Annotated in this window: 112 protein-coding genes and 1 pseudogene (2 of these 113 cut by a window edge); 52 read left to right on the top strand and 61 right to left on the bottom strand. The window is 64.4% G+C overall.

What is annotated here, in order from left to right; translation table 11 throughout:
• The 3 genes in view from phnE (AC07N6_RS18125) to glpD are tightly spaced (at most 13 nt apart) and all read left to right on the top strand, a layout consistent with a single transcriptional unit that may run on beyond the window.
• A protein-coding gene (gene phnE / locus AC07N6_RS18125; protein ID WP_494781296.1) for a phosphonate ABC transporter, permease protein PhnE crosses the window boundary here: on the top strand, positions 1-648 show its 3' portion. The gene continues 156 nt to the left of window position 1, outside the view; the window shows 648 of its 804 coding nt (coding positions 157-804); its start codon lies beyond the left edge, outside the window; it ends in the stop codon at positions 646-648.
• Positions 641-1474 (top strand): phosphonate ABC transporter, permease protein PhnE, encoded by an 834-nt coding sequence (gene phnE / locus AC07N6_RS18120; RefSeq protein ID WP_494781297.1) that lies wholly within the window; start codon positions 641-643, stop codon positions 1472-1474. The genes phnE (AC07N6_RS18125) and phnE (AC07N6_RS18120) overlap by 8 nt, the downstream gene beginning before the upstream one ends.
• A gap of 13 nt (positions 1475-1487) precedes the next feature.
• A complete protein-coding gene (gene glpD / locus AC07N6_RS18115) occupies positions 1488-3092 on the top strand; it encodes a glycerol-3-phosphate dehydrogenase (protein WP_494781298.1) in 1605 nt (534 codons plus the stop codon).
• Here glpD and AC07N6_RS18110 read toward each other — a convergent pair.
• The 14 genes from AC07N6_RS18110 to AC07N6_RS18045 all read right to left on the bottom strand — a co-directional run bounded on the left by AC07N6_RS18110 (position 3074) and on the right by AC07N6_RS18045 (position 16149).
• Positions 3074-3685 carry a HupE/UreJ family protein gene (locus tag AC07N6_RS18110; RefSeq protein ID WP_494781299.1) on the bottom strand — a complete coding sequence of 204 codons (612 nt, stop codon included), beginning with the start codon at positions 3683-3685 and terminating at the stop codon, positions 3074-3076. The genes glpD and AC07N6_RS18110 overlap by 19 nt on opposite strands.
• Before the next feature lie 53 nt (positions 3686-3738).
• Positions 3739-4371 carry an urease accessory protein UreG gene (ureG, locus tag AC07N6_RS18105; RefSeq protein ID WP_141914163.1) on the bottom strand — a complete coding sequence of 211 codons (633 nt, stop codon included), beginning with the start codon at positions 4369-4371 and terminating at the stop codon, positions 3739-3741.
• A gap of 63 nt (positions 4372-4434) precedes the next feature.
• Entirely contained in the window at positions 4435-5115 is a 681-nt protein-coding gene (locus tag AC07N6_RS18100) for an urease accessory protein UreF (protein WP_494781300.1), read from the bottom strand.
• Between the two features lie 5 nt (positions 5116-5120).
• Positions 5121-5648, bottom strand: coding sequence for an urease accessory protein UreE (ureE, locus tag AC07N6_RS18095; protein ID WP_141914161.1), 528 nt, complete (start codon positions 5646-5648; stop codon positions 5121-5123).
• Positions 5649-5653: 5 nt separating this feature from the next.
• Positions 5654-7354 (bottom strand): urease subunit alpha, encoded by a 1701-nt coding sequence (ureC, locus tag AC07N6_RS18090; RefSeq protein ID WP_494781301.1) that lies wholly within the window; start codon positions 7352-7354, stop codon positions 5654-5656.
• A 4-nt stretch (positions 7355-7358) separates the two neighbouring features.
• A complete protein-coding gene (locus tag AC07N6_RS18085; RefSeq protein WP_494781302.1) occupies positions 7359-7679 on the bottom strand; it encodes an urease subunit beta in 321 nt (106 codons plus the stop codon).
• A gap of 22 nt (positions 7680-7701) precedes the next feature.
• Positions 7702-8004 carry an urease subunit gamma gene (locus tag AC07N6_RS18080; protein WP_494781303.1) on the bottom strand — a complete coding sequence of 101 codons (303 nt, stop codon included), beginning with the start codon at positions 8002-8004 and terminating at the stop codon, positions 7702-7704.
• 69 nt (positions 8005-8073) lie between these two features.
• On the bottom strand, positions 8074-8997 hold the full coding sequence (locus AC07N6_RS18075; protein WP_494781304.1) for an urease accessory protein UreD: 924 nt from the start codon (positions 8995-8997) through the stop codon (positions 8074-8076).
• Between the two features lie 174 nt (positions 8998-9171).
• On the bottom strand, positions 9172-9870 hold the full coding sequence (gene urtE / locus AC07N6_RS18070) for an urea ABC transporter ATP-binding subunit UrtE (protein WP_494781305.1): 699 nt from the start codon (positions 9868-9870) through the stop codon (positions 9172-9174).
• A 4-nt stretch (positions 9871-9874) separates the two neighbouring features.
• Entirely contained in the window at positions 9875-10753 is an 879-nt protein-coding gene (gene urtD, locus AC07N6_RS18065) for an urea ABC transporter ATP-binding protein UrtD (RefSeq protein ID WP_494781306.1), read from the bottom strand.
• Positions 10750-11892 carry an urea ABC transporter permease subunit UrtC gene (gene urtC, locus AC07N6_RS18060; protein WP_494781307.1) on the bottom strand — a complete coding sequence of 381 codons (1143 nt, stop codon included), beginning with the start codon at positions 11890-11892 and terminating at the stop codon, positions 10750-10752. Before urtC ends, urtD begins: the two co-directional genes overlap by 4 nt.
• Entirely contained in the window at positions 11889-13505 is a 1617-nt protein-coding gene (gene urtB / locus AC07N6_RS18055; RefSeq protein WP_494781308.1) for an urea ABC transporter permease subunit UrtB, read from the bottom strand. The genes urtC and urtB overlap by 4 nt, the downstream gene beginning before the upstream one ends.
• A gap of 238 nt (positions 13506-13743) precedes the next feature.
• Positions 13744-14997, bottom strand: coding sequence for an urea ABC transporter substrate-binding protein (urtA, locus tag AC07N6_RS18050; protein WP_494781309.1), 1254 nt, complete (start codon positions 14995-14997; stop codon positions 13744-13746).
• 324 nt (positions 14998-15321) lie between these two features.
• Positions 15322-16149 (bottom strand): ferritin-like domain-containing protein, encoded by an 828-nt coding sequence (locus tag AC07N6_RS18045; protein ID WP_494781310.1) that lies wholly within the window; start codon positions 16147-16149, stop codon positions 15322-15324.
• Between the two features lie 233 nt (positions 16150-16382).
• Here AC07N6_RS18045 and AC07N6_RS18040 point away from each other — a divergent pair, with 233 nt between their 5' ends.
• The 11 genes from AC07N6_RS18040 (at position 16383) to ettA (ending at position 28912) form a co-directional block, all read left to right on the top strand.
• Complete coding sequence (locus tag AC07N6_RS18040) at positions 16383-17624, top strand: Bcr/CflA family multidrug efflux MFS transporter (RefSeq protein WP_494781311.1); 1242 nt, start codon at positions 16383-16385, stop codon at positions 17622-17624.
• Positions 17625-17888: 264 nt separating this feature from the next.
• Positions 17889-18584 carry a FadR/GntR family transcriptional regulator gene (locus tag AC07N6_RS18035; protein WP_494781312.1) on the top strand — a complete coding sequence of 232 codons (696 nt, stop codon included), beginning with the start codon at positions 17889-17891 and terminating at the stop codon, positions 18582-18584.
• Between the two features lie 96 nt (positions 18585-18680).
• Entirely contained in the window at positions 18681-20342 is a 1662-nt protein-coding gene (locus AC07N6_RS18030) for an ABC transporter substrate-binding protein (protein ID WP_494781313.1), read from the top strand.
• A 111-nt stretch (positions 20343-20453) separates the two neighbouring features.
• The gene (locus AC07N6_RS18025) at positions 20454-21407 is read left to right on the top strand and encodes an ABC transporter permease (protein WP_494781314.1); all 954 of its coding nucleotides are present in this window, start codon (positions 20454-20456) and stop codon (positions 21405-21407) included.
• A 1-nt stretch (position 21408) separates the two neighbouring features.
• Entirely contained in the window at positions 21409-22329 is a 921-nt protein-coding gene (locus AC07N6_RS18020) for an ABC transporter permease (RefSeq protein WP_494781315.1), read from the top strand.
• A complete protein-coding gene (locus AC07N6_RS18015; RefSeq protein ID WP_494781316.1) occupies positions 22326-23441 on the top strand; it encodes an ABC transporter ATP-binding protein in 1116 nt (371 codons plus the stop codon). The genes AC07N6_RS18020 and AC07N6_RS18015 overlap by 4 nt, the downstream gene beginning before the upstream one ends.
• Positions 23434-24429, top strand: coding sequence for an ABC transporter ATP-binding protein (locus AC07N6_RS18010; protein WP_494781317.1), 996 nt, complete (start codon positions 23434-23436; stop codon positions 24427-24429). Before AC07N6_RS18015 ends, AC07N6_RS18010 begins: the two co-directional genes overlap by 8 nt.
• Before the next feature lie 67 nt (positions 24430-24496).
• Complete coding sequence (locus tag AC07N6_RS18005) at positions 24497-25690, top strand: amidase (RefSeq protein ID WP_494781318.1); 1194 nt, start codon at positions 24497-24499, stop codon at positions 25688-25690.
• Positions 25677-26216, top strand: a complete 540-nt coding sequence (locus AC07N6_RS18000; RefSeq protein WP_494781319.1) for an ureidoglycolate lyase — start codon at positions 25677-25679, stop codon at positions 26214-26216. Before AC07N6_RS18005 ends, AC07N6_RS18000 begins: the two co-directional genes overlap by 14 nt.
• A 106-nt stretch (positions 26217-26322) precedes the next feature.
• On the top strand, positions 26323-27195 hold the full coding sequence (gene rarD / locus AC07N6_RS17995) for an EamA family transporter RarD (protein ID WP_494781320.1): 873 nt from the start codon (positions 26323-26325) through the stop codon (positions 27193-27195).
• A gap of 34 nt (positions 27196-27229) precedes the next feature.
• Entirely contained in the window at positions 27230-28912 is a 1683-nt protein-coding gene (ettA, locus tag AC07N6_RS17990; RefSeq protein WP_494781321.1) for an energy-dependent translational throttle protein EttA, read from the top strand.
• Positions 28913-29150: 238 nt separating this feature from the next.
• Here the strand turns inward: ettA and AC07N6_RS17985 are convergent, their stop codons facing one another.
• Positions 29151-29462, bottom strand: coding sequence for a hypothetical protein (locus AC07N6_RS17985; protein WP_494781322.1), 312 nt, complete (start codon positions 29460-29462; stop codon positions 29151-29153).
• A gap of 21 nt (positions 29463-29483) precedes the next feature.
• Here AC07N6_RS17985 and AC07N6_RS17980 point away from each other — a divergent pair, with 21 nt between their 5' ends.
• The 5 genes from AC07N6_RS17980 (at position 29484) to hisC (ending at position 34300) form a co-directional block, all read left to right on the top strand.
• Positions 29484-29774, top strand: a complete 291-nt coding sequence (locus AC07N6_RS17980; protein ID WP_494781323.1) for a hypothetical protein — start codon at positions 29484-29486, stop codon at positions 29772-29774.
• A gap of 271 nt (positions 29775-30045) precedes the next feature.
• Positions 30046-30960, top strand: coding sequence for a ketopantoate/pantoate/pantothenate transporter PanS (gene panS, locus AC07N6_RS17975; protein ID WP_494781324.1), 915 nt, complete (start codon positions 30046-30048; stop codon positions 30958-30960).
• A gap of 235 nt (positions 30961-31195) precedes the next feature.
• Complete coding sequence (locus AC07N6_RS17970) at positions 31196-32482, top strand: branched-chain amino acid ABC transporter substrate-binding protein (protein ID WP_494781325.1); 1287 nt, start codon at positions 31196-31198, stop codon at positions 32480-32482.
• A gap of 10 nt (positions 32483-32492) precedes the next feature.
• Positions 32493-33089: a putative pterin-binding protein gene (locus AC07N6_RS17965; RefSeq protein ID WP_494781326.1), complete on the top strand. Its 597-nt coding sequence runs from the start codon at positions 32493-32495 to the stop codon at positions 33087-33089.
• A 134-nt stretch (positions 33090-33223) separates the two neighbouring features.
• The gene (hisC, locus tag AC07N6_RS17960) at positions 33224-34300 is read left to right on the top strand and encodes a histidinol-phosphate transaminase (protein WP_494781327.1); all 1077 of its coding nucleotides are present in this window, start codon (positions 33224-33226) and stop codon (positions 34298-34300) included.
• A 22-nt stretch (positions 34301-34322) separates the two neighbouring features.
• Here the strand turns inward: hisC and AC07N6_RS17955 are convergent, their stop codons facing one another.
• Complete coding sequence (locus tag AC07N6_RS17955; RefSeq protein ID WP_494781328.1) at positions 34323-35534, bottom strand: YbfB/YjiJ family MFS transporter; 1212 nt, start codon at positions 35532-35534, stop codon at positions 34323-34325.
• An 89-nt stretch (positions 35535-35623) separates the two neighbouring features.
• Entirely contained in the window at positions 35624-36241 is a 618-nt protein-coding gene (locus AC07N6_RS17950) for an HD-GYP domain-containing protein (RefSeq protein WP_494781329.1), read from the bottom strand.
• Positions 36242-36343: 102 nt separating this feature from the next.
• On the opposite strand from AC07N6_RS17950, the gene AC07N6_RS17945 reads away from it, so the two are divergent.
• Both AC07N6_RS17945 and AC07N6_RS17940 read left to right on the top strand, forming a co-directional pair.
• Positions 36344-37501: an MFS transporter gene (locus AC07N6_RS17945; protein ID WP_494781330.1), complete on the top strand. Its 1158-nt coding sequence runs from the start codon at positions 36344-36346 to the stop codon at positions 37499-37501.
• Between the two features lie 97 nt (positions 37502-37598).
• Positions 37599-38294: an alpha/beta fold hydrolase gene (locus AC07N6_RS17940; protein WP_494781331.1), complete on the top strand. Its 696-nt coding sequence runs from the start codon at positions 37599-37601 to the stop codon at positions 38292-38294.
• Between the two features lie 134 nt (positions 38295-38428).
• Here AC07N6_RS17940 and AC07N6_RS17935 read toward each other — a convergent pair whose 3' ends face one another.
• From AC07N6_RS17935 to AC07N6_RS17875, 13 genes are all read right to left on the bottom strand, one after another.
• Positions 38429-38671, bottom strand: a complete 243-nt coding sequence (locus AC07N6_RS17935) for a hypothetical protein (RefSeq protein WP_494781332.1) — start codon at positions 38669-38671, stop codon at positions 38429-38431.
• Between the two features lie 251 nt (positions 38672-38922).
• Complete coding sequence (locus AC07N6_RS17930) at positions 38923-39891, bottom strand: NAD(P)H-dependent flavin oxidoreductase (RefSeq protein WP_494781333.1); 969 nt, start codon at positions 39889-39891, stop codon at positions 38923-38925.
• A gap of 75 nt (positions 39892-39966) precedes the next feature.
• On the bottom strand, positions 39967-40161 hold the full coding sequence (locus AC07N6_RS17925) for a hypothetical protein (RefSeq protein WP_494781334.1): 195 nt from the start codon (positions 40159-40161) through the stop codon (positions 39967-39969).
• A gap of 233 nt (positions 40162-40394) precedes the next feature.
• Entirely contained in the window at positions 40395-43097 is a 2703-nt protein-coding gene (locus AC07N6_RS17920) for an autotransporter outer membrane beta-barrel domain-containing protein (protein ID WP_494781335.1), read from the bottom strand.
• Between the two features lie 266 nt (positions 43098-43363).
• Positions 43364-44269 (bottom strand): hydroxymethylglutaryl-CoA lyase, encoded by a 906-nt coding sequence (locus tag AC07N6_RS17915; RefSeq protein ID WP_494781336.1) that lies wholly within the window; start codon positions 44267-44269, stop codon positions 43364-43366.
• 54 nt (positions 44270-44323) lie between these two features.
• On the bottom strand, positions 44324-44839 hold the full coding sequence (locus AC07N6_RS17910) for a YbaK/EbsC family protein (RefSeq protein ID WP_494781337.1): 516 nt from the start codon (positions 44837-44839) through the stop codon (positions 44324-44326).
• A 72-nt stretch (positions 44840-44911) separates the two neighbouring features.
• On the bottom strand, positions 44912-45841 hold the full coding sequence (locus AC07N6_RS17905; protein WP_494781338.1) for an MBL fold metallo-hydrolase: 930 nt from the start codon (positions 45839-45841) through the stop codon (positions 44912-44914).
• A gap of 9 nt (positions 45842-45850) precedes the next feature.
• A complete protein-coding gene (locus AC07N6_RS17900) occupies positions 45851-47866 on the bottom strand; it encodes an ATP-binding protein (RefSeq protein WP_494781339.1) in 2016 nt (671 codons plus the stop codon).
• 23 nt (positions 47867-47889) lie between these two features.
• Positions 47890-49524: a carboxyl transferase domain-containing protein gene (locus tag AC07N6_RS17895; RefSeq protein WP_494781340.1), complete on the bottom strand. Its 1635-nt coding sequence runs from the start codon at positions 49522-49524 to the stop codon at positions 47890-47892.
• A 66-nt stretch (positions 49525-49590) separates the two neighbouring features.
• Positions 49591-50016 (bottom strand): YchJ family protein, encoded by a 426-nt coding sequence (locus tag AC07N6_RS17890; protein WP_494781341.1) that lies wholly within the window; start codon positions 50014-50016, stop codon positions 49591-49593.
• The gene (locus tag AC07N6_RS17885; protein WP_144768480.1) at positions 50016-50618 is read right to left on the bottom strand and encodes a 2-hydroxychromene-2-carboxylate isomerase; all 603 of its coding nucleotides are present in this window, start codon (positions 50616-50618) and stop codon (positions 50016-50018) included. The genes AC07N6_RS17890 and AC07N6_RS17885 overlap by 1 nt, the downstream gene beginning before the upstream one ends.
• Positions 50619-50645: 27 nt before the next feature.
• Positions 50646-51830 carry an isovaleryl-CoA dehydrogenase gene (locus AC07N6_RS17880; protein ID WP_494781342.1) on the bottom strand — a complete coding sequence of 395 codons (1185 nt, stop codon included), beginning with the start codon at positions 51828-51830 and terminating at the stop codon, positions 50646-50648.
• Between the two features lie 102 nt (positions 51831-51932).
• Entirely contained in the window at positions 51933-52355 is a 423-nt protein-coding gene (locus tag AC07N6_RS17875) for a MerR family transcriptional regulator (protein WP_141914125.1), read from the bottom strand.
• A 264-nt stretch (positions 52356-52619) separates the two neighbouring features.
• Here AC07N6_RS17875 and AC07N6_RS17870 point away from each other — a divergent pair, with 264 nt between their 5' ends.
• The gene (locus AC07N6_RS17870) at positions 52620-53684 is read left to right on the top strand and encodes an MBL fold metallo-hydrolase (protein ID WP_494781343.1); all 1065 of its coding nucleotides are present in this window, start codon (positions 52620-52622) and stop codon (positions 53682-53684) included.
• 220 nt (positions 53685-53904) lie between these two features.
• On the opposite strand, the gene AC07N6_RS17865 is transcribed toward AC07N6_RS17870, so the two are convergent.
• From AC07N6_RS17865 to def, 7 genes are all read right to left on the bottom strand, one after another.
• Positions 53905-54210 carry a hypothetical protein gene (locus AC07N6_RS17865; protein WP_494781344.1) on the bottom strand — a complete coding sequence of 102 codons (306 nt, stop codon included), beginning with the start codon at positions 54208-54210 and terminating at the stop codon, positions 53905-53907.
• 28 nt (positions 54211-54238) lie between these two features.
• Positions 54239-55645 (bottom strand): eCIS core domain-containing protein, encoded by a 1407-nt coding sequence (locus AC07N6_RS17860; protein WP_494781345.1) that lies wholly within the window; start codon positions 55643-55645, stop codon positions 54239-54241.
• Between the two features lie 314 nt (positions 55646-55959).
• Entirely contained in the window at positions 55960-56502 is a 543-nt protein-coding gene (locus AC07N6_RS17855) for a hypothetical protein (RefSeq protein WP_494781346.1), read from the bottom strand.
• A gap of 96 nt (positions 56503-56598) precedes the next feature.
• Positions 56599-56985 carry a hypothetical protein gene (locus AC07N6_RS17850; RefSeq protein ID WP_494781347.1) on the bottom strand — a complete coding sequence of 129 codons (387 nt, stop codon included), beginning with the start codon at positions 56983-56985 and terminating at the stop codon, positions 56599-56601.
• A gap of 113 nt (positions 56986-57098) precedes the next feature.
• Positions 57099-57425 (bottom strand): hypothetical protein, encoded by a 327-nt coding sequence (locus AC07N6_RS17845; RefSeq protein WP_494781348.1) that lies wholly within the window; start codon positions 57423-57425, stop codon positions 57099-57101.
• Positions 57426-57627: 202 nt separating this feature from the next.
• Positions 57628-58458, bottom strand: coding sequence for a carbon-nitrogen hydrolase family protein (locus AC07N6_RS17840; protein WP_494781349.1), 831 nt, complete (start codon positions 58456-58458; stop codon positions 57628-57630).
• Between the two features lie 344 nt (positions 58459-58802).
• Entirely contained in the window at positions 58803-59327 is a 525-nt protein-coding gene (gene def / locus AC07N6_RS17835) for a peptide deformylase (protein ID WP_494781350.1), read from the bottom strand.
• A gap of 23 nt (positions 59328-59350) precedes the next feature.
• Here def and AC07N6_RS17830 point away from each other — a divergent pair, with 23 nt between their 5' ends.
• The 5 genes from AC07N6_RS17830 (at position 59351) to AC07N6_RS17810 (ending at position 65242) form a co-directional block, all read left to right on the top strand.
• Entirely contained in the window at positions 59351-59596 is a 246-nt protein-coding gene (locus AC07N6_RS17830; protein ID WP_494781351.1) for a hypothetical protein, read from the top strand.
• Positions 59593-60426 carry a hypothetical protein gene (locus AC07N6_RS17825; protein ID WP_494781352.1) on the top strand — a complete coding sequence of 278 codons (834 nt, stop codon included), beginning with the start codon at positions 59593-59595 and terminating at the stop codon, positions 60424-60426. Before AC07N6_RS17830 ends, AC07N6_RS17825 begins: the two co-directional genes overlap by 4 nt.
• A gap of 28 nt (positions 60427-60454) precedes the next feature.
• Positions 60455-61651, top strand: coding sequence for a DNA-processing protein DprA (gene dprA, locus AC07N6_RS17820; protein WP_494781719.1), 1197 nt, complete (start codon positions 60455-60457; stop codon positions 61649-61651).
• Between the two features lie 99 nt (positions 61652-61750).
• Entirely contained in the window at positions 61751-62227 is a 477-nt protein-coding gene (locus AC07N6_RS17815) for a Smg family protein (RefSeq protein ID WP_050467425.1), read from the top strand.
• A gap of 345 nt (positions 62228-62572) precedes the next feature.
• Positions 62573-65242: a DNA topoisomerase III gene (locus tag AC07N6_RS17810; protein ID WP_494781353.1), complete on the top strand. Its 2670-nt coding sequence runs from the start codon at positions 62573-62575 to the stop codon at positions 65240-65242.
• 102 nt (positions 65243-65344) lie between these two features.
• Here the strand turns inward: AC07N6_RS17810 and AC07N6_RS17805 are convergent, their stop codons facing one another.
• The gene (locus AC07N6_RS17805; protein ID WP_494781354.1) at positions 65345-66118 is read right to left on the bottom strand and encodes an exodeoxyribonuclease III; all 774 of its coding nucleotides are present in this window, start codon (positions 66116-66118) and stop codon (positions 65345-65347) included.
• 148 nt (positions 66119-66266) lie between these two features.
• On the opposite strand from AC07N6_RS17805, the gene pyrE reads away from it, so the two are divergent.
• Positions 66267-66926, top strand: coding sequence for an orotate phosphoribosyltransferase (pyrE, locus tag AC07N6_RS17800; RefSeq protein WP_494781355.1), 660 nt, complete (start codon positions 66267-66269; stop codon positions 66924-66926).
• Between the two features lie 99 nt (positions 66927-67025).
• Here the strand turns inward: pyrE and AC07N6_RS17795 are convergent, their stop codons facing one another.
• Positions 67026-67523, bottom strand: a complete 498-nt coding sequence (locus AC07N6_RS17795) for a LapA family protein (RefSeq protein WP_494781356.1) — start codon at positions 67521-67523, stop codon at positions 67026-67028.
• A gap of 190 nt (positions 67524-67713) precedes the next feature.
• On the bottom strand, positions 67714-68598 hold the full coding sequence (locus AC07N6_RS17790) for a TauD/TfdA dioxygenase family protein (protein ID WP_494781357.1): 885 nt from the start codon (positions 68596-68598) through the stop codon (positions 67714-67716).
• A 212-nt stretch (positions 68599-68810) separates the two neighbouring features.
• Here AC07N6_RS17790 and AC07N6_RS17785 point away from each other — a divergent pair, with 212 nt between their 5' ends.
• Together AC07N6_RS17785 and AC07N6_RS17780 are read left to right on the top strand one after the other, a co-directional pair.
• The gene (locus AC07N6_RS17785; RefSeq protein ID WP_494781358.1) at positions 68811-69350 is read left to right on the top strand and encodes a DUF6232 family protein; all 540 of its coding nucleotides are present in this window, start codon (positions 68811-68813) and stop codon (positions 69348-69350) included.
• Positions 69350-69655 carry a hypothetical protein gene (locus AC07N6_RS17780; protein WP_494781359.1) on the top strand — a complete coding sequence of 102 codons (306 nt, stop codon included), beginning with the start codon at positions 69350-69352 and terminating at the stop codon, positions 69653-69655. Before AC07N6_RS17785 ends, AC07N6_RS17780 begins: the two co-directional genes overlap by 1 nt.
• A gap of 75 nt (positions 69656-69730) precedes the next feature.
• Here AC07N6_RS17780 and gatB read toward each other — a convergent pair whose 3' ends face one another.
• The 3 genes from gatB to gatC all read right to left on the bottom strand — a co-directional run bounded on the left by gatB (position 69731) and on the right by gatC (position 73186).
• Positions 69731-71191: an Asp-tRNA(Asn)/Glu-tRNA(Gln) amidotransferase subunit GatB gene (gene gatB, locus AC07N6_RS17775; RefSeq protein WP_494781360.1), complete on the bottom strand. Its 1461-nt coding sequence runs from the start codon at positions 71189-71191 to the stop codon at positions 69731-69733.
• Between the two features lie 154 nt (positions 71192-71345).
• Complete coding sequence (gene gatA / locus AC07N6_RS17770) at positions 71346-72812, bottom strand: Asp-tRNA(Asn)/Glu-tRNA(Gln) amidotransferase subunit GatA (RefSeq protein WP_494781361.1); 1467 nt, start codon at positions 72810-72812, stop codon at positions 71346-71348.
• A gap of 71 nt (positions 72813-72883) precedes the next feature.
• A complete protein-coding gene (gatC, locus tag AC07N6_RS17765; protein WP_494781362.1) occupies positions 72884-73186 on the bottom strand; it encodes an Asp-tRNA(Asn)/Glu-tRNA(Gln) amidotransferase subunit GatC in 303 nt (100 codons plus the stop codon).
• A 383-nt stretch (positions 73187-73569) separates the two neighbouring features.
• On the opposite strand from gatC, the gene AC07N6_RS17760 reads away from it, so the two are divergent.
• From AC07N6_RS17760 to AC07N6_RS17730, 7 genes and pseudogenes are all read left to right on the top strand, one after another.
• On the top strand, positions 73570-74613 hold the full coding sequence (locus AC07N6_RS17760) for a rod shape-determining protein (RefSeq protein ID WP_141914105.1): 1044 nt from the start codon (positions 73570-73572) through the stop codon (positions 74611-74613).
• Between the two features lie 279 nt (positions 74614-74892).
• On the top strand, positions 74893-75948 hold the full coding sequence (gene mreC / locus AC07N6_RS17755) for a rod shape-determining protein MreC (protein ID WP_494781363.1): 1056 nt from the start codon (positions 74893-74895) through the stop codon (positions 75946-75948).
• Complete coding sequence (gene mreD, locus AC07N6_RS17750) at positions 75945-76457, top strand: rod shape-determining protein MreD (protein ID WP_141914103.1); 513 nt, start codon at positions 75945-75947, stop codon at positions 76455-76457. Before mreC ends, mreD begins: the two co-directional genes overlap by 4 nt.
• 35 nt (positions 76458-76492) lie before the next feature.
• Positions 76493-78460 (top strand): penicillin-binding protein 2, encoded by a 1968-nt coding sequence (gene mrdA, locus AC07N6_RS17745; protein ID WP_494781364.1) that lies wholly within the window; start codon positions 76493-76495, stop codon positions 78458-78460.
• A gap of 93 nt (positions 78461-78553) precedes the next feature.
• Positions 78554-79663, top strand: a complete 1110-nt coding sequence (gene rodA / locus AC07N6_RS17740; RefSeq protein WP_494781365.1) for a rod shape-determining protein RodA — start codon at positions 78554-78556, stop codon at positions 79661-79663.
• 152 nt (positions 79664-79815) lie between these two features.
• Positions 79816-81000, top strand: coding sequence for a septal ring lytic transglycosylase RlpA family protein (locus AC07N6_RS17735; protein ID WP_494781366.1), 1185 nt, complete (start codon positions 79816-79818; stop codon positions 80998-81000).
• A gap of 27 nt (positions 81001-81027) precedes the next feature.
• Positions 81028-81372: pseudogene (locus AC07N6_RS17730) on the top strand (SMR family transporter); the annotation flags it as partial.
• 30 nt (positions 81373-81402) lie between these two features.
• Here the strand turns inward: AC07N6_RS17730 and rsmI are convergent.
• On the bottom strand, positions 81403-82296 hold the full coding sequence (rsmI, locus tag AC07N6_RS17725) for a 16S rRNA (cytidine(1402)-2'-O)-methyltransferase (protein WP_494781367.1): 894 nt from the start codon (positions 82294-82296) through the stop codon (positions 81403-81405).
• A gap of 13 nt (positions 82297-82309) precedes the next feature.
• Here rsmI and AC07N6_RS17720 point away from each other — a divergent pair, with 13 nt between their 5' ends.
• From AC07N6_RS17720 to AC07N6_RS17700, 5 genes are all read left to right on the top strand, one after another.
• Positions 82310-83491: a penicillin-binding protein activator gene (locus AC07N6_RS17720; RefSeq protein WP_494781368.1), complete on the top strand. Its 1182-nt coding sequence runs from the start codon at positions 82310-82312 to the stop codon at positions 83489-83491.
• 10 nt (positions 83492-83501) lie between these two features.
• Positions 83502-83909 carry a YraN family protein gene (locus tag AC07N6_RS17715; RefSeq protein WP_494781369.1) on the top strand — a complete coding sequence of 136 codons (408 nt, stop codon included), beginning with the start codon at positions 83502-83504 and terminating at the stop codon, positions 83907-83909.
• A gap of 197 nt (positions 83910-84106) precedes the next feature.
• Positions 84107-84703 (top strand): phosphoheptose isomerase, encoded by a 597-nt coding sequence (locus AC07N6_RS17710; protein ID WP_494781370.1) that lies wholly within the window; start codon positions 84107-84109, stop codon positions 84701-84703.
• A complete protein-coding gene (locus tag AC07N6_RS17705) occupies positions 84696-85355 on the top strand; it encodes a BON domain-containing protein (RefSeq protein WP_494781371.1) in 660 nt (219 codons plus the stop codon). Before AC07N6_RS17710 ends, AC07N6_RS17705 begins: the two co-directional genes overlap by 8 nt.
• A gap of 247 nt (positions 85356-85602) precedes the next feature.
• The gene (locus AC07N6_RS17700; RefSeq protein ID WP_494781372.1) at positions 85603-86130 is read left to right on the top strand and encodes a peroxiredoxin family protein; all 528 of its coding nucleotides are present in this window, start codon (positions 85603-85605) and stop codon (positions 86128-86130) included.
• A gap of 100 nt (positions 86131-86230) precedes the next feature.
• Here the strand turns inward: AC07N6_RS17700 and AC07N6_RS17695 are convergent, their stop codons facing one another.
• The 11 genes from AC07N6_RS17695 to aptA all read right to left on the bottom strand — a co-directional run bounded on the left by AC07N6_RS17695 (position 86231) and on the right by aptA (position 98306).
• Positions 86231-87160 carry a DMT family transporter gene (locus AC07N6_RS17695; RefSeq protein WP_494781373.1) on the bottom strand — a complete coding sequence of 310 codons (930 nt, stop codon included), beginning with the start codon at positions 87158-87160 and terminating at the stop codon, positions 86231-86233.
• A gap of 64 nt (positions 87161-87224) precedes the next feature.
• Complete coding sequence (locus AC07N6_RS17690; protein ID WP_494781374.1) at positions 87225-88718, bottom strand: M81 family metallopeptidase; 1494 nt, start codon at positions 88716-88718, stop codon at positions 87225-87227.
• 9 nt (positions 88719-88727) lie between these two features.
• A complete protein-coding gene (locus AC07N6_RS17685) occupies positions 88728-89987 on the bottom strand; it encodes a Zn-dependent hydrolase (RefSeq protein ID WP_494781375.1) in 1260 nt (419 codons plus the stop codon).
• Between the two features lie 248 nt (positions 89988-90235).
• Positions 90236-90940, bottom strand: coding sequence for an ABC transporter ATP-binding protein (locus tag AC07N6_RS17680; RefSeq protein WP_494781376.1), 705 nt, complete (start codon positions 90938-90940; stop codon positions 90236-90238).
• Positions 90937-91704 (bottom strand): ABC transporter ATP-binding protein, encoded by a 768-nt coding sequence (locus AC07N6_RS17675; protein ID WP_494781377.1) that lies wholly within the window; start codon positions 91702-91704, stop codon positions 90937-90939. Before AC07N6_RS17675 ends, AC07N6_RS17680 begins: the two co-directional genes overlap by 4 nt.
• Positions 91701-92696 (bottom strand): branched-chain amino acid ABC transporter permease, encoded by a 996-nt coding sequence (locus AC07N6_RS17670; protein WP_494781378.1) that lies wholly within the window; start codon positions 92694-92696, stop codon positions 91701-91703. Before AC07N6_RS17670 ends, AC07N6_RS17675 begins: the two co-directional genes overlap by 4 nt.
• A gap of 19 nt (positions 92697-92715) precedes the next feature.
• Positions 92716-93582, bottom strand: coding sequence for a branched-chain amino acid ABC transporter permease (locus AC07N6_RS17665; RefSeq protein WP_494781379.1), 867 nt, complete (start codon positions 93580-93582; stop codon positions 92716-92718).
• Between the two features lie 167 nt (positions 93583-93749).
• On the bottom strand, positions 93750-94943 hold the full coding sequence (locus AC07N6_RS17660) for an ABC transporter substrate-binding protein (RefSeq protein ID WP_494781380.1): 1194 nt from the start codon (positions 94941-94943) through the stop codon (positions 93750-93752).
• 59 nt (positions 94944-95002) lie between these two features.
• A complete protein-coding gene (locus AC07N6_RS17655; protein WP_494781381.1) occupies positions 95003-95203 on the bottom strand; it encodes a hypothetical protein in 201 nt (66 codons plus the stop codon).
• Between the two features lie 252 nt (positions 95204-95455).
• On the bottom strand, positions 95456-96949 hold the full coding sequence (locus tag AC07N6_RS17650) for a CoA-acylating methylmalonate-semialdehyde dehydrogenase (protein ID WP_494781382.1): 1494 nt from the start codon (positions 96947-96949) through the stop codon (positions 95456-95458).
• A 34-nt stretch (positions 96950-96983) separates the two neighbouring features.
• Entirely contained in the window at positions 96984-98306 is a 1323-nt protein-coding gene (aptA, locus tag AC07N6_RS17645; RefSeq protein WP_494781383.1) for an omega-aminotransferase AptA, read from the bottom strand.
• Between the two features lie 335 nt (positions 98307-98641).
• On the opposite strand from aptA, the gene AC07N6_RS17640 reads away from it, so the two are divergent.
• On the top strand, positions 98642-100060 hold the full coding sequence (locus AC07N6_RS17640) for an aminotransferase-like domain-containing protein (protein WP_494781384.1): 1419 nt from the start codon (positions 98642-98644) through the stop codon (positions 100058-100060).
• 246 nt (positions 100061-100306) lie between these two features.
• Complete coding sequence (locus tag AC07N6_RS17635) at positions 100307-100951, top strand: HAD family hydrolase (protein WP_494781385.1); 645 nt, start codon at positions 100307-100309, stop codon at positions 100949-100951.
• Between the two features lie 117 nt (positions 100952-101068).
• On the opposite strand, the gene AC07N6_RS17630 is transcribed toward AC07N6_RS17635, so the two are convergent.
• Both AC07N6_RS17630 and AC07N6_RS17625 read right to left on the bottom strand, forming a co-directional pair.
• Complete coding sequence (locus AC07N6_RS17630; protein WP_494781386.1) at positions 101069-101782, bottom strand: DsbA family protein; 714 nt, start codon at positions 101780-101782, stop codon at positions 101069-101071.
• Positions 101783-101784: 2 nt separating this feature from the next.
• Positions 101785-102396 (bottom strand): NAD(P)-dependent oxidoreductase, encoded by a 612-nt coding sequence (locus AC07N6_RS17625; protein ID WP_494781387.1) that lies wholly within the window; start codon positions 102394-102396, stop codon positions 101785-101787.
• A 156-nt stretch (positions 102397-102552) separates the two neighbouring features.
• On the opposite strand from AC07N6_RS17625, the gene AC07N6_RS17620 reads away from it, so the two are divergent.
• A complete protein-coding gene (locus tag AC07N6_RS17620) occupies positions 102553-103452 on the top strand; it encodes a LysR family transcriptional regulator (protein ID WP_494781388.1) in 900 nt (299 codons plus the stop codon).
• Between the two features lie 12 nt (positions 103453-103464).
• On the opposite strand, the gene AC07N6_RS17615 is transcribed toward AC07N6_RS17620, so the two are convergent.
• Positions 103465-104025, bottom strand: a complete 561-nt coding sequence (locus AC07N6_RS17615) for a LuxR C-terminal-related transcriptional regulator (protein ID WP_494781389.1) — start codon at positions 104023-104025, stop codon at positions 103465-103467.
• Positions 104026-104254: 229 nt separating this feature from the next.
• Between AC07N6_RS17615 and AC07N6_RS17610 the strand changes: the two genes are divergently transcribed.
• On the top strand, positions 104255-104956 hold the full coding sequence (locus AC07N6_RS17610; RefSeq protein WP_494781390.1) for a CoA transferase subunit A: 702 nt from the start codon (positions 104255-104257) through the stop codon (positions 104954-104956).
• 10 nt (positions 104957-104966) lie between these two features.
• On the top strand, positions 104967-105617 hold the full coding sequence (locus AC07N6_RS17605; RefSeq protein ID WP_494781391.1) for a 3-oxoacid CoA-transferase subunit B: 651 nt from the start codon (positions 104967-104969) through the stop codon (positions 105615-105617).
• Positions 105618-105718: 101 nt separating this feature from the next.
• Here the strand turns inward: AC07N6_RS17605 and AC07N6_RS17600 are convergent, their stop codons facing one another.
• Complete coding sequence (locus AC07N6_RS17600) at positions 105719-106714, bottom strand: pyridoxamine 5'-phosphate oxidase family protein (RefSeq protein WP_494781392.1); 996 nt, start codon at positions 106712-106714, stop codon at positions 105719-105721.
• A gap of 23 nt (positions 106715-106737) precedes the next feature.
• Positions 106738-107367, bottom strand: coding sequence for a glutathione S-transferase family protein (locus AC07N6_RS17595; protein ID WP_494781393.1), 630 nt, complete (start codon positions 107365-107367; stop codon positions 106738-106740).
• Positions 107368-107647: 280 nt separating this feature from the next.
• Here AC07N6_RS17595 and AC07N6_RS17590 point away from each other — a divergent pair, with 280 nt between their 5' ends.
• The 4 genes from AC07N6_RS17590 (at position 107648) to panE (ending at position 110661) form a co-directional block, all read left to right on the top strand.
• Positions 107648-108208: a TetR/AcrR family transcriptional regulator gene (locus AC07N6_RS17590; protein WP_494781394.1), complete on the top strand. Its 561-nt coding sequence runs from the start codon at positions 107648-107650 to the stop codon at positions 108206-108208.
• A 252-nt stretch (positions 108209-108460) separates the two neighbouring features.
• Positions 108461-109267, top strand: a complete 807-nt coding sequence (locus tag AC07N6_RS17585) for an SDR family NAD(P)-dependent oxidoreductase (RefSeq protein ID WP_494781395.1) — start codon at positions 108461-108463, stop codon at positions 109265-109267.
• Positions 109257-109652: a winged helix-turn-helix transcriptional regulator gene (locus AC07N6_RS17580; protein WP_494781396.1), complete on the top strand. Its 396-nt coding sequence runs from the start codon at positions 109257-109259 to the stop codon at positions 109650-109652. The genes AC07N6_RS17585 and AC07N6_RS17580 overlap by 11 nt, the downstream gene beginning before the upstream one ends.
• 76 nt (positions 109653-109728) lie before the next feature.
• Positions 109729-110661: a 2-dehydropantoate 2-reductase gene (gene panE, locus AC07N6_RS17575; RefSeq protein ID WP_494781397.1), complete on the top strand. Its 933-nt coding sequence runs from the start codon at positions 109729-109731 to the stop codon at positions 110659-110661.
• Between the two features lie 58 nt (positions 110662-110719).
• Here panE and AC07N6_RS17570 read toward each other — a convergent pair whose 3' ends face one another.
• On the bottom strand, positions 110720-112168 hold the full coding sequence (locus AC07N6_RS17570) for an efflux transporter outer membrane subunit (RefSeq protein WP_494781398.1): 1449 nt from the start codon (positions 112166-112168) through the stop codon (positions 110720-110722).
• A 208-nt stretch (positions 112169-112376) separates the two neighbouring features.
• Here AC07N6_RS17570 and AC07N6_RS17565 point away from each other — a divergent pair, with 208 nt between their 5' ends.
• Positions 112377-112464: the start of an HlyD family secretion protein gene (locus AC07N6_RS17565; protein WP_494781399.1), read on the top strand. It continues 1010 nt past the right edge of the window; only the first 88 of its 1098 coding nucleotides appear in the window; it begins with the start codon at positions 112377-112379; its stop codon lies off the right edge, out of view.

Below are 112464 nucleotides of genomic sequence, written 5' to 3'. Positions count from 1 at the left end.
AATGGCGCCAAGTTCCTCGGCCGCATGTTTCCGCCTGACGTCAGCAAGGGCGACATCCTGTGGGACGGCATCAAGGAAACCCTGCAGATCGCCGTGCTGGCCTCGCTGTTCGGCATCCTGTTGTCGCTGCCGATCGGCCTGATGGGCGCGCGCAACCTGATGCCGGCCTGGATCTCCTGGCCCGCGCGCGCCTTCGTCTCGGTGTGCCGTTCGCTGCATCCGGTGATCGTCGCCATCCTGTTCGTCAAGGCGGTGGGTTTCGGCGCGCTGGCCGGCGTGCTGGCGCTGATCGTGGCCTCGATCGGCTTCATCGGCAAGCTGTTCGCCGAAGCCATCGAAGAGATCTCGATCAAGCAAGTCGAAGCCATCCGCGCCACCGGCGCCTCGTTCATGAACGTGATCCTGTTCGGCGTGCTGCCGCAGGTGCTGTCGCGCTTCGTCGGCTTTTCTACCTACCAGCTCGACTCCAACCTGCGCAATTCGACCATGGTCGGCATCGTCGGCGCCGGCGGCGTGGGCGGCGTGCTGTTCTCCGCCTTCCAGCGCTTCGACTACGATTTCGTGCTGACCATCCTGCTCACCATCATCACCATCATCGTCGTCGGCGAACTGCTGGCGAACTCGGTCAAGAAGGTCTTCCATGTCTGATACCGCACTCCGCAACCCGCAGGCCGCCATCAGTCCGGCCGAGCGCGAATGGCAGCGCCATACGCCGTGGCAGCGCGTGCTGCGCTTCGCCGTCTGGTTGGTCATCATGGCCGCCGTGGTGCAGTCGCTGCGCTACATCGAGATCATCCCCGAGTTCCTGTACGACGCCCCGGAACAGATGAGCGACATGCTGGGCCGCATGTGGCCCATCGACTGGGATTACTTCGGCACCGATGTGAAGGCCGGCCTGATCGAGACCTTGCACATCGCCACGCTGGGTACGCTGCTGTCGATCGTGCTGGCGATCCCGTTCGGTTTGTTGGTCGCTTCCAACCTGACGCCCCACCGCGGCCTCAACCTGTTCGCGCGCATCGTGCTGGTGGCCAGCCGTTCGGTCAATTCGCTGGTGTGGGCGCTGCTGTTTTTGGCGATCTTCGGTCCCGGTCCGCTGGCCGGCACCCTGGCCATTGCCTTCCGCTCGATCGGCTTCGTCGGCAAGATGGCCGGCGAAACCATCGAGCAGATGCCGCGCGGCCCGATCGAAGCGCTGCAGGCCTCGGGCGCTGGCAAGTTCTCCGAGATCTGGTACGGCTACTGGCCGCAGTTGAAACCGGCCTTCATGTCCATCGTGCTGTTGCGCTGGGATATTAACGTGCGCGAATCGGCAGTGCTGGGCATCGTCGGCGCCGGCGGCGTGGGCATGGTGCTCGATACCGCGCTGAACCTGTTCCAGTGGCCGCGCGTGGCAACCGTGCTGGTCTCCATCTTCGCCATCGTCATCGTCACCGAAGTGGCGGTGACGCAAATCCGCAAGCGCGTCCTGTAAGAGGCGATACGGCATGCAAGCACATAGCAAACAATCGGTGTCCTTCCCCCTGGAGTGCGATGTCCTGGTCGTCGGCGGCGGCATCAACGGCGCCGGCATCGCGCGCGATGCGGCCGGCCGCGGCCTGTCGGTGGCGCTGTGCGAACAGCACGACCTGGCGGCGCATACCTCGTCGTCGTCGTCCAAGCTGATCCACGGCGGCCTGCGTTATCTTGAGCACTACGAGTTCGGCCTGGTGCGCAAGGCGCTGATCGAGCGCGAGGTGCTGTTGCGCAGCGCCCCGCACATCATGTGGCCGCTGCGTTTCGTCATGCCGCACGACCGCGGCCAGCGCCCGGCCTGGCTGATCCGCCTGGGCATGTTCCTGTACGACCACCTGGCGCGGCGCGAGCTGCTGCCGGGCTCGCGCGGGCTGGACCTGCGCCGCCACGCTTCGGGCGCCCCGCTCAAGCCCGAGTTCACGCGCGGCTTCGTGTATTCGGACGGCTGGGTCGACGATGCCCGGCTGGTCGTACTCAACGCCATGGACGCCGCCGAGAACGGCGCGCGCATCTTCACCCGCACCCGTTGCGAATCCATCGTCCGCCAGGGCGAGCAGTGGCAGGCCAGCCTGCGCCAGGCGGACGGCCACCTGCTGCAGCTGCGCGCGCGCTGCGTGGTCAATGCCAGCGGCCCGTGGGTGGCGCAGTTCCTGGGCGAGTCCGCCCATGTGCGTTCCAGCAAGTCGGTGCGGCTGGTCAAGGGCAGCCACATCGTGGTCAGGCGCCTGTTCGAGCACGACCACGCCTACATCTTCCAGAACCCGGACGGCCGCATCGTGTTCGCCATTCCCTATGAGCGCGACTTCACGCTGATCGGCACCACCGACGTCGAGTACCGGGGCGCCACTGAAAACGTCGCCATCTCGGCCGATGAAATCGCCTACCTCTGCACGCTGTCCAACCGCTACTTCAGCAAGCCCATCGCGCCTGCCGACGTGGTGTGGTCGTATGCCGGCGTGCGCCCGCTGCTGGAAGACGCGGCGGCCGACGCTTCGGCCGTCACGCGCGACTACCAGCTCGACCTGAACCGGGAAGGCGCGCCGCTCCTGTCGGTGTTTGGCGGCAAGATCACCACCTTCCGCAAGCTGGCCGAAGAGGCGGTCGACATGATCGCGCCGCTGCTGGGTAGTAGCCGCGCGGCATGGACCGCCGGCGCCTGCCTGCCGGGCGGCGACCTGTTCGGCGCGTTGCCGGAAAATCGTTCGGTGCGCGAGTTCGACGGCTTCGTGCAAGGCTTGCAGGCACAATACGCCTGGTTGCCGCCGCAACTGCTGCGTCGCTATGCGCGCGCCTACGGCAGCCGCACGCATGCGCTGCTCAAGGGCCGCAGCAAGGTCGAAGAGATGGGAGAGGAGATCCTCGCCGGGCTGTACGCCGCCGAGGTGGACTATCTGGTGCGCCACGAGTGGGCCACCTGCGCCGCCGACATCCTGTGGCGGCGCTCCAAGCTCGGCCTGCATCTGCCCAAGGGCAGCGAGGCCGTGCTGGATGACTGGCTGGCCGCACTGGCCGCACCAGGCGGCCGCCGTTCAGAACAAGACGCGGATCAAGACTCGCTTCAGGCCGCCAGCAGGTAAGCGCCCACGGCGGCGATGCCCGCGCCGCCGATGCGCACTACGCGGTCGGCCATCTGGCGGCCGGCCACCACGCCCACCACCAGGCCGGCCGCATGCAGCAGCGCGGTGGCCAGGATGAAGCCGACGCCATACATCGCAGCCGACGAGCCGTGCGGCAGTTCAGCGCCGTGCGCATAGCCGTGGAACAGCGCGAACAGCGACACCACCAGGGTGCTGCCCCACAGCGGCATGCGCACCGCGAACGCGATCAGCAAGCCCAGTACCGCCACCGAAGCGGCGATGCCGGTTTCCACCGCCGGCAGGTTCAGGCCGGCGATCGCCAGCAGCGCGCCCGCCACCATCATCAGCGGGAAGGCCAGCGGCAGCACCCACAGCGCGCGCTGCTTGTTCTGCGCGGCCCACAGGCCAACAGCCAGCATGGCCAGCAGGTGGTCGATGCCCGAGAACGGATGTTCGAAGCCGCTCATGAAGCTGGTCGAGGCGTGCATCACCGAATCCGGATGGCCGGGGTGCGCCGCCGCCGAACCGGCGGCCAGCGCCGCCACGGCCAGCATGCCCAGGCGGACGCGGTTTTTGGTCGAGAGTGCAAACATGTTTTTCTCCTTGTGCGTAGCTGAAATCATTTGAAATCGTTGGATGGGGCGCCTCAGTTCTTCGGCTTGTTGTCCAGCAGGCCTTGCTTGCGGATGTAGTCGATCACCTTTTCCACGCCATCGCCGCTGCGCAGGTTGGTGAAGACGAAGGGGCGCTCGCCGCGCATGCGTTTGGCATCGGCCGCCATGATATCCAGATTGGCGCCGACATAGGGCGCCAGGTCGGTCTTGTTGATGATCAGCAGATCCGAACGGGTGATGCCGGGGCCGCCCTTGCGCGGGATCTTCTCGCCGCCGGCCACGTCGATCACGTAGATGGTCAGGTCCGACAGCTCCGGGCTGAAGGTGGCGGCCAGGTTGTCGCCGCCGGATTCCACCAGGATCAGGTCGAGGTCGGGGAAGTCGGCGCTCATGCGCGCGATCGCCTCCAGGTTGATCGAGGCGTCCTCGCGGATGGCCGTGTGCGGGCAGCCGCCGGTCTCCACGCCCATCAGGCGCTCGGCCGGCAGCGCATCGGCGCGCAGCAGGATCTCCATGTCTTCCTTGGTATAGATGTCATTGGTGATGACGGCCATGTCGTAACGGTCGCGCATGCGCTTGCACAGCATTTCGCACAGCGCCGTCTTGCCGGAGCCGACCGGGCCGCCGATGCCCACGCGCAGCGGATTGGAAGTGGGATTGCTCATATATTCGGTCTCTTGGTGGTGTTGAATGTTCGGGTTGGCATCCTGGGCGCTATCAAGACAATATCAAGATCGGTAGATGCGGCTGTACTGCACCTCGTGCTGCATCGACAGCAGCGACAGGCCGGGCGACCAGTTCGACAGTGCGTCGTCTGGCAGCGCCTGCGCCGTGGCCGCCGCCCGTTCCAGCTCGGGCCGCAGCGCCAGCAGCATGCGCTGGCCGGCGACCTGGCCCAGCGGCACGGTCTTCACGCAGGCCAGCACCTGGTTTTCGGCCCAGGAAAACAGCATGCCCAGCACCGCTTCGGCCGGCGGCACCTCCAGCGCCACGGCGGCGAACGCCAGCGCGGTGGGCAGCGGTATCTCGGGTTGCGCCTGCAGGATCGCCAGCAGCTCGGCGTCGCCCAGCTTGAGGTCGGCGCCCAGCTTGCCCAGCGAATAGCCCATCTGGATCGTCTCGGCGCGGAATTCCGAGGTGTCGCGCGCGGCCGTGAAGCGCTCGCTCCACAGCGCGACCGCCGCGGCGTCGCGGGTCTGGAACGCATGCATCAGGCGCAGGAAGACCGGCGCCTCGAAGCGCGCCACCACTTCATGCAAAGCTTGCGCGATCCAGGTCTTGGCGCCGGCCTCGTTGCTCACGCTGCCGTTCTCGATGGCCGCTTCCAGTCCTTGCGAATAGCTGTATGCGCCAATCGGCAACGATGGGCTGGACAGCTGCAGCAGGTGGAGCAGGGCGGTGGCTTGCATGGCGCTCAGGATGGCTGCGGATCGTTGGGGCGATGGATCTTCTGGCGCAGCGGGATCGGCGCCAGCGGATTGTGGTGGTCATCGCCATGATGGTGATGGCCGCCGCCATAGGCGCCCGCTTCCGGCTCGAACGCGGCCTGCTCTTCGGACACGCGCGCGCCCAGGCCTTCCAGCATTTCCTTGAGCACCGGATCCTTGCGGATGCGCAGGAAACCGGCGCCGCCCTCATGGCCGATGTGCGCCTGCGTATGGCGGTTGCCGAGGTGGAAGGCGCAGCGCAGCAGCAGGTGCGCATCGGCGGCGTCGACGCGGTAGGTAGGCTCCAGCGCGGCGGTGATCTTCACCACGCGGCCGTCGTCGCCGCGCAGCAGGTCGCCGTCGCGCAGCACCGTGCCGCGCAGCGTGAACACCGCCGCATCCTCGCCGGACACCAGGGTGGCGCGCAGGCGGCTCTTCTCGCGCTGGTCATACGGCAGCACCAGTTCGCCATCGATCCGGTCGGCCTGTTCGATCTTGGTATTGAGTGTCAGCATAGGTATCAAAACAGGAAATAACGTTGCGCCAGCGGCAGCGACCTGGCCGGTTCGCACACCAGCAATTCGCCGTCGGCGCGCACTTCATAGGTTTCGGAATCGACTTCCATCTTCGGCGTGGCGCCGTTGTGGATCATGTCGCTCTTGCGCAGGTTGCGCATGTTCTTCACCGCCACCAGCGGTTTGTTCAGCTTCAACTGCTCGCCGATGCCGGCGTTGAAGGCCGCCTGCGAGACGAAGGTCATCGAGGTCTTCAGGCCGCCGCCGTAGGCGCCGAACATCATGCGGTAGTGTACCGGCTGCGGGGTGGGGATGGAGGCGTTGGGGTCGCCCATCTGGGCCGCCGCGATCATGCCGCTTTTCAGGATCATCGACGGCTTGGCGCCGAAGAAGGCCGGCTTCCACAGCACGATGTCGGCGATCTTGCCGATCTCCAGCGAACCCACCACATGCGATACGCCGTGCGTGATGGCCGGGTTGATGGTGTACTTGGCGATGTAGCGCTTGATGCGGAAGTTGTCGTTGCGCGACGGGTCTTCCTTCAGGGAACCGCGCTGCACCTTCATCTTGTGCGCGGTCTGCCAGGTGCGCATGATCACTTCGCCCACGCGCCCCATGGCCTGCGAGTCGGACGACATCATCGAGATCGCGCCGATGTCGTGCAGGATGTCTTCGGCCGCGATCGTCTCGCGCCGGATGCGCGATTCGGCGAAGGCGATGTCTTCGGCGATGGCCGGATCGAGGTGGTGGCACACCATCAGCATGTCGAGGTGCTCGTCCAGCGTGTTGACGGTGAACGGCCGGGTCGGGTTGGTGGAGGAGGGCAGCACATTGCCCTGGCCCACCGCCGCGATGATGTCGGGGGCGTGGCCGCCGCCCGCGCCTTCGGTATGGAAGGTGTGGATGGTGCGGTCCTTGAAGGCGGCCAGCGTGTGTTCCAGAAAGCCGCCTTCATTCAACGTATCGGAGTGGATCGCCACCTGGATATCCATGCGGTCGGCCACCGTCAGGCAGTTGTCGATGGCGGCCGGGGTCGAACCCCAGTCCTCGTGCAGCTTGAGGCCGATGGCGCCGGCGCGGACCTGTTCCTCCAGCGGCAGCGGCAGGCTGACGTTGCCCTTGCCGAGGAAGCCCAGGTTCATCGGGAAGGCATCGGCCGCCGCCAGCATCGAATGGATGTGCCACGGGCCGGGCGTGCAGGTGGTGGCCGCGGTACCCACCGCAGGTCCCGTGCCGCCGCCGATCATGGTGGTCACGCCGCTCATCAGCGCTTCCTCGATCTGCTGCGGGCAGATGAAATGGATGTGGCTGTCGATGCCGCCGGCGGTGACGATCATGCCTTCGCCGGCGATGATCTCGGTGGCGCCGCCGATGGCCATGGTCACGCCCGGCTGGATGTCCGGATTGCCGGCCTTGCCGATGCCGGCGATCTTGCCCGACTTGATGCCGATGTCGGCCTTGACGATGCCCCAGTGATCGACGATGAGCGCATTGGTAATGACGGTATCCATCACGTCGGCGTGCGCGCGCTGCGACTGGCCCATGCCGTCGCGGATCACCTTGCCGCCGCCGAACTTCACTTCCTCGCCGTAGATCGTGTAATCCTTTTCCACTTCCAGGAACAGCTCGGTATCGGCCAGGCGCACGCGGTCGCCGGTGGTGGGGCCGAACATCTCGGCATAGGCCGAACGGGAAATCTTGCTCATCGTCTTACCCTTTCCGTTGCTTGAGGCCGCCCATCACCAGCGCGTTGAAACCATAGACGCGGCGCTCTCCCGCCAGCGCCACCAGCTCGACCGTGCGCTGCTGGCCCGGCTCGAAACGCACCGCGGTGCCGGCGGCGATGTTGAGGCGCATGCCATAGGCCGCGTCGCGCTCGAACAGCAGCGCCGGGTTGGTCTCATAGAAGTGGAAATGCGAACCGACCTGGATCGGCCGGTCGCCGCTGTTGGCCACGGTGATGGTGGTGGTGGCGCGGCCGACGTTGAGTTCGATGTCGCCGGGCTCGACCAGCATTTCGCCTGGGATCATGGCGTGCTCCTGTGTCAGAAATTCAAGGGATCGGATGGTGGACGGTCACCAGCTTGCTGCCGTCCGGGAAGGTGGCTTCCACCTGGATATCGGGGATCATTTCCGGCACCCCTTCCATGACATCGGCGCGCGTGAGGATGGTGGCGCCTTCCGACATCAGCTCGGCCACGGTCTTGCCGTCGCGCGCGCCTTCCATGATGGCGGCGGTGATCAGCGCCACCGATTCCGGATAGTTGAGCTTCAGCCCGCGCGCGCGGCGGCGTTCGGCCAGCAGCGCCGCGGTGAAGATCAGCAGCTTGTCTTTTTCCCTTGGTGTCAGTTCCATGTTGGCTCCCGGCCGGCTTGCGGCCTTCAGGTTCTACGAATGTTCTACGGTTGGATGCTTCTTGTGTATTCAGGTATTCCAGATGCGCGGTATGGCGGCATCGCGCCGCATGAGTGGCGGGCGCAGCACATGCCATGCAGCGTGCAGCCATTGCCGCGCCGCCTGGCTGGATTGCCCCATGTAGCGCGCCACCAGCACCTGCTTCATCAGCGTGGCGCCGCTGCGGCCTTCCAGCGCCAGCGCGCCGATGGTCTCGCGCAAGGCGCCCAGCAAGGCATTGTCCATGCCGTCGCCCACCGCGACCAGGGTGGCGCACACGGTCTGGCCATCCAGCGCCAGTGGGCCGTGCATGGCGCCGGTTTCGGCTTGCAGCTTGCCTTGTTCGAACCATACCAGCTTGCCGCCGCGGCGGATGGCGGTGCGCTGGCCGACGCTGCCGCTGTCGAAGCGCTCGCCGGAGGCGGTGCGGCCGAAGCACAGGATCTCGGCGCCGATATAGGCGGCATCCGCGGCCAGTTCGACCTCGTGTTCCATGCGCACGTCGGCGGCATCGAAGAAGATGGTTTCCTGCGGCAGCCATTCCAGCGTCGCGCCGGCGCCGGCCTGCAGCGACACCGCCTGGCGTGAGACGCCGCCATTGGCGCGGTACCACTTGCCGGCGCCCGGCGTGGTCAGCAGCGCATGGGCGCCGTCGCCAAGCTCGGCCGTGATCGCCAGCTGGTCGCCGCCGACGATGCCGCCGGGCGGATGCACGATGATGGCGTGGCACACCGCGGGCGTCTCCGGATACAGCGGCTTTTGCACGCGCAGCGGGCCGAAGTGCTGGCGCCGCGTCAGGCGCGTGGTGCCGGCGTCATCGGTGAAGCCCAGCAGCAGGCGGGCGTGGTCCGGCGCGTGCTTTGGTTCAGCGTGCGCAGCGCTCCCTCCGGTCACGGCGACGGGAAGGAGCGGGGGCGTGCTGGCGGTGTCGGCTTGGCCGGGAATGCGTTTCATACAAAGACGACAATGCTGGAGTTCGGGCTGGAATTCAGAACGGGCGGCAACGCCGCGCGCCGGGAAGTTGAATGCTCCCTGCGCGCACGGCATGAAGATGCGTTGTTATAGCAGACCTGCCGCAAAAACGCATGCCTTGCCGAAGCGGCATGCGCGGCGGCGGGACCGCCGGCGTTACACCGCCAGGTGTTTCTTGACGTTCTCGTCATCCATCTGGTCTTGCGTGCCGGCCGCCACCACTTCGCCGCGCGACATCACGGCAAAGGTGTCGGCCAGCTCGCGCGCGAAATCGAAATATTGTTCGCACAGCAAAATGCCGATATCGCCGCGCTGGCGTAACAGGCTGATGACGCGGCCGATATCCTTGATGATCGAAGGCTGGATGCCTTCGGTCGGTTCATCCAGGATGATCAGCTTGGGCTCGGCCAGCAAGGCGCGGGCGATCGCCAGTTGCTGCTGCTGGCCGCCGGAGAGGTCGCCGCCGCGCCGGTGCAGCATTTCCTTCAACACCGGGAACAGCTCGTAGACCTCGCCCTTGATCACCGAGGCCTTGCGGCCGGACTGGGTGGCCATGCCCATGAGCATGTTCTCTTCCACCGTCAGGCGCGCGAAGATCTCGCGGCCCTGCGGCACATAGGCGATGCCGAGTTTGGCGCGCTGGTGCGGCTTGAGTTTGGTGATGTCGTGGCCGTCGAACGTGACGTTGCCCCTGGCCACCGGCAGCACGCCCATCAGGCATTTGAGCAGCGTGGTCTTGCCCACGCCGTTGCGTCCCAGCAGTGACAGGCACTTGCCCTTTTCGACATTGAGCGACACCCCGCGCAGCGTGTGCGCGGCGCCGTAGTACTGGTTCAGTTGGTTGACTTGCAGCATAGTGTTAACGCCCCAGATAGACTTCGATCACGCGTTCGTTGGACTGCACCTGCTGCATATTGCCCTCGGCCAGCACCGAACCCTCATGCAGCACCGTGACCTTGCCGCCCTGCGCGATCTCCTCGACGAAACCCATGTCGTGCTCCACCACCATGATCGAATGCTTGCCGCGCAACTCGTTCAACAGTTCGGCGGTGCGCACGGTTTCGGCATCGGACATGCCGGCCACCGGTTCGTCCAGCAGCAGCAATTGCGGTTCCTGCATCAGCAGCATGCCGATTTCCAGCCATTGCTTCTGGCCGTGCGAGAGCAGGCCGGCCAGGCGGTTTTCCTGGCCGTTCAAGCGGATCAGTTTGAGGATCTCCTCGATCTTGCCGATCTGTTCCGACGACAGGCGCGCGAACAGCGTGGTCTTGACGCGCTTGTCCATCTTCATCGCCAGCTCCAGGTTGTCGAACACCGTGTGCTGCTCGAACACGGTAGGGCGCTGGAACTTGCGGCCGATGCCGGCGTGCGCGATCTCGTACTCGGTCATCCGGGTCAGGTCGATGCTCTGGCCGAAGAAGGCGGTGCCGGCAGTCGGTCGCGTCTTGCCGGTGATCACGTCCATCATGGTGGTCTTGCCGGCGCCGTTGGGGCCGATGATGCAGCGCAGTTCGCCCACCGAGATGTCGAGGTTGAGGTTGTTGATGGCACGGAAACCGTCGAACACGACCGAGATGTTTTCCAGGTAGAGGATGGCGCCGTGGGTGGTGTCCACGCCTTCGGGTTTGATGCGTTCGTAGGACGCGCCGTGGTCGGCGTGCGGCGTGTCGACATTGCCACCCAGGCCGCCGATGCCGGCCGGGGCGCTGGGCGCCTTGCCCGGTTCGATTGCGCTCATGCTGCCTCCTTGGTCGCGGCCTCGCCTTCGGCGGCCGGCGCGGGTTGCGCGTCGCGCTTTTTCAGTTTCTGGATCAGGCCGACGATGCCCTGCGGCAGGAACAGCGTGACCAGGATGAAGATCAGGCCCAGCGCATACAGCCACAGGTCGGGGAAAGCCGCGGTGAACCAGCTCTTGAGGCCATTGACGGTGAACGCGCCGATGATCGGGCCCAGGAGCGTGCCGCGTCCGCCCACCGCCGCCCAGATCACCATCTCGATCGAGTTGGCCGGCGACATTTCCGAGGGATTGATGATGCCCACCTGCGGCACGTAGAGGGCGCCGGCGATGCCGCAGATCACGGCCGACAGCGTCCACACGAACAGCTTGAACCACAGCGGGTTGTAGCCGATGAACATCAGGCGCGACTCGGAGTCGCGCACGCCCTGCAGCACCCGGCCCAGCTTGGAAGTGACGATCATGCGGCACACGAACAGCGCGCCGAACAGCAGCGCCAGCGTCACCAGGTAGATGGCCGCCTTGGTGCCCGGCGCGGTAATGGTGAAGCCGAGGATGCGCTTGAAGTCGGTAAAGCCGTTGTTGCCGCCGAAGCCGGTGTCGTTGCGGAAGAACAGCAGCATGAAGGCGAAGGTCATCGCTTGCGTGATGATCGAGAAGTACACGCCCTTGATGCGCGAACGGAAGGCGAAGTAGCCGAACACGAAAGCCAAAAGGCCCGGCACCAGCACCACCAGCAGCATGGCGAACCAGAAGTGCTCGGTCATCCACCAGTACCAGGGATAGGCCTTCCAGTTGAGGAACACCATGAAGTCCGGCAGGTTGCTCTGGTACACGCCGTCGCGGCCGATGGCGCGCATCAGGTACATGCCGTGCGCATAGCCGCCCAGCGCGAAGAATACGCCGTGGCCCAGCGACAGGATGCCGGTATAGCCCCACACCAAGTCCAGCGCCAGCGCCGCCATGGCATAGCACATGAACTTGCCGACCAGGGCGATGGTGTAGCCCGACACATGCAGCGCGCTGCCCTCGGGGAAGGCCAGGTTGCAGATCGGCAGCAGCGCCAGGATCACGGTGCAGACCACGATGCCGCTCCAGGCGGGCTTCGAAAATAAAGAGGGTCGCATGATCATGGTGTTCATTCCACGCTCCTTCCCTTGAGTGCGAAGAGTCCCTGCGGACGCTTCTGGATGAAGACGATGATGAACACCAGGATGGCGATCTTGGCCAATACCGCGCCGGCCACCGGTTCCAGGAACTTGTTGACTTCACCGAGGCCGAATGCCGCGATCACGGTGCCGGCCAGCTGGCCGACGCCGCCCAGCACCACCACCATGAAGGAGTCGACGATATAGCCCTGGCCGAGATCGGGGCCGACGTTGCCCAACTGCGACAGCGCCACGCCGCCCAGGCCGGCGATGCCGCAGCCCAGGCCGAAGGTCATCATGTCGATCTTGCCGGTGGACACGCCCACGCAGGAGGCCATGCGGCGGTTCTGCGTGACCGCGCGCACGAACAGGCCCAGGCGCGTCTTGTTGAGGATCAGCCACACCGCGAACACCACGAACAGCGCGAAGAACACGATCACGATGCGGTTGTAGGACAGCACCAGCGACCCCAGCACGGTGACGCCGCCCGACATCCAGCTCGGGTTGGCGACCTCGACGTTCTGCGCGCCGAAGATGGAGCGCACGCCCTGCATCAGCATCAGGCTGATGCCCCAGGTGCACAGCAGGGTTTCCAGCGGACGGCCATAGAGCCAGCGGATCACCAGGCGCTCCAGCGCGATGCCGACCGCGCCGGCGACGATGAACGCCGCCGGCAATGCCACCACGAGATAAGCGTCGATGGCGCCGGGGAAGTATTTGCGGAACACCAGTTGGCACACATAGGTGGTGTAGGCGCCGATCATCAGCAGCTCGCCGTGCGCCATGTTGATGATGCCCATCAGGCCGAAGGTGATGGCCAGGCCCAGCGCCGCCAGCAGCAGCACGCTGCCCAGCGAGATGCCGTAGAACAGCTTGCCGGCGAAATCGACGATCGACAGGTGGCGCTCCAGCGCCGCCAGCGTGCGCACGGCCTCGATCCGCACGCCTTCGTCGGGTTCGAGGTAGCTGCCGTCGGGATTTTTGGCCAGCATCTGTTGCAGCGCGGGTTTGAGCGATGCGTTGGTGGTGTCGCCCAGGGTTTTCACCGCGGCGCGCCGGGTGGCGGGATCGGGCGCATGCAGGTTGGCGGTGGCCTGCACTTGCTGCAGCACGTCCTTGATCTGCGGATCGGTTTCCTTGGCCAATGCCTTTTCGATCAGCGGCAGCTGCGCCGGATCGGCATTCTTGAGCAGGTCGGCGGCGGCCGCCAGGCGGATGTTGCGCTCCTGGGACAGCAGTTTCAGGCCCGACATCGCGCCTTCGACCGCGCCGCGCAGGCGGTTGTTGACGGTGATGCCCTCGGCATCGTCCGGCGCCGGGCCGGTCTGGTCGGTGGCCGGATTGAAGGCGTTGCCGGCATCGTCGACGATCAGCACCTCGCCGGCCGGCGTGGCGTACAGCGCGTCGCTGTTCAAGGCATTGAGGATCTTCACCGCATCGTCATTGGCGAGTGCGGCAATCTTATTGACCGCCTCGATGCGGGCATCGGGATCGTCTCCTCCCAAGGGTTTCAACAGATCCGGTGCGATGGCGGCACCGGCGGCCAGCGCGTGTGCGCAGAGCCACATCGCGAGCATCGCGCGTAAGAGCTTGAAGGCTGTTTTCATTTTTGGTTCTGGTCCCGGCGCTGCCGGACGTAGGGCGATATGCCGGACGGTGGGCGGCAGGCACAGCGGGAAGCGGCTGTTTTGTCGTGGTGGGGTGACCGCTGGGCTGGCGGTGCGCCTTCGATATGCCGCGTTGCGGCTACTCAGTCCGAACGGACGGTGGGTATAACAGATCCCGTTCGGACTGAGTAGCGGCGTAGCCGCGTATCGAAGGCGCACCCCGGCGCCATGACTGCAATTACATCTTCTGCTTGCCTTCGTTGCCCGGGATATACGGGCTCCACGGTTGCGCGCGGATGGTGGTCTTGGTCTTGTTGACCACGTTGAACTGGCCGTCGGCCTTGATTTCACCGATCATCACCGGCTTGTGCAGGTGGTGGTTGGTCTTGTCCATTTCCAGCGTGTAGCCGGACGGCGCCTTGAAGGTCTGGCCGCCCATCGCCGCGATCACCTTGTCGGTGTCGGTCGACTTGGCTTTTTCCACGGCCTGCTTCCACATGTAGATGCCGACGTAGGTCGCTTCCATCGGGTCGTTGGTCACCACGGTGTCGGCGTTGGGCAGGCCCTTGGCCTTGGCGTAGGCTTTCCACTTCTTGATGAAGGCGGCATTGACCGGGTTCTTCACCGATTCGAAGTAGTTCCAGGCCGCCAGGTGGCCCACCAGCGGCTTGGTGTCGACGCCGCGCAGTTCCTCTTCACCCACCGAGAACGCCACCACCGGCACGTCGGTCGCCTTCAGGCCGGCGTTGCCCAGTTCCTTGTAGAACGGCACGTTGGAGTCGCCGTTGATGGTCGAGATCACCGCGGTCTTGCCGCCGGCCGCGAACTTCTTGATGTTGGCGACGATGGTCTGGTAATCGGAGTGGCCGAACGGGGTGTAGACCTCGTCGATGTCGGAGTCCTTCACGCCCTTGCTGTGCAGGAAGGCGCGCAGGATCTTGTTGGTAGTGCGCGGATAGACATAGTCGGTGCCCAGCAGCACGAAGCGCTTGGCGCCGCCGCCTTCTTTCGACATCAGGTATTCGGTGGCCGGGATCGCCTGCTGGTTCGGCGCCGCGCCGGTGTAGAACACGTTCTTCTCCAACTCTTCGCCTTCATACTGCACCGGGTAGAACAGCAGGCTGTTCAATTCCTTGAACACCGGCAGCACCGACTTGCGCGACACCGAGGTCCAGCAGCCGAACACCACCGAAACCTTGTCCTGCGAAATCAGCTGGCGCGCCTTCTCGGCGAACAGCGGCCAGTTGGAAGCCGGGTCGACCACCACCGGTTCCAGCTTCTTGCCCATCACGCCGCCGGCGGCGTTGATTTCATCGATGGTCATCAGCGCCACGTCCTTCAACGAGGTTTCCGAGATCGCCATGGTGCCGGAGAGGGAGTGCAGGATGCCAACCTTGATGGTGTCCGCGGCGAAGGCGGACGGAAGCCAGGACGATGCGGCCAGTGCGAATGCGCCAAGTGCAGTTGCTTTCAGTACGGTACGACGTGACATGGTTGCTCCCTCAGAGAATAGAGTTGGAAGAGTTTTTCTGACTGCCCTGTGGCTTTAGCAGAATGCGTGCCAATGATGGGGCGCGGGTGGCCGCATGCATCAAAGCGGGGCGTGGGAGGGCGAGGGAGGGGCAACATTGTTGCCAATGTGCGTGAATTTCCGCACCAAATTCGGGATATTTTTGCGGCAAGGCAAGAATCTTGCCCTCGCCTTCACCAAGCTGGCGCTGGTCTGTGTGCGAAATTGGGGCGCGCGGCGGCAGGCCAAGCCGGCACGGCGAACCACCGTCTTCGCGCCATGCCGGCTTGGCGGGAGGGCGGCGGTTCAGCGCAGCAGTACGCGCTGCATGAACTGGCGGATCGGGAATTCGATCATGTTTTGCACCATGACGGGCAGCTCCAGCGGCCGCATGATCATCTTGATCGTGGTTTCCGGCTTCAGGTTGATGCGTACCGTACGGCTCATCCGGGAGGTCAGCTCCTTCAGGCGCTCCGGATCGGCGGCCAGGTCCGGGCGGTGCACTTTCACCACATGGCGGATGGCGCAGTCGGCGTCTTCGTTCTTCAGTTCCAGCGTGCGCCGGCCGAGCGTGCCGAGCACGCGCGAACGGCCGATCTTTTCCAGGCTGCGGTAGCGCCGGAAATATTGGTAGAAATGCTTGTAATGGTTCACCTCATCGTTGGCGATAAGCCCGGCCAGTTGCTTCAATACCGGCTCATCGGTGGCGCGCGCCAGCGCCCGGTAGTAAGTCGCGGTGCCGGTCTCGACCACGCAACGGGCGGCCAGCTCCTGCGCGCGGGTGGGTTCCAGCAGTTCCACCTTGCAATATTGCGAATACTCATCAAGGAAGCTCGTATAGGCGCGTTCCCACTCGAACTCCGGCCACACGTAGGCCACATAGGCGCGCAACGCGGCGCCGTGCTGCAGTTCCTCGCGTTCCCATTGTTCGCGCAGCCAGCTTTCCACCTCGTCATCGCCGCGGTAATACTCGACCAGGTTGTGGGTATAGAGGTCGGAGCCGCTTTCGATGAAGGAAGCGCAGGCCACGAGGTAGAACAGATTCTCATCCTTGCGGGCACGCGCGGTGTCGATGCGCGCGAAGTCGATGTCGTCGACGGTCCAGTGGGTTTTTTCTTCACGGCGTGCGCTCATCTGCTTTTCCTCGGCGTGGTTGGCATCAAGGTATGATGCAGCGCGGTATCTTTGGTTCAGGCAATGGTCGTCGCCTTGCGTTTCTTTGCATGCCGGCCGCGCATTTAGGTCGATTGTCAGGCCTATGTCAGCCGTGGCCGGCTGCCCCTTGCCTGAAGGAAAACGGCCGAGGATCTATAATGGCAGGCCTCACTCCACCGGCCGTCAATATACGGCCGTCCACCGAATTCCCCATGCGCACCAAAGAAACCTCGCAAGACACATCGCTCTCGACGGGCAAATTCCCCCCATGGCTGGCGGTGCTCGCGGCCCTCACCGCGATGGGCGCGCTGGCCATCGACATGTACTTGCCCAGTTTCACCGCCATTGCGCAAGACCTTAACGTCGGCACCAACCTGGTCCAGCTCACGCTGGCCACTTTCCTGGTCGGCCTGGCGCTGGGCCAGATGTTCTACGGCCCGCTGTCCGACCGCTTCGGCCGCAAGCCGCCGCTGTTCTTCGGCATCACGCTGTATTTCATCTGTTCGCTGCTGTGCGTCTTCGCGCAAAACATCGAGACGCTGATCGTGCTGCGCTTCTTCCAGGGCCTGGGCGGCAGCGCCGGCATGGTGATCCCGCGCGCGATGGTGCGCGACCGCATGGGCGCCGAGGGCTCGGCCAAGGCCTTCTCGATGCTGATGCTGGTGTTCGGCCTGGCGCCTATCCTGGCGCCGTTCATCGGCGGCATCATGCTGGTGGCGGCGAGCTGGCGCGGCATCTTCGTGGTGCTGACCATCTTCGGCCTGCTGTGCCTGGTCGGCACCCGCAAGTACCTGACCGAGACCGTCGACGTGCATCAGGCCGAGCCCTTGCACCTGGGGCGCACGCTGCGCCAGTACTGGGGGCTGCTGCGCCACAGGCAATTCATGGCCTACGTGCTGTGCGGCGGCCTGGTGCAGGCCGGCATGTTCGCCTACATCGCCGGCGGCCCGTTCGTGATCATCGAGCTGCATGGCATCAAGCCGCAGTACTTCGGCTTCGTCTTCGCTTCCAACGCCATCGGCCTGATCGCCGCCTCGCAGGTCAATGCGCGGCTGGTGATGAAGCGCTCGGCCGAGCGCGTGCTGGGCCGCGTGCTGTGGCTGCCGGCCGGCCTGTCGCTGTTCGTGGCGCTGATGGTGGCGGCCGGCCAGGAAAGCCTGCCTTTGCTGCTGGTCGGCTTCTTCGGTTTTCTTACCGCCTACGGTTTCACCGGCCCCAACGCCACGGCCGTCGCCTTGAAGCACCAGGGCCGCCAGGCCGGCACCGCGGCGGCATTGATGGGGACGCTGCAATTCGGCATGGGTGTGCTGTCAGGTGTGGCGATGAGCTTGTGGCATGACGGCACGGCCCTGCCGCTGGTGACGGTGATGGCGGTATGCGGCATATCGGCGTTCCTGCTGTATCACCTGGTGGCCAAGCATGAGACTGCGGCGCCGGCGGTGGCGCCGCGATGACCTGAGCCGACCCGTAGTTGAAGTGAAGAGCGCCGCTGGTGACAGCGGCGTTTTCTTTTGCGGGCGGCGGATGCGCGCCTCGCCTGCGGCATTCCCAACTTGGCGCACGCCTTCCCTGGCGCGCACATTCTTGGCGCTGGACGGCCCGCATCCGCGGCATCGGCCCCCGCATTTTCCCGCGCCATGGCTCGCCGGCGTTTGGCACGCTAATTGCTGATCCCGCTGTCGCGGTCTGACCAGTCAGGCCGGGAGAGGATTGCATCCATGAGCATGCCCAACATCGCAGCGCAGACCTTGCAGCGGCAGATCCTGTCGGGGACCTATCGGCCCGGCGAGATGCTGCCCAGCCAGCGCGAGCTGTCGGAGTCCATGGGCATCAGCCGGGCGTCGCTGCGCGAGGCGCTGTCGATGCTGGAGGCGCTCGGCTTCATCCGTTCGGTGCCGGGCAAGGGCACGCTGGTGGCCGAGCGGCAGGCCGGGCGCGTGACGCCGCCGCCGTTGCCGGCCCCAGCCGCCGGAGCGGCCGCGCCCGACATGGAACTGGCCGCCACCTTCCAGCTGCGCTATGTACTGGAGCCGGCCGCCGCCGCGCTCGCGGCGCGCCATATCAATGCGCACGCCACGCCGCGCCTGTGGGGCATCCAGGCGCGCTTCGAAGACGCGCTGAAGAACCTCGACCTGGTCAGCGCCTCGCATGCCGACCTCGAATTCCACCAGTTGATCGCCGAACTTTCCGGCAACCCCGGTTTCGTGCAGGTAGTGCGCCAGTTCGAGAACCCGATCAGCCACAGCCTGCGGGTGCCCTTCGCCGATCCCGAGCGCATCTGGGCGCCGGCCGCGGAGCATCGCGCCATCGCCGCCGCGATCTCGGCGGGCGACGCCGACACCGCGCGGCGCGCCATGCAGCAACATCTGGTCAACGCCGCCGCCCGCGTCGAACTGGCGTTCATTCCTCCCTGACATGTTGCCGTTGCCGGTTTCTTGCGTTACCCGCCTCTGCCGTCCGTTTCATCTGTCGTCGTTTCCACCGCCACACCAACAAAGGAAAGCACTGATATGAAATTCCCGCAAACCGCAACCTTGACGCTGGCCTGCAGCCTGGCCTTCGGCGCGTTCGCTTCATTGGCCGCGATGCCCGCGCATGCCGAGAAGGTGCTGCGCATCGCCATGACCGCCGGCGACATCCCGCGCACGCTGGGCCAGCCCGACCAGGGCTTCGAGGGCAACCGCTTCACCGGCATCCCGATGTACGACGGCCTGACGCAATGGGATTTGTCCAAGGCCGACCGCGCCAGCGAACTGATCCCCGACCTCGCGCTGTCGTGGGCGGTGGACGCCAAGGACAAGACCAAGTGGATCTTCAAGTTGCGCCCCGGCGTGAAGTTCCATGACGGCTCCGCCTTCAATGCCGACGCCGTGGTGTGGAACGTCAACAAGGTGCTGGACAAGAACGCCCCGCAGTTCGATCCCAGCCAGGTCGGCGTGACCGCCTCGCGCATGCCCACGCTGCGTTCGGCCAGGAAGATCGACGACATGACGGTCGAGCTGACCACCTCCGAGCCGGATTCCTTCCTGCCGATCAACCTGACCAACCTGTTCATGGCCTCGCCCGCGCAGTGGGAGAAGAAGCTGGCCGCGGTGCCGGCCTCGGTCGCCGACAAGGCCGAGCGCAGCAAGCAGGCCTGGGCCGCGTTCGCCGCCGATGCTTCCGGCACCGGACCGTTCAAGATGAGCAAGTTCGTCGCGCGCGAGCGGCTGGAAGTGGTCAAGAACGACGGCTACTGGGATGCCCATCGCCGTCCCAGGATCGACCGCGTGGTGATGCTGCCGCTGCCTGAAGCCAACTCGCGCACCGCCGCCCTGATGTCGGGCCAGGTCGACTGGATCGAAGCGCCGGCGCCGGATGCGCTGGACGCCATCAAGGGCCGCGGCTTCAAGATCTATTCCAACCCGCAGCCGCATGTGTGGCCATGGCAGCTGTCCTTCGCGCCCGGCTCGCCCTGGCTGGACAAGCGCGTGCGCTACGCCGCCAACCTGTGCATCAACCGCCCCGCGATGAAGCAGCTGCTGGGCGGCCTGATGGGCGAGGCCACCGGTACGGTGGAGCCCGGCCATCCGTGGCGCGGCAATCCTACTTTCCAGATCAAATATGATCCGGCCGCCGCCAAGAAGCTGATGGCCGAAGCCGGTTATTCGGCCGCCAAGCCGCTGGCGGTGAAGGTGCAGATCTCGGCCTCCGGCTCGGGCCAGATGCAGCCGCTGCCGATGAACGAATTCATGCAGCAGAACCTGAAGGAATGCTTCTTCGACGTGCAGTTCGACGTGGTCGAGTGGAACACGCTCTACACCAACTGGCGCATCGGCGCCAAGGATCCGAGCGCGCACGGCGCCAACGCCACCAACGTCAGCTTCGCCTCGATGGATCCGTTCTTCGCGATGGTGCGCTTCGTCGACACCAAGGCCGCGCCGCCGACCTCCAACAACTGGGGCTTCTACAGCAATCCGGAGGTCGATGCGCTGATCGCCAAGGCCCGCACCACCTTCGAGCCCAAGCAGCGCGACGCCCTGCTGGCCCAACTGCACGCCAAGATCGTGGATGAGGCGCCGTTCGTCTGGGTGGCGCACGACACCGGCCCGCGCGCCATCTCGGCCAAGGTCAAGGGCGTGGTGCAGCCGCAGAGCTGGTTCATCGACATCGCCACCATGAGCATGGACTGATGGCGCGGGCGCGGCGCCGGTCAGCTGTCCGGCGCCGCATCGGCAATCCTTTCTACCCAATGCCGTCGGCGCGCTGAAGGTGGCGCATGCCGGCGGCAGGCAAGAGGCATCATGATTTCCTACCTGCTCCGCCGTGTGTTGTACGCCTTGCCCATCATGCTGGGCGTGGCCTTCCTGTGCTTCATGCTGGTCCATATCGCGCCCGGCGATCCGCTGGCGTCGATCCTGCCGCCGGACGCGTCGGCCGACCTGCAAAAACAGCTGATGGAGCTGTACGGCTTCAACCGCAGCTATCCCGAACAATTTTCCAGCTGGGTCTGGCGCGCGCTGCACGGCGACCTCGGCAGCTCGATCGCCAGCGGCCGGCCGGTGGCCGCCGAAGTGTGGAAAGCGGTCGGCAACACCTTCATGCTGGCGGCCATGGCCACCGCCATCGGTTTCCTCTTCGGCGCCCTGTTCGGCTTCGTTGCCGGCTACTTCCGCAACTCCTGGATCGACCGCGCGGCATCGCTCATCTCGGTAGTCGGCGTCTCGGTGCCGCACTACTGGCTGGGCATGGTGCTGGTGATCATCTTCTCGTCCAAGCTGATGTGGTTGCCGGCCACCGGCGCCGGCCCGGACGGTTCCGGCGCCTGGATCTGGGACCTGGAGCATATGAAATACCTGCTGATGCCGGCGGTCACGATGTCCTTCATCCCGATGGGCATCATCGCGCGCACCGTGCGCGCGCTGGTGGCCGATATTCTGTCGCAGGAGTTCGTGGTCGGCCTGAAGGCGCGCGGCCTGTCGGAGTTCGGCGTGTTGCGCCATGTGGTCAAGAACGCCGCGCCCACCGCGCTGGCGGTGATGGGCCTGCAACTGGGCTACCTGCTGGGCGGCTCGATCCTGATCGAGACCGTGTTCTCCTGGCCCGGCACCGGCTTCCTGCTGAACCAGGCGATCTTCCAGCGCGACCTGCCGCTGTTGCAGGGGACCATCCTGGTGCTGGCCCTGTTCTTCGTCGGACTCAACCTGCTGGTCGACATCCTGCAGACCATCTTCGACCCACGCATCGAGCGAGCCTGACATGAATCTCTCCGCCAATTCCGCTGCTTCCGCTGCCTCCGGCGTGCCGGCCGCCGCCGCGCCTGTCGCCGCTTACCGCCGTTCGCGCGGGCACTGGGCCAACGTCGGCGCGCGCCTGGTGCGCAACCCGGCGGCGATGATCGCCGGCGCCGTGCTGCTGGCGCTGGTGGTCATGGCCATCGCCGCGCCCTGGCTGATGCCGGCCGATCCCTTCGCCACCTCGATGTTCGCGCGCCTGAAACCGATCGGCACCGCCGGCCACCTGCTGGGCACCGACGAGCTCGGGCGCGACCTGTTCTCGCGGCTGATCCTGGGCGGCCGGCTGTCGCTGTTCATGGGCATCACGCCGGTGCTGCTGGCCTTCGCCATCGGCAGCGCGCTGGGCATCCTGGCCGGTTACGCCGGCGGCATCGTCAACACGCTGGTGATGCGCGCCATCGACATCCTCTACGCCTTTCCCTCGGTACTGCTGGCCATCGCCTTGTCGGGGGCGCTGGGCGCCGGCATCGTCAACGCCCTGACCTCGCTGACCATTGTCTTCGTGCCGCAGATCGCGCGCATCGCCGAGAGCGTGACCACCCAGGTGCGGCGCAGCGATTACGTCGACGCGGCGCGCGCCTCCGGCGCCGGCGCCTTCACCATCGTGCGCGCGCATGTGCTGGGCAACGTGCTGGGGCCGATCTTCGTCTATTCCACCAGCCTGATCTCGGTATCGATGATCCTGGCCTCGGGTTTGTCCTTCCTCGGGCTGGGTGTCAAGCCGCCGGAACCGGAATGGGGCCTGATGCTCAACACCCTGCGCACCGCCATCTATACCCAACCGTGGGTGGCGGCGCTGCCGGGCGCCTTCATCTTCGTCACGTCGATTTCCTTCAACATGCTGTCCGACGGCCTGCGTTCGGCCATGGAGGTCAAACAATGAGCCAGACCGCACATCCCCTGGCCACCGACGATCCGCGCGACGTCGGCGGCCCGCGCCAGCCTCTGCTGGGCGTACGCAAGCTGCTCAAGCATTTTCCGTTGAAGCGCCAGGGACTGCCGTTTTCTTCCGCGCCCGGGAGCGCGGTGCGCGCGGTCGACGGCGTGAGCTTCGACATCCTCAAGGGCGAGACCCTGGGCGTGGTCGGCGAATCCGGCTGCGGCAAGTCGACCACCGCGCGCGTGCTGATGCAGCTGATCGGGCAGGACAGCGGCGAGCTGGTGTTCGACGGCCAGACCGTGGGTTCGCGCGCGCTGCCGTTGCGCCAGTTCCGGCGCCAGGCGCAGATGGTGTTCCAGGACAGCTATTCGTCGCTCAACCCGCGCATGACCATCGAGGATTCGATCGCCTTCGCCCCCATCGTGCACGGCTTGCCGGCACGCCAGGCGATCACCCGCGCGCGCGACCTGCTGGCGCGCGTGGGCTTGCAGCCGGAGCGTTTCGCCGGCCGCTATCCGCACGAGCTTTCGGGCGGCCAGCGCCAGCGCGTCAATATCGCGCGCGCGCTGGCGCTGGAGCCGCGCCTGGTGATCCTGGACGAGGCGGTGTCGGCGCTGGACAAATCGGTGGAAGCGCAGGTGCTCAACCTGCTGCAAGACCTGAAGCAGGAGTTCGGCCTGACCTACCTCTTCATCAGCCACGACCTCAACGTGGTGCGCTTCATCTCCGACCGCGTGCTGGTGATGTACCTGGGCCAGGTGGTCGAGGTGGGGCCGGCCGAACAGGTCTTTGGCGCGCCCAGGCATCCCTACACGCGCGCGCTGCTGCAATCGATGCCGAGCATGGACCCGGCGCGCCGCACGCAGGAGGCGCCGCTGTCGGGCGACCCGCCCAACCCGATCGACCCGCCGTCCGGTTGCCGCTTCCACACGCGCTGCCAGTTCGCGCAGGAAGTCTGCAAGCAGCGCGCGCCGGCCTTTGCCGAGACGGCCGATGGCCACGGCGTGGCTTGCCTGCGCTATGAGGAGCTCGGCGGCTTCGGCGTCGCCGCCTCTGATACCTTCGACGCCGGCATGGCGTTGCCCGGCAACCCCAGGGAGGCCGCTCATGGCTGATTCGAACAGCATGGTCAGCCTGCGCGACTTGCGCGTGACCTTCAAGGCGCCGGGCAAGACCATCCGCGCGGTCAGCGGCGTCGACCTCGAGGTGCGCGCAGGCGAGGTGGTGGCGCTGATCGGCGAATCGGGCTCGGGCAAGAGCGTCACGCTGCGCTCCATCATGCGCCTGCACCCGGAGCGCCGCACCGTGATCGAGGGCGGGCTGGACGTGGCCGGGCAGGACGTGCTGAAGATGTCCTCCGGCGCGTTGTCGGCGCTGCGCGGCGCCACCGTGGCGATGATCTTCCAGGAGCCGCTGCTGGCGCTCGATCCGGTGTACACGGTCGGCCGGCAGATCGTCGAGACCATCCGCCGCCACCGCAAAGTGTCCGCCGCCGAGGCGCGCGCGCAGGCGCTGGCGCTGTTCGAGAAAGTGCGCATTCCCAGCCCCGAACGGCGGCTCGACGCCTATCCGCACGAGATGTCGGGCGGCATGCGCCAGCGCGCGATGATCGCCCTGGCGCTGTCGTGCTCGCCCAAGGTATTGCTGGCCGACGAACCGACCACCGCGCTCGACGCCACGGTGCAGATCCAGATCCTGTTGCTGCTGCGCGAGTTGCAGCGCGAGCTGGGGCTGTCCATCATCTTCGTCACGCACGACATCGGCGCGGCGGTGGAAGTGGCCGACCGCATCGCCGTGATGTATGCCGGACGCATCGTCGAGCAGGGGCCGGCGGCGCAGCTGCTGACCCAGCCGCGCCATCCCTATACCATGTCGCTGTTGCAAAGCCGCAGCCACGGCGCCATGCAGAAAGGCCAGCGGCTGCAGGCCATCGCCGGTTCGCCGCCTGATCTGGCCAACCTGCCGCCGGGCTGCGCCTTCGCCGAGCGCTGCGCGCATGCCGCCGCGGAGTGCCGCGTGCAGCAGCCGCCGGAGCAAGGGCTGGGGCCGGCGCATACCGTGCGCTGCCTGCGCGCGCACGAACTGCAATTCGCCGCGGCGTGATGCGCACCGACCCGCACCGACATGCAAGCCGCCGTATCCTATTGACACCCTCGTACAAGGAACCCGCATGACCGTCGACGCCGCAATCTCCGCACGCTGTTTCATCCCCTATCCCTTCGCCCCGGTGGCCGCCAGCGCCGACGGCCCGCTCGCCGGCCTGAGCTTCGCGGTGAAAGACATCTTCGATGTGGCCGGCTATCCGACCGGCTGCGGCAATCCGCACATGCTGGCGCTGTCGGGCATCAAGTCGCAATCGGCGGCGGCGGTGCAGGCGCTGGCGCAGGCCGGCGCGCGTTTCGTCGGCAAGGTCGGCACCGACGAACTGGCGTTTTCGATGAACGGCAAGAACGCCCATTTCGGCACCCCGCGCAACGGCGGCGCGCCCGGCCGCATCCCCGGCGGCTCCAGTTCCGGTTCGGCCTCGGCGGTGTCCAACGGGCTGGCCGATATCGCGCTGGGCACCGACACCGGCGGCTCGGTGCGCACCCCGGCCAGCCATTGCGGCCTGATCGGCCTGCGTCCCACGCATGCGCGGGTGTCGCTGGCCGGCGTGATGGACCTGGCGCCCGGCTTCGACACCTGCGGCTGGTTTGCGCGCGATATCCACACCTTCGCGCGCGTGGGCGAGGTACTGCTGGGCGAGGACGCCGTGGCGCTGCCGGAGACGCCGCGCGTGCTGGTGGCGGCCGATGTGCTGGCATTGTTGGCGCCGCGCGTGCAGGCGGTGTTTTCCGCGACCCTGGACCGGCTGGCCGGCGCCATTGGCACGCCGCAGTCGGTGAAGGCCGCGACGCCGTCCTTCGAGGCCCTGTACTGGGCGTTCCGCCACATCCAGGGCTACCAGGCCTGGCAGACCCATGGCGAGAATATCCGCCTCCACGATTTCCAGCTCGGCCCCGGCGTGGCCGAACGCTTCGCATGGTCGGCCACCATCACGCGCCAGCAGATGGAGCAGCACACGGCGGTGCAGCAGGCCTTCCGCGCAGACTTCACGCGCCTCCTGGGGCGCGACGGCGTGCTGCTGCTGCCCACGGTGCCGGATGTGGCGCCGCTCCTGACCGACTCCGAGCAGTCGCTGGAAAACTACCGCGACCAGGCCATCCGCATGCTGTGCCTGGCCGGGTTGTCGGGCTTCCCGCAGATTTCGCTGCCGCTGATGCGGCTCGACGATGCGCCGTTCGGTTTTTCGGTGATCGCGCCTCCCGGCAGCGACCGCTCGCTGATCCGTCTGGCGGCGAGGCTGGTGCATGAGTGCGCCTGAGGCGGCGCGGGCGGTGCGCACGGTCATTGCCCGCGCGCTGGCGCCGGCGTCCTTCGCGCCCTATGGCGACGTGATCGCGCCGGGCGGCAGCGAGCGCGACATCAACTTCGGCACCACGCGCCGCTTCGACGACGTGACGCGCCTGGATGTGGCCGAGGACGGCGGCCGGCCGTGCGTGGCGATCTTCCGCACCGGCGCCGGCACGCACCGCGCGCCGTATCCGCTGCGCGCCTTCGAGCGCCACCGGCTGGGCAGCCAGACCTTCGTGCCGATGGGCGCGAGCCGCTGCCTGGCGGTGCTGGCCGGCGGCGGCGATGCGCCGGACGAGGACGACATCGTCGCCTTCATCGTCGAGCCGGGGCAGGGCATCACCTTGAAGCGCGGCATCTGGCACCATCCGCTGATCACCATCGGCGCGGCCGACGTGCTGGTGATCGAGCGCCTGGCGCACGAGGAGGATTGCGAAGTGGTGGCGCTGCGCGGGCGCATCGAGGTGCGCCTGCCGGCATCCGCGGCGGCGGATTGAGCTGCGGCCAGCCGAAAAGGGCGAATCCTGCAATAATGTCGCCTCCCATCGGGCAGCTACGCCAACCATAACAAGGCCCGGTCTTTTTCCGATTTCCTGCGCCGCAATGCTCTACGCCATTTCCAGTTTCCTGCTGTGGGGACTGTTCCCGCTTTACTTCAAGATGCTCAAGGAGATTCCCTCCTTCGATATCGTCATCCATCGCCTGTTCTGGTCCTTCATATTCCTCACCGGGGTGCTGCTGTGGCGGCGCCAGTGGGCGTGGCTCAAGCGGGCCGCGCAACAACCGCGCGTGCTGCTCGGCTTCCTGTTGTCGGCGCTGCTGCTGTCGGGCAACTGGACCTTGTATGTATGGGCGGTCAACGCCGGGCGCATTGTCGACACCAGCCTGGGCTACTTCATGAGTCCGCTGGTGAGCGTCTTGCTGGGCTACCTGATCCTGAAGGAACGCATGCGGCCGCTGCAGTGGCTGGCGGTGCTCCTGGCGCTGGGGGCGGTGCTGTGGCTGACGGTCGCCAACGGCAGCCTGCCCTGGATCGGCCTGATCATCGCCGCCACCTTCGGGCTCTATGGCCTGCTGCGCAAGACCGCGCCGCTGGGCGCGCTGGAAGGCTTGTCGCTGGAGACGCTGATGATGCTGCCGCTGGTGCTGGCCTTGCTCGGCATCGATACCTGGCGCGGCAGCAACAGTTTTCTCACCGCCTCGCCCGGCGCGCAGGTACTGCTGGCGCTGTCGGGGCCGGTCACCGCGGTGCCGCTGCTGTTGTTCGCCCAGGCGGCGCGCCGCATTCCATTGTCGTTGTTGGGTTTGTTGCAATACATTTCGCCCACCATCCAGTTGCTGACCGGCGTGCTGATCTACGACGAGCCCTTCGCCGGCGATCGCGCGGTCGGTTTTAGCGTGATCTGGCTGGCGCTCGCGGTATACTCCGCCGAAGGCTTGTGGCGTCTCTGGCGCACCCGTGCGCAAACCGCCTAGCACACCCATCATTTCTTTCTTTGGCATCGTAAACATGGCTCAATACGTATTCACTATGAACCGCGTCGGCAAGATCGTGCCGCCGAAGCGGCAGATCCTGAAGGACATTTCGCTGTCCTTCTTCCCCGGCGCCAAGATCGGCGTGCTGGGCCTGAACGGCTCCGGCAAGTCGACCCTGCTCAAGATCATGGCCGGCATCGACAAGGAGATCGAAGGCGAAGCGATCCCGATGCCCAACCTCAACATCGGCTACCTGCCGCAGGAACCGCAGCTGGACGCCGAGAAGACCGTGCGCCAGGAAGTCGAGAGCGCGCTGGGCGAAGTGTTCGAAGCGCAGGCCAAGCTGGATGCCGTGTATGCCGCCTACGCCGAGGAAGACGCCGATTTCGACGCGCTGGCCACCGAGCAGGCGCGCCTGGAGGCAATCATCGCCGCCGCCGACGGCAATAGCCTGAACCAGCAGCTGGAAATGGCCGCCGACGCGCTGCGCCTGCCGCCGTGGGATGCCAAGGTGGGCGTGCTGTCGGGCGGCGAAAAGCGCCGCGTGGCGCTGTGCAAGCTGCTGCTGTCCAAGCTGCTGCTGTCCAAGCCCGACATGCTGTTGCTGGATGAACCGACCAACCACCTGGACGCCGAATCGGTGGACTGGCTGGAGCAGTTCCTGCAGCGCTTCCCGGGCACCGTGGTGGCCATCACCCACGACCGCTACTTCCTTGACAATGCCGCCGAGTGGATCCTGGAACTGGACCGCGGCCACGGCATTCCGTGGAAAGGTAATTACTCATCCTGGCTGGAGCAGAAGGAAGCCCGCCTGAAGCAGGAAGAGTCGAGCGAATCGGCGCGCCAGAAAACCATCGCCAAGGAACTGGAATGGGTGCGGCAAAACCCCAAGGGCCGCCAAGCCAAGAGCAAGGCGCGTCTGGCCCGCTTCAACGAACTCTCCGAACACGAATACCAGAAGCGCAACGAAACCCAGGAAATCTTCATTCCCGTGGCCGAGCGCTTGGGCAATGAAGTCATCGAGTTCAAGAACGTCAGCAAGGGCTACGGCGATCGCTTGCTGATCGACGACCTCAACTTCAAGATTCCGGCCGGCGCCATCGTTGGCATCATCGGCCCCAACGGCGCCGGTAAATCGACCCTGTTCCGCATGCTGGCGGGCCGCGAACAGCCGGATAGCGGCGAACTGGTGCTTGGCCCCACCGTCAAGATTTCGCTGGTCGACCAGTCGCGCGAGGATCTGGAAAACAAGAAGACCGTGTTCGAAGATGTCGCCGGCGGCGCCGATATCCTGACCGTGGGTCGTTTCGAAATGCCGTCGCGCGCCTATCTGGGACGCTTCAACTTCAAGGGCGGCGACCAGCAGAAGATCGTCGGCAACCTGTCCGGCGGCGAACGCGGCCGGCTGCACCTGGCCAAGACCCTGCTGCAGGGCGGCAATGTGCTGCTGCTGGATGAACCGTCCAACGACCTTGACGTGGAAACCTTGCGGGCGCTGGAAGATGCCTTGCTGGAGTTTGCGGGGACCGTGCTGGTGATTTCCCACGATCGCTGGTTCCTGGATCGTATTGCTACGCACATCATTGCGTTTGAGGGGGATTCGCAGGTTAGCTTCTTTGATGGCAACTATCAGGAGTATGAGGCGGACAAGAAGAAGCGGTTGGGTGAGGAGGCTGCCAAGCCTAAGCGGATTCGCTATAAGCCTGTTACTCGCTGATTTTTTTGTTTTGCTTTGATGGAGACGCCGCTGATGTTTAGCGGCGTTTTTGTTTTTGGGTAGTCTGGTCTTGTTGTGTGTTGGTGTTCGGGAGTTGGGTAGTCTGGTCTTGCTGCGTTCTGATGCTCTGGCTTTATTGGGTTGTCTCTCCGGTCGGAGGGGAGCGCCGGGGGCGGCCCGGCAGCCGCTCACTTTCTTTGCTTCGCCAAAGAAAGTAAGCAAAGAAAGGCGACCGCAACTACCCAGCCCCTTCGGGGTCCCCGCCGGAGCAGGCAAAAAAATGGGCAAGGCAGAGTCGCTTCGCTCCGACTGCCTTGCTGATCCATTTTTTTGCCCGCCCCGGCGGCTGGTTAGATGCGGACTTCTTGTCCGGCTCGCCTTCGGCCTCGCGGTGCTTGCTGCTCGCCTGCGGCTTCGGTGTTGTGGTTCGCGATTTTCTTTGGCGTCGTTCTGAGGAAACCATGGCGATCGTGAAAGATTTTTTCTTCAATGTAAAGAGTTGTAGAGATGCATGACGCCATCGCTGTGCGTCGCTAACATCGTCGAACATAAGAACACCGTGGGAGCGGCAATGAATCAGCGATATGGGATGGCGTGCATGACGGCGGCGTCGCTGCTGCTGGAGGCGTGCGCTTCGTCCGGACCAGTGACGCAGCTGGACCAGGATACCTACATGCTCACCGCCAGTTCGCGCTGGCACGGTAACGATGGCGTGGCTATCCAGGGGTTGCAGCAGGCCGATGCCTATTGCAAGAACCTGGGCGGGCGCATGCGGGTGGTTGGCAGCGAGCGCTCCGAGGGCGTGGTGGGTTTTTTGCCGCCCAAGGCGCTGATCACGTTCAAGTGCGACAAGGTTTCTTGAGAGTCGACGCCAGGCGCTTGCATCCGGTGTATTGCCGCTTCGGCAAGCAATCGCCGGCGCCGGCAGGATTTTCCGCGCGCGGGTAAAATCCCGTCCTTGCGCCCATAAGGCGTGATAACGAGAAGAGGCCTCCGCCGCATCGGGTGCGAGCCGAACCTGCCTGTCTGTTGTCCGCGCAACCCGCGATCATTATTTCCTATAACTAAACTAAACGCGCCTCCCATGTCTTTCACGAAAGATGGGGACAGTACTTACTCATCCGGATTTCATCATGCTCGCAACCATTACCCGCCTGTTTCCAGTGTGGGCGCTGCTGCTTTCGGCGGCAGCTTATTTCACTCCGCCGACCTTTACGCCGCTCGGCAAATATGTCACCCAGTTGTTGACCCTGATCATGCTGACCATGGGCGTGACGCTGACGGTCGATGACTTCAAGCGCATCATCAGGCGCCCGGCGCCGGTGGCCGCCGGCATCGTGCTGCATTACCTGGTCATGCCGCTGGCGGCGTGGGTCATCGCCAAGGCGTTGCGCATGCCGCCCGATCTCACCGCCGGCATGGTGCTGGTGGGCAGCGTCGCTTCCGGCACCGCTTCCAATGTGATGATCTATCTCTCGCGCGGCGATGTCGCGCTGTCGGTCACCATCTCTACGCTGTCGGCGCTGGTGTCGGTGTTCGCCACGCCGATGCTCACCGAGCTGTATGTGGATGCGTCGATCCACTTCGACGCGCATGCGATGCTGATGTCCATCGTGCAGATCGTGGTGGTGCCGATCGTGGTCGGCCTGGTGCTCAACATCTTCGCCGGCGGCTTCATCCGCCGTATCGAACCTTACCTGTCGCTGGTGTCGATGGTGGCGATCCTGCTGATCATCGCCGCCGTGGTGGCGGGCAGCCAGGCCAGCATCGCTTCGGTCGGGCTGGTGGTGCTGGTGGGCGTGATCCTGCACAACGGCCTGGGGCTGCTGGGCGGTTATTGGGGTGGCCGTTTGCTGGGTTTCGACGAGGCGATCTGCCGTACGCTGGCCATCGAGGTCGGGATGCAGAATTCCGGCCTGGCGGCGGCGCTGGGCAAGCTGTATTTCACGCCGGTGGCGGCGTTGCCGGGCGCATTGTTCTCGGTCTGGCACAACCTGTCGGGTTCGCTGCTGGCCGGTTATTGGCGCGGGCGCCCTCCGCGCGATTGACGTTGCCGCGATGTGTTGCCGCCCATGTCATGGGCGGAGAGGGCAAGAACGGGGCTGCGGCTCCGTTTTTGTTTTCGGAAAGCAATATTATTTCGATCCACTTCGATATTTCCAAAATATTTTCGCAGGGCGTATTCTTGCCGTTACCCAGCAGCTACCTTTCTTGCTTTTCAGGTCGGCCGCCAGCCCCACCAACTGCCTGGCGCGCGCTGCCGGCCAGGTTTTGGAGATGCACATGTCCCGCGTTTATTGTTCTGCCAGGCGTATCGCATTGGTTGTGCTTGTTTGCCTGTTACCGCTGCCGGGCCTGGCAGCGCCGGATGGCGATGGCCCGGTGAGGATCGTGCTGGTCGGTTTTTCCGGCGCCTTGAGCGGCGTGTCGGAGACGTTCGGCAAAAGCATGGCCAATGCCGCCGATATGGCGCTGGGCGAGATCAATCGCCAGCAAATCAGGATCGGCAACCAGCGCGTCTTTTTCCGCCTGTTGCGCCAGGATGACCGCAACGATCCCGAGACCGCCGTGGCGGTCGCCAGGCAATTGCTGCAGGCCAGGGTGGTGGCGGTGATCGGCACCTCCAACTCCACCACCGCGCAAGCCGTTGCCAAGATCTATTCCGATGCCGGCGTGCCCATGCTGACGCCGGCGGCGAGCGCGGCGTCCTTGAGCGAGCAGGGCAACCTCGGGTTTTTCCGCATGGTCGGGCGCGACGACCATGCGGCCGCCAACCTGGTCGATTATGCGGCGCGGACCATGGGGATCCGCCGTCTCGGGGTGGTGGATAACGGCTCCATGTTTGGCGTCGGCCTGGCCGCCAGCGTCATCGAGCATGCGCGCCAGGAGGGCATCACGGTGGTCGGACGCGAACGCGTCAGCTATACCAGCGACTTGCGGCAGGTGATCCGCGACATGAAGCGGCGCGGCGCCGAGGCTTTGTTCTTCGGCGGCTACAGCGCACAGTCGGTATTGTTGACCCAGCTGATCCACCAGGAAGGCGGCGGCATGCGGCTCTTGCTGGCTTCCAGCGGCGTGGCCGGGGCCACTTATCTGATCGCCGCGCGCTCGGCGGCCAACGGCGTGGTGGCCATCGAGTCCGGCATGCCGACCCAGGAAATGCCGGGCTGGCGGCATTTCGAGGCAGAGTATCACCAGCGCTTCGGCCTCAATATCTACGGCACGACGCCGTTCGCCTACGACGCCGCGCAGGTGCTGGTGGCGGCGATGCGCCAGTCCAACAGCCTCAATCCGCGCACGCTGATCGAGACGTTGCACAAGATCGTCTTCAAGGGAATGACGGGGACGGTGGCGTTCGAGGCCGACGGCGATCCGCGCACCCCCGTCTTCACGGTCTACGAGGGACGGGAGCAGCGCTGGATGGCGTTGAAGACATATGAGGGCTACCCGGCCGCCGTCGCCAAAATATCGGCCGATGCAATGGAGACGCCCGCCGCCAATCCCGACGCCAGGAAGTCCTACCATGTCGGCGCCGCATCGGATAAGCCGATCCCCGAGCCGCGCCATTGAAAGGATGTACATGAAGAAACGGGATTTCCTGCGCACCGCCGCGTCGGCGCTGGCGGCCACAGCCGCCGCACCGGCCATGGCCGGCGGCAAGCGGACGCCGGCCGGCCCGGTGCTGCTGACGGTCACCGGCGAGATTACCGCGCCCAACCGCGGCCCCATCGATCCGGCGCTGGACCGGATGATGCACAAGCAGAAGCTGGAATTCGACAAGGCCCGCACCTTCGACTTCGCCGCGCTGGCGGCGCTGCCGGCGGTCGACATCCGCCCCACGCTGGAATACGACGGCAAGCGCCATGCGCTGCGCGGCCCGTTGCTGGCCGAGGTGATGCGTGCGGCCGGCGCCGACCCGAATGCGGAAGGCTACGTCCTGCGCGCCATCGATGGCTATGCCGTGATGGTGCCGCGCGAGGATGCCTTGAAGTACCGTTTCATCGTCGCCACCCATCTGGACGGCAAGCCGATGCCGCTGGGCGGGCTGGGGCCGCTGTGGGCGGTGTATGAGGCCGACCGTTTTCCCGAGATGGCCGCGCGTCCGGTGACGGAGCGCTTCGGCCTGTGCCCCTGGGGCATCTATCACATCGCCGTGCGCAAGAACGCCAAGGGCTGAGCGCGGCGCGCCGGCGCTTTGCCGCCCCCATTTCTGAGAATCCTGCCGCGGCGGCTGCCGTCGGTAGCGCCAAGTTTGCTACCATCTGCGTTTCTTCTTCCATTTCCGATTGCCCTTCGCGGGCCGATTTCCCCATGAGCAAGTTCTGGAGTCCCATCGTCAGTCGCCTGACGCCTTATACGCCGGGCGAGCAGCCCAGGATCGCCAACCTGGTCAAGCTCAATACCAACGAGAACCCCTACGGGCCGTCGCCGCGCGCGCTCGAGGCGATCGCGCGCGAAGTGGGCGACAGCCTGCGCCTGTATCCCAATCCCGATGCCGAGCCGCTCAAGCTGGCCATCGCCCGTCGCCATGCCGCCGATGGCATCACGGCGCGCGAAGTGTTTGTCGGCAACGGCTCCGACGAAGTGCTGGCGCATGCCTTCCATGCGCTGCTCCAGCATGGCAAGCCGATCCTGTTCCCGGACATCACTTACAGCTTCTATCCGACCTACTCCGGCCTGTACCAGGTCGAATACCGGGCGGTGCCGCTGGCCGACGACTTCACGCTGCGCGCCGACGACTATCTCGGCCACGGCGACGCCATCGGCGGCATCATCTTCCCCAATCCGAACGCTCCCACCGGCTGCCTGTTGCCGCTGGCCGAGGTCGAGCGCATCGTGCGGGGCAACCCGCAACGCGTGGTGGTGGTGGATGAGGCCTACATCGATTTCGGCGGCGACAGCGCGATCCCGCTGGTGCGGCGTTATCCCAACCTGCTGGTGGTGCAGACGCTGTCCAAGTCGCGCTCGCTGGCCGGCATGCGGGTCGGTTTTGCCATCGGCCATGCCGACCTGATCGATGCGCTGGAGCGGGTGAAGAACAGCTTCAACTCCTATCCGCTGGACCGCCCGGCGATCGCCGGCGCCACTGCCGCCATCGAGGATGAGGAATATTTCAGGAAGACTTGCGGCATGGTCATCGCCAGCCGCGAGAAGCTGGTCGCCTCGCTGGCGCAGCTCGGTTTCGAGGTGCTGCCCTCGGCCGCCAACTTCGTGTTCGCGCGCCATCCGCGGCACGACGCGGCGCAACTGGCGGCGTCCCTGCGCGGCGACGGCATCATCGTGCGCCACTTCGGCAGCGCGCGCATCAGCCAGTTCCTGCGCATCACCATCGGCACCGACGAGGCTTGCGGCACGCTGGTGGCTGCTTTGCAGCGCCACCTTTCCTGAGACGCCCTGGTTTAATCCCGTTTTACTTTGCCAGCGGCCGCTGCCGCCATGCGATCAGCGCGCCCGCCAGCAGCGTCAACGCCGAGAACATCAGCCCGCGTTGCAATCCGCCCGCGCCATCGGCGATCCAGCCGACGATGGTGGGGCCGACGATCTGCCCTGCGGCGAAGATGATGGTGAAGGCGCTGATGCCGGCCGGCCAGTCGGCCTGCGGCAGGTTGTGCCGCACCATCGCGGTGGTGGAGGCCACCGCCGACAGGAAGCAGGCGCCGAACAGGATGCCCGAGGCGAACACCGCCGCCGCTTGGCCGGTGAGGGCCGGGATCAGCGTGGCCACGCATAGCAGCGCGTTGAGGATGGCCAGTGACTGGCCGCCGCGGAAGCGGTCCAGCATGCGCGCCCAGATGCGCGACGAGGCGAAGGTGGCGACCCCCAGCAGCGTGAAGAACAGCGTGATGCGCTGGGGCGCCATGCCTTGTTCCTTGAGCAGCGCGATGACGAAGGTCATGTAGCCGATATAGCCGAGCCCGAAAAACAAATATCCAGCCAGGCCGAAGATCAGGCTGCGCGGCGTGAAGCTGCCGCCTGCCGACGCCTGCGCGGCGGGCGCCGGGATATGGCGCGCCGGCAGCGACATGAATACGCTGGCCACCAGCGCCAGCGCGCCCAGCAGCAGCCAGGCCCATTGCCAGGGATGCGCCGCGCCGTGTGCGGCGGCCGCTTGCATGACTACCGGCACCGTCAGCGAGGCCACGGCGATACCGATGCCGGTGCCGCCGTAATACAGCCCCAGCAGCAATCCCGCGCGTTGTGGGTGCAATGCCGCCAGGCGGCTGACCAGCAAGCCGCCGGCGACGAAGAGGAAGGCGCTGGTGATGCCGGTGGCCACACGCAGCGCGAGTTGCGCGGCGGTGTCGGTGGCGAAACCGGGGACGAAGGTCAGCAATGCGGTAGCGAAGGCGCCGCCGATCAGCACGCGATGCGCCATGTAGCGCCGCATCAGCCATGGCGTGATGAGCGCGCCCAGCAGGTAGCCCAGCGCGTTGCCGGTATTCATGCCGCCGGCGACCAGGTAAGGCCAGCCGAGGTCGGCGCGCATCGGCGCCAGCAGCAGCGCGTAGGAAAAGCGCGCCACGCCCAGGGCGATGGCGGTGCCCAGCGACAAGGCCAGCGCGGTCAGGATGGGATGGCGCAGGATGAAGTCGTGCGGGGCGGGGGCGGTGGTGGCGGACATGGGCTGGCGTCTCCGAAGCCTGCGGCCTCATTTTATGTGCGCCAAGTTTAGCCCAAATGGGGCCGGCGCCGCTTTGCCGATGCAGTTGCTTATGCGGCCGCGCGGCTGCTTTCGACGTCGATTTCTGCGACTACCTGGAGGCAGGCTGCAACGACCAGCGGGTCGAGGCGGGTTCCGCTCTGGCGGCGGATCTCGTCGAGCGCCACGGCCATGCCCAGCGATTTGCGGTAAGGGCGGTCGGCCGAGATCGATTCGACGATGTCGGACACCGTCAGGATGCGCGACTCCAGCGCAATGGACTCCGCCGTGACGCCGCGCGGATAGCCGCTGCCGTCGAGATATTCATGATGGCACCAGACAATCTCGGCCAGGTTGAAGGGGAAGCTGATTTGCTTGAGGATGTCGTAGCCGGCCTGCACATGCGTCTTGAGCAGCGCGTATTCCTCGTCGGTGATGCGGCCGGGTTTGGTCAGCAGCGCCAGCGGTATCCTGGCCTTGCCGATGTCGTGCACTTGCGCCGCCATATGCAGGATGTCGATGCGCTCGCGCGGCAGGCCGAGGCGTTCGGCGATCTTCACGCATAGCGTGGCGGTGCGGTCTTCGTGGCTCGGCGTATAGCCGTCGGTGAGCCGATGCATGGCGACCAGCGCGTCGATGATTTCCTGGTAGATCGGGTTCTGGCGTGGGTTTGAGTCTGAGTCTGGCATGCGATTCCTGCGACATCGCAGCGCGCCGGCCGGAAGCGGTTGCTCCGGATGTCGGATAATAGCGGCTGCAATCCCGAGGCAGTTTACCTTCACGATGTATCAATGACAACCAAGCTTTCCACTTCACACGCGGGCCTGCCGACGATTCGCAGCCGCCAGATCGCCATTTTGCTGTTCTTCCTGTTGCTGGGCATGGTGTACGCCAGTTGGGCCGCGCGCATCCCGTCCATCCGCGACATCCTGCAGCTCGACGCCGCCACGCTGTCGCTGGTGCTGCTGTGCGGCGGCATCGGCGCGGTGGGTTCGTTCCCGCTGGCGGCCTGGCTGACCGGCCATTACGGCGCGCGCCACAGCACGCTGTATGCGGGGCTGGCGCTGCTGCTGACGTTGCCGCTGCTGGCGCTGGCGCCCGGGCTGTGGACGCTGATGGCCGCCAGTGCGCTGTATGGCGCCGCGTCCAGTTGCTTCGACGTGGCCATCAATGCGCTGGGCGCGCAGGCCGAGAAGGAGGCCGGGCGTCCCATCATGTCCATGCTGCATGGCTGGTTCTGCGTGGGCACCTTCACCGGCGCGCTGGCCGCCAGCGGCGTCGCGGGCATGGGCATCGCGCCGATCTGGCATTTCCTGCTGGTGTCGGCGCTGTTCCTGGCGCCGCTGTGCATGGCCTACAACGCGCTGCCGGACGACCGTCCCGAGCACGATCCGCACCGCAAGATCTTTGCCATCCCGCACGGCCATCTGGTGGTGCTGGGCGTGATCGGTTTTTGCGGCGCCATCGTCGAAGGCTCGATCGCCGACTGGAGCGGCATCTACATGAAGGATCACATCCACGCCAGCGACGGCGGCGCGCCGCTGGCCTATGCGGGCTTCGCCGGCATGATGCTGGTCATGCGCATGGTGGGCGACCGCCTGAAGGAACGCTACCACGCGCGCCGCGTGGTAGCCGTGGGCACGCTGGCCGCCGCATGCGGCATGGGCATCGCGGTGATGGCCGAGAGCATGGCGCCCGCCATCCTCGGGTTCGCCATCGCCGGCGCCGGTGTGGCGGCGGTGTTCCCGTTCGTCTTCAGCGCCGCCGGCCGGCATGGTTCGACGGCACTGGCGGCGGTGGCCACGCTGAGCTACAGCGGCAGCCTGATCGGCCCGCCGGCGGTCGGTTTCCTGGCGCATGGCTGGGGCTTGCCGGCGGCCCTGGCGTTGATCGGCGCGCTGTGCCTGGCGATTGCCGTGTGCAGCAGCCGTGCGCAGTGGCTGGAGTAAGGGCCGGTTCAGGCCGGGCATCGAAAAGCAATAAAATGGCGATTTTGCCGATGCCCGGCATCGGCGCCGCATCGTTCATGCAATAAGGGGAAACATCATGCGCAACCTGGTTCTGCTGCCAGGCTTCATGCTTAACCGGCACCTGTGGGACGACATGCAGGACGAGCTCGCCACGCTGGGCACGCTCACCTTCGGCGACCTGGGCCAGGATATCGGCATCCAGGCCATGGCTGACGCGGTGCTGCGCCAGGCGCCGGAGAAGTTCGTCCTGTTCGGATTTTCGATGGGCGGCTTTGTGGCCCAGGCGATCGCGCTCAAGGCGCCGCAGCGGGTGCTTGGCCTGGCGTTGCTCAATACCTCGTCGCGCCCGCAGACCGAACAGGAGTCGGCCGCCACCAAGGCGCAACTGGAGATCGCCCAGCGTACGCCGTTCAAGGGCCTGACGTCGCGGGCGCTGGCTTCGTCGCTGCATCCCGCGCGCAGCGCCGAGCGCGCGCTGCTCGACCGTTTGCAGGCGATGGCGCTGTCCAATGGCAAAGAGGTGTTTTTGCGCCAGTTGCAGACGCTGCGCGACAGCAATGCCGAACAGCTGCGGCAATTGCGCTGCCCGGTGCTGGTGGTGGCCAGCGATCAGGACCGGTTGCGCACGGTGGAAGAATCGGAAGAGATGGTGCGGCAGATCGCCCAGGCGCGTTTTGAGATCGTGGCCGATTGCGGCCACATGACGCCGATGGAAAAGCCGCGTGAATTGTTTGCCCTCATCCAGGACTGGATCGCGCAATCGGGTTTGTGAGGCGGGCTTGGCGGTGCCGCAGCGAGCGGGAAGAAAAGCGAAAGGCAGCCGGCGATAAATCCGGCTGCCTTTCTTTTTTCCGGCGCGGGAGCGCGCAGGCGGCTTTGCAAGCGTGAGGCGGTTCTGGCGCCGCCTTACCTCTTGCGGGGCACGCCGGCCGCCTTGTCCGGTTCATCCAGGCCGGCGCTGCCGCGCGGGTCGGTATCGACCCGGCCTTCGCGGATATCGCTGTAGGCATGGCGGATCTCCGGCCGTTCGGCCTTGTGGCCGCTGTCTGCCGGCGCCTGGCGATCGAAGCTCTGGTCGTGCTCCTGCGGCAGGCGCGGCTTGTCGTGTTTGGGATGACGGTCTTTTCTGGTTCTGAGAAAGCTGGTCATGTTGTCCTCGCGTCAAATGTTGGGCTTGCTTCCATCGTTGCGGATTACCGTGGCGGGGCTGGCGGCAATGACGCCGCGCGCAACGCGAGGAAGCGAGCTGGTACGACCGGTTGCTCAGGAAGAAGTGCCGGACGTTACAAATTGCGCGGAAAGTAGAGGCTTCGTCCGACGGACAATTCGGACAATGGGTGTAGGAATCAGGCGGGCCGCGCAGCGAAGGCGGCCGTCGCTTGCAACCGGACTAGACTGCTTTACAGCGCCAGGCGCGCGCGGGCAGCCCGGTATTCGGCTTCCAGGCGGTCGGTCATCTCGGCCACCGAGGGGATGTCATCCATCAGACCCACGCCCTGGCCGGCGCCCCAGATATCGCGCCAGGCCTTGGCCTTGCTGTCGCCGCCGGAGCCGAAGTTCATCTTGGTCTTGTCGGCTTCCGGCAGGTTGTCCGGGTCGAGCCCGGCATTGACGATGGACTGCTTCAGGTAATTGCCGTGCACGCCGGTAAACAGGTTGGTGTACACCACATCGGCGGCGGTCGATTCGAGGATGGCCTGTCGGTATTGGTCGGAGACGTTGGCTTCCCGGGTCGCCAGCCAGCGCGAACCGATGTAGGCCAGATCGGCGCCCATGGCCTGCGCCGAGAGAATCGCGTCGCCGGTGGCGATGGCGCCCGACAGGATCAGCGGGCCATTGAAGAACTTGCGGATTTCGCCCACCAGGGCAAATGGCGACAGCACGCCGGCATGGCCGCCGGCGCCGGCGGCGACCAGGATCAGGCCGTCGACGCCGGCTTCCAGCGCCTTTTGCGCATGGCGGATCGAGATCACATCGTGCAGCACGATGCCGCCGTAGCCGTGGATGGCATCCAGCATTTCCTTGCTCGGCGCGCGCAGGCTGGAAATGATGATGGGCACGCGATGCCTGACGCAGACCTCCACATCGTGGGCCAGGCGGTCGTTCGATTGGTGCACGATCTGATTGACGGCGATGGGGCCGATGATGGCATCCGGATTGGCCGCCTGGTAGGCCGCCAGTTCCGCCTGCAATTGCGTCAGCCAGACATCGAGCTGTTCAGCCGGGCGCGCGTTGAGCGCGGGAAAGGAACCGACGATGCCGGCCTTGCACTGGGCGGCCACCAGCGCCGGGCCGCTGGCGATGAACATCGGCGAGGCGATCACCGGCAGGCGCAGGTGTTGCAGGATGGCGGGAAGCGGAGTGGGCATGACGGCGTCTCATCATTATAGGGATGCGCAGATTATAGGTCAAAAATATTACGATCGTGCTTTTATATGGCCGGATCAAATAATTTTTGCTTTTATCTGGACATTTTGTTTTGGAAACATATTATGTTTTTTATAAGGGCCGCTGACAAAGCGTCGCCAGCGGCGCTTTGCCAGCGGCTCTGGACAAGAATAATGCCGCGCACAGGCGCAGGGATGGCATGTGATTTGCATGTGCAGGCATGCCGGGTCTGCAAGCCTGGTTTGTTGCAAGCTGATCTTTCCGTGGGGGATATATGAATGCCTTTCTGATCGTGGCCGCCATCGGCGGCGGGTTGATCGCGGCGGCCGTGCTGCACAGCCGCCACCTGCGGGCGCGCCTGAAGCACATCCGCACGCGCAGTCGCTATCAATAGTGATTTTTCGCCAGCAAGCCGCCAGCCCGGCGGCGCCACCGGCCGCCATGGCGCGCGCCGGGAGGGTACGCTTCGGCTGCAAATCCGCCGCTACCACGCGTAGCGCAGGCCGGCGGTGATCGTGTGCGCGCTGTCGTTCTTGGCCACCGTGGCGTCGTAGCTGAGGAAGACATGCATCCGCGCGCTGCTGGCGTAGGCGATGCTCGCGCCCAGCAGCGCCGCATCGCGCCAACCTTGTGCGCCTTGCACGGCAAAGCGCTGGCCGGTCGCATCGCCGACAAAGACGGCCTGGAACTGCGGCGTCCGGTCTTTGAATTCATGTAGCCAGCGCGCCTTGCCGGCCAGCGTCAGCTTGCCTTGGGCCAGCGCGAAATCTTTCGTCAGCGCGGCCCCCAGGCCCGAGCGCAGGCTTTGCGTGACGGCGCTGTCGGCATTGAGCCCGATCTCGCCGGCGCCGTTTTCGGTGAAGCCCGGTTCGCGTTGCCGGATGTAGCCCAGCGACGCCAGCGGTTGCCATGCCAGACTGTCCGACAAGGGCAGGCGATATCCGGTTTCCAGATACAGGTTGACATGGCGGCCGGTGTAATTGCTGGTGGCCTGCGTATCGGCGCCGGCGAAATCGATGTCGCGCCGCACCGCATTCCTTTGCCAGCCGGCGCTGAGGATCGCATCCGCGTAAAAATGCTCGCGCTGGTAACTGCTGTACAGGCCGAACTGGTAGCTGTCGGTTTTGGCATACGCGTTGTGGGCCGAGAAATTGCCGCGCATCTGCGAGACGTCGATGCCCGCGCCGAGCAGCCAGTCGCGGCTGATCCAGCGATCCATGCCGACTGCCAGGCCGTCGATGTCGTAATCCACGCCGGTGACGTTGGCGCTGCTGAGCTGGCCGCTGGTGTAATACGGCCGCGCCCACAAGGCGGTGTCGCGCTCCATGCCGTTGGCCGCGGCATACGGCGGCGGGCCGGCCAGGCGCTGGCTCAGCGCGCGCGCAAACATCTCGCTCTGGCGCAGGTTCAGGCCGGCCAGCGTGGCATGCACGTCGCCGCCGCTCAGGTTGTTGAACGAGTCTTGCGCCTGCGCGGCCGACATGACGACCAGTTGGTCGAGGGTCGCGGCCATGCCGCCGGCCTTGGCGTTGGCATCGAGCGAATCCGCCAGCGCCTTGGTGTTGTCGGTCGTCGCCACCTCGGCGAAGCTGACGTTGTTGCGCTGGTAGCCGATGAAGACGTTGTTGTTGCCGGCATCGTTGAACACCGTGGAATCGATGAATGCGGATGGCGAGTACACGCTGAAGCTGCCGCTGACGCAGCCGCCGGCGCACACGCCGGTGGTCTGGATGATTTCCTGCTGCTGCCAGTTGTCGTAATTGCCGGGCTTGAAATTGGCGGTGACTTGCCCGCCTTGAAGGCTGACCGTGCCGTTGACGATCAGTTTGCCGGCCGAGGTCGGCGTGATATCGGTGGCCAGCGTGCCGGAACTCTGGTTGGTGTAATTGCCGGTGATGGTCAGCGCTCCCGTGCCGTCGCCCGCGCCCGGATGCACGGTGCCGTTGTTGGACAGGTTGCCGGCCACCGTGCCGGTGCCGGAGAGCACGCCCACGACCGTGCCGGCGACGGCGCCCGTGGCGCTGCCGGCGACCAAGGTGGTGCCGCCCGGCGTGGTCAGCGTTCCGGCGTCGGCGATATATACCGGGCTGGTCAGCACGCTGTCGAGCGTCAGCGTGCCGCTCTGGATCAGCGTGTTGTTGAAGCTGGCATCGGTGGTCCAGTTCCAGGCCGTGCCGCGCATGGTCAGCGTGTTGAAATTGCGGAACGCGTTATCGACCGTGCCGGAACCTTCCAGATAGATATTGCTGTTGCCTTTGCCGCCGTCGGCGGCGCCGACGATGGCCGAGCCGGTCTGCAGGATCAGCGAATTGTTGCCGCCGTTGCTGAACTGGATCGCGGTATCGCCGTTGACGCCGCCGTGCCCTTCCAGATAGCCGGCATTGGTGACGGTGTCGCTGCCGTTGAGCCCGCGTATCGCATAGGCCTGGTCGCTGATGATCTGGCCGCCGGCCTGGTTCACGATGGATGAGGTGAACGTCGTGCTCACGGTATTCATGAAGACGCCTTCCGAACCGTTGCCCTGTACGTGGATGGTGCCGCTGTTGACCAGGCTGTTGGCATTGCCTTGCGCGTACACGCCGGTCGATGAAGAGCCGGCGGTGGTGATGGTGCCGCTGTTGACGACGGCATTGTTGCCGCCGACGATGTGGATGGCGTCGGAGCTGCTGTTTTGCGTCGTGATCGTGCCGGCGTTGACGATGCTGTTGCCGACCCCGCCGCCGCCCGCGGCGGACGTGCCGATGCTGATGCCGTAAATGCCGGTGCCGGTGGCCTGGATGCTGCCGTTGTTGGTGATCACATTATTGTTGGACAGCGCGGATATGACGGCCTTCAGTCCGCTGCCGGAACCGGCCGCGGTGATGATCGTGCCGTTGTTGACGACGCTGCTGGCGCCGACGATCTGTATCCCCATCCTGCCGAAACGCAGCGTCTCGGTCGGCAGCATGCTCGCGACATTGACGCTGACATTGCTGCTGCCGGAAGCGGCAATGACGCTGGCAGCGGTAGTGGTGGTCGCCGAGCCGATGCAGGTGACGGTCGCGCCGGAGGCGGGGGCGGTATTGTCGCAGGCGGCCCAGGCGCTGCCTGCGGTCAGGCCGGCCAGGCCGAAGGCGGAACGGGACAGGGTGAGGGAAATGGCGCGGTACAGAATTGTGCGGCCCGGCTGCTTTGGCTGGTACGGCATGACGACTCCCCCATGTGATGAAAGATGCGATGCAGTATGGCTAGGCGATGCGGTGATCGCGATAAAGATGAGCGATATGAGTAGGGAGTATGACGATAGTTCCGGGATGGAATCTCACAAATGACGGCAAGAACCGGCCGCCGCATGCGGCCTGTCAGCGCGTAGCGCGCAAAGCGATCCGCAGGGGGCGGCGAAGCGCCGCAGCAATGGCAGTCCGGTTTTTTCCGCGTACGCGCTTGGGATGCGCGCCGCTGATGTGATGCCGCCTATTTTCGCTTTGCAGCAATCGCGTTGCCGGCCCGGCTGGTCGCCTTGCGGCCGAGCTGCTGCGAAATGAATTGGCCGGCGTCCACCACGATGTCGAGATCGATGCCGGTGTCGATGCCCAGTCCTTGCATCATGTACAACACGTCTTCCGACGCCACGTTGCCGGTCGCGCCTTTGGCGTATGGGCAACCGCCCAGGCCGGCGACGGATGAGTGATAAATCGTGATGCCGACTTCCAGGCTGGCGTAGATGTTGGCCAGCGCCTGGCCGTAGGTGTCGTGGAAGTGGCCGGACAGGCCTTCGATATGGAATTCGCGGATCGCCGTTTCCATCACCGGCCGTACCTTGTCGGGCGTGGCCACGCCGATGGTGTCGGCGATGTCGATCTCGTCGCAGCCCAGTTCGCGGAAGCGGCGCACCACATCGGCCACCGCATCCAGCGGCACCTCGCCCTGGTAGGGGCAACCGAAGGCGCAACTGACGGCCGCGCGCAGGCGCTTGCGGTGCTGCTTGGCGGCGGCGGCGACTTCGCGGAAGCGCTCGATCGATTCGGCGATCGAGCAGTTGATGTTCTTTTGCGAAAACGCCTCGGACGCCGCGCCGAAGATCACCACCTCATCCACGCCGGCTTCCAGCGCCGCCTCGAAGCCCTTCATGTTGGGCACCAGCGCCGAATACACCACGCCGGGTTTGCGCGTGATGCCATGCATCACTTCGCCCGAGGTCGCCATCTGCGGCACCCACTTGGGCGAGACGAAGGAGGCTGCCTCGACATTGGGAAAGCCGGCCGCGGTAAGCCGGTTCACCAGCTCGATCTTCACCTCGGCGGAGATGGTTTCCTTCTCGTTCTGCAAGCCGTCGCGCGGACCGACTTCGACGATTTTTACTTTTTTCGGCAGGCTCATGTTGCGTGTCTCCTCTTGTTTCTTGTCTCTTTTATGGCCGGCGATGCGATGGCATCAGGCGGCGTCGGGTACGGGTTCCAGCTTGACGTCGGCGACCAGGCCGCCGGTCATCTTTTCCAACTGGGCGGCGGTCAGGTTGAACACCGCGTGCGGATGGCCGGCCGCCGCCCACACGCTGGGGTAAAGGAACAGGTCGCGATCGATCAGCATCACCGGCTTGACCACATGGCCGACCGGGCACACGCCGCCGATCGCATAGCCGGTGCTGTCGCGCACGAACCTGGCATCGGCCTTGCCCAGGGGCCCCACCAGCGCGGTCACCTTGGCTTCGTCGACGCGGTTGCTGCCGCTGGCGATCACCAGCACCGGCGCATCGTCGGTCACGCGCCGGAAGATGATCGACTTGGCGATTTCCGACACGCTGCAGCCCAGGCCGGCGGCGGCTTCGGCCGAGGTGCGGCCGGTCGCCGGCAGCATCACCACCGGCTTGTCATGCTCGAGTTGGGCCAGCAGGTCGGCCACGCGTTGGGCGGAAGAGGGCAGGGCAGTGCTATCGGCGGTCTGGGTCATGGCGTGGCGGGGAATGAAAACTGATCCGACATGATAGCAGCGGCGCGCATGTCCGTTTGGGCGGCCATCGGTTCAGGCGTCCAGCAAAAAGATTCCGTCGCTGCGCGCCGCGCCCGCGCGTTGCAGCTGCGCGGCGACCCAGTGCGCCAGCGCATCGTCGTCCATGTGCATGAAGCGTTCATTGGCGATGCGCAGCAAGGGGATTTCGCGCATCAGCGCCGGCAGGTCGGCCAGCGCGATGCGCTGCCGCTCCAGCAACAGGAACTTCACCAGCACCTTGATGCCGTTCTGGGCATTGCGCAGCGGATCGGCTTGCAGGTAATCGAGGCGCGAGAAGGCCTTCTCCAGCGCATCGTCCACCTCCGAAAAGGGCGCGCCATGCCCGGGAATGACCAGCTTCGCCTCCAGCGTGCGGATCAGCTCCAGCGTGGCGCGCGCTTCGGCGAAACCCGATTCCCCGTCCAGCTCGGGAAAGATGATGCCGAAGCCGTTGCGCCACAAGGCGTCGGCCGAAATCAGGATGCCTTCCTGCGCGCAGTAGAAAACCAGCGAATGCGGATCGTGGCCGGGCGCGGCCAGCGCCTGCCAGTCGAGGTCGCCCAGGCGCAGCACATCGCCGGCGCGCACCGTATCGTTGAAACCGAAGCGCGCGCAGCGCTGGCCGGTGGCGCGGTAGCTCAGCGCTTCTTCATCCCAGGCGCCGACCTTTTGCGCCTCTGCCGCCGGGATGGCGGTGCGGCAGCCATAGGCATCCTGCAAGGCGGCATTGCCGCCGCAATGGTCGGAATGCAGGTGGGTGTTGAGCAGCAGGTCGAGCTTGTCGCGCCCGCGCTGGTGCAGCACATGGCGCACCAGCGTCAGCGTCTGTTCCGCGTGCGAGACATAGCCGCTGTCGATCAGCGCCACCTCGTCCCGCCCGAACAGCAGCACATTGTTGGACGACAGCCAGCCGCGTTCCAGCACATGGATCGACGGCGGCACATGCAGGGCCGGTGCGTTCATCGCCGGCGCCTATGCGATTTTGAATTCGAGCAGTTGCACGCCCTCGGCGACCTGGTCGCCCACCGCGTACAGCATGTCTTCGACGGTGCCGCCGGCGGGCGCGGCGATGGTGTGTTCCATCTTCATCGCCTCCATGATCAGCAGCGGCGCGCCCTTTTCAACGATGCTGCCCTTCTGCGCCAGGATCGCCACGATCTTGCCCGGCATGGGCGCGGTCAGGCGGCCGCCTTCGGCTTCGCTGTGCCCGGCATGCGCCATCGGATCGGCATGGCGCAGGCTGGATTGCGCGCGGCCGTCGAACACATGCAGCAGTTCGCCTTCGCGCACCACCTCGGCCTGCAACATGCGGCCGTCGAGCGACAGGCGCAGGGTATCGCCGCCGGCGGATTCGATGCGCATGGCATGGGCGTTGCCATTGGCCAGCAGGCGCCAGCCGCTGCCGTCGCCCGCGTATTCCAGTTGCAGTGTCGCCGGGCCGGACTGGTCGCTCAATTGCAGCGTGCGCAGCAGCTTGCCGTTGAGCCGCCAGCCATGCGTCGACGACCATGGGTTTGCAGCGTCGATCGCTTGCGTTTCGTCCTGCAGCAGCGCAGCGGCGGCCAGCGCCAGCGTGTCGATGGATGCCGCTGCGGGCGGCGGGAACAGCGTGTCGTGATGACGTTCGATCAGGCCGGTATCGAGGTCGGCCTGCGCGAACGCGGCGCCGGCAACCAGGCGCTGCAGGAAACCGATGTTGGTCGCCAGGCCAACCACCTGGTATTGCGCCAGTGCGCGCGACATATTGCGCAGTGCGGCTTCGCGGTCGGCGCCCCAGACGATGAGCTTGGCGATCATCGGATCGTAGAAGGGCGAGATGGCGTCGCCTTCGCGCACGCCGGAGTCGATGCGCACGGCGGCCGGTTGCGCTGCGCCCGCTTCATGCAAACGGAACTCGACGGCGCCTGCCGTGCGCATGCGCGCCAGCGTGCCGATCGAAGGGAGGAATCCCTTTTCCGGATTTTCGGCATAGATGCGCGCCTCGATCGCATGGCCGTCAATGCGCAACTGCTCCTGCCCCAGTGGCAGCGCTTCACCGGACGCCACGCGCAATTGCCATTCGACCAGGTCCTGGCCGGTGATCATTTCGGTGACCGGGTGCTCGACCTGCAGCCGCGTATTCATCTCCATGAAGTAGAAACTGCCATCTTGATTGGCGATGAATTCCACCGTGCCCGCGCCCACATAGCCGACCGCCCGCGCGGCGGCGACAGCGGCGTCGCCCATGGCGGCGCGCCGTTCGGCGGTCATGCCGGGCGCCGGCGCTTCTTCCAGCACCTTCTGGTGGCGCCGCTGCACCGAGCAGTCGCGCTCGAACAGGTAGACGCAGTTGCCGTGGGTGTCGGCGAACACCTGGATCTCGATATGGCGCGGCCGCGTCAGGTATTTCTCCACCAGCACGCGGTCGTCGCCGAAGCTGGAAATCGCCTCGCGCTTGCAGGACGCCAGCGCGGCCTCGAAGTCTGCCGAACGCTCGACCACGCGCATGCCCTTGCCGCCGCCGCCGGCGCTGGCCTTCAACAGCACCGGGTAGCCGATGCGGTCGGCCTCGGCGCGCAGGAAAGCGCCTTCCTGGCGCTCGCCGTGGTAGCCCGGCACCAGCGGCACCGCGGCCTTTTCCATCAGCGCCTTGGCGGCCGACTTGGAACCCATCGCGCGGATCGCCGAAGCCGGCGGGCCGATGAAGACCAGGCCGGCATCGGCGCAGGCCTGCGCGAATTCCGCATTTTCCGACAGGAAGCCGTAGCCGGGATGGATGGCCTGCGCGCCGGTGGCCAGCGCGGCGGCGATGATCTTGTCGCCGCACAGGTAGCTTTCCTTGGCCGGCGCCGGGCCCAGGCGCACGCTTTCGTCGCAGCTTTGCACGTGCTTGGCGCGGGCGTCGGCGTCCGAGTACACCGCTACCGTGGCGATGCCGAGGCGGCGCGCGGTGGCCGCCACGCGGCAGGCGATTTCGCCGCGGTTGGCGATCAGGATCTTGTTGAACATGGGGTCTCCTCCGTGGGCGCGGTTCAGATGCGGAACACGCCGAATTTGGTTTCTTCGATAGGCGCATTGAGCGCCGCCGACAGGCCCAGCGCCAGCACCGTGCGAGTGTCGGCCGGATCGATCACGCCGTCGTCCCACAGCCGCGCCGAGGCGTAGTAGGGGTGGCCCTGCGTTTCATATTGGGCGCGGATCGGTTCCTTGAATGCGGCCTCTTCTTGCGCGCTCCAGCTGCCGCCGCGCGCTTCGATGCCGTCGCGCTTGACGGTGGCCAGCACGCTGGCGGCCTGTTCGCCGCCCATCACCGAGATGCGCGCATTGGGCCACATCCACAAAAAGCGCGGCGAGAACGCGCGTCCGCACATGCCGTAATTGCCGGCGCCGAAGCTGCCGCCGATGATCACCGTCAGCTTGGGCACGGCGGCGGTCGACACCGCCGTCACCATCTTGGCGCCGTGGCGGGCGATGCCTTCGTTCTCGACCTTCTTGCCGACCATGAAGCCGGTGATGTTCTGCAGGAAGATCAGCGGGGTCTTGCGTTGGCAGCACAGCTCGATGAAGTGGGTGCCCTTCTCGGCCGATTCCGAAAACAGGATGCCGTTGTTGGCGACGATGCCTACCGGCATGCCATGCAAGTGGGCGAAGCCGCACACCAGCGTGGTGCCGTAGCGGGCCTTGAACTCGTCGAACTGGCTGCCGTCGACGATGCGCGCGATCACTTCGCGCACGTCGAAGGGCTTGCGGGTGTCGGTGGGGATCACGCCGTACAGTTCATGCGCCGGATACTTCGGCGCGACGCTCTCGCGCAGCGCCAGTTGCTGCGGTTTCTTGCGGTTGAAGTTGCCGACGATGCCGCGCGCGATCGACAGCGCATGCAGGTCGTCTTGCGCCAGGTGGTCGGCCACGCCGGACAGGCGCGTGTGCACGTCGCCGCCGCCCAGTTCCTCGGCCGTGACCACTTCGCCGGTGGCGGCCTTCACCAGCGGCGGGCCGGCCAGGAAGATGGTGGCCTGTTCCTTGACGATGATGGATTCGTCGCTCATGGCCGGCACGTAGGCGCCGCCCGCCGTGCACGATCCCATCACCACCGCGATCTGCGGGATGCCCTTGGCCGACAGGTTGGCCTGGTTGAAGAAGATGCGGCCGAAGTGGTCGCGGTCGGGAAAGACCTCGTCCTGGTTGGGCAGGTTGGCGCCGCCGCTGTCGACCAGGTAGATGCAGGGCAGGTGGTTGAACTCGGCGATCTCCTGCGCGCGCAAATGCTTCTTGGCGGTCATCGGGTAGTAGGTGCCGCCCTTGACCGTGGCATCGTTGCACACGATCAGGCATTCCTGTCCGGCCACGCGGCCGATGCCGGTGATGATGCCGGCCGAGGGCGCGGCGTCTTTCAGGTTGCCGTCGCGGTCTTTCTCACGGTACATGCCGTAGGCCGCCAGTTGCGAGAGTTCCAGGAAGGGCGTGCCGGGGTCGAGCAGCATCTGCACCCGGTCGCGCGGCAGCAGCTTGCCGCGCGCCAGGTGCTTGTCACGCGCGGCCTGGCCGCCGCCTTCGGCGATCGCCGCGACCTTTTGCTTCAGGTCGTCGACGATGCGTTGCATGGCATCGCGGTTGGCCTGGAAATCCTCGCTGCGCGGGTTGAGCTTGCTTTCGATCTGCGGCATGTCGTGTCTCTCTCTTCAGTTTTTCTGTCTGCCGGTGGCGGTCTTGTGCGGGGCTTATGGTGGGGCTTATGCGTCGCCCGGGAAGTTGCCATCGACGTAGTACCAGCGCGGCGTGCCCTCGGCGTCCGGCTGGCGCACGAAGTTGCTGATCTCGTGCATGCGGTGCGCCTTGCCGCCGACCTTGAAGCGCGCCACGAACTCCACCGTGGCTTCGTCGCTGCCGGCGACGTGGGTTTGCTTCTTGATGTCCAGGCCGATCCAGTTGACGTCGGTCTCGCCGGTCAGCTCTTCTTCCGGCAAGGTCTCGGGGAGCCAGGTCGCGCGCAGGTAGGCTTCATCGCGCAGCGCATAGGCGCTGTAGCGCGAGCGCATCAGCAGCTCGGCCGTGGCGGGAATTTCCGCACCCGAGATGAAGCGGCCGCAGCAGGTGGCGAAGGCGCCCTTGCCGCAGGGGCATGCGCTGCCCTTGGCGTGGTCTTTCTTGCCGGCCATCAGATCTTCCCGTTTGCCAGGAAGGCTTCCAGTTGCGGGTAGCGGTCGAAGCCCCAGAACGGTTCGCCGTCCACGATCACGAAGGGCGAGCCGAACACGCCTTGCTTTGCTGCTTCTTCGGTCGCCAGGCGCAGCTTGTCCTTGATCTCCTGGGTGCCCAGCGCCGCTTCCAGCGCGGCATGGTCGATGCCGAGGTCGCCGGCGATGCGCAGCACGTTGGCCGGCACGCTGATGTCGATGTCTTCGGTGAAGTAGGCGCTATAGACGGTCTGGATGAAATCGACCGCCTTCGCCGGCTGCTGCTCCTGCACCCACAGCGCGGCGCGCGCGGCGACTTGCGTGCCGATGGGGAAGTTGCCGGGTTCCTTGAAGAAGATGTTGTGGAAGCGCGCGGTGCGCCCCATGTCGTGGCGCGAGTACTCGCCCTTGACCGGGATGGTGACCAGCGAGTTGGTGCCGATGTTCTTGAAGATCGGTCCCAGCAGGATAGGATGCCAGTTGACCTGGCGGCCGTATTTCGCCGCCAGCTTGCCGATCTCGACGGCGCCGAAGTAGCCGTAGGGCGAGCTGAAGTCGAAGTAGAAGTCGATGGGCTTGCTCATGATGTTGTGTGAATATGGGAAAAAGGGTCAGAGGGTATCGGCGAACAGTTCGCGGCCGATCAGCATGCGGCGGATCTCGCTGGTGCCGGCGCCGATTTCGTAGAGCTTGGCGTCGCGCCACAGGCGGCCCACCGGATATTCGTTGATGTAGCCGTTGCCGCCCAGCGCCTGGATCGCTTCGCCGGCCATCCAGGTGGCCTTTTCGGCCGAGTACAGGATGGCGCCGGCGGCATCCTTGCGCAGCGCGCGCACCTTGTCCGGCGAAGTCGCGCGGTCGCAGGCCTGGCCCACCGCATAGACATAGGCCTTGCAGGCCATCATGGTGGAATACATGTCGGCCAGCTTGCCCTGCATCAGCTGGAATTCGCCGATGGCCTGGCCGAACTGCTTGCGGTCGTGCACGTAGGGCACCACCGCGTCCATGCAGGCCTGCATGATGCCCAGCGGGCCGCCGGAGAGCACCGTGCGTTCGAAGTCCAGGCCCGACATCAGCACGTTGACGCCGCGGCCGACGCCGCCCAGCACGTTTTCTTCCGGCACCTCGCAATCCTGGAACACCAGTTCGCCGGTGTGCGAGCCGCGCATGCCCAGCTTGTCGAGCTTTTGCGCCACCGAGAATCCCTTGCAGCCCTTTTCCACCAGGAACGCCGTCATGCCGCGCGCGCCGGCTTCCAGGTCGGTCTTGGCGTACACCACCAGCACGTCGGCGTCGGGCCCGTTGGTGATCCACATCTTGCTGCCGTTGAGCACGTAGCGCTCGCCCTTCTTGTCGGCGCGCAGCTTCATGCTGACCACATCGGAACCAGCATTCGGTTCCGACATCGCCAGCGCGCCGATGTAGTCGCCGGAGATCAGCTTGGGCAGGTATTTTTGTTTTTGCGCGTCGTTGCCGTTGCGCTTGATCTGGTTCACGCACAGGTTGGAGTGGGCGCCGTACGACAGGCCGATGGAGGCCGAGGCGCGCGAGATTTCTTCCATCGCGACGATGTGCGCCAGGTAACCCATGTTGGCGCCGCCGTATTCCTCGCTGGCGGTGATGCCCAGCACGCCGAGGTCGCCCAGTTTCTTCCACAGGTCCATCGGGAACTGGTCGCTGCGGTCGACCTCGGCGGCGCGCGGGGCGATTTCGGCGGCGGCAAAGGTGGCTACGGCCGCGCGCAGCGCATCGATGTCTTCGCCGTGGTTGAAGCTCAGTCCTGGCAGGTCGGGCATGCTTGTCTCCTCATTGTCGGTAGTCGTTTTTTCGATGCCGGTTCTGTGCCGGCGTATTGACGTTAACGTCAACTATATTGCATTCCGGTGTGCGCGCTATCTTCAGGCTGCCTTGCGGCGCGGCTTCGGCGCGCCGCTTCTTTTGCCCGCGTCTTCCAGCAGCGCGCGGCATTCATCTTCATGCGCGGCGATCTCGGCCAGCGTCAGTTCCAGGTCTTCGCGCTGGCGTTCCAGCTTGTCGCGGTGCTGTTGCAGCACGCCCAGGAAGCGCTGCAATTGCGGCTCGGTATCCTTGGGCGATTCGTACATGTCGATCAGGTCCTTGATCTCCGAGAGCGTGAAGCCGAGGCGCTTGCCGCGCAGCGTCAGTTTCAGCCGCGTGCGTTCGCGCGCCGGATAGACGCGGTTGCGGCCGCCTGCGCCTTCGCGCTTGGGATTGAGGATCCCGTGATCCTCGTAGAAGCGGATCGCCCGGGGGGTGATTCCGAACTCTTCCGCCAGTTCGCTGATAGTGTAGGTGGGCATGATGGCTCGCTCTGCGTCGAATGCGTCGAACGGGAATATTGGTTAAGCTGGCCGGGCGTATGTCGATTCCGTCTCTTTGCGCGGAACGGATGCGGCATCGAAACGTCCGGAACTGGCACTTTACGTTAACGTAAAGTATATTGTGCTCCGTCGTCCAGCGGAAAATGCAGCGAACATGACGGCCGGGGCGTTTTATTGTCCGTGCGGCAATGTCTGGCCCGTTCCGCGTTCCACTTTCTTTCGTTTCATCTTGTCAGGTATTTCATGAATGAACTTGAATCCCAGCTCGACTACGCCTTCGGCGACGCCATGCCGGAAAGCGGCCGCACCATGGAGGTGGCGCCGGGCGTGCGCTGGTTGCGCATGGGTTTGCCCTTTGCGCTGAACCACATCAACTTGTGGCTGCTGGCGGATGAAGTGGAAACGCCGCAGGGCCCGCGGCGCGGCTGGACCGTGGTCGATTGCGGCATCGCCACCGATGCGACCAGGCAGGCATGGGAAACCATCTTCGCCGAAGAGTTGAACGGCTTGCCGATCCTGCGCGTGCTGGCCACGCATTGCCATCCGGACCATGTCGGCCTGGCCGACTGGCTGTGCCGGCGCTGGCAGGCGCCGCTGCTGATGAGCGCCGGCGATTATGCGTTCGCGCGCGTCATGTCGGCGGCCCTGCCGGGCGCCGAGGGGACGGCGGCGACGCCGCATTTCCAGCGCCACGGCCTGGCCGATCCGCAGACGATCGCCACGCTGCAGGGCCGCAACAATTACTACCAGGAATTGGTGCCGGCGATGCCGCATGCCTATGCGCGGCTGCAGGATGGGCATGCCGTGCGCATCGGCGGGCGCGACTGGGAAATCATCACCGGCTTCGGCCATTCGCCGGAACATGTGTCGCTGTACTGCGGCGAATTGAACGTGCTGATTTCAGGCGACATGGTGCTGCCGCGCATCTCGACCAATGTCTCGGTATTTGCGATCGAACCGGAATCCAACCCGGTGCAGCAATTCCTGGACTCGCTGAAGAAGTACGCGCACCTGCCGGCCGACGCGCTGGTGCTGCCCTCGCACGGCAAGCCGTTCCGCGGCCTGCACACCCGCATCGCCCAGCTCGACGAACATCATCGACTGCGTCTGGCCGAAGTGCTGGAAGCGTGCGCCACGCCGCAGACCGGGGTGGATATCCTGCCGGTGCTGTTCAAGCGCGCGCTGGATACGCACCAGCTTTCGTTCGCCCTGGGCGAGGCGGTGGCGCACTTGCACAAGCTTTGGTACGACGGTGCGTTGCGGCGGCAATTGGGTGAGGATGGGGTTTATCGTTTTGTTGCCGTCTAGTTGGGAGCGACTATTGTGAATTTATGGCGGCTTCTGGCCGATTGCTGACGATAATTATAACGACCTACTGATTCGTAATCATGTGTCGCGTTTCAGCAAGGCTCGGCAACGGGTTAGGCAGTTACGTCAGTTCAGATTCCAATAAAAAGAGCCCGCATACGCAGGCTTTTTTTATGTCCATTTGTGGAGCCTATAGCTGGCCGTCTTCTAATGGCAATGATCAATCGCGCCGTTCCTCCTCCTCCGACAGTGCATCAGCAAGCTCTAGTAACTCAGAAAACAGGCCGCGTTGCGCGCGTAATGAGGCAAGTTCTCGCAGGTCGTTCAATAGGTTATCAAAGTCCGGCTGATCCTCGATGGCTATAGCGTCGTTCCCGGCGCTCTGGAGGTCGCGGTCCAAGGACGCTTCGACTGTCGCGACGGTTACTTCAATTTCGCGTAGCAATTCCTGCCACTCTCGCACCATTTCGACGCGAACTTCAGCAGGCAACGAGCGGACAAAAAGTACAGATTGGGGAGATGACATGTGGAGAGCCTCCAAGGGAGATGTTTTTCTATACTCGTGTGGTGATGACATGGACCATCTGAACCGAATATCTCATCATCCCTATACGTCGACCCGCCTTCGCTTCCAAGTGAACCTGGAAGTCGCGATCATAGATTAAAGCGCCAGCTGCTCCATCGTGAATCGCGACAGTCAGCAAGATTGTGGGGCCGAGTCCGAGTACTGCTCCAGGATGCGGTATCGCCTGCGCGTAGTAATTTCTAGCAAAACCGTCATGACTCCATACAGTATTAGATACAGTCTGGTCTACCGCACCCGGATTGCCGACTATAGTCGCGACCTGAGCGGGGTGTGTAACCTCCACATTAACTGCAGCATTAGAATATCCTGTTCTCCGGGACAATTGAGAGATGGCCGACGTCAGCATTCCATCGAGCCCGTTGTGTGTTGTCGTTCGTTTGACCTCGATGGCCCCCTTTACGCCACCTGGGCCCTGCTCCTCAATTAAATCAGGGTCGCGCAAATTGCTGGTTCCGCCTCTTGCGCCTTGTTGGTTCACGATATCCCTAGCAGCATTGCGCCCTGCTTTGACTTCCTGCTGGTAGTAATATCCTCCGGCATGGGAATCAATCTCCTCCATATCATGCATCAGGCCCAAGACACTGTTGTGCAAGAACGGATTAAGCCCATCCGCAGCCGCGTCATTATGACCTCCATTAACCGGTTGCGAATAGTGGTTGTACGCATTCTGTAAAGCCACGATATCGGCCTGAACATGCCCATCTACGATACCGTGTTTTGCGTTATGGCGCGTCCAGATTGTTTGCGCGTTGGTTAGTTCAGCCACCGTCAATTGTGTGACTGGAGCGGAGTTCGGAATCATTCCCAACATCTCACCCGGGCCCTTCTCAACTAAGTGCCCAACCCGACCAGCCTTCTCCCCCATCAAATCCGCCTCCCTCTCCAACCCAACATCATCATTGAGGGGAATCCCCGCCTTCATTTGCATGGTCGGCCGAACCCGTCCCTGCGCCTGCTGCACAACATGCCAAGCCTCATGCGGCAAATGCTGCTCTTGACCAGGCGCTACGTGTATCTCACTCCCTTTCGCATAAGCATGGGCGTTGAGTTGTGCTGGCTGAGTGGAGTTGTAATGGACTTGCACATGATCCATGCTCATACCGGACAAGGATTCAATTCCCAACTTAAGATTGTCGGGCAAGCCAGTGTTATTCAATTTAGGAGCGTCTTGCTTAGCAAATTGTGTGGCACCCGAGTCTATCAATTTCGCTTGTGTTGATTCCTCATCTTCTACTTTTTGTGTGATTGTTGATTTCGCTTGTGGCGTGTCTTCAATCTCAACCTTTTGCAATGTGCCGTGTTTACGTGGCAAGAACTCTTCGGCCGCTACCGTTCCTGGTAAATTCATTGCGGCTGTCATAGTCTTGAATTGCATTGCTCGCCGTCCTGATTGAGCCATCTCGCTCAGAACCTGTAGCTGCTTAGCCTGAGGTCTATTGTCTACAATTCCACTATGCACGAACTGAGTGCTTTGCTTTGATGAACGATGTTCACTTTCTCCCTTAATCGGCTGTAATGGGGATGGTGCGCGCATTGTAGACCTCACATCAGAGTAGAAAGATTAATGGAGAGAATGCCAATTTAGGCCCAGCTGCTACTCCGCTCAAGTTAGTTGTGTAAATGGATTAATTTCTCGAATGTCCGTTCCTGGCCGGTAGCAGACCTTTGGTCTCGGCTTTTCCTGAGATGCTAGAGCTCGCCAGCATTGCGCAAGGCTTGAGATGCACCGATAGCCCTGCGAACCGCTTTGCCAATTTCATCATGGGTCAACCCATTTGAGATAGAACAGAGTGCCTTTAGCTCTGGTATGAGAGAGATACGAGGCGATGCTTCAATTTGAATTGCAGAGTTTTGGGTTCTTATTGAAACGTAAGTGGATTCTCGCTCAAAGTATTTGATGGTCTTTGCTTCGGAGAGTCTGAAGACTGCCCAATCTTTCGATGCAGTATAGCCACGCAAATCCCGCGTGATGTTCTTCGTATATTCCAGCAGCTTGTCACACACGGCCAAGCCCAGGACTTCCTCAGAGACGCTGGCGTCCAGTACCAAAGGATCGCCGCATTCCACGATAGAGGAAATGGCAGAAACAAAAAACTTCTTCTCTTCAAAGTAATAGAGAGCAGCACGAAGTTCTGACCCGACTTGCTCCCTTGTATCGATTAATTCTCGAACAGAACGGTCTGGTAGCACGCGTTTATTGGGCGTGGATTTCTTGAATAGTCGCTCGAACATGGTGTGCGTTAATGAGGGAATAGAGGACGTCTACTTCTGGCCGATAGCAAACGTTCTTGGACAGCCGTTGGCGGATTGCTTCCCTCTCGCTGAAAACTACTCTTTGGGATATAGCTCGCCATCGTCGCCTTGGATCTTGGCATTCAACTGAGTTGCGATTTGTTTCAACTTCTCTATAGCTGTGTTGGATGGATTCTTTGTCGACAGCTCACCCAATCTCGGGTTGTACCAGATTGAGAATGACTCGCCATTTACTGACGCAATAAAGGCGTTCTCGGAATTTCTACTGTCATTCTGAATATCTTTGTCTTGTTTTACATAGCTCCGCCACTCGGAATAAGTGATTCGTGGACCATCTTCTTCCGCCCAATGACTTTTTCTTGTGATATGGAGATCGTAGCCGGCGAGCGCGGTATTGGAGATTGCCAGCAGGAGCAGCAATAGTAGAAAACGCATGGGCTTAAGGAACAGGTCAAACCACATCCGAAAGCAATTCATCGAGCACGGATGACTAGGAAATGATTCACACTTTACGCTGATGTTGCAAATACTTAAGCCCGCCAACATATGAGCTAATGCAGTCTCAGATTCGGAGCTTATTTGAAGACCGTATATAACGCTATTGCCGCAATGACAGCGGAGAACCATTGCATGGGAATCCAGAACATCGTGTGCTTTTTCTTGAATTCGAATTGTTGACCGGTCTTGGGATCCACCAAAATCTGGCTGGGACTGCTATTAAGTCTGATTCCAAGAAACCAAACGATCGCCGACGAGACAAGCAGTGCTGTGGCAGGAAGAAGCGGATGTCCGGTATAGAACCCTTTTTCAAAGATGGCGTCCGCCGCTAGTTCGGCAGTCAAAGAAATCAGGAACGGGATGAGAATCCCTAAAAAACCTAAGCCTTGCCAGATGATTATCATATTTTATTTCCCCTTGCCAATATTATAGAACTCTTTCATTCTCGCATTTCGGGAAATTTAGTTCTTAGATACATTGCAGGCCAGGTGCCGGCGGTAGGGTAACAAATGACTGTTTTTGGCCGATTGCGGATATCTCCGGAATGAGAGAAGCCAGCTCATGCAGGATTCCAGCGTAAATTCCCGCCGGAACTCAGCCTTTAAGTTAGCCATAGATCGCGCGATAGTCGCGCAGCATGTGCTCCGACTCTCGTGCGCGCCGGATGGCGTCAGATTGCAAAAGCACAACAAGCAATTCGCTGTCGTCTTCACCGGCTTGAGCAATGCATTCGCCCATGGGTGACCATACGCCGCTTCTTCCGCACGCTTCCCAGCCCCCGGTCGTTCCGCAGTAATTGGCCGTCACTACATAGATCGTATTATCCAGTGCTCTGGCAGGCATCCAAACGGACAGCTCCTGGCGACCAACAGTTCTGCCAAAGAGTGCCGAGACCAGATAGACGTCGCAGCCATCAGCGGCAACCCGGCGAGCATGCTCGGGGAAGCCCGAGTCGTAACATATTCCAAGACCGATCTTCCATCCACCGATCAGGACGGACTTGTCTTCGCAACCGGGGGAATACCAATCCTTCTCGGAATAGAACAGGTGTTGCTTATGGTAGAAACCGATGCTTCCGTCAGCATTCGCGATGATGCTGCTTATCCTGCGTACACCGTCGATCAGCGTTGGTGCCCCGACGATGATGGTTAGCTTCAGTTCCTCTGAGATTCTCGCCAATGTTTCAAGCGAAGCATCGCCAGGCTTGATCAATGCGGCGTTGCCTGTCTCCTTGAGAAGCTGAGGTTCATATCCCGTCAAGAATTTCTCCGGGAAAACGATGAGTTGCCCCCCTTGTCTTGATGCGTCCCTGCTATATCTCTGAACCGTGGCCAGGTTGGCCTCGATATCTCCGGCAACGGATGCGACCTGCGCTACGGCGACGCGCAGAGAACTGGTCGAATCAGGACTGTCTTTTCTTTCATTGTATGTTGCCATCACATTCAAGCTCGTTTCTAAAGAGATTACGATTCCACATTTGGCCAGAAGCCGGCGTTCAAGAACAAGACTTGCCGCATCCGGTGCTGTTGCGCATGATGACTAGTACGCTCATTGGGGCGCTTTGGCCAAACTCTGTCAAGAGTACAGTTAAACCACAGCAGCGCTGAACGGCTCGGGCCATCGCGTTTGCAGACGGGGCAACGACGGCGCGTTGCGGCGGCAATTGGGCGAGGACGGGATTTATCGTTTCGTGGCCGCATAGCCTGCATCAAGTGAGCGGGCAATAAAAAACGCCGGACATGTCCGGCGTTTTTGCGTGAAGCGAAAACGGGCAGTCTGTCTTAACCGTTGGCCGCACTCTTCTTCATCTCGCGCTCTTCCTTCTGCAGCTTGGTCTTGATGCGGTTGCGCTTGAGCGGCGACAGGTATTCGACGAAGACCTTGCCCTTCAGGTGATCCATCTCATGCTGGATGCACACGGCCAGCAAGTCGTCGGCTTCCACTTCGAACGGCTTGCCGTCGGCGTCGAAGGCGCGCACCTTCACGCGCGCGGGGCGCTCGACGCCGTCGTAGATGCCGGGCACCGACAGGCAGCCTTCATCGTAGACGCGCTTTTCCTCGCTGGCCCACAGCACTTCCGGGTTGATGAATACGCGCAGCTCGCTGCCGCTGTCGGAAACGTCGATGACGATCACTTGCTCGTGCACGTCGACCTGGGTCGCGGCCAGGCCGACGCCGGGCGCGGCGTACATGGTCTCGGCCATGTCGGCGACCAGCTTCTTGATGCGCTCGTCGAACATGGTGACGGGGCTGGCCACCTTGTGCAGGCGTGGGTCGGGGTAACGGAGGATGTTGAGCTGGGCCATACGCGTGAATCTCGGCAATCGACTTGGAAATCGGGAAAGGTCTGGTACATCGTCGCTCGCCATTTTGCGAGCAACGGGAAAATTTTTATCGGGAATATCTTTTAAATAAGGCCGGATTATGCCGCTTCAAGCGCGGCAGCGGCAGAATCCCAGCCATTTCCAGCGGGATTGGCATCCGGCAAATCCGGGCGGCATGCCGGTTCCGGCTGCTATCGCCGCATGCCTTGCAGGCAACGGCCAGCTTTATTTTGATCTTCCCGAAACGATGAAAAAGTTTAGCACAGGCCTGCTGTTTTCCGCCTGTTGGGCGCTTGGCGGCGATGTTTCGGCGCTGCCTCCGCCGTCGCCTGTTGTTTCTTCGCCGCTGCCGGAATACATCTTGTCGCCGCGCCCGCGCGTGCTGGCGCCGTTGCCGCAAGCCCAACGGGTGGCCGATGACGGCGCGCGGCTGCAGGCGATGGTGCTGGATTGGGCGGCCGGCCCGTTTGCCGAGGTGACGGGGCCTGGGGCGGCGCGTGATGTCGTGCGGGATGCCGCGCAGCTATTCGTGGCCGGTCAGGTTGTGCGCATTGCCCCGGTTGGGGCGTCCGGCGCGTCCCTGGAAGAGGGCGTTTCGATCTACCGCCTTGGCCCGACGCTTGGCTCTGCCGACGGCCGTACGGCGCTGGGGCGCATGGCCTTCCGGATCGGCAGCGCCCGCATCGTCCGCCGCGATGCGGATGGCAACGCGGCCGAGGCGGTCATTGCCAGCAGCAGCCGGGAGATCGCCGCGGGCGATATCGTGCTGGATGCGCAGGCATGGCCATTGGCCGCAGCAAGACAAGAAGCCGTGCAGGCGGTGGCCGCGCGCGTGGCGCTGCAGTCCGGCGCGGAACGCATGCGCCTGGCCGCCATGGGCCAGGTGGTGGGGCTGGATCGCGGCGCGCTGGACGGCGTGCGCGCCGGCATGTGCCTGCGCGCGGCGGGATGCGACCGCACGGGCGATGTCGTCGGCCGCGTGCTGCACGCCGGCGGCCGGGCGTCGGTGGCACGGCTGGCGCACGGTACCGCTTTGCTGGCCGGGGGCGACGAAGTTTGCGTCGCGGCCTGTCCCGATTGATTTCCGATTCAACGCCTGTGTGAACGATATGAATGATTTCCCGTTTTCCCCGCAGCTCCCCGAGCTGGAGAATCCGGCCGGCCTGGAGGCATGGCTGCGCTTGACGCTGACCGACGGCGTCGGCAGCGAAACCGGCCGGCGTTTGCTGGGCGCCTTCGGCTTGCCGGGCCTGGTGCTGTGCGCCGGGCGGGCGGCATTGGAGGCACTGGTCACGCCACGCGTGGCCAATGCCTTGTGCAAGCCGCCCAGCGCAGCCATGCGCACCCACATCGATGCCACGCTTGCCTGGGCCGAGGCGCCGGGCAATGCGATCGTGACGCTGGCCGATGCGCACTATCCGCGCGCCTTGCTCAATATTCCCGACCCGCCGCTGCTGCTTTACGTGAGGGGCAACATCGCGCTGCTGGAGGCCAACGCGCTGGCGGTGGTCGGCAGCCGCAACGCCACCGCGCAGGGGCTGGCGCATGCCGAGCGCTTCTCGGAACAATTGAGCCATGCGGGCCTGGCCATCGTCTCCGGCCTGGCGCTGGGCATCGACGCCGCGGCGCATGTCGGCGGCTTGCGCGGGCCGGGTTCGACGGTGGCCGTGATCGGCACCGGCATCGACATCGACTATCCGCAACGCAACCGCGCATTGGCGCAACGCATTGCGCAAGAAGGCTGCATCGTCAGCGAGTATCCGCTGGGCATGCCGCCGCTGGCGGCCAACTTCCCGCGCCGCAATCGCCTGATTTCAGGTCTGGCGCGGGCGGTGCTGGTGGTGGAGGCGGCGGCCCAGTCGGGCTCGCTGATCACCGCGCGCATGGCGGCCGAGCAGGGGCGCGACGTGTTTGCGATCCCGGGCTCGATCCATTCGCCGCTGGCCAAGGGCTGCCATCAACTTATCCGCCAGGGCGCCAAGCTGATCGAGACCACGCAGGATATCCTGGAGGAAATGTCGCCCCGGTTCGCGATACAAGGGAAGATACAAGGGAATTCAGCGCTTGCGTCGCCTGCCTTGCCAATGCCGCGGCATGCCGTGCCGGAGGGTGTGCCCGGCGGCGACAGTGACGATGCGGCAACAACCATTGTCATGCAGGCAATGGGCCACGATCCGGTCGGCACGGATACGCTCGGCGCGCGTTGCAAACTGGATGCGGCGCAACTTTCGGCAATCTTGCTGGCGCTTGAGCTGGCGGGGCGTATCGAAGTGTTGCCGGGGGCGCGCTACCGTCGTCTGGCATAGGGACAGGTTCCGAAAAGTTTATGCAGCAGGCTCGGAAAAATCCTGCCATACTGGGGGCGTCGACTTGTGTATTCACACCCTTCGCGATAGAGTAGACCTATGTTCGATGTCCTCGTTTACTTGTACGAAACCTACTATCGCCCCGATGCCTGCCCCGAACCGGAGGCGCTGGTGAAGAAGTTGTCCGCGATAGGTTTTGAAGAAGATGAAATTTCCCAGGCGCTCGGCTGGCTGACCGACCTTGAAGTCGCCAACCACGAGTTCGCCGATTCCTACCCCCGGCAAACCTCCTTTTCCTTCGGCACGCGTATCTACGCACGCCAGGAAACCGACGTCCTCGGCACCGACGCTGTCGGTTTCATCCAGTTCCTGGAGTCGGCCAAGATGCTCGACGGCATGCAGCGCGAGATCGTCATCGAACGCGCGCTGGCCGCCGGCGAGGTGCCGATCACGCTGGAAAAGCTCAAGGTCATCGTGCTCATGGTGCTCTGGAGCCAGGGCAAGGAGCCGGATGGCCTGATGTTCGAGGAGCTTTTCCTCGACGAGGAAGACAGCGAACCGCGCCTGTTGCATTGATGCATTGCGTTGGCGGCAAGGCAATATTGCAGGCCGCCCGCAAGACGCTTCGATTCAAAACCTTGCAAATCCGCCCTCATGCAAGTCACCCCGGCAAGCCATCAGGCTTGCCGTTTTATTTGCATCACGCTTATCATTGCCCCGCGTTGGGCCAATATTGGCTACTATATAAATATCCGTTGTCCAAAAGCAACCAAAAGAGCGTCATGTATGCTGTGCCGCTCGCACGACAAGATTTGCCATGCTTTGGGCAGCATGGCGTTGTTTAAGGAACATCCGGCCCCAGATTGGCGCTGGTATTCCTGACAACGCCAGCAACCGACCTCTCTTTCGAGACCCATACCTATGAGCAAGACCCTCATCATTGCCGAGAAGCCCTCTGTCGCGAACGACATCGCGAAGACGCTCGGCGGCTTTACCAAGCACGATGAGTATTTCGAATCCGATGAATACGTCCTGTCGTCGGCCGTCGGCCACCTGCTTGAAATCGCGGTGCCCGAGGAGTACGACGTCAAGCGCGGCAAATGGAGCTTCGCCCACCTGCCGATGATCCCGCCGCACTTCGCGCTCAACCCGATCGCCAAGACTGAGTCGCGCCTGAAGGTGCTGTCCAGGCTGATCAAGCGCAAGGATGTGACCACCCTGATCAACGCCTGCGACGCGGGCCGCGAAGGTGAGCTGATCTTCCGCCTGATTGCGCAATACACCAAGGCCAAGCAGCCGGTGAAGCGCCTGTGGCTGCAGTCGATGACGCCGGGCGCGATCCGCGACGGCTTCAAGCAGCTGCGCGACGATGATGAAATGATGCCGCTGGCCAACGCCGCCCGCTGCCGCAGCGAAGCCGACTGGCTGATCGGCATCAACGGCACGCGCGCCATGACCGCCTTCAACTCCAAGGAAGGCGGCTTCTACCTGACCACCGTGGGCCGCGTGCAGACGCCGACCCTGTCGATCGTGGTCGAGCGCGAAGAGAAGATCAAGAAATTCGTCTCGCGCGACTACTGGGAAGTGCACGCCGAATTCGTCTGCGCCGCCGGCATCTACAAGGGCCGCTGGCTGGACAAGACGCACAAGAAGGACGAAGCCGATCCCGAGAAGCGTCCGGAACGCCTGTGGGCCAAGGCAGCGGCGGATTCCATCGTGGCCGCCTGCCGCGACAAGGTGGGCACGGTCACCGAGGAATCCAAGCCGACCACGCAAATGGCCCCCGGCCTGTTCGACCTCACCAGCCTGCAGCGCGAAGCCAACTCGCGCTTCGGCTTCTCGGCCAAGAACACGCTGGGCCTGGCGCAGGCGCTGTATGAAAAGCACAAGGTGCTGACCTACCCGCGTACCGATTCGCGCCACCTGCCGGAAGATTACCTCGCCACCGTCAAGGACACGATGGAGGCGCTCTCGGAGAACAACAATTACCACCAGTTCTCCAAGCAGATCTTGAAGCAAGGCTGGGTCAAGCCCAACAAGCGCATCTTCGACAACACCAAGATCAGCGACCACTTCGCCATCATCCCGACTCCCCAGGTGCCCAAGAACCTGTCGGAGCCGGAACAGAAACTGTACGACCTGGTGACGCGCCGCTTCATGGCGGTGTTCTTCCCGGCGGCCGAGTTCCAGGTGACCACGCGCTTCACCGAAGTGTCGGGCCACCAGTTCAAGAGCGAAGGCAAGGTCATGATCAATCCCGGCTGGCTGGCCATCTATGGCAAGCAGGTCGAGGAAGACGACAAGGACGGTAAGGACGGCAAGGAAGCTAGCGGCAACCTGGTTGCCGTGGCGCCGGGCGAGAAGGTCAAGACCGACAAGGTGGTCGCCACCGGCCTGGCCACCAAGCCGCCCGCGCGCTACAGCGAAGCCACGTTGTTGTCGGCCATGGAAGGCGCCGGCAAGCTGGTCGATTCCGACGAGCTGCGCGAAGCGATGGCAGGCAAGGGGCTGGGCACGCCGGCCACGCGCGCGGCCATCATCGAAGGCCTGTTGAACGAAAAGTACCTGCTGCGCGAAGGCCGCGAAATGATGCCCACCGCCAAGGCCTTCCAGCTGATGACGCTGTTGCACGGCCTGGGCGTGGATGAGCTGACCGAACCCGAACTGACCGGCGAGTGGGAACACAAGCTGGCGCAGATGGAGCGCGGCAACATCAGTCGCGAGGAGTTCATGCGCGAGATCGCGCAGATGACCCAGATCATCGTCAAGCGCGCCAAGGAATACGACAACGACACTATTCCGGGCGACTATGCGACGCTGCAGACGCCCTGCCCGAACTGCAGCGGCGTGGTCAAGGAAAACTACCGCCGCTTCGCCTGCACCAAGTGCGAGTTCTCGATGACCAAGGTGCCCGGCGGGCGCCAGTTCGAAATCACCGAAGTAGAAGAGTTGCTCAAGAACCGCACCATCGGTCCGCTGCAGGGCTTCCGCTCCAAGATGGGCCGGCCGTTCGCCGCCATCCTGAAGATTTCGCGCGACGAGGAAATCAAGAACTACAAGCTGGAGTTCGACTTCGGCCAGAATGACGGCGAAGGCGAGGGCGGCGAGCCGGTCGATTTCAGCGAGCAGACGCCGCTGGGCCCATGCCCCAAGTGCGCCTCCGGCGTCTACGAAATGGGCCTGGCCTACGTTTGCGAAAAGACCGTGGCCAAGCCCAAGGCCTGCGACTTCCGCAGCAGCCGCATCATCCTGCAGCAGGAGATCCTGCCCGAGCAGATGGCCAAGCTCCTGAACGAGGGCAAGACCGATCTGCTGCCGGGCTTCATCTCGCAGCGCACGCGCCGTCCGTTCAAGGCCTTCCTGGTGCGCGGCAAGGATGGCAAGATCAGTTTCGAGTTCGAGGAGCGCAAGGCCAAGGCGCCTGCCAAGGGCAAGGCCGCCGCTGCGGAAACCGACGATGGCGCCGATGAGGCAACGGCCAAGCCGGTGAAGAAGGCCGCGGCCGCCAAGCCTGCCGCTGCGAAAAAGCCCGCTGCGGCGAAGAAACCGCCGCTGAAGAAGGCAGTGGCGAAGAAAGTGGCCAGCGCGTAAGCATCCGCCGGCGCAACAAAAACCCCCTCGCGACGCCCATCACGAGGGGGTTTTTGTTTCCGGCCCGGCGGCGTTGCCGGTCGTAGCGGAGTGTCCGCTTGCTTACTTGTACGCCACCGTCAGCGGCGCATGGTCGGAAAAACGCTGCTCCTTGTAGATCGCGGCGCGCTTGGCCGTGGAGGCGATGCCCTTGGTCGCCACCTGATAGTCGATGCGCCACCCCACGTTATTGGCCCAGGCCTGGCCGCGGTTGCTCCACCAGGTGTAGGCCTCGCCGGTGGTGTCCGGATGCAGCAGGCGGTAGACATCGACCAGTCCCAGCTTATCGAAGATGTGGGTCATCCAGGCGCGCTCTTCCGGCAGGAAGCCCGAGTTCTTCTGGTTGCTCTTCCAGTTCTTCAGGTCGATTTCCTTGTGGGCGATGTTCCAGTCGCCGCAGATGACGATCTCGCGGCCGCTCTTTTCCAGCGCCATCAGGTGCGGCAGGAACACGTCCATGAAACGGAACTTGGCCTGCTGGCGTTCGTCGCTGGACGAGCCGGACGGGGCGTACAGCGAAATCACGGTGAGGTCGCCGAAGTCGCATTCGACATAGCGCCCCTCGTCGTCGAACTCGGTATTGCCGAAGCCGATGCGCACCGAGTCCGGCTCGCGCTTGCTGTAGACGCCCACGCCCGAATAACCCTTTTTCTGGGCATAGTGGAAGTGGCCGACATAGCCCTCGGGGGCCAGGAACTGTTCGGTCATGTCGGCGGCCTGGGCCTTCAATTCCTGGACGCAGACGAAATCGGGCGACTCCTTCTGCAGCCATTCGAAGAAGCCCTTCTTGGCTGCGGAGCGGATACCGTTGAGGTTGGCGGAGACGATGGTTGGCATGTTTTGATCCTGCAAAGTAAGGCCGGTAGCATAACCGATAGGGCGTTTCATTTAAAATACCGGTCTGATTTGGCTGCGCGCCCGGCTTGCCGATGGGCAAACATGCGTTGCGCCAGCCTTCGACTCCATTTTTCCCCGGGAATGTATCTTGAGCAACTTGAGACAGGAATTCATCGAATTCGCCGTGTCGGCCGGCGTGCTGCGCTTTGGCGAATTCGTCACCAAGGCGGGCCGCACCTCGCCTTATTTCTTCAACGCCGGCCTGTTTTCCGAAGGCGCGACGCTGGCCCAGGTGGCGCGCTTCTACGCGCAGACCCTGGCTGACGCCGGCATCGAATACGACATGCTGTTCGGCCCCGCCTACAAGGGCATCACGCTGGCCTCGGCCACCGCCGTGGCGCTGGCCGGCATGGGCCGCAATGTGCCGTTCGCCTTCAACCGCAAGGAAGCCAAGGACCACGGCGAAGGCGGCACCATCGTCGGCGCCAAGCTGCAGGGCAAGGTGGTGATCATCGACGACGTGATTTCGGCCGGCACCTCGGTGCGCGAGTCGGTCGACATGATCCGCGCCGCCGGCGCCACGCCGTGCGCGGTGCTGATCGCGCTCGACCGCATGGAGCGCTCCGGCAAGGACGGCGCGCTGTCCGAACTCTCGGCGGTGCAGGAAGTGGCGCGGGAATATGGCATGCCGGTCATCTCCATCGGCAACCTGAACGACTTGTTCGAATACATCTCCAACGGCGGCGATGCGCGGCTGGCGCAGCACAAGGATGCGGTGGCGGCGTATCGCACGCGTTACGGCGTCTGATCGGGCCGGCCTGGCCGGCCCGGGCAAGCGCCCCAAATGGAAACGGCTGCATCGGAAGATGCAGCCGTTTTTCTTGGGCGTGCCGCTGGCGGCGGGATCTTAGAGCGGACGGATGGCGCCGGCCACGTTATGCCGCTGCAGCCGGTCGTCCAGTTCGCCGAGCTGGGCCGCCACCGCGTTCTCGGTTTGCTCCACGCGCAGGCCGATGTCCTTTTGCAGGGTGTCCAGCCGTTGCGCCAGCAAGGCCTGTTGCTCGGCCTGGCGCTGGTTCAGCTGCTCCAGTTCGGTCTTCAGGTAGCCGTGCAGGTCGGTGAAGCGCGAATGCTCGGCCTGGTCGGCCAGGTGGCGCTGCGTTTCCAGCTGCTTGGTCAGGCGCCGGCTCTCCAGCAGTATGCTGGTTTGCAGCGCCAGGATATAGAGCAGGAAAAAGGCCGTCAGCACCACCGTCACGCCCAGCATGACCAGGCCCAGCGGCGCCTGGAAATCGGTGTAGATCAGCGACAGCGTGGTCGGCGCCACGAAGGCGGTCCAGTTGACGGCGGCGAAGATGGCGACCAGCGCCAGCAGAACGATGAGGAAAATAGTCCGGAATCTCATTGCAGCCTCCTGTTTTGGGTTTGTTTGCAGGCACGCAATTGCGAGTGTAGCAGGCGCAATCGCGATCGAGACCAGTCTTGTCGGACAGGCAAGATGAAGCGATTGGACTGCGCAGGGCGGGGGGATGTTCCTGCGGAGGCAACGGATGTTGCCAATCCGGACATATTTTGGGGGTGCCGGGCCGGCAGGATCAGCGCGGCACGTCGCCTTCCACCGTGGTGCGGTACAAGGTGCGGCGCAAGTGCTGCGGCGTGATGGCGGCGTAATGCTGGGTGCTGCGGTTGTCCCAGAACACCATGTCGTGCGGCTGCCATTTGTGGGTGTAGATATTCTCCGGCCGCGTGATGTGGGCGTGCAGCTCCCTGAGCAGCGCATCGCTTTCATCGCGGGGGATGCCGACGATGTGCGAGGTGAAGCCTTCGCTGACGAACAGGATCTTGCGCCCGCTCTCGGGGTGGGTGGTGACTACCGGATGCTCGACCGGCGGCACGTCGTCGATCTGCTGTTGCGTCAGTTCCGGGCGCCACGGCGAGAGCTTGCGCAGGCGCTCGTAGCGGTAGACGTAGGAGTGCACCGCGCGCTTGCCTTGCAGCAGTTTCCGGGTTTCCGCCGGCAGCGTGTCCCAGGCGTCGGCGGTGTTGGCGTACAGCGTGTCGCCGCGCTCGGCGGGCAGTTCCTGCGAATGCAGCAGCGCGCCCAGGCTGGGCTTGGGCATGTAGGAGAGATCCGAATGCCAGTCGGCGCCGGCGTCGACCAGGCCGATCGGTTTGCCGTCTTCCACCACGTTGGAGACGATCAGGATCTCGGGATGGTGCTTCAGGTGGAAACGGTTGAGCACATGCACCTGCAGCGGCCCGAAGCGGCGGCTGAATGCGATGTGCTGTTCGGGCGTGATGCGCTGGTCGCGGAACACCGCCACGCCGTGCTTGACGAAGGCGCCGCGGATGCGCGCCAGTTCGTCGTCGCTCACCGGCAGGTTGAGGTCGAGGCCGACGATTTCCACGCCCAGCGGGCCATCGAACGGGCGAATTTCAAACGATTGTAGTGCTGTAGTTTTCAGTATGGGCGTGTCCATAAACAAAGCGCGATCTCTCGTCGTGAAGTATTCAATGAACCTTCTATTACATAAGCTCACATCTGAGGTGACAAATAATTAAATCAAATATGTTTAGTCGAAAATCAATTTTCGACCGACGACTTTGCTCATGAATTTAGTTGTTACGTAACTTGCACGTGATAACCTAGATTCGCTGTTTTCATTAATTAAAATCAAAGGGGAGTTAGAGCATGCGGTTGTCAGGGGAAGACGGGAATGAAGTCACGAATATCGGCAAACTGATTCTGTACAAAAATGCACTAATTTTCGGCAATACGGCCTATCAGATTTCTAACATTAGCTCTATCTGGATCGCCGATCATAGCTATACGATCAAGCATAAGTTTCCACTATGGATTCTTGTCGTCGCTGGGATGGGAATTCTTGCCATTGTGCTGGGCATACCCAAGAATTGGCTGGCAGTCGCTGTAGGCGCAGCACTTTTGTTTGCTGCTTATCGCGGCTACAGGGCCTTCAAGCCAACGACGGCCATTTCAAAATACGCGTTGGGAATCGAATTGAATTCGGGGCGCAGCAGGATGTTTGCCGCAGAAGACCAGCAATTCGTGCAGAAGGCCGGTAAAGCATTGCTTGACGCTCTCGCAGAAAAAACCAAGAGCTCGGAGAAGATAGTGATGAATTTTGACAATAAATCCATCAATATCGAAAGCGTAATCGACTCTACGATTATCGGTGGCGATGTAAATGACAGTCTGGTGGAGAACGTCTGATGGCCAATATTCAGATCGGCAATGCCACCAACTCTGTGGTGGTAGGTGGATCGGTGAGCCATAGCTCGCTGACGAATGCCGTCGATTCCACCGTGTCAAATGGGCTGTTCGTCGAGCTTAAGCGAGCCCTGGAGAACATCGGAGATCCGAAGGAAAAAGAGACACTCTTGCAAGCGGCGTCGGATCTGGAGAAGTCAGCTAAACAAGGCGGCTATATGGAGAAATACAAGAATTTCATGCAGTTGGCAGCAAATCATATGGCGCTCATCACGCCGTTTCTGCCGGATCTTTCCAAGCTGCTTTGATAAATAAAAAACCCCCGTGTTTTTAACACGGGGGTTTTTAGCAATCTGAAGAGCTTCGAATTCGAAGCTCTTTTTTTAACCCGCCAGCTTCTTGCGCAGCAGTTCGGTCAGTTGGGCCGGGTTGGCCTTGCCGCGAGTGGCCTTCATGGCCTGGCCGATGAGGGCGTTGATGGCCTGCTCCTTGCCGGCGCGGAACTCGGCCACCGACTTTTCGTTGGCTGCCAGCACCTGCTCGACAATGGCTTCCAGCGCGCCGCTGTCGGAGATCTGCTTCAGGCCCTTGGCTTCGATGATGTCGTCGGCCAGGCTGTCCTTGCCGGACTTGGCTTCCCACATGCCGGCGAAGACTTCCTTGGCGATCTTGTTGGAGATGGTGCCGTCGGCGATGCGCTTCAACAGCAGCGCGAACTGCGCGGCGCTGACGGGGGCGTTGGCGATGTCGGTGTCTTCGCGGTTCAGCGTCGAGGCGACGTCGCCCATGAGCCAGTTGGCGGCGGACTTGGCTTGTTCGCGGCCGGCGGCAGTCACCACCGCTTCGAAATAAGCGGCCATTGCCTTCGATTGGGTCAGCACGGCGGCATCGTATTCGGGCAGCGCGTAGTCGCTGACGAAACGTTCGCGCATCGCGGCGGGCAACTCGGGCATGGTGGCGCGGACGCGCTCGATCCACTCCTGCGCGATCACCAGCGGCGGCAGGTCGGGGTCGGGGAAGTAGCGGTAATCCTGCGCGTCTTCCTTGCTGCGCATGGAACGGGTTTCCTTCTTGTCCGGATCGTACAGGCGGGTTTCCTGGACGACCGTACCGCCGTCTTCGATCAGTTCGATCTGGCGGCGCACTTCGTAGTTGATGGCGTCTTCCATGAAGCGGAACGAGTTCAGGTTCTTGATCTCGCAGCGGGTGCCGTATTCCTTCTGGCCCACCGGACGCACCGAGACGTTGGCGTCGCAGCGGAACGAGCCTTCCTGCATGTTGCCGTCGCAGATGCCCAGCCACATCACCAGCGAGTGCAGCGCCTTGGCGTAGGCCACCGCTTCGGCGGCGCTGCGCATGTCGGGCTCGGTGACGATTTCCAGGAGCGGCGTGCCGGCGCGGTTCAAGTCGATGCCGGACATGCCCTGGTAGTCTTCATGCAGCGACTTGCCGGCGTCTTCTTCCAGGTGCGCGCGCGTCAGTTGCAGGGTCTTGATCTCGCTCTTGCCGTCCTTCTCCAGCACATAGGAGATCTTGCCGCCTTGCACCACCGGGATTTCGTACTGGCTGATCTGGTAGCCCTTGGGCAGGTCGGGGTAGAAGTAGTTTTTACGGGCGAACACCGAGCGCGGCGCGATGGTGGCGCCGATCGCCAGGCCGAACTGGATGGCGCGTTCGACCGCGCCGCGGTTCAATACCGGCAGCACGCCCGGCAGCGCCAGGTCGACCGGGCTGGCCTGGGTGTTGGGTTCGGCGCCGAAGCGGGTCGGGCTGCCGCTGAAGATCTTGGATTGGGTCGAAAGCTGCGTGTGCGTTTCGAGGCCGATGACGACTTCCCACTGCATGATGTTGTCCTTGCGAATTCTGTTAGTCAGCGAGTCGCTAACCGGGCGCCGCTGGCGGCGTTGCATCTCCTTGCCGTACAGCCGTACAGCCGTACTGTCTGCGTCGCTGCGCCTTGCCACCGGCGCCCGGTTAGCGACTCTTCAATAAAAAGGCTTACGCGGGTTCGCGCAGGTGCCAGTCGGTCGCTTGCTGGAACTGGTGCGCCACGTTCAGCAGGCGGGCTTCGTCGAAATAATTGCCGATGATCTGCAGGCCGACCGGGCGCTTGCCGTTCTTGTCGCCCTGGCCAAAGCCGCAGGGGATCGACATGCCCGGCAAGCCGGCCAGGCTGGTCGACAGCGTGAAGATGTCGGCCAGGTAGTTGGCGACCGGGTCATCGGTCTTGTCGCCCAGGTCCCAGGCCACCGTCGGCGCGACCGGGCCCATGATCACGTCGCACTGGCGGTTCGGTCCTTCCAGCGCGCTCTGGAAGTCTTGCGCGATCAGGCGGCGGATCTTCTGCGCCTGCAGGTAGTAGGCATCGTAATAGCCGTGCGACAGCACGTAGGAGCCGACCAGGATGCGGCGCTTGACTTCGTCGCCGAAGCCTTCCGCGCGCGACTTCTTGTACATGTCGGCCAGGTCCTTGTAATCCGCGGCGCGGTGGCCGTAGCGCACGCCGTCGAAGCGCGACAGGTTGCTCGACGCCTCGGCCGGGGCGATCACGTAGTACACGGGAATCGACAGTTCGGTCTTGGGCAGCGAAATGTCCACCAGCGTGGCGCCCAGCTTCTCGAACTCGGCCAGCGCGGCGCGCACGGCTTGCTCCACATCGGCGGCCAGGCCGGCGCCGAAGAATTCCTTGGGCACGCCGATGCGCAGGCCCTTGAGCGTGTTGTTGAGCGCGCCATTGAAGTTTTCCCGTGGCCGCTGCATGCTGGTCGAGTCGCGCTCGTCGAAGCCGATCATGGCGTTGAGCAGCAGGCCGCAGTCTTCGGCGGTCTTGGCGATCGGGCCGCCCTGGTCGAGCGAGGAAGCGAAGGCGATCATGCCGAAGCGCGACACGCTGCCGTAGGTCGGCTTGATGCCGGTCACGCCGCACAGTGAAGCCGGTTGGCGGATCGAGCCGCCGGTGTCGGTGGCGGTGGCCGCCGGCGCCAGGCGCGCGGCCACGGCGGCGGCCGAGCCGCCCGAGGAGCCGCCCGGCACGGCAGTCTTGTCCCAGGGGTTCCTGACCGGGCCGTAGTGGGAGTTCTCGTTGCCGGAACCCATCGCGAATTCGTCGCAGTTGAGCTTGCCCAGCGTGACCGTGCCGGCCGCATTGAACTGTTCCACCACGGTTGCGTCGAAGGGGCTCACATAGTTTTCCAGCATCTTCGAGCCGGCGGTGGTGCGCCAGCCGCGGGTGACGAAAATGTCCTTGTGCGCGATCGGGATGCCGGTCAGCGGGCCGGCGTCGTTGCCGGCCAGGCGCGCGTCGGCGGCCCTGGCTTGCGCCAACGTCAGTTCGCGGTCGACGTGCAGGAAGGCGTTGAGGTCGCTGGCTTGGATGCGGTCGAGGAACAGCGTCGCCAGTTCGGCGGCGGAAATCTTGCGCGACTGCAGTTGCGCGGACAGTTCTTTGAGGGTGAGCTTGTGCATGTTTATCGTTTCGCTGCGTATCTGCTATTCGGGTGGAGCGCCGCGCCCCGGGGGCGCAATTGGCGAGGGCCTTATTCGATGACCTTGGGCACCAGGTAGAGGCCGTCCTGGGTGGCCGGGGCCGGCTGCTGGTAGTCGGCGCGGCGATTGGGCTCGGTCACCGCATCCTCGCGCAGGCGCAGCGCCAGCGCCGGCTCGATGGCGGCGATCGGGTGCGAGAGCGGTTCCACGCCGCTGGTATCGACCGCCTTCATTTGCTCCACCAGGGCGAAGATGCCGTTGAGCTTGTCCAGCGTTTGTTCGGCCTGGGCCTCGGTCAGCTCCAGGTGGGACAGGTTGGCGATGCGTTTGACGTCGGAAAGGGCTAGGGACATGGTCGAAAAGGCGCGCCGTCGCGCGCTGCATGATGTTGAGTTGGAGGTCGGCACCAACCGGCGGCCGGCGGCGCGCACAGTCAGCCGGGAGGCAAGCGCTTTTCCGGTTCGCCGGTGCGATCGGAAAGCCTGCTTGCCGGGCGCGTCTCCGGCGGCAGCGGTTTTGCAGTGGAAAAGACGGGAAATCCTTGCCAAATGCCCGCCAAATGGCCTTATCGGACTGGAATTTTTGGCGGTTGTGCCTGCTGGTTTCCGATGAATTATAAGGTAGAATGTCAGATTAATGCCTTGCCGGCGCCGGTTTTTCGTGTCGCCGCGGTCATGAACGGACACTCCCCTATCAAAAAAGTTAGGCGCCCCGCGCGGGCGCATCAGGACAATTCATGTTTGGATTTTTACGTAGTTATTTCTCGAACGACCTGGCGATCGACCTGGGCACCGCGAACACGCTGATTTACGTGCGCGGCCAAGGCATCGTGCTGGACGAGCCGTCGGTCGTGGCGATCCGCCAGCAGGGCGGCCCCAACGGCAAGAAGACGATCCAGGCGGTCGGCAAGGAAGCCAAGCAGATGCTGGGCAAGGTTCCCGGCAACATCGAGGCGATCCGCCCGATGAAGGACGGCGTGATCGCCGACTTCACCGTCACCGAGCAGATGTTGAAGCAGTTCATCCGCATGGTGCACGACTCCAAGCTGTTCCGTCCCTCCCCGCGCATCATCATCTGCGTGCCCTGCGGCTCCACCCAGGTGGAGCGCCGCGCCATTCGCGAATCGGCGCTGGGCGCGGGCGCCTCGCAGGTCTACCTGATCGAGGAGCCGATGGCGGCGGCGATCGGCTCCGGCCTGCCGGTGTCCGACGCCACCGGCTCGATGGTGGTCGACATCGGCGGCGGCACTACCGAGGTGGGCATCATCTCGCTGGGCGGCATGGTCTACAAGGGTTCGGTGCGGGTGGGCGGCGACAAGTTCGACGAAGCCATCGTCAACTACATCCGCCGCAACTACGGCATGCTGATCGGCGAACAGACCGCCGAGGCGATCAAGAAGGAAATCGGTTCCGCCTTCCCGGGTTCCGAGGTCAAGGAAATGGAAGTCAAGGGCCGCAACCTGTCCGAAGGCATCCCGCGCTCCTTCACCATCTCCAGCAACGAAATCCTCGAAGCGCTGACCGACCCGCTGAACAACATCGTGTCGGCGGTCAAGAACGCGCTGGAACAGACCCCGCCGGAACTGGGCGCCGACATCGCCGAAAAGGGCATGATGCTGACCGGCGGCGGCGCGCTGCTGCGCGACCTGGACCGCCTGCTGATGGAAGAAACCGGCCTGCCGGTGATCGTCGCCGAAGACCCGCTGACCTGCGTGGTGCGCGGCTCCGGCATGGCGCTGGACCGCATGGACAAGCTGGGTTCGATCTTCTCGTCCGAGTAAGTCTCCTGCCGCCGGCGAGATTCGCCGGCCATCAGCTCTACCGGCGGATCCCGCCGGATCACCGGGGAACCGATACGTTCGATATGACGCAGTTCACACCGACTGGCCCACAGGAGCGGACTTCCATGCCGCCCATGGCGCAGGCTCGGCTGCAGGACTGTCCCGGCTTGCGCGCCGGGAACGCATCGGGCTCCCTTTTCATACCGTTCACGACGCAGGAAATGAGTGCCCCGTCCTGCAGTTGGCCGCACCAGCCGGCCCTGCGGCCGGCCTGACGCTATGGAAATCCCACCACTGTTCAAGCAGGGCGCCTCCGCCCGCCTGCGCGTTACCGTGTTCGCGCTGTTGTCGATCGTGATGCTGGTGGTCGACGCCCGCATGCATGTGCTGGGGACGATCCGCCAGGGCATCGGCACCGCGCTCTATCCTTTCCAGCGGGTGGCGATGATGCCGCGCGACGCCGCTTCCAGCGTGGCCGATTATTTTTCCGCGCTGAACTTGCTGCAAAAGGAAAACCAGGGCCTGCAGCAACAGCAGATCGTCAATTCCCAACTGATGCAGCAGGCGCGCCAGCTGGCCGCCGAGAACGTGCAACTGCGCAAGCTGATGGACATGCAGCAGAAGGTGCCGGTCAAGTCGCTGGTGGGCGAGATCCTGTACGACGCCCGCGACCCCTTCACCCGCAAGATCATCCTCAACCGCGGCTCCCAGCAGGGCGTGGCGGCCGGCCAGCCGGTGATCGACGATATCGGCATCGTCGGCCAGGTCACGCGCGTGTTCCCGTTCACCGCCGAGGTCACGCTGCTGACCGACAAGGACCAGGCCATCCCCGTGCAGGTGCTGCGCAACGGCTTGCGCAGCGTGGCCTACGGCCGCGGCCAGACCGGCGTGCTGGACTTGCGCTTCATGCCGGCCAATGCCGATATCCAGAAGGGCGACACCCTGGTGACTTCCGGCATCGACGGCGTCTATCCGCCCGGCCTGTCGGTGGCCACCGTGGCGCTGGTGGAAACCCGTTCGGCCGACTCCTTCGCGCGCATCGTCTGCCAGCCGCTGGCCGGCATCGACCGTCATCGCCAGTTGCTGATCCTGCTGGTCGAACAGAATTTGCCGCCGCGCCCCGAGCCGGAAGCCACCGATGAAAAAGCCGCCAAGCTGTTCAAGCGCCGCTTGCGCGACAGCACGCGCGACGCCAGCGGCGACGACGCCAACGCCACGCCCAAGGATAACGTCTCCGAAGAGCGCAAGGGCGCGGTCAACGTGATACCGCCGGCGGCCGCACCTGCTGCGGCTCCCGCCCCCGCCAAACCTGCCGGCAAGGAAAACGCACGATGAACGATCCGCACTACATCCTGTTGCCGGCCAACCCGCTGTTCATCGCGTTCAGCCTGGTGGCGGCCTTCCTGCTCAACCTGATGCCCTGGGGGCAGATGGTCGGCGTGCCCGATTTCGTGGCGCTGGCGCTGGTGTTCTGGAATATCCACCAGCCGCGCAAGGTCGGCATCAGCGTGGCGTTCCTGATGGGCCTGCTGATGGACGTCAACGAAGCCACGCTGCTGGGCGAGAATGCCCTGGCCTACACGCTGCTGTCGTACTTCGCGATCATGATCCACCGCCGCGTGCTGTGGTTCCCGTTGCGCACCCAGGCGCTGCATGTGCTGCCGCTGCTGTTGCTGGCGCAGGCGGTGCAACTGGTGATCCAGCTGATGGTGACCGGCAAGTTCCCGCACTGGTTTTACTTCAGCGAGAGCTTTATTTCGGCCATCTTGTGGCCGGTGGCGAGCTGGTTGCTGCTGGCGCCGCAGCGCCGCGCGATCAACCGCGACGAGAACCGTCCCATCTGACGGCCTGAAACAGATCATCACAGGCTCCAGGCAGCATGACCGAATTCAAGAACACCGCGCACGAACTGAAGCTGTTCAGGCTGCGCCTGCTCGCCATGAGCGTGCTGGTGCTGGTCTGCTTCAGCCTGTTGCTGGCGCGCTTCCTGTGGCTGCAGGTGGTGCGCCATGACGCCTATGCCGCGCAAGCCGAGGAAAACCGCATCTCGGTGGTGCCCATCGTCCCCAACCGCGGGCTGATCATGGACCGCAACGGCGTGGTGCTGGCGCGCAACTACTCCGCCTACACGCTGGAAATCACCCCGTCCAAGATCAAGACCAATATCGACGACCTGATCGACGAGCTGGGCACGCTGGTGGAAATCCAGCAGCGCGACCGGCGCCGCTTCCGTCGCCTGCAGGAAGAATCCAGGAACTTCGAAAGCGTCCCCATCCGCACCCGCCTCACCGACGAGGAAGTCGCGAAGTTCACCGCCCAGCGTTACCGCTTCCCCGGCGTGGAAGTGCAGGCGCGCCTGTTCCGCCAATACCCCTACGGCAAGACCGCGGCCCACGTGATCGGCTACATCGGCCGCATCAGCCAACGCGACGCCGAACGCATCGCCGACTCCGACGACGAGGCCAACTACAACGGCACCGACTACATCGGCAAGGAAGGCCTGGAAAAGAGCTACGAGAGCCAGCTGCACGGCACCACCGGCTACGAGGAGGTCGAGATCTCGGCCAGCGGCCGCGCGGTGCGCTCGCTCTCGCGCACGCCCGCCACGCCCGGCAAGAACCTGATCCTGTCGATCGACATCGAGCTGCAAAAGGTGGTGGAAGAAGCCTTCGGCGACCAGAAGGGCGCGCTGGTGGCGATCAACCCGGCCACCGGCGACATCCTGGCCTATGTCTCGCAGCCGTCCTACGACCCCAACCTGTTCGTCGAAGGCATCGACCAGCAGAGCTGGGACGAACTCAACAAGTCGCCCGACCGGCCGCTGTTGAACCGCCCGCTGTCGGGCACCTATGCGCCCGGTTCGACCTACAAGCCGTTCATGGCGCTGGCCGCGCTGGAGCTGGGCAAGCGCCGTCCGCAGGACGCCATCCGCGACCCCGGCTTCTTCATCCTCGGCAACCACCGTTTCCGCGATGACAAGGAAGGCGGCCACGGCGTGGTCGACATGTACCGCTCCATCGCGATCTCCTGCGACACCTATTACTACATGCTGGCCAACGACATGGGCGTCAACGCCATCCATGACTTCATGAAGCCCTTCGGCCTGGGCCAGATCACCGGCATCGACCTGGAACACGAGCGGCGCGGCATCCTGCCCTCCACCGAATGGAAGCGCAACGCCTTCCGCAAGCCCGAGCAGAAACGCTGGATCGCCGGCGACACCGTCTCGCTGGGCATCGGCCAGGGCTACAACAGCTTCACCCCGCTGCAACTGGCGCAGGCCACCTCGATCCTGGCCAACAACGGCGTGGTGATGAAGCCCCACCTGGTCAAGATCATCGAGGATGGCGTCACCCACGAGCGCACCGAGACCGTGCCCAAGGAGAGCTACCGCATCCCGCTCAAGCAGGAGAACATCGACTTCATCAAGCGCGCCATGGTCGGCGTGGTCAAGGAGGGCACCGGCCGGGCTGCGTTCCAGGGCGCGCCCTACGATTCCGGAGGCAAGACCGGCACCGCGCAGGTGGTCAACATCGGCAAGAACCAGAAGTACGATACCAAGAAGCTCTCGCGCATCTACCACGACAACGGCCTGTACATCGGCTTCGCCCCGGCGGATGCGCCGCGCATCGCGATCGCCGCGGTGGTCGAGAACGGCGGCTGGGGCGCCGGCGTGGCCGCGCCGCTGGTGCGCAAGGCGATGGATTACTTCATGCTGGGCAAGCGCCCCAACGAGCCGATCAAGTCGGTGGCGCCGGCCGATATCCCGGCCGACGCGCCCACCGAGGCGCCGGTCGAGGACAGCGTCGTTACGCCCACCGTCCAGCCCGATGTGCAGCAGGACTGACATGCGATTCGTTTATCATTGCCGTGCGCGTCGCGCCCATCCGTGCCTTCCGGCCGGGAGCGCAGGCGCCGCGGACCTAGCAAGGGAGCCGGCATGAGCCTGCAACGTCCCCCCCTGTGGCAAACCATCAAGCCGCACCTGACGGTGTTCGACGGCGCGCTGTCGCTGATCGTGTTCCTGATCCTGTCGGTGGGCATCGTCACGCTGTATTCGGCCGGCATGAACTTCCCCGGCCGCGTGGAAGACCAGCTGCGCAACATCCTGATCGCCTTCATCGTCATGTGGGCCGCCGCCAACGTCTCGCCGCAGCTGCTGCTGCGGCTGGCGGTGCCGGTGTATACGATAGGGGTGACGCTGCTGATCGCGGTGGCGCTGTTCGGCATCATCAAGAAGGGCTCGCGCCGCTGGCTCAACATCGGCATGGTGGTGCAGCCCTCCGAAATCATGAAGATCGCCATGCCGCTGATGCTGGCGTGGTACTTCCAGAAGCGCGAAGGCATGCTGCGCTGGGACGCCTTCCTGGTGGCGGCGGTGCTGCTGCTGATCCCCGGTTTCCTGATCATCCGCCAGCCCGACCTGGGCACCGGCCTGCTGGTGCTGGCGGCCGGCTTCTACGTGATCTTTTTCGCCGGCCTGCCGTGGAAGGTGCTGGTGGGCCTGGTGATCGCCGGCGCGGCCAGCCTGCCGGTGGTGTGGTCGTTCATGCATGATTACCAGCGCCAGCGCGTCATGATGCTGATCGACCCGACCTCCGACCCGCTGGGCAAGGGGTTCCACATCATCCAGTCGACCATCGCCATCGGCTCCGGCGGGATTGCCGGCAAGGGCTGGCTGATGGGCACGCAGACCCACCTTGAATTCATCCCCGAGCGCACCACCGACTTCATCTTCTCGGTGTATTCGGAAGAGTTCGGCCTGATCGGCAACGCCGTGCTGCTGGTGCTCTACCTGCTGCTGATCGGCCGTGGCCTGATGATCACCGCCAACGCGCCGACGTTGTTTACGCGCCTCTTGGGCGGCGCCATCACGATGATTTTCTTCACCTACGCCTTCGTCAACATGGGCATGGTGAGCGGCATCCTGCCGGTGGTCGGCGTGCCGCTGCCATTCATGAGCTATGGCGGCACGGCCCTGGTGACGCTGGGCTTGGGGGCGGGCATCCTCATGAGCATCCAGCGCCACCGCAAGCTGGTGCAGACTTGAGCGTTTTGCGCGGCATCCGGGCGTAGTTGTTGCGTTGTCGAGATGGCAATCGAATCGGCATGTGGATGAACTTGCGGCGCTGACGCGTTGTCAGCCATACGGCAACGCACTCTGGTATCGTTGCGAAAAATTCCAGCCGGATACATCCACCTATGCACACAATATCGTTCGAATATCGCCGCCAGGCCTGGCGCCTGCCGACCTTGCAGAGGGCCTTGCGCGCGGCGGCGCTGGCCCTGCCGGTTTTGCTCGCGGCCTGCAGCAGCACACCGCCGCCGGCGCGCCAGAGCGCCGAGGCGCCGACGTCGGCCAAGGCCGGCGGCGCGACACGCCCGTCCAACGTGCCGGCGTTGCCGGCCGCGGGTTCCGGCCGCGGCGGTTACTACAAGGATGACGGTCCGGGCGACCACATCCCGGACGGCTTGCTCGACGTGGCCGATGCCGAACCGCAAGTGGAGCCCGTTTCCAGGGCCGCCAGCCGGCCGTATGTCATCTTCGGCAAGACCTACGTGCCGATCACCGATAACCAGCCCTTCATCCAGCGCGGCATCGGCAGCTGGTACGGCAAGAAATTCCACAACCAGAAAACCTCTTCCGGCGAGCTGTACGACATGTACAAGATGACGGCCGCGCACCCGACGCTGCCGATCCCGTCCTATGCCCGCGTCACCAACCTCAAGACCGGCAAGCAGGTGATCGTGCGCGTCAATGACCGCGGGCCGTTCCATTCCAGCCGCATCATCGACCTTTCCTATACCGCCGCCTTGAAGCTGGGCTACCTCAGTTCCGGCAGCAGCGAACTGGAAGTCGAGCGCATCCTGCCCGACGAGGCGCAGCGCATGGCCGATGCCCGCCGCAACGGCATTGCGCCGGCCAATGCCGTCGCCGAGAACGGCGCCGCCGTCAGCACCGGGGCGGTCGCCATCAATTCTGTCACGGCGCAGAATTTGCCGCCGCAACCCACGGTGGCCGCGGTGCAGCCGATCAACGCCACCACCTCGACCTCCGCCAACGGCGCCGGCATGGCCGGCGGCGGCGGCATCATCAACGCGGTGGCCAGCGGCTCCTCGCCGTCGCCGGCCATGCCGCAGGCGGTGCCGTTGAGCGCCGGTTATTACCTGCAGTTCGGCGCCTATTCGCAAGAGACCAACGCCTTGCAGGCGCGCGACAAGCTGCTGCCGAACCTGTCGGGCATCATCGACAACCTGCAGGCGGTACAAGTGAACGGCCTGTACCGTCTCTACGCCGGCCCTTACGCGACTCGCCCGGATGCGCAGAACGCGGCCTTGATGGTGCGCCAGCGCAGCGTCGGCGCGCCGTTCGTGGTCGAACGCTGAGCCGCGTTTTCTTTTTTTGATTCTTGGGCGGAGCAAGACATGCATCCCTACCTGGCGCTCGGCATCGCCATCGTTTCCGAAGTCATCGCCACTTCCGCGCTGCGCGCTTCCGACGGCTTCTCGCGGTTGTGGCCTTCACTGATCGTGGTGGCCGGCTACGGCCTGGCGTTCTTCTTCCTGTCCGTCACGCTCAAGTCGATTCCGGTCGGCGTCGCCTATGCGATCTGGTCCGGGCTGGGGGTGGTGCTGATTTCGGTCGTGGCCTGGCTGTTGTTCGGCCAGAAGCTGGACCTGGCGGCGATCATCGGCATGGGCCTGATTGTGGCGGGCGTGCTGGTGCTGAACCTGTTTTCCAAGTCCTCGGCGCATTAGAACCCGTTTCATTGTGAAACGGGTTCTTCGTTATTCGTTCTTCAATTCCAGCGCGCGCTCATACAGCGCATTCTTTTTCTGGCCGGTGATCTGCGCGGTGAGCGCGGCGGCTTGCTTGACCGGCAACTCTTCCAGCAGGATGCGCAGGATGCGCTCGGCATCGGCCTGGTCGCCGTCGGACGGCGGCGCGCCCTGGATCAACACCACAAACTCGCCGCGCTGGCGGTTGGCGTCTTCCTCCAGCCACGCCGGCGCATCGCCGAGCGGGCAACGGTGGATGCTTTCGAACAGCTTGGTCAGCTCGCGCGCCAGCACGATCTGGCGTTGCGGCCCGAATACCTGCAGCATGGCTTGCACGGTCTCGACGATGCGGTGCGGCGCTTCATAGAACACCAGCGCCGCCTGCATCGAGGCCAGTTCCTGCAATGCGGTCTCGCGCTGGCGCGCCTTGGACGGCAGGAAGCCGACGAAATGGAAGCGCTGCTCGTCCAGTCCGGACGCCGACAGCGCCGTCACCGCCGCCGAGGCGCCGGGCAGCGGCACCACCTGCAAGCCGGCCGCGCGCACCGCGTCGACCACGCGGGCGCCGGGATCGGAGACGGCCGGCGTGCCGGCATCCGACACCAGCGCGATGCGCTCGCCCTGGCGCAGGCGTTCGACGATCTTCAGCGCGGCTTCGCGCTCGTTGTGCTCGTGCGTGGCCATCAGCTGCTTGGACAGGCCATAGCGCTGCAGCAACTGGCTGGTGTTGCGGGTATCCTCGCACGCCACCGCGTCGGCGATGGCCAGCACATGCAGCGCGCGCAGGGTAATGTCGCAGGCATTTCCGATGGGCGTGGCCAGCACATATAATGCCGACACCGGATAGTTTTGCTGTGCGGCATCAGACAGGATGGCAGCGGCGACGCTCGGGTTCTGGTTCATTGGAGGAGGCGGGATGTTCACTGGATTCAAAAAAATGGCCGCGCTGGCGGGTTTGGCCGGCGGCCTCGGCGGATTCTGGATGCCGGCTTGGGCGGCATCCCCGACAGCCGACAGTGTACCCCCGCTGGCACAGGCTGAGGCGAGCGCGCAGCAGCTTCCGTCCGCCCCGGTGCGCATGGCGTTGCTGCTGCCCAATCGCGGCGGCATGTTCGGCGCGGCGGCCGACGCCGTGCGCACGGGCTTCCTGACCGCCTATGCGCGCCAGAAGGAAAACATCCAGTTGTCCATCATCGAGACCGGCGACTCGGTGGCGGACATGCAGCGCGCCTATGACGACGCTTCCGCCAGGTTCGACATCCTCATCGGCCCGCTCTCGCGCAGCGCCGTCACCTCGGTCGCCCAGAGCGGGCGCGTCACCAAGCCGACCATCGCGCTGGCCCAGCCCGACCTGTCCGGCGAAGCCGAGCCGCAATTGCCGCCGATGATGCTCACCGCCGGTTTGTCCATCGACGATGAGGCGCGCCAGGTGGCCAACTGGGTCGAGAAGGAAAAGGCGCCCGGCAAGATCTTTGCGGTTTCCACCTCGGTGGCCTGGCAAAAGCGCGCCGCCCGTTCCTTCCTGCTCCGCGCGCGCCAGCTCGGGCTGCAGGTCGAGGCCCTGGAACTGAGCACGCCCGGCAACGTCCTCAGCGCGCCCGGCCTGGCGCAACTGGCCAGGCGCGTCGAACAGGAAAAGCCGGCGCTGATCTTCGCCGCGCTCGACGCCGGCCAGGCGGTGCAGTTGCGCAGCGCGGTGGGCGCCGAACTGCCGCTGTACGGCACGTCGCAGATCAACCCCTTCACGCTCAGCCGCAGCGATCCCAACGACAAATTGCCGGAACTCGATGGCGTCAAGCTGATCGACCTGCCCTGGCAATTGCAGCCAGATAACATCGCGGTGGCGCGCTATCCGCGGCCGGCCGGCAATGAAAGCGACCGCCCCAATCCCGACCTGGCGCGCCTGTACGCGCTGGGCATCGATGCCTACCGCATCGCCTATGAAATCGCCCAGCAGCGTTCCGGCTTCGATCTCGATGGCGTCACCGGACGCATCAACGTCAACATGATCACGGGCGGTTCCACCTACTTCCAGCGCCAGGAGACCCAGGCGGTGTTCCAGGACGGCCTGCCGGTGCCGACCGCCGACCAGTATTGAGGCATCCCCCATGGGCCTGTTCGACGGCTGGCGCCGTTGCGCCAGGGACGCACAACCCGGGCAATCCGATTCCCGCACCGGCCGCCAGCGCACCGGCGACGCCGCCGAGGATGCGGCGCTGGCCTACCTGCGGCGCCACGGCCTGGAGTTGGTCGAGCGCAATTTCCAATGCAAGGGCGGCGAGATCGACCTGGTCATGCGCGACGGCGCCGCACTGGTCTTCGTCGAAGTGCGCGCCCGCGCCAGCCGCTCGCACGGCGGCGCCGCGGCCAGCATCACGCCGGCCAAGCAGCGCCGCCTGATCGTGGCCGCCCACTTGTTCCTGCAGCGTTACGCTGCGCCGCCGCCATGCCGCTTCGACGTGCTGGGTTTCGACGGCGAAGAGGTGGAATGGCTGCGCAATGCCATCGAGGAATGATGCGGCAAGCCGACGCGGCTCGTCTTTGATGCCCGCTTGCCAGCCGGCGCCCGACGGGCCGCTACGGTGCGCCTTTGCGCGCCGTTTTGCGGCCTCCGGCCGCATCTGGCGGTATCATATGGGCCGCAATCGAGAAACTTTTCTTTACGAATTGTGCCGGCTTGGCGCCGCGCAACTCAACTATAATCGCAGGCACTATGACAAATCCCCGCATCCTTGCCCACTTCCAGGAAAGCGCCGACCTGAAGATGAAGGCAGCCAACGTATTGGCGCAACCGATCGAACAGGCGATTGAACTTATGTTTACCGCGCTGTCGAATGGCAACAAGATTCTTGCCTGCGGCAACGGAGGGTCCGCTGCCGACTGCCAGCATTTCGCGGCCGAACTGGTCGGACGTTTCGAACGTGAACGCCTGCCGTTGCCGGCCATGGCGCTGACCACCGACACGTCCATCCTGACCGCGGTCGGCAACGATTACAGCTACCAGGAAATTTTCTCGAAGCAAGTCCAGGCCTTCGGCCAGGCGGGCGACGTCTTGCTGGCGTTTTCCACTTCGGGCAATTCGGGCAATGTCCTGGCGGCCATCGAAGTGGCCCACGAGCGCGACATGCGCGTCGTCGCCCTGACCGGCAAGGGCGGCGGCGCCATCGGCAAGACCCTGAATGACGCCGATGTCCACATCTGTGTGCCGCATGACCGTACCGCGCGCATCCAGGAAGTGCATCTGGTGACTTTGCACTGCATTTGCGACGGCATCGACGTCGCGCTTTTTGGAGATGATGCGAATGAATGATTCACGATCGCTGTTTGTCAGGATGCGTCGCCCGTTGGCGGCAGTGGCGTTGGGCGGCATGCTGGCCCTGAGCCTGCAAGGCTGCTTCGCGGTGTTTGCCGGCGGCGCGCTGGCCGGCACCTTCGCCGCCACCGACCGCCGTACGCTGGGGGCGCAGACCGAAGACAAGGCGATCGTAGTCAAGGGCGAAAGCCGCATCCCCGGCGTGGTCGCCGCCGGCTCGCACGTCAACGTGACCGCCTTCAACCGCAAGGTGCTGCTCACCGGCGAAGTGCCGGATGAAGCGTCCAAGGCCGCCGCCGAGCGCGAAGCCAAGGCGATTGCCAACGTCGAGACCGTGTTCAACGAACTGTCGATCGAGCCGGCTTCCAGCTTCTCCACGCGTTCTGGCGATGCGCTCATCACCAGCAAGGTCCTGGCCAGCCTGGTGGACGACAAGACGCTGTATTCCAGCGCCTTCAAGATCACCACCGAGCGCGGCATCGTGTACATGATGGGCCGCGTGACCCAGCATGAAGGCCAGTTGGGCGCCAAGATCGCCAGCGGCGTCTCCGGCGTGCAGAAGGTGGTGACGCTGTACGAGTACATCTCGGAAGAAGAGCTGCAGGATTACCAGCGCAAGCCGGCCAGCGAAAACAAGGCCGCCGCCTGAACGGGTGTCCAGGGCCAGCCAGCTTGGTCCGTTTGGTTCGTTTGATGTTTGGTTCGTTTGATGCAGGTCAACACCGCCGGCTTGTCCGGCGGTTTTCACGTCCGCGCCGCCGCCCGCAGGAATCGGCCGGCGCGATTATAATGGCCGGGTTTCCTTTCCCTTTTTTGACGCGCGGCGCCATGTTGTCGCCGCGACATGGCCGCCAGGATCGCGGCGCCGGGGAAAAATCCGTCAACGGAGCAAGCTCATGCCAGCACAAGCCACAGCGTCACGCAACCGCCTTTGGATCAAGATCGCAGGCCTGGCCGCGGTCGCGGCCATTGCCGCCTTCGCCTATTTCAAGGTGAGCGCCGGCAACGCGGCGCCTGACGTCACCTTTACCCGGCTCGATGGCCAGCAGGTCGCGTTGAAAGACCTGCGCGGCAAGGTGGTGATGGTCAACTTCTGGGCCACCAGCTGCACTACCTGCATCGGCGAGATGCCGCAGATGATCGAGACCTACAACAAATTCAAAGACCAGGGCCTGGACTTTGTCGCCGTGGCGATGAGCTACGATCCGCCGAACTATGTCCTGAACTACACCGAGACCCGCAAGCTGCCCTTCCAGGTTGCGCTGGACACGCAAGACAAGCTGGCCCAGGCCTTCGGCGACGTCAAGCTGACCCCGACCACATTCGTCATCGGCAAGGACGGCAACATCATCAAGCGCTATGTCGGCGAGCCGCAGTTCTCCGAACTGCACCAACTGCTGGAGAAGGCGCTGGCCAAGGCCTGAGCCTGAGCGCTCCCCGTCCCTGAAGAAACGCCGGCAGTGCCGGCGTTTTTGCTGTGGCGATCCGTCATCTCCGCTCTTGTCTGCGGCCTCGAATCGCCGATCAGCTGCTTGATTTCCTGGGCTGCCGCGTTGTCAACCCGCGTGGCAGCAGCACGCACAGCGCCGCGCAAAAGATCAGCGCAAAGCCGGCCAGGTCGGAAGCGGCGGGCCGCTCGCTCAGCAGCAGCACCGCGCCGGTGACGCCCACCACCGGCACCAGCAGCGTGCCCAGCGCGGCGACGCCGGCCGGCATGCGCGCCACGATGGAAAACCAGATGATATGGGCCAGCGCCATGCCGAACAGGATGTGATAGCCCAGCGCCAGCATCACTTCGCCGCGCATCGCATGCCATGCCGGAAAATACGGCGCGCTTTCGACACTGAAAAGACCCGTCAGCGCCACCAGCGCACCGGTCAGCAATTGCCAGCCGGCCATGGCCAGCGGTTCCGACGAAAGCCGCGCCCATTTGGTGTACACCGTGCCGGCCGCCCACGACAAGGCCGCACCCAGCGCCAGCAGCACGCCATGCGGCAGGCCGCCGCCGGCCAGCGGCCACAGCAGGGTCAGCAGGCCGCCGGCGCCCAGCAGCAAACCGCCGCCGCGCAGCGCATCGAGCCGTTCGCCCAGCGCGAAGCGCGCGAACAGCGTGGCCCACAGCGGCATCGAATAGGTAATGATGGCCACCCGGGAAGTGGCCGCGCCCAGTTGCGCGAAGGTCAGCAGGATATTGAACAGCGCCACATTGAGCAGCCCCGCCACCACGATGTGCAGGCGCTCGCGCCCGGAACGGATCGCCAGCGGGCTTCCGCGCAGCAGTCCCAGCGCGAATACCGTGCCGGCCGCCGCGCCCAGGCCGATGCTGCGCAGCGCCCAAGGCGACACACCCGTCAGCGATACTTTTACCGCCGGCCAGTTCAGGCCCCACAAGATGCCCAGCAGCACCAGCAGCGCTCTGGATTGGCCATGGCTGGCCGGTGCGGCGCCGTTCATGATGGTCGTCTCCTTGGAACCTATTTATGATGGCCGCAGCCGTTGGCGGCTGCGGCATGGCGCTTTACCAGGCGATATCGGCATCGAGCGGATAGACCGGCCGGCGCACCTTCTTGATCGGGAACAGCTTGAGGTTGGCGCTGGTCGGGCCGCCGCTGTCCGAATCGCATTCCACCAGGCCGCGGCTGATCGGCACGAACACCGGACGGCAGTACATGCGCGACTTCAGGATCAGGAAGGACTGCGCCGCCGGGTCCAGCCCCAGGCTGGTAAACACGCCCAGGTCATAGGGTTCGACGCGTTCTTCCGTCACCACGATTTTCGCCGCGCCGATATCGAACAGCACGCTGCGGCCCATCCGTATCGTCGAGCCGGTATAGATCGGACCGGTCACGGTGAACTTGCCGTCGGTGATCGCCGCCACCTTGCCGGTCAGCACCGGCGGCACCTTGGCGATGCCTTGCTGGAGCAGCGGCACCTTGTTGCCCACCGCCAGCGTGATGGTGGCGCCCACACCGGCTTCCAGCATATGCGCCACCGCTTCCGGATCGCTGACCGGGCCCGCCGCGATGCCCTCCAGGCCGGCCGCCAGCGCCGCCTCCAGCACATCCATGGTGTTGCAGGTGCCGCCCGACATCACATTGTCGCTATGGTCCAGCAGCAGCACCGGGCCGCTGCCGGCGCCCCGGCTGCGCTCCTGCGCCTGCGCCAGCGACTGCATCAACGGCAGGCTGTCATAGACGAAGTCGTCGCGTTCGGCCCACATCTGGCGGGCAATCTCTTCGGCCACGGCATCGGCCAGGACGCGGTCGTTCTCGGTCGCCACTACCACCGACATGCCGGCATCGCGGAAGTCGGACAGCGGGAACCCCGCCAGCACCGACACCGCCAGCACGCCATCCCGCTTCTCGGCCTCCCTGGCCGCTTCCACCGCGCGTTGCATGGCCGATGCCGAGGTGTTGCTGGTCAGCGTGGCCGACAGCAGCGGCAGCTGGCGCCAGCCGAGCGCGGGCCGGGATTTCCCATGGAGCAGGTCGACCAGCAGGCGGCCCGCATGTTCGCCGGTCTCGAACATGTCGATGTGCGGATAGGTCTTGAAGCTGACGATGATGTCGGCATGATCCACCATCTTTTGCGTGACGTTGCCGTGCAGGTCCAGCGCCACCGCCATCGGCGTATCGGGGGCGATCCTGCGGATGCGTTCCAGTAGCGCGCCTTCGCCGTCATCGGCGTTCTCGGCCACCATGGCGCCGTGCAGGTCGAGCATGATGGCGTCGCAGCCCTGTTCGATGGCGCGCACGATGCCGTCGCACATCACGGTGTAGGCATCGGCCGCAACGGCCGCGCTGGGATTGGCCCAGGCCGCCAGCGGCGTGACAATCCCGGCGCCGAGTTTTTCGGCGATGTCGAGAAAGGCGCCCATCGCGGTGCGCGCGCCTTTCTGGTCTTCGTAAGCCGCCTCGTCCCACTGCGGGGAGAAGGCTTCGAGCGGGGTGGGAATCGGCGAGAAGGTGTTGGTCTCGTGATTCATGCGGGCGATGACGATCTTCGGCTTCATTGCACTCCTTTATTCATCGACTACGCCGGCGCTGGCCAGCATGGCCTGCAGCAGCACGTTGCAGCCGGCTTCCAGGTGTTCCGGCCGGGCGTCCTCGATCTCGTTGTGCGACACGCCGTCCTTGCACGGCACGAAGATCATGCCGGCCGGCGCCAGGCGCGCGGCGTAGATGGCGTCATGGCCGGCGCCGGAGACCACGTCCATGGTCTTGTAGCCCAGGCCGCTGGCGGCATCGCGCACATTGTCCACGCACTCCGGATGGAAGGGGCAGGGCGGGAAATAGGACACGCGTTCCAGCGCGATGTGCAGGCCGGTCTTCTGGCGCGTCGCTTCGATATAGGCCAGCAGGTCCTCATGCATCTGGTTGAGCAGCGCGTCGCTGACATTGCGCAGGTCGACCGAGAACTTCACCTGGCCCGGGATCACGTTGCGGCTGTTGGGCATCACCTGCACCGAACCGACCGTGCCACGGCCATAAGGCGGATAGCGGTTGGCGATGGCCACCACCTCCTGCATGATGTAGGTGGAGACCTGCAACGCATCCTTGCGGATGGCCATCGGCGTGGGGCCCGCGTGCGATTCGAAACCGGTCACCGTGCAGTCGTACCACGACAGGCCCAGCACCGCCGGCACCACGCCGATCACGGTGTCGGCGTTCTCCAGCACCGGCCCCTGCTCGATGTGCGCCTCGTAGTAGGCGCCGATGGGATGGTCGCCGCACTTCTGTTCGCCGATGTAGCCGATGCGCGCCAGCTCATCCTTCACTTTCTTGCCGTCGACATCGGTGGCGTTGTACGCATGCTCCAGCGTGAAGGCGCCGCAGAACACGCCCGATCCCATCATCACCGGCACGAAGCGCGAACCTTCCTCGTTGGTCCACACCGCCACCTCGATCGGCGCCTCGGTCACGATCCGGTGCCGGTTCAGCGTGCGGATCACCTCGATGCCGGACAGCACGCCATAGTTGCCGTCGAACTTGCCGCCGGTCGGTTGCGTGTCGATGTGCGAACCGGTCATCACCGGCGGCAGGGCATTGTTGCGGCCGGGGCGGCGCATGAAGATGTTGCCGATCTGGTCCACCGTCACGCTCATGCCTTCGGCCCTGGCCCAGGAGGTGACCAGGTCGCGGCCCTGCTTGTCGAGGTCGGTCAGCGCCAGCCGGCATACGCCGCCCTTGGCGGTGCCGCCGATCCGGGCCAGTTCCATCAGCGAATCCCACAGGCGCTTGCCATCGATGCGCAGCGTGTTTGTTTTGGTTTTCATGTCCATGATGCTTTCCTTGTTGTTTAGGGCCTGTTAACAATTAATTTGCGAGTGCGAGTGACCAGCAAGCGTTGTCTGCCTTGCCACCCCGCCTTCTGGGGGCAACGCATCTCGCAAATTAATTGTTAACAGGCCCTAGTGCGGTGCACCTTCGATACGGCCTGCGGCCTACTCAGGCCGAACGGTAGTTAAAACATCCAGCTGCCGTTCGACCTGAGTAGCCGCGTAGCGGCGTATCGAAGGCGCGCGATTTGTCATGCCGCCAGGTTCACGCCCAGGTAACGATCCTTCACGCCGTCGTCGGCCAGGAACGCGGCATTGCTGCCGCTGTAGGCGATGCGTCCCTGTTCGACGATGTAATGGCGGTCGGCCAGTTGCGTGCATACTTCCAGGTTCTGCTCCACCAGGATGATGGACATCCCGGTGCCCCTGATCAGCTTGATCTGCGCCACGATCTCGTCGACGATCACCGGCGCCAGGCCTTCCACCGGCTCGTCCAGCATCAGCACCTTGGGATACGTCATCAGCGCGCGTGCGATCGCCAGCATCTGCTGTTCGCCGCCGGAGAGCTGGCCGCCGCCGTTCTTGCGGCGCTCCTTCAGGCGCGGGAAGATCCGGTAGACGTCTTCCAGCCCCCAGGCCGATTCCTTGCGGGCTGCCATCTTGAGGTTTTCCTCGACGCTCAGCAGCTTGAAGATGCCGCGGTGTTCGGGCACCAGGCACACGCCGCGCGCGGCGATCTTGTAGGACGGCAGGCCGCTGACCTGCTTGCCTTCGAACAGCACGCGCCCCTGGGCCGGCGGCACTACGCCGACGATGCTCTTCAACGTGGTGGTCTTGCCGGCGCCATTGCGCCCCAGCAGCGTCACTACTTCGCCGGCATCCACCTGCAGCGAGACGCCCTGCAGGATGTGGCTTTTGCCGTAGTAGCCGTGGACGTCTTCCACTTGCAGGATCATGCCTTGCCTCCGGTAATCATGCTGCCGAGATAGGCGCGGCGCACGCGCTCGTCGTTGCGGATCTCGTCGGGTTTGCCCTGCGCCAGGATCTGGCCCAGTTGCATCACCGTGATGCGATCCGAAATGTCCATCACGATATCCATGTTGTGCTCGATCAGCACCACCGTGTAATCATCGCGCAGCGAATGGATCAGGCGCTTCATGTCGGCGATGTCGTCGATGCCCATGCCCGAGGTCGGTTCGTCGAGGAAGATCACCTTGGGCTGGCCGGCCATGGCCATGCCCACTTCCAGCCGGCGCTGCTGGCCATGCGACAGTTCGGCCGAGACGCGTTGCGCCACGCCTTGCAGCGACAGGCGCGCGAGCAGTTTGTCGGCCAGCGCGCAGGCCGCGTGCATTTGCTCGGCGCGCTTCCACGGGTTCAGCGCGGCCAGTGGATGGCGGCCTTGCGCGGCCAGCCGCAGGTTTTCCCACACCGTCAGGTTGGGGAACAGGCTGGTCACCTGGAAGGAACGCGCCAGCCCTTTCCTGACGCGCTGGTAGCCGGGCAGGTGGGCCACTTCCTCGCCTTCGACGCGGATGCTGCCTTCGGTGATCGGCGTGGTGCCGGTCAGCGTGTGGAACAGCGTGGTCTTGCCGGCGCCGTTGGGGCCGATCACCGAATGCACGGTGCCGGGCATGATATCCAGCGTGATGCTGTTGACCGCGGTGAACTTGCCATAGCGCTTGGTGACGTTGACCGCTTGCAGGATCGGTGCGCTCATGAATGCTTCTCCTTGGCGGCCAGCTCGACGGCGCTATCGGGTTTGGCGGGGCGCGCCGCATTGACCAGTTTCATGGCCAGCCCGAACAGGCCTTTTTGCATGTACAGGCTGACCGCGATCAGCAGCAGGCCCAGCAGCATCAGCCAGCGCGGCCACAAGGTGGAGAGCCAGTTGCCGGCCAGCACGTAGAACGACGCGCCCAGCACCGAGGCGAACAGGTTGCCGGTGCCGCCGATGACGGTCATGATCAAAATCGACTCGCTGGTGTGGTACTCGATGTTGGACAGCGGCGCCACGCCGGTCATCATCGCGTGCAGGCCGCCGGCCAGGCCCGTCACCGCGCCCGAGATGACGAAGGCGGCCAGCTTGAGCAGGCGGATGTCGTAACCCACCGCCGCAGCGCGCGCCTCGTTGTCGCGCACCGCCAGCAAGGTGCGGCCCAACACCGAATCGACCACCCGCTGCAGCAGCCAGAACACCAGCACGAACAGGATCGCCACCACCGTGTAGTACTGCCACGAGGACGCGGTCGGCAACAGCGTCAGGCCGAACAGGGCGAGCGGCGGGCGCGGGATGTCGAGCAGGCCGTTGTCGCCGCCGGTGACGTCCTTCATCGTGTAGGCCAGGAAGTAGAACATCTGGGCGAAGGCCAGCGTCAGCATCACGAAGTAGGTGCCGCGCTGGCGGATCGAGAACCAGCCCACCAGCAGCGCGGCGATCGCGCCGCCCAGCGCCGCCATCGCCAGCGTCGCCAATAGCGGCGCCTTCAGCTGCAGCAGCACCACGCCGGCGGTATAGCTGCCCACGCCGAAGAAGATGCCCTGGCCGAACGACATCAGGCCGGTGTAACCCAGGAGCAGGTTGCAGCCCAGCGCGGCCAGCGCGAACACCAGCACTTCGGTGGCCAGCGTGCCCGAACCCAGGCACAGCGGCAGCAGCAGGGCGACGGCGGCGGCCAGCAATGTGTATCGGAAATGCGCGATATGTTTCATCAGTTTCCTCTTCCCGCCATTACGCCGCGCCGGGCCGGCCGAGCAGGCCATTGGGCCGCAGCAGCATGACCGCCGCCATGGCGACATAGATCATCAGGTGCGCGCCTTCGGACCACACCGTGCTCATCACGCTTTGCACGATGCCGACCAGGATGCCGCCGATCAGCGCACCCCAGAAACTGCCCAGGCCGCCGACCACCACCACCACGAAGGCAATGCCCAGCGCCTCTACCCCCATGAACGGGTCGGCGCCGCGGATCGGCGCGGCCAGCGCCCCGGCCAGCCCGGCGGTGGCCGCGCCCAGCGCGAACACCAGGCTGAAGATGCGGTTGATGTTCAGGCCCAGGAGCGACACCATCTCGGTCGACTCGCTGCCGGCGCGCACGATGGAGCCCAGGCGCGTGCCTTCCAGCACCCACCACAAGAGGATGGCCATGACCGCGGTGACGGCAATCACGAACAGGCGGTACTTGGGATAGACGAAGCCGCCGGCCATCACCACGCCCTGCAATATGTCGGGCGGCGAGACATTGTTGCCCAGCGGCCCCCAATACGAGATCACGGCCTCCTGCAGCACCAGCGCCAGGCCCACCGTGAACAGGATATGGAAGTGGTGCGGCAGCGCATACACATGCCGCAGCACGAAGCGCTCCACCACCCAGGCGAACAGCCCTACCACCAGCGGCGCCACCAGCAGCGACCACCAGAAGCTGATGCCCATGTCGACGATCTGGAAGCACAGGTAGGCGCCCAGCAGGAAGAACGCCCCGTGCGAGAAATTGACGAAACGCAGCAAGCCGAACACGATCGACAGCCCTACCGCCAGCAGGAAGTAGAGCATGCCGATGCCGATGCCGTTGGCGATCTGCAGCAGATAGATATTCATGAGGCCTCGTGACACTCAGTAATACACAATGACCGTTCGGACTGAGTAGACCCGAAGGGTCGTATCGAAGACGCACCGTCATGTTTCGCACGCAGTCGCGTCTTCGATACGCCGCTGGGGCGGCTACTCAGTCCGAACGGTTGAGTAGACGCTCCAGCTCGAACGCATCACAGTTTGCACTGCGTCTTGTCCAGCGCCAGGAACGATTTGCCCGACGAGACGATGTCGGCGTAATCGTTCTTGTTGGCCATCTTCGACTTCGCCTTGCCCTTGAGCAGATAGTAGTTCTTGATGACCTGGTGGTCGCCCTTGCGGATTTCCTCGGTGCCGGTCAGGCCTTCGTACTTCATGCCTTCCATCGCCGCGATGACCGCCTTGGGGGCGGTGCTGTTGGCCTTGATGATGGCGTCCAGCATGATCTTGGTACAGATGTAGGAACCGGCCAGGCTGTAGTTCGGGTCGATCTTCAGCGTGTCGTTGACCAGCTTGACGAACTCCTTGTTGAACGGCGAATCGATCGCGTGCCAGTACTGCGCGCCGAAGTACACGCCGTCGCAGATGTCGGCGCCCAGCGTCTCGAACTGCTCCAGTCCCGAGGCCCAGGCCATGAGGATCGTACAGTTGTTCTTCATGCCGAAGCTGGCCGCCTGGCGCAGCGTGTCCGACGACTGCGAACCGAAGTTCAGCAGCAGCAGCACGTCCGGCTTGGCGGCCATGGCGTTGGTCAGGTAGCCGGAGAATTCTTTCTCGGTCAGCGAGTGGTAGCTGTTGCCGACGTGCTCGATGCCCTTTTCCTTGAAGATGTTCTTGGCCGCCGCCAGCAAGCCTTCGCCGAACACGTATTGCGGTGTGATGGTGTACCAGCGCTTGGCGTTGGGCAGCTTCTCCAGCAGCGGGCGCACGGTCTGTTCGATGGCGCCGAAGGTCGGCACCGACCAGCGGAAGGTGGAGCGGTTGCAGTCGCTGCCGGTGATCTCGTCGGCGCCGGCGGTGGTGATGAAGATGCCGCCGGCCTTGTCGGCTTCCTTGCCCATGGCCAGCGCCTCGCCGGAGAGGATGCCGCCGGCGAAGAAGCGCGTGCCCTTCTCGATGGTCTCCTGCATCTTGCGCACGGCGGTGGCCGGCTTGCCTTCGGTGTCGAGCGTGACGTAGCTGGTGTTCTTGCCCAGCACCTTGCCGTATTTCTGCAGCGCCAGCTTCATGCCCATGTCGGCGAACTTGCCGTTGGCGGCGAAGGGGCCCGACATCGGCACCGGGCAGCCGAAGGAAATCGCATCGGCTTGCGCGAAGACATCGTTGAACGACAGCGCGCCCGGCGCGGCCAGTGCGGACAGCTTCAGAAAATCGCGACGACTGAACATATTCACATCTCCCTCAGGATTAAAAACGACAGGTGACATCCACGAAACTTCAACACGCATCAACGCAAATTCCATGCCCAACAAGAGTGAAAATCCGAATGAAACGAGACGCCGGCATGGCGGCAGGACGAGCCAATTCCTCCGCCGGAAAAACGCGGATAAAAAGGGGCGAACGGGCATGACATGATGCGAACGATCATGGCGGGCTCCTCCTGGCCGTGAAATGCGATGTCTCTTTGGTCTTTCTTCGATGCTGCCATCCGTTGTCCATGCCCCGATGTATGTTCATGCGGTGGCCATGCGGATTTTCTTCTTTGCCGGAGATGTATTGCCTCCTTCAGGATTGTCGTCTTTTCCCTCCCGTTGTGCGCTTAAGATTTTTCATCGACATCGCGGTGCATTTTGCGTCGCTGCGGCTTGCCGCCTGCACCAATAACCGGCGCTTCCCACCCCGCTGCCTGCAACAGCAAAAAACGGCATGAAGAATTCATGCCGTTTCCTGTCGTTCCGTCTTACTTCATCTGCGGGAAAGCAAACTCGGCGCCCGCGCTTGCCGTATTCGGCCAGCGCTGCATGACCGCCTTGGCGCGCGTATAGAAACGCACGCCTTCCGGCCCGTACATGTGATGGTCGCCAAACAGGCTGCGCTTCCATCCGCCGAAGCTGGAGAACGCCATCGGCACCGGCAGCGGCACGTTCACGCCGACCATGCCGACCTCGATCTGGCGCACGAACTCGCGCGCCACGCCGCCGTCGCGCGTGTACACCGCCACGCCGTTGCCGTATTCATGCGCGTTGATCAGTTCCACCGCGCTGGCGATGTCGGGCGCGCGCAGCACGCACAGCACCGGGCCGAAGATCTCTTCCTTGTAGATGGTCATGTCGGGCGTGACGTGGTCGAACAGCGTGCCGCCGACGAAGAAGCCCTTTTCGAAACCGGCCACCTTGTGGCCGCGGCCGTCGACCACCAGCCTGGCGCCTTCTTCCACGCCGCGGCCGATCAGGCCTTCGATGCGTTCCTTGGCCGCAGCGGTCACCACCGGACCCATCTCTGCGCCGGCCACGTTGCCCTCGTTGATCTTCAGGCTGCGCGCGCGTTCGGCCAGCGCAGTCACCAACTGGTCGCCGGCGGATCCGACCGCCACCGCCACCGAGATCGCCATGCAGCGTTCGCCGGCCGAACCGAAGGCCGCGCCCATCAGCGCGTCGACCGCCAGTTGCATGTCGGCGTCGGGCATCACCACCATGTGGTTCTTGGCGCCGCCCAGCGCTTGCACGCGCTTGCCCTTGGCGCTGCCGCGCGCGTAGATGTACTCGGCGATCGGGGTCGAGCCGACGAAGCTGATGGCCTTGACCTGGCGGTGGTCGAGCAGCGCATCGACGGTCAGCTTGTCGCCTTGCACGACGTTGAACACGCCGTCCGGCAAGCCGGCTTCCTGCAGCAGCTCGGCGATCAGCAAGGCGGCCGACGGGTCGCGTTCGGAAGGCTTGAGGATGAAGCAGTTGCCGCAGGCGATGGCGATCGGGAACATCCACATCGGCACCATCGCCGGGAAGTTGAACGGCGTGATGCCGGCCACCACGCCCAGCGGCTGGCGCATCGACCAGGCGTCGATGCCGCGCGCGATCTGGTCGGTGTATTCGCCCTTCAACATCTGCGGGATGCCGGCGGCGAACTCGACGATCTCGATGCCGCGCGCGACTTCGCCTTGCGCGTCGGAGAAGGTCTTGCCGTGCTCGCGCACGATGATGCGGGCGAAGTCGTCGGCGCGTTGCTGGATCAGGTGCAGGAAGCGGAACAGTACGCGCGCGCGGGTCAGCGGCGGAGTGTTGGACCAGGCGGGGAAGGCGGCGGCGCCGGACTTGACGGCGGCGTCGACCTCATCGGCCGTGCCCAGCGCGACTTGCGCCACCGGCACGCCCAGCGCCGGGTTGAACACATCGGCGTAGCGGCCGCTGGCGGTATCGACGCGCTTGCCGCCGATGTAGTGGGTGATCTTTTCCATTGTTGCTCGTTGCTCCGTTGATGCGTTGATGCGGTCAGGCCAGCGTCTTGAGGATCGCGGCCAGCTTGCCGAACAGCTCGTCGATCTGTTGTTTGTTGATCACCAGCGGCGGCGACAGCGCGATGATGTCGCCGGTCACGCGGATCAGGATGCCGTCGTTGAAGGCGCGCACGAAGGCGTCGTAGGCGCGCGCGCCGACCTTGCCCGGGATCGAGGCCAGTTCGATGCCGGCGATCAGGCCGATGGTGCGCACGTCGATCACATGCGGCAGGCCGCGCAGCGCGTGCGCGGCGTCCTGGAAGTAGTCCGACACCGACTGCGCATGCTCCAGCACGCCTTCCTGCTGGAACACGTCCAGCGAGGCCAGGCCGGCGGCGCAGGCCAGCGGGTGGCCGGAATAGGTGTAGCCGTGGAACAGTTCGATGCCGTCCGGGCCGTTCATGAAGGCGTCGTGGATCTCCGGCTTGACGAACACCGCGCCCATCGGCACCACGCCGTTGGTCAGGCCCTTAGCGGTGGTGAAGATGTCCGGATCGACGCCGAAGTAGTCGGAGGCGAACGGCGTGCCCAGGCGGCCGAAGCCGGTGATCACTTCATCGAAGATCAGCAGGATGCCATGCTTGGTGCACAGCTCGCGCAGGCGCTTGAGATAACCCTTGGGCGGCACCAGCACGCCGGTGGAGCCGGCCACCGGTTCGACGATCACGGCGGCGATGTTGGAGGCGTCGTGCAGCGCGACCAGGCGTTCCAGTTCGTCGGCCAGATGGGCTCCGTATTCCGGTTCGCCCTTGGTGAAGGCGTTCTGTTCCAGGTTGTGGGTGTGCGGCAGGTGGTCAACGCCTTGCAGCAGCGCAGTGCTGAAGGTCTTGCGGTTGCCGCCGATGCCGCCCACCGACATGCCGCCGAAACCCACGCCATGGTAGCCGCGTTCGCGGCCGATCATGCGGGTGCGGGTGCCGTTGCCGCGTGCGCGGTGGTAGGCCAGCGCGATCTTGATCGCGGTGTCGACCGCTTCCGAACCGGAGCCGGTGTAGAACACGTTGGCGAAGCGGTTGCCGGTGTAGGCCTTGAGGCGCTCGGCCAGTTCGAAGGCGCCCGGATGGCCGAGCTGGAAGGAGGGCGCGTAGTCCAGCGTGGCCACCGACTTCTGTACGGCCGACACGATCTTTGGATGGGCGTGGCCCAGCGGCACGCACCACAGGCCGGCGGTGCCGTCGAGGATGGCGTTGCCGGCGTCGTCGCGGTAGTACATGCCCTCGGCCGAGACCAGCATGCGCGGGCTGGCCTTGAAGTTGCGGTTGGCGGTGAAGGGCATCCAGTAGGCCGACAGGCCGGATTTCTGTTCGGAAGTGGTCATGGGGCGCACCGTGGCAGGGTGAGAGTTGACGAAGTTGAGAATGGCTTGATTATTGCCAGACACTCGCAGTATTGTTAGCTACACTTTTCAATTTGATCCGAGACTGTATTGTTTGTTTGAGTGAACTGTATTGATTCATTTGGCGGGAATGCCAGCATGCGGATGATTCGGCCGTATCGCCGGCAAACGTCGAATGACGGCGATTCCAGTCATTCATGACAGAGAGAAGGACATGGCAGGCTGCGCCTGCCGCAAGCAATACACTTCTTGGAAAAACAAGACACTCCAGTCGGTCGACCAATGAAGTCGCCCGACAACACGCCGAAAGGATGTTCATGGCCAAGCTCCAGCGCGCGCCGCTGCAACTGGATTTGCAAAGGAATACCGCCGCCCGGCTGGTGGAGCAGGTGGCCGATGGCCTGGCGCTGCTGATCGAGCGCGGCGAGCTGCGCTCCGGCGAGCGCCTGCCGTCGGTGCGGCAACTGGCCGAGAGCCACGGCATCGGCGCCTCCACCGTGGTCGAGGCCTATGAACAACTGGTGGCGCGCGGCATGTTGCTGGCGCGGCGCGGGGCCGGTTTCTTCGTCGCCGCGCGCGCCGGGCAATCCGGTGCGCGCGCGGTGTTCATGCCGCACGAACCGGTGATCGACTCGGCCTGGCTGCTGTCGGAAATGTTCGCCGACGAGCGGGTGCCGATCAAGGCCGGTTGCGGCTGGCTGCCCGGCAAGTGGTTGAACGACGAAGGCCTGCACCAGGCCGAGCGCCGCATCATCCGTTCGCCCGGCGCGCAGCAGGTCGGCTACGGCCATCCTTTCGGTTATGCGCCGCTGCGCCAGCTGATCGCGCAATTCCTCGGGCATTGGTCGCTGGACGTGGCCATCGACCAGGTGCTGACCACGCACGGCGCCACGCAGGCGCTGGACCTGGTGATCCGCACCATGACCCAACCCGGCGACACGGTGATGATCGACGACCCCGGCTACTGCAACCTGATCGCCATGTTGCGCCTGGCCGGGCTGAACGTGATCGGCGTGCCGCGCACGCCGGGCGGCGTCGATACCGACATGCTGGAGACGCTGGCGCGCGCGCACCGGCCCAAGATGTTCTTCACCACCAGCGTGCTGCAGAACCCGACCGGCACCTCTTACACGCCGGCCTGCGCCATGCGCGTGCTGCAAGCGGCCGAGCGGCATGGTTTCTGGGTGGTGGAAGACGACATCTTCCGCGAGCTGGGCCAGGCCACCGACCCCATGCTGGCCGCATTGGACGGCCTGCAGCGGGTGATCTACGTGGGCAGCTATTCCAAGACCATCGCGCCTTCGCTGCGCGTGGGTTACGTCGCCTGCCAGCGCGACCTGGCGCGCCAGATCGTGCATACCAAGATGGTGCTCACGCTCACCAATTCCGAGATCAACGAGCGCCTGGTGCATAACGTGCTGACCGAAGGCCATCATCGGCGCCATGTGCAGACGTTGAACGCCACACTGCTCAATGCCCAATCCACGCTCAACGCCAAGCTGGCCGAAGCCGGCCTGATGCCGTTCACCGCCGCGCGCGGCGGCATGTTCACCTGGGCCACGCTGGAAGGTAGCGGCCTGCCGGCGCGCGAGATCGCCGACCGCGCGCGGCAGAAGGGCATCTGGCTGGCGCCGGGCGATTTCTTCCACCTGGCGGCGCCGGAGCAGGCCAGCTTCCGTTTCAATGTGGGTTATGCGGATGTGCCGGAGCTGTTCGATTTCTTCCGCTCCCTGTAGTAAGAACCTGCCCACGATTTCGCCGGGGCCGTTCATATGCCCTTTCAGGCGGTCTGCGGCGTTGCAAAGCCTCGCCGGGCCAACCGGCCCGGCTGCGTTTTGCGCCTTGCATCCCATCCTGAAATGACATTTGACCGACTCCCGGCGAGATCGTGAACATGTTCCAAGAACCGCTTACACTTCTTCACGCAGGCGTCATGGCGCAACAGTAGAATGGCCGTTCCACATTCGCGAGGAACGCCAGGCATGACCATCACTACACCGACTTCCGGCATCCGCGCCGTCGTGTTCGACTTTGGCGGCGTGCTGTTCGACTGGAGCCCGCTGCACGTCTACCGGCACCTGATCGCCAATGATGCCGAGCGCCTGCATTTCCTCACCAAGGTCTGTTCGCCTGAATGGAATATCCAGCAGGACGGCGGGCGTACGCTGGCAGAAGGCACCGAGCTGCTGGTGCGACAGCATCCGCAGCATGAAAGCCTGATCCGCGCCTTCTACGACCGCTGGAAGGAAATGCTGCGCGGGCCGCTGGATGATGGCGTGGCGCTGTTGAAGCAATTGCATGCGCGGCAGGTGCCGCTGTTCGGCCTGACCAACTGGTCGGCCGAGACCTTCCCGTTCGCGCGCGAGAACTATGATTTCCTCAACGTGTTCCAGGACATCGTGGTGTCGGGTGAAGAGAAATGCATCAAGCCCGATGCGCGCATCTACCAGATCGCGCTGGCGCGTTACGGGCGCCGCCTGGCCGACCTGAAACCGGGCGAGCTGGTGTTCATCGACGATGTGAAGAAGAATGTCGAGGCGGCGCAGGCGCTGGGCTGGCACGGCATCCATCATGTGGATGCGGGACAGACGCGTGCGCAGTTGAAGCTGCTGGGATTGCCGTTATAAATAATGTGCCGCCGTCCTGACGAAAGTCAGGACCCAGTGTCGTTCAGCCGCTGTCGGTATGCGGCGAAAGCCGCTGGATCCCGGCCTGCGCCGGGATGACGGATTAGAGATGACGGCTTAGTTGCAATGGCCGCCGTCGATATCGCATTGCGCGACCGATGAACCGGCATGGCCGGTCGTCTCGCCACCGGTTTCCTGCTGCAGGAACCGCGCCCATTCCTGCGGCCGCCCCAGCCACATTCCCGTATCCAGCACTTCCAGCGCATCGCCCCGCTGCAGCACGAAAGTGGGGAAGCCGCGCCCGCCGACCTGGTTCAGCAGTGCGCGGCTGGCGTCGATGTGTCGGGCCAGTTCCTCTTCTTCGATCTTGCGCAAGGCCTGCGTAAAGGCGTTCGCATCGGCGCCCAGCTGCTGCGCCAGTTCAAGCAGCGTGCCTTCGTCGGAGATGCGCAGGCCATCCTGATAATGCGCGCGCTGGATCGCGGCCAGCATGTCCAGCCCGGCGTCATTGCCCTTGAGCGCCTGCATCGCCAGCACGGCGGCAATCGGCGGCGCCGAGTCGAACACCGCGCCGGTATCTTTGAGCAGGCCGTTGAAGTAAGGCTCGCCAAAAACCTGCCCGGTCATCTGCGCGATGCGGCGGTCGTGCGGCATCACATAGTCGCGCAACCCGGCATCGACCTGGCGCCGATTGCGGCCCGCCATCATGCCGCCGCCGTGCGCCTGTACCGGCAACACGCGGCGCGCGGCCGCCACCAGCGGCGCGGCGCCGTAGCACCAGCCGCACAGCGGATCGTGGATGTAGTGGAGGACTTGGGTTGCGGCGCTCATGCTCAGTAGCCTACCGTGAAACGCGCGCGCACATGCTTCGGCTGTTCCAGCTCATCCAGCAGGGCGATGGCGAAGTCTTCATAGGAAATCGAACTCTTGCCGTCGGCGGCCACCAGCAGCTGGTCCTGGCCCAGGCGGAACTTGCCGGTGCGCTCGCCCGGCACGAACAGTGCGGACGGCGAGAGGAAGGTCCAGGCGATCTCCTGCTCCTTGCGCAGGTCGTTCAGGAAGTCGCGCCCGGCCGAGGCTTCCGGCTTGTATTCGGCGGGGAATTCCGGGGTGTCGATCAATGCCTTGCCCGGTGCGATTTCCAGGCTGCCGGCGCCGCCGACGACAGCGATGCGCTGGACGCCCGCCTGCTTGACTGCGGGCAGCAGGTCGGCAGCCTTGAAGTTGGCGAAACGGCCGCTGGAGACGACCACGTCGGCGCCCTTGATGGCGGCGGCCAAGGCGGCGGTGTCCTTGACGTCGGCGCTGCGGGCGGTGACGTTGGCGCGGGCGGTGATCTTGGAGGCGTCGCGGGCGATGGCGATGACGTGGTGGCCGCGGCGCAGGGCTTCTTCGAGGATGCGGCTGCCGACGTTGCCGGTGGCGCCGATGATGGCGATGTTCATGGATGTCCTTTCGTGTCTTGGAGAAATTGCCCGAGGGCGCCGATGCAGCCTTGGGTGTCGTTTGATGCTGAGATGCAGCTTAGCCCTTTATTTCGTCCGGAAAAACAGCATAATTGAACATAGTTTGTTTCTTGAAACGTTCAGGTGAGGGCGCCAATGGACCGGTTGACGGCAATGCAAGTATTCGTGACGGTGGTCGATGGCGGCAGCCTGTCGGCCGCGGCCCAGCAGCTCGACCTGTCGCGGCCGGTGGTGTCGCGCTATGTGGCCGAACTGGAGGAGTGGGTCGGCGCGCGCCTGCTGCACCGGACCACGCGCCGGCTGTCGTTGACCCCGGCCGGCAACGAGATCCTGCCGCGCTGCCGGCAGATGCTGGAGTTTTCCGACGACATGCGCCACGCCGTCGAGGCCCCCGGCGAGACGCCGCGCGGCTTGCTGCGCATCACCTCCAGCACCTCGTTCACGCAGAGCCAGCTGGTGCAGGCGGTGGTGGAGTATGGCCGCCGCTATCCGGAAGTGGCGGTCGACCTGGTGGCGCTGGACCGCACGGTGAACCTGGTGGAGGAACGCATCGACCTGGCCATCCGCATGACCACCCGGCTGGAACCCAACCTGATCGCGCGCAAGCTGACCGTGTGCCGCTCGGTGATCTGCGCCGCGCCCGATTACCTGGCGCGCCACGGCACGCCGAAGAAGGTGGAAGACCTGGCCCTGCACAATTGCCTCACGCACTCCTACGTCGGCCGCAGCCTGTGGCAGTTCGAGGGCAAAGGGCGGGGCGCCAAGCCGGCTTCGGTGGCGGTGGGCGGCAGCATCAGCGCCAACGAGGTGACGGTGTTGCTGCAGGCGGTGCTGGCCGGCGTGGGCATCGGTCACATGCCGGCCTATTCGGCGGCGCCGCTGGTGGCTTCCGGGCAACTGGTGCAGTTGCTGCCGGAGTATGAACCGGTCCAGCTCGGCATGTATGCCGTGTATGCCTCGCGCAAGCACATGCCGGCGACCTTGCGCACGATGCTGGATTTCCTGGCGGAACGTTTCGGCGGGCAGCCGTTTTGAATGATGCCGGGCTCAGGGCGTGATGCTGAGCAGCTTGTGGACCAGTTCGGAAGACGTCGACGCGGCGAACTTGCGCATCAGCCGGGCCCGGTGCATCTCCACCGTGCGCGGGCTCAGTTCCACCTGGCGCGCGATCAGCTTGCTGGTCTTGCCTTCCACCAGCAGCGCCGCGATCTCGCGCTCGCGCGGCGTCAGGCCGGGTGCGATGGGGCGCTTGGCGCTGACGTCTTCGAAGGTCCAGATGCCGGCCGCATGCGGATCGCCCAGCACCAGCGAATGGCCGGTGACGTGGCACCAGAACATCTCGTCGCTGGCGCGCTTCATGATGCGCTCGTCGGAGTAGAAGCCCTTTTCGTTAAGGATGGGCACCAGGCGCAGGCCGGTGCGCTCGAACTCGGCGGCGGTCGGATAGATGGTCTGGAACGACATCTGGCGCAGTTCCCCGACCGCATAGCCGAACATCGCCGCCATCGCCAGGTTGCCCTGCTGGATGACGCGGTGATGCGAGACGCACATGCCGATCGGGGCATGCATGAATACCTGTTCGAAATCGATGGCCGGTGGGATGCTCATGATGTGCTGCGGATGTCCTGGGGTTCCCTCGAGCCTGGCGGCTGCGGCTCGGTGTATGCTGCATTGCGCCAGGTATTTTTACCGTATTGTATGGCCTATTTCGCTGACCTATGATGATTGGCGCTTTTTAATAGCACAATGTGCAGCTATGCTCGCATAAGAGACGGCTTCGCCAAGAAACATCTCATGTTTCTAGGTGCAGCCGTCTCTAAGAGCCGAAAGGAGACTCGTGAACAAAGTGTATCCAGACGCGGCCACCGCGTTGAAAGACATCGTCAAGGACGGCCAGACCATCGCGGTCGGCGGCTTTGGCCTGTGTGGCATCCCTGAGGCGCTGATCGCCGCCCTGCGTGATTCGGGCGTGCAGAACCTGACCGCCATCTCCAACAATGCCGGGGTCGACGGCTTCGGCCTGGGCCAACTGCTCTCCACCCGCCAGATCAAGAAGATGATCGCCTCCTACGTGGGCGAGAACAAGGAGTTCGAGCGCCAGTACCTGGCCGGCGAACTGGAACTGGAATTCACTCCGCAGGGCACGCTGGCCGAGAAGCTGCGCGCCGGCGGCGCCGGCATCCCGGCGTTCTTCACCAAGACCGGCGTGGGCACGCTGGTGGCCGAAGGCAAGGAAATCCGCGAATTCGACGGCGCCAGGTACGTCATGGAGCGCTCGCTGGTGGCCGACATCTCGCTGGTCAAGGCGCAGAAGGCCGACCGCGCCGGCAACCTGGTGTTCAACAAGACCGCGCGCAACTTCAATCCCAACGTCGCCATGGCCGGCAAGGTCACCGTGGTCGAGGTGGAAGAACTGGTCGAGGTCGGCCAGCTCGATCCGGACCAGATCCACACCGCCGGCATTTTCGTGCACCGCATCGTGGTCAACGCCACGCCGGAAAAACGCATCGAACAACGCACCGTCAGCGCGGCGAAATAAGGAGACAGCAATGGCTTGGACCAGAGATGAAATGGCTGCGCGCGCAGCGAAGGAATTGCAGGACGGCTTCTACGTCAACCTCGGCATCGGCTTGCCGACCCTGGTGGCGAACCACGTGCCGGCCGACATCGAAGTGTGGCTGCAGTCGGAAAACGGCCTGCTCGGTATCGGCCCCTTCCCGACCGAAGACAAGGTCGATCCCGACCTGATCAACGCCGGCAAGCAGACCGTGACCACCATCCCCGGCTCGTCCTTCTTCAGCTCGGCGGATTCGTTCGGCATGATCCGCGGCGGCAAGATCAACATCGCCATCCTGGGCGCGATGCAGGTTTCCGGCAAAGGCGACCTGGCCAACTGGATGATCCCCGGCAAGATGGTCAAGGGCATGGGCGGCGCGATGGACCTGGTGGCCGGCGTCGGCCGCGTGGTGGTGCTGATGGAACACGTGGCCAAGGCCAAGGACGGTTCCACCTCGAAGAAGATCTTGAAGGAATGCAACCTGCCGCTGACCGGCGTGGGCGTGGTCAACCGCATCATCACCGACCTCGGCGTGATCGACGTCACCCCGAACGGCCTGAAGCTGATCGAACTGGCGGCCGGCGTGACCAAGGAAGAAGTGATCGAACAGACCGAAGCGGCGCTGGATGTGAGCGCGGTCTGAGCGTTTCAAATTGATGGACAACACAAGGGTGCTGGATTCAGCGCCCTTGTTTTTTGTCTACCGCTTTTGCCCAAGCAGCGATCTGGTATCGGCCAGCGCCGTCAAGTCCAAGAACCCGTCGGTTCCAGGAAAGGCGACAGTCCCGCCTCGCCCCAGCGCAGCGGCAACGCATGCTCCAGCAGCCGCGCCGATTCCACCGAAAACCGCAGCAGCCGCTGCGCGCCCGTGAAGGCATCCACTTCCGGCCCCTCCCAGGTCACTTGCGCCGTCACGCCGAGGTAAAGCAATGCGCCGCTGCTGAAATCCGCGAACAGCAGTCCGGCGCGCGGCTGCAGCAGCAGGTTGCCGATGGTATTGAAGAACGAGTTGCCGATGAAGTCTGGCACGGTCAGCATGTGGTCGCCATCGACCCGGACGAAACCGGGTTTGCCGCCGCGGTGCGATACATCGGCGCCATGGCGCCGGCCGGCTCCCTGCGCTTCTTTATCGTCGTTCGCCAATGCGGTGGCGATGAAGAAGGTGTCGGCGCGGCGGATCATCTGCGCCATTTGCGGAGTGAGCGCGGGGGCGTCGGTGATCGCCGGCGCGGGCAGGGCATGCGCATCCAGCAGTTCGGGTTGGCGCGCCTGGATGTATTTGGGGCAGTTGCCGAAGCTCTGCTCGATGGCGATTGCCATGCCATCGTCCGACAGCGCCTGCACCACGCCGTTGGCGCGGTTGCGCCGGCGCGTGTGCGGTTCGATGCCGAGCAGGCCCAGCCTGGCGCCTTGCCGCAGGTTGCCATGCAATGGATCTCCCGGCGCGATGTGCTGGCCGCGCACCTGCAGCGTGCGCGCATCGGGCGAACGCACAAAGCCCGGCGCGCCGCTCACGATCGAGGCCCAGGGGCGTCCTTCCGCATCCACCGACCCCACCACCATGAAGGGCAGTTGCTGGAAGAACGCGCGGTGCTGGTCGGGCATGAAGTCGCGGATCACGCGCGGGCCGACCGTCGCCATCTGCTCCAGCATGCCGGCGCGCTGCTGGGCGAGCAGTTCGCCGCGATGGAAGGCCCGGTCCGGCGCCCCGGATGCGGGGATGGGTGGAGTGGATGGCATGGCAGGCTCCTTGGCGGCGACGGTCAGGCGGCGATGGCGTGCGGCGAGGCCGGCATGGGGACGAAGCCGGGCAACTGTTCGATGCGTGCGATCCAGCTGCGCACATTGGCATAGGGCGCCAGGTCCACGCCGCCTTCCGGCACGTGGGCGACATAGGTATAGCAGGCCAGGTCGGCGATGGTGGCGTGGCCGGCGGCGAGGAAGCCGCGACCAGCGAGATGGCGCTCGAGCAGTTCCAGCACGGCCAGGGTCTTCTGGTGCGCCAGCGCATAGTCGAGCTCGCGCTTGAACAGTTTCACCAGGCGCACGCGGTTGGGGCCTTCGCATATCTCGCCCGAGGCCAGCGACAGGAATTGTTGCACCTGCGCCGCGCCCAGCGGATCGGCCGGCAGCCACCGTCCCTCATCGTAGCGCTTGGCCAGATAGACCAGGATCGCGGTGGAGTCGTACAGCGTAATGTCGCCGTCGACGACCACCGGAACCTGGCCGCGCGGGTTGAGCGCGAGGAACTCCGGCTGCTTGTGCTGGCCGTGCGGCAGGTCGACATCGACCACCTCGTGCGGCAGGCCCAGCATGGACAGCAGCAGGCGCACGCGGTGTGCGTGGCCGGACAATGGAAAGCCGTAAAGGCGGATGGGTTGTGGTTGCGGCATCTTCTTCTCCCGACGGAGGGTGGGTTGGCGGCGGCATGTTGCCGGCGCGATGGAGTTTTGTGAACTATAATGAACCGAACGATCGGTACAATAGGCGATCGGATTTCAGCTGTCAACCATCGGCATGGAAAATATTTTTATCCCGGAGCGCGGGGAGCAAGCTGATCCTGCATGCCAGCAGTCTTATAATCGAACGCAACCCCGCGCTTCAGTTTCGTTCGAAGTCGCCCGCCATGCCTGCGTATGCAGGCGCAACATTGCGCATCAACAGAAAACCGCCATGCCCGCACCCAGCCTGTCGCGCGAGGAAGTCGCGCAAATCCTGCTTTCCGAATTCCGCCGCTCCGGTTATGAAGGCGCCAGCCTGTCCAGCCTGTCGGCCGCCACCGGCCTGGGCAAGTCCAGCCTCTACCACTATTTCCCCAACGGCAAGGTTGATATGGGGCGCGCCGCCATCGAAGTGGTCGGCCAGTGGATGCGCGGGAAGGTGATCCCGCTGCTGACCTCGGATGCCGCGCCGGAAAAACGCCTCAAGCGTTATTTCGCCGCCATGAGCGATTTTTACGCCAAGGGCACGCTCCCTTGCCTGACCGACCTGTTCACCATCGGCGAGGCGGCCGGCTATTTCCAGCAGCAGTTCAAGCAGAACATCGGCAACACCGTGAAGCTGATCGCCGCCGTGCTGGAAGACGCCGGCATCGCTCCCGCCGAGGCCGTGCGCCGCGCCGAGGACGGGATGGTGATGCTGCACGGCGCGCTGGTGGTGTCGCGCGCCCAGGGCAGCACCGCCGTCTTCACGCGCGTGGTGCGCGGCATCCCCGACATGCTGCTGGCGCCGTAACGGTTTTCCCCGAACCTGTTCCATTCCTGCAAGGGCCGCGCCGCAAGGTAGCGGCCCTTGTTGCATGGCGCTGGTCGGTTTGGCCGCCCTGTGCGGCGTTGCAAAAACGCTCGCCCGAAAAGATGACGGCTTGACAGACGCCAGGTTACTTTTATAATGATAGTTACTATCTTAATGAAAGTCAGTTCCCGCAGCAGGCGACATTCCTCTCGAACGCAGCACATCGACCAACGAAGCAGACAAGGAAACCCAATGAATACCAGCAAACGGCCAGGCAAGGCCCTCATCACCGGCGCATCGGCCGGTATCGGCGCAACCTACGCGCAACGCCTGGCGGCGCGCGGCTACGACCTGCTGCTGGTGGCGCGCGACGCCGCCCGGCTGGAGCAGCTCGCCGCCGCATTGCGCGGCAAGCACGGCGTGCAGGTGGAGGTGCTGCCGGCCGACCTGACCGCCAAGCCCGACCTGCTCAAGGTCGAGCAGCGTCTGCGCGGCGACGCCGATATCTCGCTCTTGCTCAACAACGCCGGCATGGCGGTGCAGGGCAAGCTGATCGACGCCGACATCGACCGTTACGAAGCGATGCTCCAGCTGAACGTGGTGGCGGTCACGCGCCTGGCCGCGGCGGCTGCCGCCAACTTCGGCCAACGCGGCCGTGGCGCGATCATCAATGTCGCCTCGGTGCTGGCGCTGGCGCCGGAAATGTTCAATGGCGCCTACAGCGGCACCAAAGCCTACGTGCTGAACCTGAGCCAGTCGATGCAGCAGGAACTCGGCCCGCTGGGCGTGCAGGTGCAGGCGGTGCTGCCCGGCGCCACGCGTACCGAGATCTGGCAACGCTCCGGCGGCAGCGTCGATCAATTGCCGCCGGAAATGCTGATGGAAGTCGACGACATGGTGGATGCCGCGCTGGCCGGGTTCGACCAGGGCGAAGCCGTCACCATCCCCTCGCTGCCCGACGTTGCCGACTGGAACGCGCTCACCTCCGCACGCCATGCGCTTGGCCCCAATCTCTCGCGCAACCGGCCCGCCGCGCGTTACCTGGACCATGCCGGCTGAGTTGCCCGGCCCGCGCCAGCAGGCGCGGGCGGCGCAGGCGGCGCGCCAGTTGACGCGGCAGGGCCAACCCTGCCCGATCGCCGGCTCGCTGCAACTGATCGGGGAATGGTGGACGGTGCTGATCGTGCGCGATGCCCTGCGCGGCATGACGCGCTTCGAGCAATTTCGCCGCAATCTCGACATTTCCCCCGCCATCCTCTCGCGCCGCCTGCAGGCGATGGTCGACGCCGGCCTGATGGAACGGCGCCGCTACCGCGAGCATCCGCCGCGCGACGAATATGTGCTGACCGACGCCGGCCGCGCGCTGCAGCCGGTGATCGCCGCCCTGCGCGGCTGGGGCCGCCTGTACCTTGGGCAACGCGGCGATGCCGGCAAGAAAGGCTGAAAGCGGCCACAATGCAAGGCCTGAGAACCAGCCTGCCGCCAGCAGCGATGCAGGCACAGACCACAAGGAGAACAAGATGAAGATATTGATCGTGGGCGCCGGCGCCGTCGGCGGTTATTTCGGCGCGCGCCTGCATGCGGCCGGCCGCGACGTCGGCTTCCTGGTGCGTCCGCGGCGCGCCGCGCTGCTGCGTGAACACGGCCTGCGCGTGAAAAGCCCGGCGGGCGACCTGACGCTGCGCGATGCCCGCCTGCTCGATACGGCCGAACTGGCGCCGCACTACGACCTGGTGCTATTGAGCTGCAAGGCCTACGACCTGGAGAGCGCGATCGAATCGCTGGCGCCGGCCGTGGGTTCGCAGACGGCGATCCTGCCGCTGCTCAACGGCATGCAGCATCTCGACATCCTGGAACAGCGTTTCGGCGCCGCCGCCGTACTGGGCGGCCAGTGCGTGATCGCCGGCACGCTCGACGCCGACGGCGCCATCGTGCACCTGAACAATGTCGCCGGCCTGACCTTCGGCGAACGCGGCGGCGGCATCACGGCGCGCGCGCAGGCGATCTCCGATGTCCTCTCCGGCGCCGGATTCGACGTCAAGCTGAGCGAGAACATCCTGCAATCGATGTGGGAGAAGTGGACCATGCTGGCCACGCTGGCCAGTTCCACCTCGCTGATGCGCGCCCCGGTGGGCGATATCCTGCAAGGCCCGGGCGGCCTGGCCTTCATCGAGGGCATGCTGGCCGAGTGCGCCGGCATCGCCGGGCTGCAAGGCTACCAGCCGGGCGAGAGCTTCTACAACCGCACGCGCGGCATGCTGACCGAGCGTGGCTCGTCGCTGACGGCGTCGATGTTCCGCGACATCGGCAACGGCAACCGGATCGAGTCCGACCATATCATCGGCGACCTGATCCGCCGCGGCGACGCCAAGGGCGCCAAGACCACGCTGCTGCAACTGGCCTACCTGCACCTGAAGACCTACGAGGCGCATCGGGCGCGCGCGTCGTCCTGAGATCGGGATGCCTGGGTCGCCCAAGGCGTCCCGGGCATCCCGAGCATCTCCCGCTTCCTTACCAACCACCCCCCAGCGCCCGGAACACCGACACCGCTGCCCGCGCGTTGTCGGCATGCACCTGCGCCATCTGGTCCTGCGCCGCCAGCAGCAGGCGGTCTTCGGTCAGCACCTCGGCCAGGCTCAGCACGCCGCCCTGGTAGGCTTGCTCGGCGTTGCCGCGCGCGCGTTGCTGGGCATCGACCTGCGCCGCCAGTTCGCGCGACTGCTGTTCCAGTTGCACCAGCGCCATGATGGCGTTTGCCACATCCTCCACCGCCGTCAGCATGCTCTTGCGGTACAGCGCCAAGGCTTCCGCATGGGCGCCTTCGGCGCGTGCGATCTCGGCATCGATGCGGCCGAAGTCGAACAGGCGCCAGCGCAAGCCGAGCCCGCCCTGGGCCTGCAGGCTGTTGGCCGTCAGCAAGCCGGCCGCCCCCAGGCTCTGGAAGCCCAGCAGCGCCGACAGCGACAGGTCGGGATACCACGCCGCCATCGCCTGGCCGATGCGCTCATTGGAAGCGGCCAGCCTGCGCTCGGCCGCGATCACGTCGGGCCGGCGGCGCATCAGTTCCACGCTGCTCTGCGACACCGCGATGGCCGGCACGCGGCTGGCGTCGGCGCCCTCGGAAAGTTGCCGTGCGTAAGTCCCGGGCGCGGCGCCCATCAGTACGTCGAGGCGGTTGGTCTGGCGTTCCAGTTCGATGCGCAGCGGCGGCAGCGCTGCACGCGATTGCGCCAGGCGGGCATCGGCCTGGGCGATCTCGGCCACGCTTGCCAGGCCATCCTGCAGGCGCAGCCGCACGATCTCGCCGAGCTCGGCGCTGGCCTTGACCTGGTGTTCGGCCAGCGCGATGCGCGCTTGCGCGCCGCGGATGCGGAAGTAGGCATCCGCCGCTTCCGCCGCCACCGATATGCGCACGCCAAGCTGCTGCGCCTGGGCCGCCTGCAGCTCGGCATCGGCCGCCTGTGCGCCGCGCTGCAAGGCGCCGGCCAGGTCCAGTTCCCAGCTGGCGCCGGCGTCCAGTTCGAACAGGTTCTGCGTGCGCTGGTAGCCGGGGAAGCCGCTGGCGATCTCGCCCAGCGGACTTTGCAGCGATTGTTTCGCGCGCGCGGCCTGGCCGCCGAGTTCGCCTTCCGGCAAGCGGCGCGCGCCGGCGATGCGTGCACTCGCCCGCGCCTGTTCGACGCGTGCCAGCGCTGCCGACAAGTCCAGGTTCTGCGCCAGCACGCGCTGGATGATGCCGCTCAGCACCGGGTCGTCGAACCCATCCCACCAATGATCCAGCGCCGGCGCCGGCGCTTGCGCGGAACGCTGTTGCAGCAGGGCGACGTTGCGCAGCGGGGTGTCCTGGTATTCGGGGCGCCGGTAGTCCGGGCCGGTTGTGCAGGCGCTCAATGCCAGCGCGGCCGCTAGCGCGCCCAATGCCGGCAGGCGGCCGGCGCGCGAGGGAAACGGGGGATGCATGCTTCTGGCCTTTTCATCTGTTTCCGATGCCGGGGACGGCGGCGGAAGAAGTGGTCGATCAGGTTTTTGATGGTTACTTGCAAAATGATAGCTTGAAGTTTAAACTCACTATCGTTTTGAAAGCAACCTCTATTTGAGGCCTGTCGCGGCAACGGGAAAAGACGACGGGGCAGGCCGTCATCCACATCCAACCGCCATCGAGACCACCATGACCACCCAGAGCACCACCGGCGCCCCCGCGCAACCCGCCGCAACGATGCCGGCGCCCAGGAAGAAATCCACCCTGCTGACATACG

It is taken from the genome of Herbaspirillum sp. GW821-FHT09A12, assembly GCF_059418325.1.
Note: the sequence above shows the minus strand (reverse complement) of the source record. Positions and strands in the feature narration are given on the sequence as shown.

Bases quoted from the DNA above. Each gene is read 5' to 3' on its own strand.
- ureC (WP_494781301.1), bottom strand. From the start codon at position 7,354: ATGAGCAAGATTTCCCGTTCGGCCTATGCCGAGATGTTCGGCCCCACC.
- AC07N6_RS17905 (WP_494781338.1), bottom strand. From the start codon at position 45,841: ATGAACGCACCGGCCCTGCATGTGCCGCCGTCGATCCATGTGCTGGAA.
- AC07N6_RS17870 (WP_494781343.1), top strand. From the start codon at position 52,620: ATGAATGAACTTGAATCCCAGCTCGACTACGCCTTCGGCGACGCCATG.
- mreC (WP_494781363.1), top strand. From the start codon at position 74,893: ATGGAAATCCCACCACTGTTCAAGCAGGGCGCCTCCGCCCGCCTGCGC.
- AC07N6_RS17695 (WP_494781373.1), bottom strand. From the start codon at position 87,160: ATGAACGGCGCCGCACCGGCCAGCCATGGCCAATCCAGAGCGCTGCTG.
- AC07N6_RS17650 (WP_494781382.1), bottom strand. From the start codon at position 96,949: ATGGAAAAGATCACCCACTACATCGGCGGCAAGCGCGTCGATACCGCC.
- ettA (WP_494781321.1), top strand. From the start codon at position 27,230: ATGGCTCAATACGTATTCACTATGAACCGCGTCGGCAAGATCGTGCCG.
- AC07N6_RS17675 (WP_494781377.1), bottom strand. From the start codon at position 91,704: ATGAGCGCACCGATCCTGCAAGCGGTCAACGTCACCAAGCGCTATGGC.
- AC07N6_RS17640 (WP_494781384.1), top strand. From the start codon at position 98,642: ATGGCCAAGCTCCAGCGCGCGCCGCTGCAACTGGATTTGCAAAGGAAT.
- AC07N6_RS17660 (WP_494781380.1), bottom strand. From the start codon at position 94,943: ATGTTCAGTCGTCGCGATTTTCTGAAGCTGTCCGCACTGGCCGCGCCG.
- AC07N6_RS17720 (WP_494781368.1), top strand. From the start codon at position 82,310: ATGTTCACTGGATTCAAAAAAATGGCCGCGCTGGCGGGTTTGGCCGGC.
- AC07N6_RS17585 (WP_494781395.1), top strand. From the start codon at position 108,461: ATGAATACCAGCAAACGGCCAGGCAAGGCCCTCATCACCGGCGCATCG.
- ureG (WP_141914163.1), bottom strand. From the start codon at position 4,371: ATGAGCAATCCCACTTCCAATCCGCTGCGCGTGGGCATCGGCGGCCCG.
- rarD (WP_494781320.1), top strand. From the start codon at position 26,323: ATGCTCTACGCCATTTCCAGTTTCCTGCTGTGGGGACTGTTCCCGCTT.
- AC07N6_RS18015 (WP_494781316.1), top strand. From the start codon at position 22,326: ATGAGCCAGACCGCACATCCCCTGGCCACCGACGATCCGCGCGACGTC.
- AC07N6_RS17700 (WP_494781372.1), top strand. From the start codon at position 85,603: ATGCCAGCACAAGCCACAGCGTCACGCAACCGCCTTTGGATCAAGATC.
- AC07N6_RS18030 (WP_494781313.1), top strand. From the start codon at position 18,681: ATGAAATTCCCGCAAACCGCAACCTTGACGCTGGCCTGCAGCCTGGCC.
- AC07N6_RS17845 (WP_494781348.1), bottom strand. From the start codon at position 57,425: ATGATAATCATCTGGCAAGGCTTAGGTTTTTTAGGGATTCTCATCCCG.
- AC07N6_RS17595 (WP_494781393.1), bottom strand. From the start codon at position 107,367: ATGCCGCAACCACAACCCATCCGCCTTTACGGCTTTCCATTGTCCGGC.
- mrdA (WP_494781364.1), top strand. From the start codon at position 76,493: ATGACCGAATTCAAGAACACCGCGCACGAACTGAAGCTGTTCAGGCTG.
- gatA (WP_494781361.1), bottom strand. From the start codon at position 72,812: ATGCACAAGCTCACCCTCAAAGAACTGTCCGCGCAACTGCAGTCGCGC.
- AC07N6_RS18110 (WP_494781299.1), bottom strand. From the start codon at position 3,685: ATGTTTGCACTCTCGACCAAAAACCGCGTCCGCCTGGGCATGCTGGCC.
- AC07N6_RS17805 (WP_494781354.1), bottom strand. From the start codon at position 66,118: ATGCCAACCATCGTCTCCGCCAACCTCAACGGTATCCGCTCCGCAGCC.
- AC07N6_RS17760 (WP_141914105.1), top strand. From the start codon at position 73,570: ATGTTTGGATTTTTACGTAGTTATTTCTCGAACGACCTGGCGATCGAC.
- AC07N6_RS18080 (WP_494781303.1), bottom strand. From the start codon at position 8,004: ATGGAACTGACACCAAGGGAAAAAGACAAGCTGCTGATCTTCACCGCG.
- AC07N6_RS17840 (WP_494781349.1), bottom strand. From the start codon at position 58,458: ATGGCAACATACAATGAAAGAAAAGACAGTCCTGATTCGACCAGTTCT.
- AC07N6_RS17855 (WP_494781346.1), bottom strand. From the start codon at position 56,502: ATGTTCGAGCGACTATTCAAGAAATCCACGCCCAATAAACGCGTGCTA.
- AC07N6_RS17935 (WP_494781332.1), bottom strand. From the start codon at position 38,671: ATGACCAGCTTTCTCAGAACCAGAAAAGACCGTCATCCCAAACACGAC.
- gatC (WP_494781362.1), bottom strand. From the start codon at position 73,186: ATGTCCCTAGCCCTTTCCGACGTCAAACGCATCGCCAACCTGTCCCAC.
- AC07N6_RS17785 (WP_494781358.1), top strand. From the start codon at position 68,811: ATGCGGTTGTCAGGGGAAGACGGGAATGAAGTCACGAATATCGGCAAA.
- AC07N6_RS17705 (WP_494781371.1), top strand. From the start codon at position 84,696: ATGAATGATTCACGATCGCTGTTTGTCAGGATGCGTCGCCCGTTGGCG.
- mreD (WP_141914103.1), top strand. From the start codon at position 75,945: ATGAACGATCCGCACTACATCCTGTTGCCGGCCAACCCGCTGTTCATC.
- AC07N6_RS18100 (WP_494781300.1), bottom strand. From the start codon at position 5,115: ATGCAAGCCACCGCCCTGCTCCACCTGCTGCAGCTGTCCAGCCCATCG.
- AC07N6_RS17930 (WP_494781333.1), bottom strand. From the start codon at position 39,891: ATGCCCACTCCGCTTCCCGCCATCCTGCAACACCTGCGCCTGCCGGTG.
- gatB (WP_494781360.1), bottom strand. From the start codon at position 71,191: ATGCAGTGGGAAGTCGTCATCGGCCTCGAAACGCACACGCAGCTTTCG.
- urtE (WP_494781305.1), bottom strand. From the start codon at position 9,870: ATGCTGCAAGTCAACCAACTGAACCAGTACTACGGCGCCGCGCACACG.
- AC07N6_RS17665 (WP_494781379.1), bottom strand. From the start codon at position 93,582: ATGAATATCTATCTGCTGCAGATCGCCAACGGCATCGGCATCGGCATG.
- def (WP_494781350.1), bottom strand. From the start codon at position 59,327: ATGGCCCAGCTCAACATCCTCCGTTACCCCGACCCACGCCTGCACAAG.
- AC07N6_RS17590 (WP_494781394.1), top strand. From the start codon at position 107,648: ATGCCCGCACCCAGCCTGTCGCGCGAGGAAGTCGCGCAAATCCTGCTT.
- AC07N6_RS17605 (WP_494781391.1), top strand. From the start codon at position 104,967: ATGGCTTGGACCAGAGATGAAATGGCTGCGCGCGCAGCGAAGGAATTG.
- urtA (WP_494781309.1), bottom strand. From the start codon at position 14,997: ATGTCACGTCGTACCGTACTGAAAGCAACTGCACTTGGCGCATTCGCA.
- AC07N6_RS17940 (WP_494781331.1), top strand. From the start codon at position 37,599: ATGCGCAACCTGGTTCTGCTGCCAGGCTTCATGCTTAACCGGCACCTG.
- hisC (WP_494781327.1), top strand. From the start codon at position 33,224: ATGAGCAAGTTCTGGAGTCCCATCGTCAGTCGCCTGACGCCTTATACG.
- AC07N6_RS17615 (WP_494781389.1), bottom strand. From the start codon at position 104,025: ATGAGCATCCCACCGGCCATCGATTTCGAACAGGTATTCATGCATGCC.
- panS (WP_494781324.1), top strand. From the start codon at position 30,046: ATGCTCGCAACCATTACCCGCCTGTTTCCAGTGTGGGCGCTGCTGCTT.
- aptA (WP_494781383.1), bottom strand. From the start codon at position 98,306: ATGACCACTTCCGAACAGAAATCCGGCCTGTCGGCCTACTGGATGCCC.
- AC07N6_RS17885 (WP_144768480.1), bottom strand. From the start codon at position 50,618: ATGAGCAAGCCCATCGACTTCTACTTCGACTTCAGCTCGCCCTACGGC.
- AC07N6_RS17850 (WP_494781347.1), bottom strand. From the start codon at position 56,985: ATGTGGTTTGACCTGTTCCTTAAGCCCATGCGTTTTCTACTATTGCTG.
- AC07N6_RS18025 (WP_494781314.1), top strand. From the start codon at position 20,454: ATGATTTCCTACCTGCTCCGCCGTGTGTTGTACGCCTTGCCCATCATG.
- AC07N6_RS18005 (WP_494781318.1), top strand. From the start codon at position 24,497: ATGACCGTCGACGCCGCAATCTCCGCACGCTGTTTCATCCCCTATCCC.
- AC07N6_RS17900 (WP_494781339.1), bottom strand. From the start codon at position 47,866: ATGTTCAACAAGATCCTGATCGCCAACCGCGGCGAAATCGCCTGCCGC.
- AC07N6_RS17580 (WP_494781396.1), top strand. From the start codon at position 109,257: ATGCCGGCTGAGTTGCCCGGCCCGCGCCAGCAGGCGCGGGCGGCGCAG.
- AC07N6_RS17600 (WP_494781392.1), bottom strand. From the start codon at position 106,714: ATGCCATCCACTCCACCCATCCCCGCATCCGGGGCGCCGGACCGGGCC.
- urtD (WP_494781306.1), bottom strand. From the start codon at position 10,753: ATGAGCGCAATCGAACCGGGCAAGGCGCCCAGCGCCCCGGCCGGCATC.
- AC07N6_RS17945 (WP_494781330.1), top strand. From the start codon at position 36,344: ATGACAACCAAGCTTTCCACTTCACACGCGGGCCTGCCGACGATTCGC.
- AC07N6_RS17890 (WP_494781341.1), bottom strand. From the start codon at position 50,016: ATGGCCGGCAAGAAAGACCACGCCAAGGGCAGCGCATGCCCCTGCGGC.
- AC07N6_RS17735 (WP_494781366.1), top strand. From the start codon at position 79,816: ATGCACACAATATCGTTCGAATATCGCCGCCAGGCCTGGCGCCTGCCG.
- AC07N6_RS17810 (WP_494781353.1), top strand. From the start codon at position 62,573: ATGAGCAAGACCCTCATCATTGCCGAGAAGCCCTCTGTCGCGAACGAC.
- AC07N6_RS17780 (WP_494781359.1), top strand. From the start codon at position 69,350: ATGGCCAATATTCAGATCGGCAATGCCACCAACTCTGTGGTGGTAGGT.
- ureE (WP_141914161.1), bottom strand. From the start codon at position 5,648: ATGCTGACACTCAATACCAAGATCGAACAGGCCGACCGGATCGATGGC.
- AC07N6_RS17980 (WP_494781323.1), top strand. From the start codon at position 29,484: ATGAATCAGCGATATGGGATGGCGTGCATGACGGCGGCGTCGCTGCTG.
- AC07N6_RS18045 (WP_494781310.1), bottom strand. From the start codon at position 16,149: ATGAGCGCACGCCGTGAAGAAAAAACCCACTGGACCGTCGACGACATC.
- AC07N6_RS17625 (WP_494781387.1), bottom strand. From the start codon at position 102,396: ATGAACATCGCCATCATCGGCGCCACCGGCAACGTCGGCAGCCGCATC.
- dprA (WP_494781719.1), top strand. From the start codon at position 60,455: ATGAATGATTTCCCGTTTTCCCCGCAGCTCCCCGAGCTGGAGAATCCG.
- glpD (WP_494781298.1), top strand. From the start codon at position 1,488: ATGCAAGCACATAGCAAACAATCGGTGTCCTTCCCCCTGGAGTGCGAT.
- AC07N6_RS17680 (WP_494781376.1), bottom strand. From the start codon at position 90,940: ATGATCCTGCAAGTGGAAGACGTCCACGGCTACTACGGCAAAAGCCAC.
- AC07N6_RS17815 (WP_050467425.1), top strand. From the start codon at position 61,751: ATGTTCGATGTCCTCGTTTACTTGTACGAAACCTACTATCGCCCCGAT.
- rsmI (WP_494781367.1), bottom strand. From the start codon at position 82,296: ATGAACCAGAACCCGAGCGTCGCCGCTGCCATCCTGTCTGATGCCGCA.
- AC07N6_RS17710 (WP_494781370.1), top strand. From the start codon at position 84,107: ATGACAAATCCCCGCATCCTTGCCCACTTCCAGGAAAGCGCCGACCTG.
- AC07N6_RS18010 (WP_494781317.1), top strand. From the start codon at position 23,434: ATGGCTGATTCGAACAGCATGGTCAGCCTGCGCGACTTGCGCGTGACC.
- AC07N6_RS17825 (WP_494781352.1), top strand. From the start codon at position 59,593: ATGAAAAAGTTTAGCACAGGCCTGCTGTTTTCCGCCTGTTGGGCGCTT.
- AC07N6_RS17790 (WP_494781357.1), bottom strand. From the start codon at position 68,598: ATGGACACGCCCATACTGAAAACTACAGCACTACAATCGTTTGAAATT.
- AC07N6_RS17920 (WP_494781335.1), bottom strand. From the start codon at position 43,097: ATGCCGTACCAGCCAAAGCAGCCGGGCCGCACAATTCTGTACCGCGCC.
- AC07N6_RS17895 (WP_494781340.1), bottom strand. From the start codon at position 49,524: ATGCCGCAGATCGAAAGCAAGCTCAACCCGCGCAGCGAGGATTTCCAG.
- AC07N6_RS17635 (WP_494781385.1), top strand. From the start codon at position 100,307: ATGACCATCACTACACCGACTTCCGGCATCCGCGCCGTCGTGTTCGAC.
- AC07N6_RS17970 (WP_494781325.1), top strand. From the start codon at position 31,196: ATGTCCCGCGTTTATTGTTCTGCCAGGCGTATCGCATTGGTTGTGCTT.
- AC07N6_RS17690 (WP_494781374.1), bottom strand. From the start codon at position 88,718: ATGAAGCCGAAGATCGTCATCGCCCGCATGAATCACGAGACCAACACC.
- AC07N6_RS17795 (WP_494781356.1), bottom strand. From the start codon at position 67,523: ATGAGATTCCGGACTATTTTCCTCATCGTTCTGCTGGCGCTGGTCGCC.
- AC07N6_RS17620 (WP_494781388.1), top strand. From the start codon at position 102,553: ATGGACCGGTTGACGGCAATGCAAGTATTCGTGACGGTGGTCGATGGC.
- AC07N6_RS17685 (WP_494781375.1), bottom strand. From the start codon at position 89,987: ATGGACATGAAAACCAAAACAAACACGCTGCGCATCGATGGCAAGCGC.
- phnE (WP_494781297.1), top strand. From the start codon at position 641: ATGTCTGATACCGCACTCCGCAACCCGCAGGCCGCCATCAGTCCGGCC.
- rodA (WP_494781365.1), top strand. From the start codon at position 78,554: ATGAGCCTGCAACGTCCCCCCCTGTGGCAAACCATCAAGCCGCACCTG.
- panE (WP_494781397.1), top strand. From the start codon at position 109,729: ATGAAGATATTGATCGTGGGCGCCGGCGCCGTCGGCGGTTATTTCGGC.
- AC07N6_RS17860 (WP_494781345.1), bottom strand. From the start codon at position 55,645: ATGCAATTCAAGACTATGACAGCCGCAATGAATTTACCAGGAACGGTA.
- AC07N6_RS17875 (WP_141914125.1), bottom strand. From the start codon at position 52,355: ATGCCCACCTACACTATCAGCGAACTGGCGGAAGAGTTCGGAATCACC.
- AC07N6_RS17715 (WP_494781369.1), top strand. From the start codon at position 83,502: ATGGGCCTGTTCGACGGCTGGCGCCGTTGCGCCAGGGACGCACAACCC.
- urtC (WP_494781307.1), bottom strand. From the start codon at position 11,892: ATGAACACCATGATCATGCGACCCTCTTTATTTTCGAAGCCCGCCTGG.
- urtB (WP_494781308.1), bottom strand. From the start codon at position 13,505: ATGAAAACAGCCTTCAAGCTCTTACGCGCGATGCTCGCGATGTGGCTC.
- AC07N6_RS17915 (WP_494781336.1), bottom strand. From the start codon at position 44,269: ATGAGCCTGCCGAAAAAAGTAAAAATCGTCGAAGTCGGTCCGCGCGAC.
- AC07N6_RS17630 (WP_494781386.1), bottom strand. From the start codon at position 101,782: ATGAGCGCCGCAACCCAAGTCCTCCACTACATCCACGATCCGCTGTGC.
- AC07N6_RS18085 (WP_494781302.1), bottom strand. From the start codon at position 7,679: ATGATCCCAGGCGAAATGCTGGTCGAGCCCGGCGACATCGAACTCAAC.
- AC07N6_RS18020 (WP_494781315.1), top strand. From the start codon at position 21,409: ATGAATCTCTCCGCCAATTCCGCTGCTTCCGCTGCCTCCGGCGTGCCG.
- AC07N6_RS18000 (WP_494781319.1), top strand. From the start codon at position 25,677: ATGAGTGCGCCTGAGGCGGCGCGGGCGGTGCGCACGGTCATTGCCCGC.
- AC07N6_RS18040 (WP_494781311.1), top strand. From the start codon at position 16,383: ATGCGCACCAAAGAAACCTCGCAAGACACATCGCTCTCGACGGGCAAA.
- AC07N6_RS18035 (WP_494781312.1), top strand. From the start codon at position 17,889: ATGAGCATGCCCAACATCGCAGCGCAGACCTTGCAGCGGCAGATCCTG.
- AC07N6_RS17570 (WP_494781398.1), bottom strand. From the start codon at position 112,168: ATGCATCCCCCGTTTCCCTCGCGCGCCGGCCGCCTGCCGGCATTGGGC.
- AC07N6_RS17965 (WP_494781326.1), top strand. From the start codon at position 32,493: ATGAAGAAACGGGATTTCCTGCGCACCGCCGCGTCGGCGCTGGCGGCC.
- AC07N6_RS17865 (WP_494781344.1), bottom strand. From the start codon at position 54,210: ATGTCATCTCCCCAATCTGTACTTTTTGTCCGCTCGTTGCCTGCTGAA.
- AC07N6_RS17955 (WP_494781328.1), bottom strand. From the start codon at position 35,534: ATGTCCGCCACCACCGCCCCCGCCCCGCACGACTTCATCCTGCGCCAT.
- AC07N6_RS17950 (WP_494781329.1), bottom strand. From the start codon at position 36,241: ATGCCAGACTCAGACTCAAACCCACGCCAGAACCCGATCTACCAGGAA.
- AC07N6_RS18075 (WP_494781304.1), bottom strand. From the start codon at position 8,997: ATGAAACGCATTCCCGGCCAAGCCGACACCGCCAGCACGCCCCCGCTC.
- AC07N6_RS17655 (WP_494781381.1), bottom strand. From the start codon at position 95,203: ATGGCAGCATCGAAGAAAGACCAAAGAGACATCGCATTTCACGGCCAG.
- AC07N6_RS17910 (WP_494781337.1), bottom strand. From the start codon at position 44,839: ATGACCCAGACCGCCGATAGCACTGCCCTGCCCTCTTCCGCCCAACGC.
- AC07N6_RS17985 (WP_494781322.1), bottom strand. From the start codon at position 29,462: ATGTTCGACGATGTTAGCGACGCACAGCGATGGCGTCATGCATCTCTA.
- AC07N6_RS17670 (WP_494781378.1), bottom strand. From the start codon at position 92,696: ATGAAACATATCGCGCATTTCCGATACACATTGCTGGCCGCCGCCGTC.
- AC07N6_RS17880 (WP_494781342.1), bottom strand. From the start codon at position 51,830: ATGCCCGACCTGCCAGGACTGAGCTTCAACCACGGCGAAGACATCGAT.